Origin of the sequence: Streptomyces sp. NPDC002669 (assembly GCF_042889165.1) — a bacterium.
In the GTDB taxonomy this organism is placed as follows: Bacteria; Actinomycetota; Actinomycetes; order Streptomycetales; family Streptomycetaceae; genus Streptomyces.
In genome coordinates this window covers 55,976-141,333 of the sequence record NZ_JBIAQQ010000012.1, presented here as the reverse complement: position 1 = coordinate 141,333, position 85,358 = coordinate 55,976, and the positions used below count along the sequence as shown (strand labels likewise).

83 protein-coding genes, 2 tRNA genes and 1 riboswitch (1 of these 86 cut by a window edge) are annotated in these 85,358 nt (G+C 70.1%); of the genes, 42 read left to right on the top strand and 43 right to left on the bottom strand.

From position 1 onward, the window contains the following. Positions 1–258: 258 nt before the first annotated feature. The 3 genes from ACFYW1_RS19910 to ACFYW1_RS19900 are packed head-to-tail and all read left to right on the top strand — an operon-like array spanning position 259 to position 3,812. On the top strand, positions 259–687 hold the full coding sequence (locus ACFYW1_RS19910; RefSeq protein ID WP_388994373.1) for a hypothetical protein: 429 nt from the start codon (positions 259–261) through the stop codon (positions 685–687). 25 nt (positions 688–712) lie between these two features. Next, positions 713–3,097 carry a hypothetical protein gene (locus tag ACFYW1_RS19905; RefSeq protein WP_388994370.1) on the top strand — a complete coding sequence of 795 codons (2,385 nt, stop codon included), beginning with the start codon at positions 713–715 and terminating at the stop codon, positions 3,095–3,097. Beyond that, positions 3,090–3,812: a hypothetical protein gene (locus ACFYW1_RS19900; RefSeq protein WP_388994367.1), complete on the top strand. Its 723-nt coding sequence runs from the start codon at positions 3,090–3,092 to the stop codon at positions 3,810–3,812. The genes ACFYW1_RS19905 and ACFYW1_RS19900 overlap by 8 nt, the downstream gene beginning before the upstream one ends. Positions 3,813–3,895: 83 nt before the next feature. Here the strand turns inward: ACFYW1_RS19900 and ACFYW1_RS19895 are convergent. Further along, positions 3,896–3,967: transfer RNA gene (locus ACFYW1_RS19895), tRNA-Cys, on the bottom strand. A gap of 276 nt (positions 3,968–4,243) precedes the next feature. Between ACFYW1_RS19895 and ACFYW1_RS19890 the strand changes: the two genes are divergently transcribed. From ACFYW1_RS19890 to ACFYW1_RS19880, 3 genes are all read left to right on the top strand, one after another. Continuing rightward, complete coding sequence (locus ACFYW1_RS19890; protein ID WP_388994579.1) at positions 4,244–5,662, top strand: MFS transporter; 1,419 nt, start codon at positions 4,244–4,246, stop codon at positions 5,660–5,662. Positions 5,663–5,740: 78 nt separating this feature from the next. Continuing rightward, positions 5,741–6,067, top strand: a complete 327-nt coding sequence (locus ACFYW1_RS19885) for a type II toxin-antitoxin system death-on-curing family toxin (protein ID WP_388994576.1) — start codon at positions 5,741–5,743, stop codon at positions 6,065–6,067. 151 nt (positions 6,068–6,218) lie between these two features. Then, positions 6,219–8,000: a DEAD/DEAH box helicase gene (locus ACFYW1_RS19880; RefSeq protein ID WP_388994364.1), complete on the top strand. Its 1,782-nt coding sequence runs from the start codon at positions 6,219–6,221 to the stop codon at positions 7,998–8,000. 285 nt (positions 8,001–8,285) lie between these two features. Here the strand turns inward: ACFYW1_RS19880 and ACFYW1_RS19875 are convergent, their stop codons facing one another. Continuing rightward, positions 8,286–8,864, bottom strand: a complete 579-nt coding sequence (locus ACFYW1_RS19875) for a hypothetical protein (protein WP_388994361.1) — start codon at positions 8,862–8,864, stop codon at positions 8,286–8,288. Between the two features lie 312 nt (positions 8,865–9,176). Here ACFYW1_RS19875 and ACFYW1_RS19870 point away from each other — a divergent pair, with 312 nt between their 5' ends. From ACFYW1_RS19870 to ACFYW1_RS19855, 4 genes are all read left to right on the top strand, one after another. Next, the gene (locus ACFYW1_RS19870) at positions 9,177–10,823 is read left to right on the top strand and encodes a hypothetical protein (RefSeq protein ID WP_388994358.1); all 1,647 of its coding nucleotides are present in this window, start codon (positions 9,177–9,179) and stop codon (positions 10,821–10,823) included. Positions 10,824–11,138: 315 nt separating this feature from the next. Next, positions 11,139–13,109 (top strand): hypothetical protein, encoded by a 1,971-nt coding sequence (locus ACFYW1_RS19865; RefSeq protein ID WP_388994355.1) that lies wholly within the window; start codon positions 11,139–11,141, stop codon positions 13,107–13,109. Between the two features lie 339 nt (positions 13,110–13,448). Then, positions 13,449–14,090, top strand: coding sequence for an IclR family transcriptional regulator (locus tag ACFYW1_RS19860; protein WP_148838225.1), 642 nt, complete (start codon positions 13,449–13,451; stop codon positions 14,088–14,090). Between the two features lie 212 nt (positions 14,091–14,302). Next, complete coding sequence (locus tag ACFYW1_RS19855; protein ID WP_388994351.1) at positions 14,303–15,091, top strand: PDZ domain-containing protein; 789 nt, start codon at positions 14,303–14,305, stop codon at positions 15,089–15,091. Here the strand turns inward: ACFYW1_RS19855 and ACFYW1_RS19850 are convergent. The 8 genes from ACFYW1_RS19850 to ACFYW1_RS19815 all read right to left on the bottom strand — a co-directional run bounded on the left by ACFYW1_RS19850 (position 15,021) and on the right by ACFYW1_RS19815 (position 21,795). Beyond that, the gene (locus ACFYW1_RS19850; RefSeq protein ID WP_388994348.1) at positions 15,021–16,370 is read right to left on the bottom strand and encodes an MFS transporter; all 1,350 of its coding nucleotides are present in this window, start codon (positions 16,368–16,370) and stop codon (positions 15,021–15,023) included. The genes ACFYW1_RS19855 and ACFYW1_RS19850 overlap by 71 nt on opposite strands. 2 nt (positions 16,371–16,372) lie before the next feature. After that, the gene (locus tag ACFYW1_RS19845; RefSeq protein ID WP_388994345.1) at positions 16,373–16,603 is read right to left on the bottom strand and encodes a hypothetical protein; all 231 of its coding nucleotides are present in this window, start codon (positions 16,601–16,603) and stop codon (positions 16,373–16,375) included. A 68-nt stretch (positions 16,604–16,671) separates the two neighbouring features. Then, positions 16,672–17,280, bottom strand: coding sequence for a helix-turn-helix domain-containing protein (locus ACFYW1_RS19840; RefSeq protein ID WP_388994342.1), 609 nt, complete (start codon positions 17,278–17,280; stop codon positions 16,672–16,674). Between the two features lie 94 nt (positions 17,281–17,374). Beyond that, positions 17,375–18,355: a glycine betaine ABC transporter substrate-binding protein gene (locus ACFYW1_RS19835; RefSeq protein ID WP_388994339.1), complete on the bottom strand. Its 981-nt coding sequence runs from the start codon at positions 18,353–18,355 to the stop codon at positions 17,375–17,377. Then, on the bottom strand, positions 18,355–19,341 hold the full coding sequence (locus ACFYW1_RS19830) for an ABC transporter permease subunit (RefSeq protein ID WP_388994335.1): 987 nt from the start codon (positions 19,339–19,341) through the stop codon (positions 18,355–18,357). The genes ACFYW1_RS19835 and ACFYW1_RS19830 overlap by 1 nt, the downstream gene beginning before the upstream one ends. Continuing rightward, a complete protein-coding gene (locus ACFYW1_RS19825; protein WP_388994573.1) occupies positions 19,338–20,537 on the bottom strand; it encodes an ABC transporter ATP-binding protein in 1,200 nt (399 codons plus the stop codon). Before ACFYW1_RS19825 ends, ACFYW1_RS19830 begins: the two co-directional genes overlap by 4 nt. Positions 20,538–20,658: 121 nt before the next feature. Continuing rightward, positions 20,659–21,306 (bottom strand): ABC transporter permease, encoded by a 648-nt coding sequence (locus ACFYW1_RS19820; protein WP_388994332.1) that lies wholly within the window; start codon positions 21,304–21,306, stop codon positions 20,659–20,661. A 15-nt stretch (positions 21,307–21,321) separates the two neighbouring features. Further along, complete coding sequence (locus ACFYW1_RS19815) at positions 21,322–21,795, bottom strand: Lrp/AsnC family transcriptional regulator (RefSeq protein ID WP_283851823.1); 474 nt, start codon at positions 21,793–21,795, stop codon at positions 21,322–21,324. Positions 21,796–21,930: 135 nt separating this feature from the next. Between ACFYW1_RS19815 and hppD the strand changes: the two genes are divergently transcribed. Continuing rightward, positions 21,931–23,124, top strand: coding sequence for a 4-hydroxyphenylpyruvate dioxygenase (gene hppD / locus ACFYW1_RS19810; protein ID WP_388994328.1), 1,194 nt, complete (start codon positions 21,931–21,933; stop codon positions 23,122–23,124). Positions 23,125–23,188: 64 nt separating this feature from the next. Here hppD and ACFYW1_RS19805 read toward each other — a convergent pair whose 3' ends face one another. From ACFYW1_RS19805 to ACFYW1_RS19795, 3 genes are all read right to left on the bottom strand, one after another. Further along, positions 23,189–24,427 carry an MFS transporter gene (locus ACFYW1_RS19805; protein ID WP_388994325.1) on the bottom strand — a complete coding sequence of 413 codons (1,239 nt, stop codon included), beginning with the start codon at positions 24,425–24,427 and terminating at the stop codon, positions 23,189–23,191. Between the two features lie 106 nt (positions 24,428–24,533). Beyond that, a complete protein-coding gene (locus ACFYW1_RS19800; protein ID WP_388994321.1) occupies positions 24,534–25,157 on the bottom strand; it encodes a TetR/AcrR family transcriptional regulator in 624 nt (207 codons plus the stop codon). 101 nt (positions 25,158–25,258) lie between these two features. Further along, on the bottom strand, positions 25,259–26,800 hold the full coding sequence (locus tag ACFYW1_RS19795) for a tetratricopeptide repeat protein (RefSeq protein ID WP_388994318.1): 1,542 nt from the start codon (positions 26,798–26,800) through the stop codon (positions 25,259–25,261). A gap of 97 nt (positions 26,801–26,897) precedes the next feature. Here ACFYW1_RS19795 and ACFYW1_RS19790 point away from each other — a divergent pair, with 97 nt between their 5' ends. Further along, complete coding sequence (locus ACFYW1_RS19790; RefSeq protein WP_388994315.1) at positions 26,898–28,265, top strand: FAD-binding oxidoreductase; 1,368 nt, start codon at positions 26,898–26,900, stop codon at positions 28,263–28,265. Between the two features lie 109 nt (positions 28,266–28,374). Here ACFYW1_RS19790 and ACFYW1_RS19785 read toward each other — a convergent pair whose 3' ends face one another. Continuing rightward, positions 28,375–28,851: an SsgA family sporulation/cell division regulator gene (locus ACFYW1_RS19785; RefSeq protein ID WP_376037767.1), complete on the bottom strand. Its 477-nt coding sequence runs from the start codon at positions 28,849–28,851 to the stop codon at positions 28,375–28,377. A gap of 211 nt (positions 28,852–29,062) precedes the next feature. Between ACFYW1_RS19785 and ACFYW1_RS19780 the strand changes: the two genes are divergently transcribed. Next, complete coding sequence (locus ACFYW1_RS19780; RefSeq protein WP_388994311.1) at positions 29,063–30,688, top strand: RDD family protein; 1,626 nt, start codon at positions 29,063–29,065, stop codon at positions 30,686–30,688. A 154-nt stretch (positions 30,689–30,842) separates the two neighbouring features. Continuing rightward, a complete protein-coding gene (locus tag ACFYW1_RS19775; protein WP_388994308.1) occupies positions 30,843–31,487 on the top strand; it encodes an RDD family protein in 645 nt (214 codons plus the stop codon). A 147-nt stretch (positions 31,488–31,634) separates the two neighbouring features. On the opposite strand, the gene ACFYW1_RS19770 is transcribed toward ACFYW1_RS19775, so the two are convergent. Beyond that, positions 31,635–31,991, bottom strand: a complete 357-nt coding sequence (locus ACFYW1_RS19770) for a hypothetical protein (RefSeq protein WP_388994304.1) — start codon at positions 31,989–31,991, stop codon at positions 31,635–31,637. Between the two features lie 369 nt (positions 31,992–32,360). Here ACFYW1_RS19770 and ACFYW1_RS19765 point away from each other — a divergent pair, with 369 nt between their 5' ends. Next, positions 32,361–34,760 carry an immune inhibitor A domain-containing protein gene (locus ACFYW1_RS19765; RefSeq protein WP_388994300.1) on the top strand — a complete coding sequence of 800 codons (2,400 nt, stop codon included), beginning with the start codon at positions 32,361–32,363 and terminating at the stop codon, positions 34,758–34,760. A 124-nt stretch (positions 34,761–34,884) separates the two neighbouring features. Further along, a complete protein-coding gene (locus ACFYW1_RS19760; RefSeq protein WP_384228309.1) occupies positions 34,885–35,220 on the top strand; it encodes a hypothetical protein in 336 nt (111 codons plus the stop codon). 156 nt (positions 35,221–35,376) lie between these two features. Here ACFYW1_RS19760 and ACFYW1_RS19755 read toward each other — a convergent pair whose 3' ends face one another. After that, positions 35,377–35,961: an isochorismatase family protein gene (locus ACFYW1_RS19755; RefSeq protein WP_148838195.1), complete on the bottom strand. Its 585-nt coding sequence runs from the start codon at positions 35,959–35,961 to the stop codon at positions 35,377–35,379. Positions 35,962–36,188: 227 nt separating this feature from the next. Continuing rightward, entirely contained in the window at positions 36,189–37,517 is a 1,329-nt protein-coding gene (locus tag ACFYW1_RS19750; protein WP_388994295.1) for a nicotinate phosphoribosyltransferase, read from the bottom strand. Positions 37,518–37,595: 78 nt separating this feature from the next. On the opposite strand from ACFYW1_RS19750, the gene clpS reads away from it, so the two are divergent. From clpS to ACFYW1_RS19715, 7 genes are all read left to right on the top strand, one after another. After that, positions 37,596–37,910: an ATP-dependent Clp protease adapter ClpS gene (gene clpS / locus ACFYW1_RS19745; RefSeq protein ID WP_388994292.1), complete on the top strand. Its 315-nt coding sequence runs from the start codon at positions 37,596–37,598 to the stop codon at positions 37,908–37,910. Between the two features lie 96 nt (positions 37,911–38,006). Beyond that, a complete protein-coding gene (locus tag ACFYW1_RS19740; RefSeq protein ID WP_388994288.1) occupies positions 38,007–38,594 on the top strand; it encodes a DUF2017 domain-containing protein in 588 nt (195 codons plus the stop codon). Positions 38,595–38,738: 144 nt separating this feature from the next. Next, complete coding sequence (locus ACFYW1_RS19735; RefSeq protein ID WP_388994285.1) at positions 38,739–40,241, top strand: amino acid permease; 1,503 nt, start codon at positions 38,739–38,741, stop codon at positions 40,239–40,241. Between the two features lie 118 nt (positions 40,242–40,359). Next, positions 40,360–40,791 (top strand): Mov34/MPN/PAD-1 family protein, encoded by a 432-nt coding sequence (locus tag ACFYW1_RS19730; protein WP_388994282.1) that lies wholly within the window; start codon positions 40,360–40,362, stop codon positions 40,789–40,791. Positions 40,792–40,936: 145 nt separating this feature from the next. After that, complete coding sequence (locus ACFYW1_RS19725; protein WP_262375755.1) at positions 40,937–41,062, top strand: putative leader peptide; 126 nt, start codon at positions 40,937–40,939, stop codon at positions 41,060–41,062. Positions 41,063–41,163: 101 nt separating this feature from the next. Further along, entirely contained in the window at positions 41,164–41,442 is a 279-nt protein-coding gene (locus ACFYW1_RS19720; RefSeq protein WP_356932051.1) for a MoaD/ThiS family protein, read from the top strand. After that, the gene (locus ACFYW1_RS19715; protein ID WP_388994277.1) at positions 41,442–42,392 is read left to right on the top strand and encodes a PLP-dependent cysteine synthase family protein; all 951 of its coding nucleotides are present in this window, start codon (positions 41,442–41,444) and stop codon (positions 42,390–42,392) included. Before ACFYW1_RS19720 ends, ACFYW1_RS19715 begins: the two co-directional genes overlap by 1 nt. 253 nt (positions 42,393–42,645) lie before the next feature. Here the strand turns inward: ACFYW1_RS19715 and ACFYW1_RS19710 are convergent, their stop codons facing one another. Beyond that, a complete protein-coding gene (locus tag ACFYW1_RS19710) occupies positions 42,646–43,158 on the bottom strand; it encodes a type II toxin-antitoxin system PemK/MazF family toxin (protein WP_388994274.1) in 513 nt (170 codons plus the stop codon). Between the two features lie 178 nt (positions 43,159–43,336). On the opposite strand from ACFYW1_RS19710, the gene ACFYW1_RS19705 reads away from it, so the two are divergent. After that, complete coding sequence (locus ACFYW1_RS19705; RefSeq protein WP_388994271.1) at positions 43,337–44,089, top strand: MBL fold metallo-hydrolase; 753 nt, start codon at positions 43,337–43,339, stop codon at positions 44,087–44,089. Between the two features lie 148 nt (positions 44,090–44,237). Here ACFYW1_RS19705 and ACFYW1_RS19700 read toward each other — a convergent pair whose 3' ends face one another. Both ACFYW1_RS19700 and ACFYW1_RS19695 read right to left on the bottom strand, forming a co-directional pair. Next, complete coding sequence (locus ACFYW1_RS19700) at positions 44,238–45,503, bottom strand: PTS transporter subunit EIIC (protein WP_388994268.1); 1,266 nt, start codon at positions 45,501–45,503, stop codon at positions 44,238–44,240. 259 nt (positions 45,504–45,762) lie between these two features. Next, on the bottom strand, positions 45,763–47,073 hold the full coding sequence (locus tag ACFYW1_RS19695) for a PTS transporter subunit EIIC (protein WP_388994265.1): 1,311 nt from the start codon (positions 47,071–47,073) through the stop codon (positions 45,763–45,765). 222 nt (positions 47,074–47,295) lie between these two features. Here ACFYW1_RS19695 and ACFYW1_RS19690 point away from each other — a divergent pair, with 222 nt between their 5' ends. From ACFYW1_RS19690 to rdgB, 4 genes are all read left to right on the top strand, one after another. Further along, complete coding sequence (locus ACFYW1_RS19690; RefSeq protein ID WP_148838179.1) at positions 47,296–47,529, top strand: glucose PTS transporter subunit EIIB; 234 nt, start codon at positions 47,296–47,298, stop codon at positions 47,527–47,529. 193 nt (positions 47,530–47,722) lie between these two features. Further along, entirely contained in the window at positions 47,723–48,460 is a 738-nt protein-coding gene (gene rph / locus ACFYW1_RS19685; protein ID WP_388994262.1) for a ribonuclease PH, read from the top strand. Between the two features lie 102 nt (positions 48,461–48,562). Further along, positions 48,563–48,952 carry a hypothetical protein gene (locus ACFYW1_RS19680; RefSeq protein WP_388994260.1) on the top strand — a complete coding sequence of 130 codons (390 nt, stop codon included), beginning with the start codon at positions 48,563–48,565 and terminating at the stop codon, positions 48,950–48,952. A gap of 42 nt (positions 48,953–48,994) precedes the next feature. Next, positions 48,995–49,597: an RdgB/HAM1 family non-canonical purine NTP pyrophosphatase gene (gene rdgB, locus ACFYW1_RS19675; protein WP_388994257.1), complete on the top strand. Its 603-nt coding sequence runs from the start codon at positions 48,995–48,997 to the stop codon at positions 49,595–49,597. Between the two features lie 44 nt (positions 49,598–49,641). On the opposite strand, the gene ACFYW1_RS19670 is transcribed toward rdgB, so the two are convergent. The 5 genes from ACFYW1_RS19670 to bcp all read right to left on the bottom strand — a co-directional run bounded on the left by ACFYW1_RS19670 (position 49,642) and on the right by bcp (position 53,140). After that, positions 49,642–49,724: transfer RNA gene (locus ACFYW1_RS19670), tRNA-Leu, on the bottom strand. 49 nt (positions 49,725–49,773) lie between these two features. Further along, positions 49,774–50,277 (bottom strand): HNH endonuclease, encoded by a 504-nt coding sequence (locus ACFYW1_RS19665; protein WP_388994254.1) that lies wholly within the window; start codon positions 50,275–50,277, stop codon positions 49,774–49,776. Then, positions 50,274–50,933 carry an HNH endonuclease gene (locus ACFYW1_RS19660; RefSeq protein WP_388994570.1) on the bottom strand — a complete coding sequence of 220 codons (660 nt, stop codon included), beginning with the start codon at positions 50,931–50,933 and terminating at the stop codon, positions 50,274–50,276. The genes ACFYW1_RS19665 and ACFYW1_RS19660 overlap by 4 nt, the downstream gene beginning before the upstream one ends. Before the next feature lie 162 nt (positions 50,934–51,095). Beyond that, positions 51,096–52,592 (bottom strand): glycine betaine/L-proline transporter ProP, encoded by a 1,497-nt coding sequence (proP, locus tag ACFYW1_RS19655; protein WP_388994251.1) that lies wholly within the window; start codon positions 52,590–52,592, stop codon positions 51,096–51,098. Between the two features lie 80 nt (positions 52,593–52,672). After that, on the bottom strand, positions 52,673–53,140 hold the full coding sequence (gene bcp / locus ACFYW1_RS19650) for a thioredoxin-dependent thiol peroxidase (RefSeq protein ID WP_356932064.1): 468 nt from the start codon (positions 53,138–53,140) through the stop codon (positions 52,673–52,675). A 154-nt stretch (positions 53,141–53,294) separates the two neighbouring features. Here bcp and ACFYW1_RS19645 point away from each other — a divergent pair, with 154 nt between their 5' ends. The 3 genes from ACFYW1_RS19645 (at position 53,295) to ACFYW1_RS19635 (ending at position 54,584) form a co-directional block, all read left to right on the top strand. Beyond that, positions 53,295–53,615, top strand: a complete 321-nt coding sequence (locus ACFYW1_RS19645; RefSeq protein ID WP_356932065.1) for a DUF3618 domain-containing protein — start codon at positions 53,295–53,297, stop codon at positions 53,613–53,615. 61 nt (positions 53,616–53,676) lie between these two features. Further along, a complete protein-coding gene (locus tag ACFYW1_RS19640; protein WP_030923137.1) occupies positions 53,677–54,015 on the top strand; it encodes a co-chaperone GroES in 339 nt (112 codons plus the stop codon). Positions 54,016–54,152: 137 nt separating this feature from the next. Then, positions 54,153–54,224, top strand: a riboswitch (guanidine-III (ykkC-III) riboswitch). Positions 54,225–54,263: 39 nt separating this feature from the next. After that, positions 54,264–54,584 carry a DMT family transporter gene (locus tag ACFYW1_RS19635; RefSeq protein ID WP_388994246.1) on the top strand — a complete coding sequence of 107 codons (321 nt, stop codon included), beginning with the start codon at positions 54,264–54,266 and terminating at the stop codon, positions 54,582–54,584. Here the strand turns inward: ACFYW1_RS19635 and ACFYW1_RS19630 are convergent. Continuing rightward, positions 54,578–57,043 carry a transglycosylase domain-containing protein gene (locus tag ACFYW1_RS19630; RefSeq protein ID WP_388994243.1) on the bottom strand — a complete coding sequence of 822 codons (2,466 nt, stop codon included), beginning with the start codon at positions 57,041–57,043 and terminating at the stop codon, positions 54,578–54,580. The two genes, ACFYW1_RS19635 and ACFYW1_RS19630, sit on opposite strands and share 7 nt — an antisense overlap. A 172-nt stretch (positions 57,044–57,215) precedes the next feature. Between ACFYW1_RS19630 and ACFYW1_RS19625 the strand changes: the two genes are divergently transcribed. The 4 genes from ACFYW1_RS19625 to ACFYW1_RS19610 all read left to right on the top strand — a co-directional run bounded on the left by ACFYW1_RS19625 (position 57,216) and on the right by ACFYW1_RS19610 (position 60,904). Beyond that, complete coding sequence (locus ACFYW1_RS19625) at positions 57,216–58,016, top strand: ABC transporter permease (protein WP_388994240.1); 801 nt, start codon at positions 57,216–57,218, stop codon at positions 58,014–58,016. 79 nt (positions 58,017–58,095) lie between these two features. Further along, complete coding sequence (locus tag ACFYW1_RS19620) at positions 58,096–58,923, top strand: ABC transporter permease (RefSeq protein WP_388994567.1); 828 nt, start codon at positions 58,096–58,098, stop codon at positions 58,921–58,923. A gap of 32 nt (positions 58,924–58,955) precedes the next feature. Further along, complete coding sequence (locus ACFYW1_RS19615) at positions 58,956–60,008, top strand: ATP-binding cassette domain-containing protein (protein WP_388994236.1); 1,053 nt, start codon at positions 58,956–58,958, stop codon at positions 60,006–60,008. A gap of 182 nt (positions 60,009–60,190) precedes the next feature. Then, positions 60,191–60,904: a DUF1707 domain-containing protein gene (locus ACFYW1_RS19610; RefSeq protein ID WP_388994233.1), complete on the top strand. Its 714-nt coding sequence runs from the start codon at positions 60,191–60,193 to the stop codon at positions 60,902–60,904. Positions 60,905–61,083: 179 nt separating this feature from the next. Here ACFYW1_RS19610 and ACFYW1_RS19605 read toward each other — a convergent pair whose 3' ends face one another. Next, a complete protein-coding gene (locus ACFYW1_RS19605; protein ID WP_388994229.1) occupies positions 61,084–62,328 on the bottom strand; it encodes an SGNH/GDSL hydrolase family protein in 1,245 nt (414 codons plus the stop codon). A gap of 146 nt (positions 62,329–62,474) precedes the next feature. Between ACFYW1_RS19605 and ACFYW1_RS19600 the strand changes: the two genes are divergently transcribed. Next, positions 62,475–63,953 (top strand): DUF445 domain-containing protein, encoded by a 1,479-nt coding sequence (locus tag ACFYW1_RS19600; RefSeq protein WP_388994226.1) that lies wholly within the window; start codon positions 62,475–62,477, stop codon positions 63,951–63,953. Positions 63,954–64,120: 167 nt separating this feature from the next. Here ACFYW1_RS19600 and ACFYW1_RS19595 read toward each other — a convergent pair whose 3' ends face one another. Next, positions 64,121–64,423: a hypothetical protein gene (locus ACFYW1_RS19595; RefSeq protein WP_388994223.1), complete on the bottom strand. Its 303-nt coding sequence runs from the start codon at positions 64,421–64,423 to the stop codon at positions 64,121–64,123. Positions 64,424–64,624: 201 nt separating this feature from the next. Here ACFYW1_RS19595 and ACFYW1_RS19590 point away from each other — a divergent pair, with 201 nt between their 5' ends. The 3 genes from ACFYW1_RS19590 (at position 64,625) to ACFYW1_RS19580 (ending at position 67,680) form a co-directional block, all read left to right on the top strand. Next, complete coding sequence (locus ACFYW1_RS19590) at positions 64,625–66,133, top strand: MFS transporter (protein WP_388994220.1); 1,509 nt, start codon at positions 64,625–64,627, stop codon at positions 66,131–66,133. Further along, a complete protein-coding gene (locus tag ACFYW1_RS19585) occupies positions 66,130–66,723 on the top strand; it encodes a TetR/AcrR family transcriptional regulator (RefSeq protein ID WP_388994217.1) in 594 nt (197 codons plus the stop codon). Before ACFYW1_RS19590 ends, ACFYW1_RS19585 begins: the two co-directional genes overlap by 4 nt. A gap of 144 nt (positions 66,724–66,867) precedes the next feature. Beyond that, a complete protein-coding gene (locus ACFYW1_RS19580; protein ID WP_388994214.1) occupies positions 66,868–67,680 on the top strand; it encodes an alpha/beta fold hydrolase in 813 nt (270 codons plus the stop codon). A gap of 187 nt (positions 67,681–67,867) precedes the next feature. On the opposite strand, the gene ACFYW1_RS19575 is transcribed toward ACFYW1_RS19580, so the two are convergent. Beyond that, positions 67,868–68,215: a hypothetical protein gene (locus ACFYW1_RS19575; protein ID WP_388994211.1), complete on the bottom strand. Its 348-nt coding sequence runs from the start codon at positions 68,213–68,215 to the stop codon at positions 67,868–67,870. A 215-nt stretch (positions 68,216–68,430) separates the two neighbouring features. Between ACFYW1_RS19575 and cpt the strand changes: the two genes are divergently transcribed. After that, entirely contained in the window at positions 68,431–68,964 is a 534-nt protein-coding gene (cpt, locus tag ACFYW1_RS19570) for a chloramphenicol phosphotransferase CPT (protein ID WP_388994208.1), read from the top strand. Between the two features lie 229 nt (positions 68,965–69,193). On the opposite strand, the gene ACFYW1_RS19565 is transcribed toward cpt, so the two are convergent. The 5 genes from ACFYW1_RS19565 to ACFYW1_RS19545 form a co-directional block, all read right to left on the bottom strand. Then, positions 69,194–69,670 (bottom strand): GNAT family N-acetyltransferase, encoded by a 477-nt coding sequence (locus ACFYW1_RS19565; protein WP_388994205.1) that lies wholly within the window; start codon positions 69,668–69,670, stop codon positions 69,194–69,196. A 108-nt stretch (positions 69,671–69,778) separates the two neighbouring features. Continuing rightward, positions 69,779–70,678 carry a hypothetical protein gene (locus ACFYW1_RS19560; RefSeq protein WP_388994202.1) on the bottom strand — a complete coding sequence of 300 codons (900 nt, stop codon included), beginning with the start codon at positions 70,676–70,678 and terminating at the stop codon, positions 69,779–69,781. Positions 70,679–70,917: 239 nt separating this feature from the next. Then, on the bottom strand, positions 70,918–71,058 hold the full coding sequence (locus ACFYW1_RS19555) for a DUF664 domain-containing protein (RefSeq protein WP_388994199.1): 141 nt from the start codon (positions 71,056–71,058) through the stop codon (positions 70,918–70,920). Between the two features lie 68 nt (positions 71,059–71,126). Further along, on the bottom strand, positions 71,127–72,359 hold the full coding sequence (locus ACFYW1_RS19550) for an MFS transporter (RefSeq protein WP_388994196.1): 1,233 nt from the start codon (positions 72,357–72,359) through the stop codon (positions 71,127–71,129). Positions 72,360–72,447: 88 nt separating this feature from the next. Then, positions 72,448–72,759, bottom strand: a complete 312-nt coding sequence (locus ACFYW1_RS19545) for an ArsR/SmtB family transcription factor (protein ID WP_388994193.1) — start codon at positions 72,757–72,759, stop codon at positions 72,448–72,450. Positions 72,760–73,049: 290 nt separating this feature from the next. Here ACFYW1_RS19545 and ACFYW1_RS19540 point away from each other — a divergent pair, with 290 nt between their 5' ends. Further along, complete coding sequence (locus ACFYW1_RS19540; RefSeq protein WP_388994190.1) at positions 73,050–73,796, top strand: LPXTG cell wall anchor domain-containing protein; 747 nt, start codon at positions 73,050–73,052, stop codon at positions 73,794–73,796. A gap of 399 nt (positions 73,797–74,195) precedes the next feature. Here the strand turns inward: ACFYW1_RS19540 and ACFYW1_RS19535 are convergent, their stop codons facing one another. Next, positions 74,196–74,951, bottom strand: a complete 756-nt coding sequence (locus tag ACFYW1_RS19535; RefSeq protein ID WP_388994187.1) for an HNH endonuclease — start codon at positions 74,949–74,951, stop codon at positions 74,196–74,198. A 161-nt stretch (positions 74,952–75,112) separates the two neighbouring features. On the opposite strand from ACFYW1_RS19535, the gene ACFYW1_RS19530 reads away from it, so the two are divergent. Next, positions 75,113–76,324, top strand: a complete 1,212-nt coding sequence (locus ACFYW1_RS19530; RefSeq protein WP_388994184.1) for a DNA cytosine methyltransferase — start codon at positions 75,113–75,115, stop codon at positions 76,322–76,324. Here the strand turns inward: ACFYW1_RS19530 and ACFYW1_RS19525 are convergent. The 8 genes from ACFYW1_RS19525 to ACFYW1_RS19490 all read right to left on the bottom strand — a co-directional run. Further along, positions 76,259–76,714 carry a very short patch repair endonuclease gene (locus ACFYW1_RS19525; RefSeq protein WP_388994181.1) on the bottom strand — a complete coding sequence of 152 codons (456 nt, stop codon included), beginning with the start codon at positions 76,712–76,714 and terminating at the stop codon, positions 76,259–76,261. The genes ACFYW1_RS19530 and ACFYW1_RS19525 overlap by 66 nt on opposite strands. After that, positions 76,707–77,309, bottom strand: a complete 603-nt coding sequence (locus ACFYW1_RS19520; protein WP_388994177.1) for a hypothetical protein — start codon at positions 77,307–77,309, stop codon at positions 76,707–76,709. Before ACFYW1_RS19520 ends, ACFYW1_RS19525 begins: the two co-directional genes overlap by 8 nt. Before the next feature lie 40 nt (positions 77,310–77,349). Then, entirely contained in the window at positions 77,350–78,765 is a 1,416-nt protein-coding gene (locus tag ACFYW1_RS19515) for a PIN-like domain-containing protein (RefSeq protein ID WP_388994175.1), read from the bottom strand. 59 nt (positions 78,766–78,824) lie between these two features. Further along, complete coding sequence (locus ACFYW1_RS19510; RefSeq protein WP_388994173.1) at positions 78,825–79,805, bottom strand: NaeI family type II restriction endonuclease; 981 nt, start codon at positions 79,803–79,805, stop codon at positions 78,825–78,827. A 74-nt stretch (positions 79,806–79,879) separates the two neighbouring features. After that, positions 79,880–82,789 carry a Z1 domain-containing protein gene (locus ACFYW1_RS19505; protein WP_388994170.1) on the bottom strand — a complete coding sequence of 970 codons (2,910 nt, stop codon included), beginning with the start codon at positions 82,787–82,789 and terminating at the stop codon, positions 79,880–79,882. Between the two features lie 52 nt (positions 82,790–82,841). Then, the gene (locus tag ACFYW1_RS19500) at positions 82,842–84,371 is read right to left on the bottom strand and encodes an ATP-binding protein (RefSeq protein ID WP_388994167.1); all 1,530 of its coding nucleotides are present in this window, start codon (positions 84,369–84,371) and stop codon (positions 82,842–82,844) included. A 192-nt stretch (positions 84,372–84,563) separates the two neighbouring features. Continuing rightward, complete coding sequence (locus ACFYW1_RS19495) at positions 84,564–85,058, bottom strand: GNAT family N-acetyltransferase (protein WP_388994164.1); 495 nt, start codon at positions 85,056–85,058, stop codon at positions 84,564–84,566. Positions 85,059–85,168: 110 nt separating this feature from the next. Then, positions 85,169–85,358: the final stretch of an SEC-C metal-binding domain-containing protein gene (locus ACFYW1_RS19490; RefSeq protein ID WP_388994161.1), read on the bottom strand. It continues 812 nt past the right edge of the window; only the last 190 of its 1,002 coding nucleotides appear in the window; its start codon lies beyond the right edge, outside the window — the gene reads right to left on this strand; the stop codon is at positions 85,169–85,171.

Below are 85,358 nucleotides of genomic sequence, written 5' to 3'. Positions count from 1 at the left end.
CCCCGTCCCCCCCCCCCCCCCCCGCCCCCCGCCGCCCCGCCCCCCGCGCGGCCCGCCCCCCCCCCCCCCCCCCCCCCCCCCCCCCCCCCCCCCCCCCGCCACCGGGCATTTCTTTTCGGACATGTGCGCATCGAATTCCCCGGATTCCGGACAGTGGCCCCCGCGCGCCCGGCCCCGACGGAGGGGAGGCCGATACGGTGACCGAGGCGGGAGCCCCTTGACCGGGGCGCTCAACTGACAAAAATTCCGGGGGAGTTCATGTCGTTCGACGAGGAGTGGGCGGAACTCCGTGACGAGGCGGCCGCGCGGCGGAGCGCCATGCGGATCAACAGCGCTCCGGCCGAGGGCGGCGGGAGCGGTGCCCCCGACCTGGTGGTCAACCGGGACTCCCTCGGCGCCATCGGGAACGACGCCCACGAACTGAGGACCCGGTTGTCGAGGGAGGGCGATCGCGCCCGCCCCGCCACCTTCGACGCGGCGACCGCGCTGACCAACGGCAACTTCGCGAGCGGTTCGGCGGTGCTCAAGGTGCACGATTTCTGGAAGACCCAGCTGACGACGCTGCTGGATTCCCTCGCGCACATCTCGAACCACCTGGATTACACCAAGGCCCAGCACGCGAAGGACGAAGCGAAGGTCGAGGGGGATCTGGCGCCGATCTCCAAGCTCACGGAGTACCTGAAGTAGGAGCAGAAGGCGGGGGAGTACGCGCATGCTGAAGTACGAGGACATCGTCGGCGCCCCGGTGGGGAAGCTGAAGGCCGCGGCCGACGACTGGGCCAGGATGGCGGGCGACCTGGACAGGCTTGCCGACGACGCCGCCAACGGAATGAAGGTCAAGTCGGACAAGGCGGACTGGCAGGGCCTCAACGCGGGCGTCACCAAGGCGTTCGTCACCAAGACGGCCAAGGAGTTCTCGGACGCCGCAGCCGAGGCCAGGGGTGTGAAGGCGATCCTCGAAGAGGGGCACGCGGCCTTCAAGAAGGCCAAGGACGCCCTGATCGACATCCGGGACCACGAAGGGCCCGCAGCCGGTATCACGGTGGACGACAAGGGCAAGGTCACCGCGCGGCACCCGGTGGCGGAGTCCCCGGCGGCCGGGCACGATCCCGACTACCCCGCGATGCTCCAGCGGGAGAGGAAGAACGTCGAGTCGTGGCAGAAGAGGGTCGACCTCATCGTCGACAACTGCAACGACACCGACGTGTCCCTCAAGAACTCCCTCGAAGCCAACGTCACCGGCCGCAAGGACTTCGCGGCCCCCAAGTACACGAAGACGGACCAGGAGGAGGCGGCCCGAGCCGCCCGACTGGCCGCCAAGGGGCGCGATCTCACGCACAAGGAGCTCCAGGCCCTCAACGAGCTGCTGAAGGACAACAGCGGATCGGAGGAGTTCTCGAAGGGTTTCTACGAGAAGCTCAAGCCGGAGGGGGCGCTCGCGTTCTTCGGGCAGCTCTCGACGGACACGTACGAGGACGGAAAGCTCGACAAGGAGCGGCTCAAGGACGTCCAGGACCTCCAGCGGAATCTCGGCCTCAACCTGGCGAACGCCTCCCGGGACAAGGAGTTCACCGCCGACTGGGGCCCCACCCTGCGCAAGCTCGGTACGGAGCGCATCTCCGTCATGCCGTACGAGCCCGGTGCAGGCAGGTACGACCCCAGCGGAGGACCGTTCGGCTATCAGCTGCTCGGCGGCATCATGCGGTACGGGAACTACGACGCGAATTTCCTCAACCCGATCGCCGAGCACGTGGCCCAGCTGCACCAGAAGGACCCGCTCAGGTTCAACGAGAACAACGTGATGAACGGTCTGGCCAAGAACCCGTTCAACCCCTCCGGCCTCAACGGCGCCGGCTACGACCCGACCACCGCCATGCTGGAGGCGCTGGGGCACAGCCCGGACGCCGCCAAGCACTTCTTCACGGACGACCCGACCGCCTACAACGAGGACGGCACGGTCGACAAGGATGCGACGGCGGACCTCGGCAGGGACAAGGAGGGCTATTCGGTCACGAATTATCTCGACTTCTTCGGGGACGAGAAGTGGAAGTCCTTCCCGGACATCGACATGGGGGACCCCGGAGACAAGAAGGAGGCATCCGGATACATGCCGGACGCGCTCGGGCACGCGTTGGAGGCGGCGACGCTCGGATATCCGTATGACAGCCCGAATGCCGGCGTCGTGCGGGACGCGGGAAACGCCGCTGTCATGCGGGACGTCATGGAGAAGTATGGTGCGGACGCGGGCTTGCTCAAGAAGCAGGAAGCGATGTCCGACAGCCTGGGAGTCATGGGTGCCGGCTACATCGACGACATCAACTGGTCGCTGGAAGGGAACGAATCCGGCAGTGTCTTCGCTCCGAGGAAGAACCCGGAAGGCCACCTCGACTTCTCCAGTGAGAACGGTGAAGGCGACAAAGACAACGGCATGAGAGCCGCTCGCCAATTCCTGAGCACCTTGGGTCAGCACCCTGACGCTTACGCGACTGTCTCCAGCGCCGAGCAGATCTACAGCGCCGGCATGCTGGAACGTCAGGTGACGCCGGAGGGTGAGATCAAAACCGGTGATGCGCGGGCAGTGGTCGGCACGGGTGCCGAGGTGCAGGGCATGCTCGACCAGTCACGTGCGGATCAGGTCGTGGCATCGCACATGAAGGCGCAAGAAGATTACGAGAAGGCAGTGGCGGCGAGGTCGGGGTGGATCGAGTTCGGAGCCGGCGTGGGGGTCGCTGCCGGGGTCGCTTTTCTGCCGCCGATCGCGGCGGCAGGGACGGCGGCAACCCTCATCACGCTGGGAAGCGACACGGTCGTCGGTGCCGTGGAGCATGTCATTGGCCAGTTTATCGGAGACGTCTCGGAAAAGTCCGTGGATGAGCACAAGAAAGAAGTCGAAGAGCTCACTCGCGAGGAGAAGACCAGCGTTTTCCAGGCCGGTGAGTCCATGGCGAAGGCGCCCATGGAGGGTTTCCTGAAGCGCCATGAGGATTCTGTCGATGCCGTATTCCGTCAGGACCTGAAGGAATCGATGAGGGTCGGGTACGCAACGGGGAATGACCGTGAGAACCAGCAGGGCAATGATTCGGAGACCGATGACTGAGCCGGTGAATGGTGCGGGGCGGGGTGCGGAGACGAGAACTGTGGGAGCGGTGCGCGTGAGGCGGGCGCTGGGTGTTGTCGGGTTGGTCATGGCCCTCGGCGCGGCGGCGACCGGGTGCGGAGAGGCAGAGGAAACGCCGGAGTACGTCGGGACGGAGGAGGCGTGCCACGGTGTGTTCAAGGGGCGGCTGGCGAAGACGGTCGAGTCCGCCATGGGCACGTCTTCGTTCCACTGGACCGATCCAAAGAGGTTGGACCAGGTCGTCGACGCACTCAAGACCGGATACGAGTCCGGCCACCGCTGGGCCAGGGGCGACACCCTGTGCCGACTGACTCCGGAAGGCGGCGGGAGAAAAGATCGGGCAGGAATCACCTTCTACATGTATGCGCCGCAGGACGTGGGCGACTTCCGGCTCCCGGAGGGAGGGCGGCTCTACGCGATGGGAAAACAGGCCGAGGCGACTCCTGAATCCGCTGCCCTCTACTTCGAGTGCGTGAGTCCTCAGTTCAAGGGGTCGAAGGCGCGTCCGATGCGCATACAAGGGAGCCTTGGCCGCCCGGAGGACCGTGGGCAGAGGGCGTCCGACCCCAGGGAGGTCAGCCTGACGATGCTGCATGCGGCATCCCTGTTCTTGGCAAAGAAGTTGCAGTGCGAGAACAATGGCGGGCTCCCCGAGAAGCCCGTGCTCACGCCGAAGCAGCCGCTCCGGCAGTAGCGGGCGAGGGTGGCGGCCCGGCTCCCGAACGTGCGGAACGGCCGCCCCCTGAGTCATGGGGGCGGCCGTTCCGCGTTTCTCCGAGGCCGTGACCGGATTCGAACCGGTGTAACTCGATTTGCAGTCGAGCCCCTCAACCACTCGGGCACACGGCCAGGTGTTTCTCGTCGTGGTCCGACCGTAGGACCCGGTGCTCATGCGGCTCAAGGGAAAGGGGCGGGGCGCAACACGACTGCCATGCGGCGTTCACGATCGGCCGGGCGGTCCTACGACCAAGGGCGGACCGGGGGACCGTCTCACGACAGGGTTCACCCGGGGTCTTGCACCTTACTCTTGGGCTCATGAGTGCCCTGGACCCCCGAGACGCCGGCAGCGACGCCGGTAGCCACATAGACACGGCCGCGACCCCCGGTACGGGTTCCCGGGCCGACATGGCGAAGACCGCTCCGCCCACCGGGACCGAAGGGGTGCTCGGGCGGACCTACCGGGCACTCAGCATCGGCATCGTCTCCGTCGTGTTCCTGATCGCCTTCGAGGCGACCGCCGTGGGCACCGCGATGCCGGTCGCCGCCCGTGAGCTGCACGGCATCCCGCTGTACGCGTACGCGTTCTCGGCGTACTTCACGACCAGCCTCTTCGCCATGGTGCTCTCCGGCCAGTGGGCGGACCGGCGCGGCCCGCTGGGGCCGCTCGCCGCCGGAATGAGCTCGTTCGTGGCGGGCCTGCTGCTCTGCGGCACCGCCGGGAGCATGTGGGTCTTCGTCGCGGGCCGGGCCGTCCAGGGGCTCGGCGGCGGCCTGGTGATCGTGGCGCTGTACGTGGTGATCAGCCGGGCGTACCCGGAGCGCCTGCAGCCGGCGATCCTGGCCGCCTTCGCCGCGAGCTGGGTGATCCCGTCCGTCGTCGGGCCGCTCGCCGCCGGAAGCGTCACCGAGCACCTGGGGTGGCGCTGGGTCTTCGTCGGCATCCCCGCCCTCGTGGTGTTCCCGCTGGCCCTCGCGCTGCCCGCGATCCGGCGGCGGGCCTCCGGTCCGGCCGACCCCTCGGCACCCGTCGAGCCGTACGACCGGCGGCGCATCCTGCTCGCGCTCGGGATCTCGGCGGGCGCGGCGCTGCTCCAGTACGCCGGCCAGCAGCGGAACTGGTTCGCGCTGCTGCCGGTCGCCGCCGGCTTCGCGCTGCTCGTCCCGGCGGTGCGCGGACTGCTGCCCCCGGGAACGATCCGGGCGGCGCGCGGGCTGCCCGCGGTGGTGCTGCTGCGCGGGGTGGCGGCCGGGTCGTTCATCGCCGCCGAGTCGTTCGTACCGCTGATGCTGGTGACCCAGCGCGGGCTCAGCCCCACGATGGCCGGTTTCTCGCTCGCGGCCGGGGGCGGGACCTGGGCGCTGGGTTCGTACGTGCAGTCCCGGCCGCGCCTGGAACCGTACCGGGAGCGCCTGATGGTGGGCGGCATGGTGCTGGTCGCCGCGGCGATAGCGGCCGCGCCGTCCGTGCTGGTCGACCGGGTCCCGGTCTGGACCGTGGCCGTGGCCTGGGCCTTCGGATGTTTCGGCATGGGCATGGTGATCGCCTCGACGAGCGTGCTGCTGCTGAAGCTGTCGGCGCCGGAGGAGGCGGGGGCGAACTCGGCCGCCCTCCAGATCTCCGACGGGCTGTCGAACGTGCTGCTGCTCGCCGCGGGCGGAGCGGCCTTCGCGGCGCTCGGCGGCGGCGCGGTGGGCGCCGTGCACGGGGCGGTGGAGGCGGGGGCCTCCGGCTCGCACCCGGGGGCGTTCGCGGTGGTCTTCCTGCCGATGGCGGGGGTGGCGCTGGTGGGGGCGTGGGTGGCGGCCCGGGTGCGGGCACGTTAGCCGGTACCAATCCGGCCCCACCCGTTGGTGCCGTTTTGGGAGGACGCCCTGGTCGTTGCCGAGTACGCCTGTTCGGACATGCATGTCGTCGTGCGTGACGCCGGGCTCCTCGAATCGGCGGCGCACCGCCCGTCCGCTGCCATGTTCGGAGAGGAGGCCTACCCGGACCTGATCGACAAGGCTGCCGCGCTCCTGCAGTCCTTGGCGATCAATCACCCGTTCTTCGACGGGAACAAACGCACGGCCTGGCTGTCGTGCGTGACCTTCCTGGCGATGAACGGGATCGATCTGCGTCCGGACATCGATGCCGCGGAACGCCTGGTCATCGCGGTGGCGACGGGGGACACGGACGAGATGGAGGACATCTCCCGGGGGCTGTGCGAGCTCGTCGTCGACGAGGTGTGAGAGCCATCGCAATTCCGTGCGGGGCGGCGTAGTTCGAGGCGGGTTCCGCGCCGCGCCCCGGTAGGGTGGCCCGGTTGTCGTATCGCGTGCGGGCCGGTTCCGGCCCGGCCGGACAGCGCCCCACGTACCCGAGAGACCCGAACCGGAGACCGTGACTACTACCGCCTCCCACCACCTCTCACCCGCCTTCCCCGGCCGAGCCCCCTGGGGCACGGCCGGCAAGCTGCGAGCCTGGCAGCAGGGCGCCATGGAGAAGTACATCCAGGAGCAGCCGCGCGACTTCCTCGCGGTCGCCACCCCCGGCGCGGGGAAGACCACCTTCGCGCTGACCCTCGCCTCATGGCTGCTGCACCACCACGTCGTGCAGCAGGTCACCGTCGTCGCACCGACCGAACACCTGAAGAAGCAGTGGGCCGAGGCGGCGGCCCGGATAGGCATCAAGCTCGACCCCGACTACAGTGCCGGTCCGTTGAGCAAGGAGTACGACGGCGTCGCGGTGACCTACGCCGGTGTCGGCGTCCGCCCGATGCTGCACCGCAACCGCTGCGAGCAGCGCAAGACCCTGGTGATCCTCGACGAGATCCACCACGCCGGTGACTCCAAGTCCTGGGGCGAGGCGTGCCAGGAGGCGTTCGACCCGGCCACCCGGCGGCTCGCGCTCACCGGAACGCCGTTCCGGTCCGACACCAACCCGATCCCCTTCGTCGCGTACGAGGAGGACAACGAGGGCATCCGGCGCTCCTCGGCCGACTACACCTACGGCTACGGCAACGCGCTCGCCGACGGCGTCGTCCGGCCCGTGATCTTCCTCAGCTACAGCGGCAACATGCGCTGGCGCACCAAGGCCGGTGACGAGGTCGCCGCCCGGCTCGGCGAGCCGATGACCAAGGACGCCATCGGACAGGCATGGCGCACCGCCCTGGCGCCCACCGGGGAGTGGATCCCCAATGTGCTGGCCGCCGCCGACCGGCGGCTGACCGAGGTGCGCAAGGGCATCCCGGACGCGGGCGGCCTCGTCATCGCCACCGACCAGGAATCGGCGCGCGAGTACGCCAAGATCCTGAAGCGGGTCACCGGGGAGAAGGCCACCGTCGTCCTCTCCGACGAGAAGGCCGCGTCGAAGAAGATCGACCAGTTCAGCGGGGACGACTCCCGCTGGATGGTCGCGGTGCGCATGGTGTCGGAGGGCGTCGACGTGCCGCGCCTCGCCGTGGGCGTGTACGCCACCACGATCTCCACGCCGCTCTTCTTCGCCCAGGCCGTCGGGCGTTTCGTACGCTCGCGCAGGCGCGGCGAGACGGCCTCGGTCTTCCTGCCGACCATCCCGATGCTGCTCGACTTCGCCAACGAGATGGAGGTCGAACGGGACCACGCCCTCGACAAGCCCAAGAAGGGCAGCGACGAGGAGAACCCGTTCGCGGAGGAGGACAAGCTCCTCGCCGACGCCGAGAAGCTGGAGGACGAGGAGACCGAGGAGCAGCTGCCCTTCGAGGCCCTCGAATCCGACGCGGTCTTCGACCGGGTGCTGTACGACGGTGCCGAATTCGGCATGCAGGCGCACCCGGGCAGCGAGGAGGAGCAGGACTACCTGGGGATTCCCGGACTGCTCGAACCCGACCAGGTGCAGCTGCTGCTCCAGAAGCGGCAGACCCGGCAGATCGCGCACAGCCGCCAGAAGCCGGCCGGGGAGGCCGACCTGCTGGAGAAGCCGGCCGAGGCGCGGCCGGTGGTCACGCACAAGCAGCTGCTGGGGCTGCGCAAGCAGCTCAACACGATGGTGTCGGCGTACACGCACCAGAGCGGGAAGCCGCACGGGGTGATCCACACCGAGCTGCGGCGGGTGTGCGGCGGGCCGCCCAGCGCGGAGGCGACGGCCGGCCAGATCCAGCAGCGGATCCAGAAGGTCCAGGAGTGGGCCACCCGGATGAGGTAGCGGGGCACTGGCGTACGGGCACCGGCCCGGGGCGGGGACGGCGGTCCTGCCCCGGGCCGGTGTCGTCGGTACGGAGGTTCTCGGCGCAGGCGTTCTCGGTGCGGGGCGCTCGTCGGCAGGGGCGTTCGGCGGTGCGGGCCGGTGTCGGCGGTGCGGGGGTGCCGGGGCGGGGCGTTCGTCGGTACGGGCGTTCTCGGTGCGGACGGGCCGCCGGTGCGGACGGGCCGGTGGTGCGGATCGGGAGGTCGGCCGGGGGCGGCGGAGCGGTCCTGCCGGGCGGGGCGTCTACCAGACGAACGCCGCGGACTGGTTGGACGTGGCCACGCACGGGACCGTGGCCGACGTCGGGGACGACGCCACGATCTGCAGGGACCAGCTGGTGGCGCTCGGCGGGGCGGGAAGCACCACGGAGTTCGTGCTGTCACCCGCCGCCAGGGTGCCGGAGGTGAGCTTCAGCGGGCCCAGGGTGATCGGGTTGCCGCCGCTCATGCCCGGGTTGGTCTTCCCGGAGAACTGCACCTGACTGGTGACGCCGCCCGAGGTCTTGGTGAGCTTGAGCGTCGTCGTGATGCTGTTCGGATCGGCGCTGGTCCCGGGCGGCATGGTGATCGCCGTGGAGGTGATCTTGATGGTCTTGGACGTGCCCGAGTCGGCGGCGGTCAGGGTGGCCAGGCCGCTGCCCCAGGCGCCGCAGTTGTACGTGGCCGTCGCGGTGAGCGGGGTCACCGCCTGGGCCGTCGGCGCCAGGGCGAGCGCGCCGACCAGGCCGCAGGCCGCCACCAGCGCCGGCGGGAGGTGTCTTCGGTACGACGGGCGCGGGCCCGCCGACCGCACGGTCCGGGACCGTGCTGAAGTGATCGACATGACGGGGGAACTCCTTCCGGTTTCTGAATTCCGCGGTTCCGCCGAAGAAGAACCGAAATCGTGCCGTGCGATCTTCTTGCGGAACTGCGTGCCGGGCCCGGCATGTCGGGTGCAGTGAAACCATGATCATCAAAGAAGTCAAGAGATTTTGTCGGGTGTACTCGGAGTGCCCTCCGAAATGCCTTTTGGGCATTTCCGGGAAAGGATCATCCGGCCGGGGGAGGCCGGTCAAGGATCAATTGGTTCTCTCTTGACTTCTCCGCATGCGGCCTCCTCAATGTGCGCAATCAATGGGCCATGGAGGGGTGTCTGGTGATCCGACGACGAAGACCAGGTACGACCGGGCTGCTCGCCGCCTGCTTCGTACTCTCGCTGAGCTGCGTCGGGGCCACGGCCGCGCCGTCCGCGGGGCCGGCGGCCGGGCAGCGGTCCGCGGGCACGGTCGCCCCGACCGTCCACTGCGTCCTGCCCGCGGGGCAGGGCGAGGCGACCGGGCCGCAGGAGATGACCGTCGAACTGTCGCCCGCGGTCGTCGCCCCGGGCGGCAAGGTGCACGCGAAGGTGACCCTCGGCCCGTCCCCCGCCACCAGCGCCCTCGCCCTGGAGGACGTGCCGACCGTTCCCAGCCTCGACCTCGCGATGTCCGGCGGGGCGAGCGGCACCGTCACCGTGCGGGGCGCCGAGTTCACGATGGACATCCCGGCCGGGAAGCCCATCGAACTGCCGCCCTATGAAGGCGACTTCCTGGTCCCGGCGAACGCCTCCGGGGCCGTCTCGTTCGCCCCGCTCCGCACGCTGACGCAGACCAAGGTGCTCGGCTCGGTCTTCGAGACGCCCTGCGACGTCATCGACGGCGGCGGCTCCGTCGGCACCGTCATGGTGGAGGGCACCGGTTCCGAGCCGGCCACCCTGACCGCCCCCGCCGACCCCGTACGCCCCAACACCCCTGTGGCGCTGGGCGGTTCGGGCTGGACCCCGGGCGGCACACCGGTGCCCTCGCTGTGCGCGGTGGGCGGTGGCGGCTGCGATCCGCTGAAGTTCAAGGAGAACGGCCTCACCATCGACGGCTACGGGACGCTGCACGGCACCGCGACCCTCGCGGAGGCCGGCGCGGTGCCGAACGGCCCGTACGAGGTGAAGGTCAACGACGGCACGAAGGAGGCGACCGCACCGCTCACCGTCGAGGCCGTCGCGTCCGGTGACCGCGAGATCTCGCTCTCGCGGGACAGCGGCCCCGTCGGCAGCGTGATCACGGTCAGCGGCCGGAACTACAACCCGGACCGCTGGATCAACGTCATCGGCCTCGACGCGACGGGCACCGGGATCGACGACAGCGCGGTCTACGTCAAGAGCGGACCGGACGGCACCTTCGCCGTGGAGTTCACCGTGATCTCCGACGCCGTCACCGCGGTCCAGGCCGACGAGGGCAACGATCCGGCGACCGTGCGGACCGCCCCGTTCACCGTCTCCACGGGCGGGGGAGGGGACGGGACGAGCGCCGACCAGAGGCTGAGCACCTCGGTCCGGGCCGGGACGCTGTCCATGGTCCAGGACGGCGACACCGTCGACTTCGGCACGACGGTCCTGGGCACCGGCAGCGGTGTGCAGCGCTCCCGGCTCAACCGGGTCGAGGTGTCGGACGCCCGCGGCGTCAACAGCGGCTGGTCCCTCACCGCCACCCTCACCGACTTCACCGGCGCCGGCGGGAACACCGTCCCGGCCGGGTCCGTGCGGTGGACGCCCAGGTGCGCGGCGCAGAACGGAAGCGTGGGGGTGCCGGTGGCCGGGTCGCCCACCGCGCTCGGCAGCGAGGCGGCGAGCCTGTGCCGGATGGGGCCGGACGGCTCCCGCCCGTTCACCGGCGGCCGGTTCGACGCCGACGCCGATCTCACGCTCACCCTTCCCGGATTCACCCGCCCCGGAGATTACGGCGCCACCCTGACCCTCACGCTTCTCTGATCTCCCTGCCCTCTCCGACCCCCGACCCCCGATCCCCGATCCCCGATCTCAGGTCCTCGATCTCCGGTCCGGGATTTCCGGGAAATCCGAGTACGAAAAGGGAAAGCCCGAGGTGCCCGCCCGCTCCCCGACTCATCGGAGCGGGCGGGCACCGCCATTCCGCATCCGAAGAAATTCCCACGGCCGCGGACGGGAACCGCACGCGACATCTGCGGACGGGAACCGCCCGCGACACCCGTACACGACGCCCGACGACACCCATGGAGGAGCAACATGCCCGTCCGGAGAACAAGGAGAACCGAAAGACCGGGTGCGGTGTTACGCCGTGCCGTCGCCCTCACCGCGGGCGCCGTGCTCGTCTGGACCGGCGGAACCTTCGCCCTCGCCCCCGCCGCCCTGGCCGGCACCGTCACCCCGACCGTCCACTGCTCCCTGCCCGCCGGGCAGGGCGAGGCGACCGGGCCGCAGGAGATGAGCGTCGACCTCTCGCCGTCGATCGTCGATCCGGGCGGCAAGGTCCACGCCAAGGTCGCGCTCGGCCCGTCCCCCGCCACCAGCGGGCTCAGCCTGAACGACGTGCCCACCACCCCCAGCATCGACCTCGTCATGTCCGGCGGCGCCACCGGCACCGTCACCGTCACCGGCCCCCAGATCAACCTCGACATCCCCTCCGGCAAACCGATCGAGATCCCGCCGTACGAGGGGGACTTCCTCATCCCGGCCGACGCGAGCGGCCCGATCACCTTCACGCCGGTGCGCAACCTGACGCGCACCAAGGTGCTCGGCTCCACCTACGAGACCCCGTGCGACGTGGTGAGCGGCGGCGGCTCCATCGGCACCGTGACCGCCGAGGGCACCGCGGGCCACCCGGCCACCCTGTCCGCGCCCGCCACCCCCGTACGGCCGTCCACCGCCGTCGCCCTGACCGGCAGCCTGTGGACCGCCGGGGCCACCCCCGTCCCCTCGCTGTGCGCGGCGGACGGCGGCGGCTGCGACCCCGGAAAGTTCGCCTCCCACACCCTCGCGATCAGCGGCTCGGGAGAGCTGACCGGCAGCGCGGTGCTCGCCGCCGCGGGCGCCGTGCCCGACGGCTCGTACCTCGTGAAGGTCGGCGACGGCACCAAGGAGGCGACCGCGCCCCTGACCGTGCGGGCGTTCGTCCCCACCGGACCGCGGGCCATCGCGCTCTCCCGCTCCGGCGCGCCGGTCGGCAGCGTCGTGCGGGTCACCGGCAGCAACTACTTCCAGGACCGGTGGATCAACACCGTCGGCCTGGACGCGAACGGGGCGACCCTCGACGACACCGCCGTCTACGTGAAGAGCGCCCCCGACGGAACGTTCGGCGCCGACTTCACCGTCTCCGATCCGGCCATCACCGCGATCCAGGTGGACGAGGGCAACGACCCGGCCACCGTGCTGACCACGCCGTTCACCGTGACCGAGGCCTCCGCGACCCTCTCCGCGGGCGCGGCGAAGGTGAAGCCGGGCGGCACGATCGCCCTCTCCGGCGGTGACTGGCCGACCGGCACCACCCCCGCGGCCGAACTCTGCGCCGCCGACGGAAGCGCCTGCGACGGCGCCCGGATCACCGGCTCCACCCTTCGGATCGGTACCGACGGGGCACTCGCCGGCACCGTCACCGTGGCCGGCTCCACCCCGCGCGCCGTGTACGCGCTCAAGGTCACCGCCGGGGGAGCGCAGGCCCTCACCCCGCTGACCGTGGCCCCGTCCTTCGTCGTCCTCAGCCCGTCCGCCGGGCCCCGGGGCACCGCCGTCACCGTCGTCGGGCAGGGCTTCGCGAAGGTCGCCACCGTGTCCATCGCCGGACTGCGGGCCGACGGCTCGCAGACCTCGGACCCGGTGCGGACGAAGGTGGTCGGGCTGGACGGGGCGTTCTCGCAGACCTTCAGGGTCGACGCCGCGGACACCGTCGCGATCCGGGTCCGGGAGGTCCTCGTCAACCCGCGCACCGAGACGGCGGCGTTCACCGTCCAGGACGGCACCGTGCCCGCCGGACCGGCCTTCGCGCTCTCGCCGCCCGAAGGGCCCGTCGGCACCGCGGTCCAGGTGACCGGTCGGGGCTTCGCCCCCGTCGCCACGGTCTCGGTGACCGGCCGCACCGCGGACGGGAAGCAGACCTCGGACCCGTACGTCACCCGGGTCGTCGGGCTCGACGGGACGTTCGCCCTCGACTTCACCGTCCGGGACCCGGCGACGAGGGCGATCAGGGCCTGCGAGGTGCTCGTGAACGGAAAAATTATTCAGCAGTCGTTCACCGTGGGTTGACGCCGATTCACCCGTGGTGCATGGAGGGCGGCCGGAGGCGTCGACCGACCAGGACGCGCGTAGATGTTCGCTTATCGGTCGGCGCCGCGCTGACCGGCGGTTATTCTCCGGCGCCCCGGCACCGCTCCCGGCGGCGCCCGGATTCTGGACGAGGTCTTCCGCTGAGCGGACCCGCTCGCTACTGTCCCAAAAAAACTGCACGCCCCGTGGCAGTACAGCCGCGGAGCGCAGCCGGTGCCATGGCCAGGCCGGCGGCCTCTCCGTGCGTCGCCGCTGGGACCGGCGGCGCACACTTCGGGGGGATCAGCCGCCGCCGCTCACCACAGAGGAGAGGGCGTCGTGACCGCGGAGACCTCCCAGACGCTCGACCGGGGACTGAGAGTCCTCAAACTGCTTGCCGACACCGACCACGGCCTGACCGTCACCGAGTTGTCCAACCGACTCGGGGTCAACCGGACCGTGGTCTACCGTCTGCTCGCCACCCTGGAACAACACGCCCTGGTGCGCCGCGATCTCGGCGGCCGGGCCAGAGTGGGCCTGGGCGTGCTGCGCCTGGGCCGTCAGGTGCATCCCCTCGTACGGGAGGCCGCGCTGCCCGCGCTGCGGTCCCTCGCCGAGGACATCGGGGCCACCGCACACCTCACGCTGGTGGACGGCAGCGACGCGCTCGCGGTCGCGGTGGTGGAGCCCACCTGGACCGACTACCACGTGGCCTACCGGGCCGGCTTCCGTCATCCGCTGGACCGGGGCGCCGCGGGCCGGGCGATACTCGCGGCCCGCCAGAAGCCGGTCGGCGAGACCGCCTTCACCCTCACCCACGGCGAGCTGGAGGCCGGGGCGAGCGGTGCGGCGGCGGCACTGGTGGGCGTGACGGGCGTCGAGGGCAGCGTGGGCGTCGTGATGCTCGCGGACTCCGTGCCCGAACGGGTCGGCCCCCGGGTGGTGGACGCGGCCCGCGAGGTGGCGGACGCGCTGCGGTAGCCGTGGCGGGAGGCACGCGGACGGCGCCCGGCCCGTGCCGGGCGCCCGGCCCCGTCTCCGGGTGCGGCGGGCGCGGCAGGAGGGCTCCGGCGGACGGGTACGTACGCGGGTGGCCGGGCACCCGCACACGCACGGGCGCCCGGCCCCGTGTTCCGGGGCGGCGGGCGCACCGTTTGGCGTCGGGGAACCGCCCCGGCGGTTAGATTGGGCGGGTGCTCACTCGTCATTCGCGCTCCCGGACCCTCGCCCTGTGCGCCCTGCCCGTCCTCGCCCTGTTCGGCGTGGCCGCCTTCGCGCCGCTGCCGTTCACCCTGGCGCAGCCCGGTTCGACCGCGAACGTGCTCGGGAGCGATCACGGCACCCCGGTGATCAGCATCAAGGGCGAGCCCACCCGCCCGGCCAAGGGCGAGCTGCGGATGACGACCATCGTCGCGACCGGGCCCACCGCCGATGTCGGCATCGGCGACGTGATCGACAGCTGGTTCCGCACGGACCGCGCGGTCCTGCCCCGTGACTCCGTCTACCCGACCGGCGGCTCCGAGAAGGAGATCGAGAAGCACAACCTGGAGGACATGCGGGAGTCGCAGGACGACGCGGTGGACGCGGCCCTCGGCTACCTGGGCAAACCCAAGGGCTCGGTCGACGTCACCCTGCACCTCGCCGACGTGGGCGGGCCCAGCGCGGGCCTGTTCTTCGCGCTCGGCATCGTCGACAAGCTCGACGGCGACGGCCGCGGCGGCGATCTCACCGGGGGCCGCAGCATCGCGGGCACCGGCACGATCGACGCGAACGGCGCGGTCGGCGCGGTCGGCGGAGTCTCGCTGAAGACCCAGGCCGCTCACCGGGACGGGGCGACCGTCTTCCTCGTCCCGAAGGCCGAGTGCCGGCAGGCGCGCGCCGAACTGCCCGACGGGATGAAGCTGATCCCGGTCACGACGCTGAAGGGCGCGGTCTCCTCGCTCCGGAACCTGGCGCAGGGGCACAAGGTCCCGAGCTGCTGACCCCGTCGGCCGACGGCCCCGGCGCGGCGCCCGCCTTCCCGGGGGCCCCGTCGGCCTCGTCCATCGTGCGCCACGCGGGGAACACCAGCGGGCTCAGCGTGGCCAGCAGGTACGCCCCGCCCATCGCCAGCAGCGCCCCCCGCGCACCCATGCTCTCCACCAGCAGCCCGGCCGCGAGACCGCCCACCGGCATGGCCAGTTCGCAGCCCGCCGTGAGGGCCCCGGAGACCCGGCTGCGCAGCTCCTCGGGCACCTTTCCGTAGATCACCGTCGTCAGGATCGGGTTCAGCACCCCGCCCGCCAGACCGCTCAGCACCATGGTCACGGCGAGCGGCGTCGCCGTCCCGGTCAGCGCCGCGACCACGTACCGGGGCGCACCGCACAGCACCACGCACACCGTGAACACGGTCCGCCGCGAGAACCGGTGCCCCACCGCCCCGTACAGCAGTGCCCCGGTCAGTCCGCCCGCCCCGAACAGGGCGGTGAGCAGTCCGATGTCCCGGGCCCCGCCCAGCTCCTCGGAGGCATGCACCGGCAGCAGCACGGCGCCCCAGCCCTGATCGGAGCCGTTCATGAAGAGCACCATGAGCACCACGGCCAGCAGCAGCCGGTTGCCCAGCAAGTAGGCGTAACCCTCGCGCAGTTCGCCGCGGTACGCCCGGAACGAGATCGGTTCGGCGGCCCCGCTCGGCTCGGCCGAGGGGACGCCCCGCAGCCCCGTCGCGACCAGCAGTGCGGACACCAGGAAGGTCGCCGAGTCCAGCAGCAGGACGGTCTCCGCGCCGACCAGTGCGATCAGCATGCCCGCCAGTGCGGCCCCGGCCATCCGGGCGCCGCGCGAGACCGCGTCGAAGAGGGAGGCGGCGCGCGCCAGGGTGGTGCCCGCGTGCTCGGCGAGGTCGGGTACGAGGACGTAGCGGGCGGTGTTGCCCGGGGTGTGCAGGAGTCCGTTGAGCGCCATCAGCGCGCACAGCATCCAGAAGGAGAGGGCGCCCGCCCGGTGCAGCAGCGGGACGGCGGCGACGGAGGCGCCGCACACCAGGTCGGAGGCCACGGAGACCCGGCGGCGCCCGATCCGGTCGATGACGGGGCCGCCGACCAGTGCGGAGACGACGATCGGCAGGGTCGCGCAGAAGGCGACGACACCGGCCCGTCCCGCGCTGCCCGTGGTCTCCAGGACGAACCACGGCACCCCGATCAGGGTGAGTGAAGTACCGGCGGTGGATATGGAGTTGGCGGCCAGGACCGCCGCGATCGGCTTTCGGTTCCCCCCGTTCACGCCTAGACCGTTCGGGGCGAGCGGCAGGCGAGCGGTTCCCGGGCGGGCAGTACGCGCAGGCCCAACTCGACCAGGGTCCAGCCCAGTTGGGTGCGAAGGGTCCGGGGCGAGGAGCGGACGGTGCGCAGGGCGCCGGTGGGCCCGGCCTCGCGGACGGTGCGGAACTCGTCGGCCTGCTCCCGCAGTTCGGCGGAGCGGACACGGTGCAGCGACAGGTGCGTTTCCGGATTCATGGCGGATTCCTCTCGGTCTTCTGGATGGTGTCGCCCGGTGGGCCGCGGCCGGGGGCCGGCGGCCGGTGTCACTCAATGGGGCGCGGGAAGAAGTGCACGTGGCTGCGGACGACGGCCGACCCCTCGGTGCCCTCCGGGACCCGGCCCCGGTAGCTCTCGATGAGCTCGTGGATCTTCAGGATCAGTTCCGAGGAGAGATCGGGGGTGAGGCGCACCTTGAAGTCGCTGATGTCCCAGCCGTGCTGCCACTCCTCGGGCCACTCGCGCATCGTGCCGATCCAGGTGTTCAGCTCCTGGGCGTGGTTGCCGGCGATCTCGTGGAGCACGACGCCGACGGCGCCGCGCACCTCGGGGTCCGGGTGGCTCAGGAACCGGTCGGTGTTGAAGGCGGTGCCCCGGTGGACGGCCCGCCACCAGCGCTCGCGGCCCTTGCCGCGCTCCGGGGCGTCCTCGACGAAGCCGTACGACGCCAGCTGCCGCAGGTGGTAGCTGGTGGCGCCGCTGGACTCGCCGAGCCGGTCCGCGAGACCGGAGGCGGTGGCGGGGCCGAACTCCCGCAGCGCGTTCAGCAGTCGGAGGCGCAGGGGGTGGGCCAGTCCACGCAGGGTGCGGGCGTCGACCGTGTGGACGTTCTGGGCTTCGGCGGGAGCGGGGCCGCCGTCCTCTGTTTCGGGCATGGCACAACCGTAGAGTTGCAAAGCCGTCTTTGCAACTACTTCTTTGCAAGATTTTCTTTGTATCTCGGGGAGGGGTGCGGGAGGGCCCCGCGGCTCACCCCTCCCGGATGAACCCCTCCTGGATCAGCCAGTCCTTCGCCACCTCGTGCGGGTCCTGCCCGTCCACGTCCACCTTGGCGTTGAGCACCTGGGCGACCTCGGTCGTCAGCTTCCGGCTGACCGGGTCGAGCAGTGCCGCGATCTGCGGGTACTTCTCGAAGGTCCTGGTGTGGACGACCGGCGCCGCGTTGTAGTTGGGGAAGAAGTGCTTGTCGTCCACGAGCACTTCGAGGTCCATGGCCCTGATCCGGCCGTCCGTGGTGAACACCTCGCCCAGCAGGCAGGAGTCGGACTTCGAGACCTGGGTGTAGATGATCCCGGCGTCCATCTTCTTGATGTTGGCGGCCGGGACCGCCATCCCGTACGCCTTCTCCATCCCGGGCAGCCCGTCGTCGCGGGAGGCGAACTCGTTCTCCACGCAGATCGTCACCGCCGCCGGGTTCCGCTTCGCCAGGGCGGCCACGTCGGAGAGCGTCCGCAGGTGGTACCTGGCGTTGTTCTTCCGGCTGATGGCGAGGGCGTAGGTGTTGTTGAGGGTGGACTGCGGGAGCCAGGTCACCCCCTTGTTCCGGTCCTCGTCCCGGACCGCCTCCCACTGCTTCAACGGGTCGGGGATCGGCTTCGCGTGGCCCAGGTACGTGATCCAGCCGGTGCCCGTGTACTCGTACATCGCGTCCGCGTCGCCCTTGACGATCGCCTCGCGGGCGCTGATCGAGCCGGGCAGGTTCGTCCGGTCCAGCACCTCCGCGCCGGCCGCCTTGAAGACCAGGCCGATCATCTGGCCCAGGATGATGTTCTCGCTGAAGTTCTTCGAGGTGACGGTCAGCGAGGCGCCGTCCAGCGGCCGTCCCCGGCCGACCGAGCCCGGCGCCACGTCGTCCACCATCGGCGAACCGCTCTTCAGCCCGCACCCGGCGAGCGCCAGCGCCCCCACCAGTGCCCCCGCCAGTACGGCGCGTACCCGCCGCGCGCGCATCACCCCACCTCCAGTCCGCGCGGCGTCAGCGCCAGCTCGGCCAGCGAGGCCAGCCAGTCCACCAGCAGCGCCAGCACCACCGTCAGTACGGAACCGAGCACCAGCACCGGCATCCGCTGGGTCTGGATGCCCGAGGTGATCAGGTCCCCGAGGCCGCCGCCGCCGACGAACGTGGCCAGGGTCGCCGTACCGACGTTGAGCACCAGTGCCGTCCGCACCCCGGCCAGGATCAGCGGGACGGCGAGCGGGAGTTCGACCTTGGTGAGCGTCCCCATCGCCGACATGCCGATGCCGCGCGATGCCTCGACCAGGTTCGGTTCGATCGCCCGCAGACCGGCGACCGTGTTGGAGAACACCGGCAGCACCGCGTAGATCACCATGCCGATGATCGCCGTCGAGGGGCCGATGCCCAGCCAGATCACCAGCAGCGCCAGCAGACCGATCGCCGGGGTCGCCTGCCCGACGTTGGCGACCGCCGTGACCACCGGGGCGCCCCGGCGGAGCTTGCGCCGGGTCAGCGCGATGCCCAGCGGAATGGCGATGATCAGCACCCAGAACGTCGAGATCGCGGTCAGCCGCACATGCTGCCACCAGCGCAGTTGCACATTGCCGCCGGTGAGCGAGTTCCGCGCGATCGAATCCAGCTGGACGTTGGTGATCCACAGGTAGGCGATGGCCAGCACGACCACCAGCACGAGGGGCATCGTCACCAGCTTGCGCCAGGTGATCCGGCGCGGCGGCCCGGCCGGCGGCGGGGCGGGCTCCTCCTCCTCGTCGCGGAAGGCATGGCCCTTGACGTCGTGTTCGCCGGGCGGGCGGTCCTCGTCGGAGGAGGGCTCCAGGGGCACCCGGGCCGCGGAACGCACCCGGCGCGAGGGCTCCCGGTCCCGACGACCGGGCTCCCGGTCCTCGTAAGGCCCCCGGTCCCCGTAGGGTTCCCGGTCCCGGCGGGGCTCCCGGCCGTCCGCGGGCGAGCGGGGGGTCATCCGTCCACACCGCCCTCCAGCTCCGCCTCGGTCTGGTGGCTGCGCATCTCCTCCAGGTCGTGCTGGTGCTCGATCGCGGCGAGCCGGTCGGCCTCCAGCAGCTCGTGGACGGAGTTCATCAACGTGTGCATGTCCACGACCCCGATGAACTCGCCGCGCCGCCCGGTGACCGCGACCCGGCCGCCGCTGTCGGTCAGCACCGCCTCCAGCGCGTCGTGCAGCGTCGCGTCCCGGGTCACCGTGTCGTGGACCAACTGCCCGGCACGCGCCAGCGAACCGCGGGCCCGCATCAGGTCGCCGCGCCGCAGCCACTTGTACGGGCGGTTCCTGCGGTCCAGCATCAGCAGTTCGTTGTGCGGGCCGCTGCGCAGCTTGTTGAAGATCGACTGGAGCGGGTCGTCGACCGTCACCGTCGGGAACTGGGCCATCTCCACGTCCCGTACGCGGGTCAGGTTGAGCCGCTTCAGCGCCGCGCCGGCCCCCACGAACCCCGAGACGAAATCGTCGGTCGGGTTGGTGAGGATCGCCTCGGGGGTGTCGAACTGCGCGATGTGCGAACGCTCCCGCAGCACCGCGATCCGGTCGCCCAGCTTGATCGCCTCGTCGAAGTCGTGGGTGACGAAGACGATCGTCTTGTGCAGTTCGTGCTGGAGCCGGATCAGCTCGTCCTGGAGGTGGTCGCGGGTGATCGGGTCGACCGCGCCGAACGGCTCGTCCATCAGCAGCACCGGCGGATCGGCGGCCAGCGCCCGGGCCACCCCCACCCGCTGCTGCTGCCCGCCGGAGAGCTGGCGCGGATAGCGGCCGTGGAACTCGCGCGGATCGAGTCCGACCAGGTCGAGCATCTCCTCGACCCGGTCCTTCACCCGCGACTTGGACCAGCCGACCATCCGCGGCACCAGGGCGATGTTCTCGGCGACCGTCATGTGCGGGAAGAGCCCGGACGACTGGATCGCGTAACCGATCTTGCGGCGCAGCTTCACCGGGTCGATGTCGGTGACGTCCTCGTCGCCGATCCTGATCCGCCCCGACGACGGCTCGATCAGCCGGTTGATCATCTTCAGGGTGGTGGACTTTCCGCAGCCGGACGGCCCCACGAAGATCACCGTCTCACCGGCCCTGATGTCCATCGAGACGTTGTCCACGGCGGGATTGGGATTGCCCGGGTACCGCTTGGTCAGGTCCTCCAACTGGATGGTGGCCCCGGAAGCGGTCTTCGCCGCCGTGCCGCCGGCGGCCGCACCTCCGTCGTCGGCGCTGCTCCCGGAAGCGGTCGTACTTCTGCCGGCGGGCCCGGACGCGGATGCCCCGTGGGACTCAGACACGGATCCCCCTCGGGATGGTGAGCCGCCCCAGCAGCACGTACGCGGCGTCGAAGAGCAGGGCGAGGACGACGATGCCGAGCGTGCCCGCGAGCACCTGGTTGAGCGCGTTGGCACTGCCCAGCGAGGCGATGCCGCGGAAGATCTCGTTGCCCAGCCCGGGGCCCGAGGCGTACGCGGCGATGGCGGCGATGCCCATCAGCATCTGCGTGGAGACCCGGATGCCGGTGAGGATCGGCGGCCAGGCGAGCGGCAGTTCGACCCGGCACAGCCGGGCCGGGCGCGACATCCCGATGCCCTTCGCCGCGTCGACCAGCGCGGGATCGACCCCGCGCAGCCCCACGATGGAGTTGCGGACGATGGGCAGCAGCCCGTACAGCGTCAGGGTGATCACCGTGGGCGCGACCCCGAGGCCGACCAGCGGGATCAGCAGACCGATCGCGGCGAGGGAGGGGATGGTGAGGATCGTCGCCGTGGACGTGATGGCCAGCGACCCGGCCCATCCGCTGCGATAGGTGACCACCCCGATCAGAACGCCCAGCACGGTGGCGATGACCATGCACTGGAACACGGCGCTGACGTGCTGGTACGCGTCGGTGAGCAGCTGTTGGTGCCGGTTGCCCAGATACTCCCAGAAGCTCACGCGCCACTCCTCGGCTCAGTCGTCGTCCTCCGCGGCCTGCTCGACGAGCGGAATGACCCGCAGCGGGACCGGGTTCTCCATGACGATGGCCGTGGAGGCCCGGACGATGCCATCAAAACCGACAACCCGGTCGATCACCCGTTGGAGGTCGGCGTTGGAACGCGCGACGAGACGGCACAGCATGTCGCCGTGCCCGGTGGTGGTGTGCAGCTCCAGCACCTCCGGTACACCGGCCAAGTGGGCCCGTACGTCGGCTCCTTGACCCTGCTTGATCTCCAGCGTGGCGAACGCGGTGACGGGGTATCCGAGCGCCGCCGGATCGACCGTCGGGCCGAAACCGCGGATGACGCCATTCGACTGAAGCCGGTCGAGACGGGCCTGCACCGTGCCCCGCGCCACGCCCAGTCTGCGCGACGCCTCCAGCACCCCGATGCGGGGTTCGCGGGCCAGCAGCACGATGAGTCTGCCGTCCAGTCGATCGATCGTCATGAGTCATCTCCCGGAAGGCCGACACGATGGTCATCATGTACAGATAGCCCGGTCATCATCCCGTTTCGCTGTACAGATTGACCAGAGAAAACGCGAACTGTTGCGCACCTTGCGGAGCGGGGAGAGCCTTCGAACATGACTGAGACTCTGCACACCACCCCCGACACCGGGCTCGGCAGCCAGGAAGCAAGTGAAGAGCCGAGGCGGAGCGAAGCGGAGCGGCAGGCCGACCCCTTCCCGGTCAAGGGAATGGACGCGGTCGTCTTCGCCGTCGGCAACGCCAAGCAGGCCGCGCACTACTACTCGACGGCCTTCGGAATGAAGCTGGTCGCCTACTCCGGACCGGAGAACGGCAGCCGCGAGACGGCGAGTTACGTACTGACCAACGGCTCGGCCCGTTTCGTCTTCACCTCCGTCATCAAGGCGGCCACCGACCGGGGCCGTTTCCTCGCCGACCACGTCGCCGAGCACGGCGACGGCGTCGTCGACCTGGCCATCGAGGTCCCGGACGCCCGGGCGGCCTACGCGTACGCGGTCGAGCACGGCGCCCGCGGCATCGAGGAGCCCCACGAGGTGAAGGACGAGCACGGCACCGTCGTGCTCGCCGCCATCGCCACGTACGGCAAGACCCGCCACACCCTGGTGGAGCGCTCCGGTTACCAGGGCCCGTACCTGCCCGGGTTCGTCACCGCCGCCCCGATGGTCGAGCCGCCCGCCAAGCGCTTCTTCCAGGCCATCGACCACTGCGTCGGCAACGTGGAACTCGGCCGGATGAACGAGTGGGTCGAGTTCTACAACAAGGTCATGGGCTTCACCAACATGAAGGAGTTCGTGGGCGACGACATCGCCACCGAGTACTCCGCCCTCATGTCGAAGGTCGTCGCGGACGGCACCCTCAAGGTGAAGTTCCCGATCAACGAGCCGGCGATCGCCAAGAAGAAGTCCCAGATCGACGAGTACCTGGAGTTCTACGGCGGCGCGGGCGTCCAGCACATCGCGCTCGCCACGAACGACATCGTCGCCTCGGTGCGGGCGATGCGCGCGGCGGGCGTCCAGTTCCTGGACACCCCCGACTCGTACTACGACACCCTCGGCGAGTGGGCGGGCGAGACCCGCGTGCCGGTGGAGATCCTGCGCGAGCTGAAGATCCTCGTCGACCGTGACGAGGACGGCTACCTGCTGCAGATCTTCACCAAGCCGGTCCAGGACCGCCCGACCGTCTTCTTCGAGATGATCGAGCGCCACGGCTCGATGGGCTTCGGCAAGGGCAACTTCAAGGCCCTGTTCGAGGCGATCGAGCGCGAGCAGGAGAAGCGCGGCAACCTCTGACCGCCGCCCCCCACTCGCCCCGCCGGACGGGAAACCGTCCGGCGGGGCGTTCTCGTCGGGCGCGTCATGCCGTCGACGTGACGGGCTCCTCGGTCCGGGGCCGCTCGCGGGCGCCGGTGCGCAGGTGCGCGCTCGCGAGGGCGGGCAGGATCGCCGCGAGCGCGAGGACGGCCAGCACGATGCCGAGGACGATCGGGGCGCGGAGCCCGTGGTCCGGGATCAGCGCCGATCCCACGGCGGAGCCGAGGATGACCCCGAGGGTGATGAACGAGGCGTGGACGGTGTTGACCAGCGGCGTGGTGCCGCCGGCCCGCTGCACCCGTACGGCCATCGCGGGGTTCATGGTCACGCCGGTCAGACCGATGCCGAGCATGAACACCAGCGCCGGTGACGGGGCGTCGGTGAAGAGCGCGAACCCGGTCAGGAAGACCGCGTTGAGCCCGGTGCCGATCAGCAGGGTCGAGACGGTGTGCCGGTCGGCCAGGCGGGCGACGACCGTGTTGCCGACCAGCGTCGCGGCGCCGTAGGCGAGCAGGAGCAGCGGCACCAGGCCCTCCGGGAAGCCGGTGACCTCGGTCAGGATCGGCGTGAAGAAGCTGAATGCGGAGAACGTCGCCCCGATGATCAGGGTGCTGGAGACGAGCGCCGCCACGAACTGCGGCCGACGGAGCACGGCGAGCTCGTCCCGCGTCGAACGCGTCTCCCCGGGGGCGTCGGATTCCGCGGGGTTGCGGACGAAGGCGATGATCAGGACTCCGGCGACGACGGTGAGCAGGGAGATGGTCCAGAAGGCGGCCTGCCAGCCGAGCCGCCCGCCGACGAACGTCGCCAGCGGCAGCCCGAGCAGGGTGCCGAGCATCAGGCCGTTCATCGCGACGCCGTTCGCGCGGCCGCGTATCCGCTCGTCCACCAGCCGCGCGCACATCGACACGGCGATGCCGAAGAACGCCTGCGAGGCGACGCCGCCGATGATCCGGGCGACCACCATGACCGGGTAGGAGGTCGCCAGGGCCGCGAGGACGTTGCCGGCGAGGAAGACGGCGACGATCGCCAGCAGCGCGGTCCTCGGCGGAAACCTCAGCAGGGACATGGTCAGGATCGGTCCGCCGACGGTCATCGCGACGGCGAAGACCGTCACGAGGTAACCGATCCGTTCGACCCCCGTGCCGAGCCCCTCGGCGAGTTGCGGCATGAGCCCGGCGACCGCGAACTCGCTGGTCACCATCGCGAAAATGCCCGCGGCGAGGATGTGGACGGCCAGGGGGACCGTCCTGGCGGGGGTGTGCGTGGTCGGTGGGGTCATGTCTCCGCTTTCTGTGATTGAGAATCCAAAATTCGGGCGCGCGAGGGCCGGGACCGGGCCCGGGTCTGCGGGGCCCGGTTCCAGGGGGGCGGATGGAGCCCCGGAATCAGGCGGTGGGCGCGGGGCCCGGGTTCAGGAGCGCGTGGAGTCCGGCCAGGGCGACCCGGCGGAGGGTTTCCGCGTCCGCGCCGGTCTGCGCGGTGACCCGCAGTCCGGAGACGACGGTGTTGACCAGCATGGCGCCGTCCTCCGCGTCGACGTCCGGGGAGATGCTCCCGTCGATCCGGCCGGCCCGGATGGCCTCGGCCAGCAGGGAGCTCCGGTCCCGCAGGTCGCGATCGAGGATGCGTGCGACGCGTTCGTCCCGCTCGCGCAGATCGGGGTTCATGAAGCTCTGCACGACCATGCACCCGGCGGCGTGCCCCCGGCGGGCGGCCGACTGCTCCTCGGCGATGACGGCATCGACCACGGCCCGCAGCCGGTCCGCGCCGAGGAGTCCGTCGTCGGCGAGGATCGCGGTCTGCCGCTCGCGGATCGTGCCGACGTAGTGCTCCAGGGCGCGGACGAACAACTCGTCCTTGGAGACGAAGGCGTTGTAGAGGCTGCTGCGCCGGACGCCGGCCGCCTCGCAGAGCTGCTCGGTCGAGGTCTCGGCGAACCCGTGCACCCGGAACTCGCCGGCTGCGGCGTCGAGTACGGCGGTCTCGTCGAACGTGCGTGGTCTGGCCATGCGAACCACCCTAACAGGATTTGGACCGAAGAATCCAAAACGGTGCGGGTCCGCAGTCGTGCCGCGCGCGGCGGCTCGCGCACCGGCCGGCCCCGGCGCTCCTACCCGGCGTCCGCCGGGGGAGCGGCCAGGTCGTCCAGGGCCTTCCGGGCGGCCGGAGCGGCCAGGGGCGAGAACCGGGGATCGGTGCGCAACGCCTCCTCCAGGCTGCGGCGCGCCGTACCGTACCGCCCCAACTCCCGCTGGATCATGCCCAGGTGGTACGCGTACGAGGCGTTCTGCCCGTTCGTGCCGACCGCGCGGGCCGCATACTCCAGGGCGGCGTCCGGGTCGCCGGAGCGGTACAGGGCCCAGCCCAGCGCGTCCGCCACCGCCGCGCTGCGGTGCGACCGCGCCCACTCGGCCTCCAGCACCTCGACCGCCTCGGCCGGGTTCCCGTGGTCGGCCTCGAACCGGCCGCGCAGCAACGCGTCGTCCACGCCCCGGGCGGCGTCGCGGGCGAGCGTCTCGCCGAGCCGGGCGTACTGGCTGCGGGCGTCCCGGTGCTGCCCCAGCGATTCGTACAACTCGCCCAGCTCCAGCATGTACTCGGGCCGGGGGAGACCCGCCAGGGCCGCCTGGTAGTCGCGCTGCGCCTCGTCCGTGCGGCCGAGCGCCGCCAGCGCCCCGGCCCGGCCCGCGAGCGAGGGGTGGTGGGTGCGGTCGGTCCGCAGCGCCGCGCCGTACTGCGCGACCGCCTCCTCCGGCTCGCCCCGCTTCCGGGCCAGCTCGCCCAGCAGGTACAGGCACTCCGCCTTCTGCGCCGGCGCGGTGGCCCGGTCCGCCGCGTCCTGCGCGCTCGCCAGCGCGTCCTCGCGCCGGCCCCGGTCCAGGTACGTCCTGGCCCTCTGCACGAGTGCCGGGACCCCGGACCGCAGCTCCGTGAAGCTCTCCACCGCCCGGTTCGCCGACCTGTCGTCGCCCAGGCCCCGGTAGGCGTCGATCAGCGCCGGATACACGGCCCACTGCTTCGGCTCCCGCGCCCGTACGGCCTCGCCCCACTTCTTCGCCGCCCCGAAGTCGTACCGGGCATTGGCGAGCGCCGCGAGCCCCACCCGGGCCGCGGTGCCCCCGTCCTCCCCGGGCCCGGCGTCCAGCGAGCGCTTCAGGGCCCGTTCGGCCCGGTCGTAGTACGCCGCGTCCGCGGAACGCAGCCCCCACTCCACGTAGGCCGCGCCGAGCACCGCCCAGGACCGCGCGTCGGACGGGTGCGCGCCCACCCACCGCCGGCGGTCCCCGATCAGCGCCTTCAGATCGGCGAGCGCGACGGGGGAACCCGCGGCCGTCGCGGCCAGCGCACGCGATACGGAGCCGGGCACGGGTAGTGGCGGGGCCTTCGTCCCCTCGTCGTCGGGCACGGCCACCACCGCACCCGTCACCAGCACCGCACCCGCCACCGCACCCAGGGCGGCCCTGCGCAGCGTCGTCCGCAGCGACGGGGGCGGCAGCTCGGCCGGCGGCCCGGGATCGGGCGGCGGGGCGGGAGGGGCCGGGGGCGTCGCGGAAGGGGCGGAGGAAGCGGAAGGGGAGGCAGGGGAGCCGGAGGGGTCAAGGAGCGAGCGGTTCGGGTCGGAGGACTGCGGAGGCTGCGGCGTGACGTCCATGCCGATCACTCTGCGTCAGTAATAAGAACACACTGCACCTTGCCGGGGCTGCCGCAGACGGGTTCACACCAATGGGCCCGGATGCCACGCTTGGATCATGAACGGTCTTCTCGAACGACTGAGCTCGGGCCTGCCCGCCGACGCACTGATCACCGACCCGGACGTCACGGCCTCGTACGCCCACGACATGGCCAGCTTCTGCGACGCCGGCGCGCCCGCCGTCGTCGTGCTCCCGCGCACCGTGGAACAGGTCCAGCACGTCATGCGCACCGCGACGGCCCTGCGCGTCCCGGTCGTTCCGCAGGGAGCGCGTACCGGCCTGTCGGGCGCGGCCAACGCCTCCGACGGCTGCATCGTGCTGTCCCTGGTGAAGATGGACCGGATCCTGGAGATCGACCCCGTCGACCGGATCGCCGTCGTCGAACCCGGGGTGATCAACGCGGTGCTGTCCCGGGCGGTCGACGAGCACGGCCTCTTCTACCCGCCGGATCCCTCCAGCTGGGAGATGTGCACCATCGGCGGCAACATCGGCACCGCGTCCGGCGGTCTGTGCTGCGTGAAGTACGGGGTCACCGCCGAGTACGTCCTGGGGCTCGACGTCGTCCTCGCGGACGGCCGCCTGCTCACCACCGGTCGTCGCACCGCCAAGGGCGTCGCCGGGTACGACCTCACCCGGCTCTTCGTCGGTTCCGAGGGCAGCCTCGGCATCGTCGTCCGGGCCGTGCTCGCGCTGAAGCCCCGGCCGCCGCGGCAACTGGTGCTGGCCGCCGAGTTCCCGAGCGCGGCGACCGCCTGCGACGCGGTCTGCCGGATCATGGAGCGCGGTCACACTCCGTCACTCCTCGAACTGATGGACCGCACCACGATCCGGGCCGTCAACCGGCTGACCGGCATGGGTCTTCCCGACACCACCGAGGCGCTCCTGCTCGCCGCCTTCGACACCCCGGACCCCTCGGCCGACCTGGCCGCCGTCGCCGGACTGTGCACCGCCGCGGGCGCCACCGAGGTGGTCCCGGCGGAGGACACGGCCGAGTCCGAGATGCTGCTCCAGGCCCGGCGGACGGCGCTCACCGCGCTGGAGACCGTCAGCTCGGCCACGATGATCGACGACGTCTGCGTACCGCGCTCGAAGCTCGCCGCGATGGTGGAGGGCACCGAGGCCATCGCGGAGAAGTACGGCCTCACCATCGGCGTCTGCGCGCACGCGGGCGACGGCAACACCCATCCCGTCGTCTGCTTCGACCACACCGACGCCGACGAGTCCCGGCGGGCCCGCGAGTCGTTCGACGAGATCATGGCGCTCGGCCTGGAACTCGGCGGCACGATCACCGGCGAACACGGCGTCGGCGTCCTGAAGAAGGAGTGGCTCGCGCGCGAACTCGGCGAGGTGGGCGTCGAAGTGCACCGGGGCATCAAGCAGGCGTTCGACCCGCTGGGACTGCTCAACCCCGGCAAGGTGTTCTGAGGGCCGCGCGGCACGGGGGCGGCACGGCGCCGTTCCGGGAACGCGGGCGGCAGGACACCGCCGCCCGCGCTCCCGTCCTTCCTTCTTCCGTGCTCCCTTCGGGACTCCCTCACGCGTCGCCGTCCTGCGACTCGTCCGACGGCCACGGGTCGCGCAGCCACAGGTCGTCGGCCGGCAGCGGGGCGAGCAGTTCGGCCAGGCCCTCGTCGATGCCGAGCCGCTCGGCCTCCGTGCCGGGCGGGACCACCCGCAGCGTCCGCTCCACCCACGCGGCCACCTGGGCGGAGGGCACCTCCAGGAGCGCGTTCCCGTCCGGCGAGGTCAGAGCGACGAAGATCACGTTGCGCTGGTCGACCTTGGTCGGCCAGATCCGCACGTCCCCGTGACCGCACGGCCGGAACACGCCCTCGACCAGCAGATCGCGGGCGAACGTCCAGTGGACGGGGAAGTCCGAGCCGATGTGAAAGGCGACGTGCACGGCGTACGGGTCCTCCGTGCGATACGTCAGCCGGGCGGGGACGGGGATGCTGCGCTCGGGCGACAGGACCAGCTTGAGTTCCAGTTCGCGTTCCACGACGGTGTGCATGAGTGCGTCCTTCCGGTGCCTGTGAACCGGTCCCATGACCGGCCCGCACAAGGAGAGAGCGCCCTCCCCGCCACCTATTACGCGACTTCGGGAAAAAATTTTTGGCGGCATCGGAAAGGGGTCCAAAGCCCTGGAGCCGCCCGGGGGCGCACGGGCTTCTGGTAGATGTGGACCCGTCGCATTCATGCCTCGAAGAGATACGGGAACGGTGATGAGCGCCCCAACCCCGGTACCCGGTGACGAGAGCCCCCGTGAGGGCTACTACCCCGACCCGTCCATTCCCGGATACGTCCGGTACTGGAACGGCGCCTCGTGGGTGCCCGGCACGAGTCGGCCCGCCCCGGAACAGGGCGAGTCGGCGGCCGCGGCGCTCCCCGAAGCCGTGTCCGGCCCGCAGTCCCTGCCCCAGTCGCAGCAGCCGCAATCGCAGGCCCCGGAACCGGCACCGGCGGAGGAGACCGGTCCGATCTTCCTGGACGGGGAGCCCTCCCCGGGCAGCCGTCCCGAACCGGCGAGCGCCTGGCAGGCCGACGCCTCCCGGCAGACCGGCTTCGGCGGGGAGCACGACCGACGGGTCTCCTGGGGCGGCGGCACCGGCCGGTCCGGCGAACCGGGCGGCGCACCGGACCCGTCGGTGCCCGGGGGCGTCGCCGCAGAACCCGCCCGCGATCCCCGTACGCCCGCGGGCCGGGCCACGGCCGAGCGGGTTCCCGAGGTCCGGACCCCCGCCGACGGCGCGCCCGTGGACCCGCGGCGTCCGGCCGCGGCGGGCGGCGACGGGGCTCCCGAGAACACCGTCGCGATCCGGGTCGGCCGCCAGGGCCGCCCCGGCAACAGCGGCAGCGGCGGCCCCGGCGGTGGGGGCGAGGCCGGAGCACCGCCCTCCGACGGGACGATGACGATCCGTTCCCTCGGCGGGGGCGAGCCCGCTCCCGCCCGCCGGCCGGAACCGGACGCGGGGGAGGGGACGATGACGATCCGTGCCCTCACCCCGGGCCCGGGCGCGCAGTCCCCCGCCCCGGAACAGAACCAGGCCCGGCCCCCGGCCCCCGCGCCCGTACCGAACCAGGCCCAGCCGCCCGCGCGGGCGCAGGCCCCGTTCCCCGCGCAGACCCCAGCCCCTGCCCCGGCTCCGGCCCCCGCCGAGTCCGGCGGTCCCGTTCCGCAGGGCGGCGCGGCGCCGTGGGCGCAGCCCCAGCAGCCGGGCCCCCAACAGCCGGGATTCCAGCAGCCGGGCCCGCAGCAATCCGGGCCCCGGTTCGGCGGTGCGCAGCCCGACCGGCCGGACCAGCCCGTCGTGCCCTGGAAGCCGCCGGTCGACGACCCGTTCCAGCAACTCGCCCGGGCCCAGGCCGCGGCGAGGCCGGCCGGGCTCGGCAAGCGGTTCGCCGCCCGGCTCATCGACACCGTGGTGCTGATGGCGCTGGTCGGCGCGGCCGGCTTCCCGCTCGTCTCGCGGGCCCTGGACCACATCGACGGGAAGATCGAGGCGGCGAAGCTGTCCGGCGAGACGGTCACCGTCTGGCTGATCGACTCCACCACGGCCGCCCTGTTCGGCGGGGCGCTGGGCGCGTTCCTCGTGCTGGGCGTCCTGCTGGAGGCGCTGCCGACGGCGAAGTGGGGCCGCACGCTCGGCAAGAAGCTCTGCGGGATCGAAGTACGGGACATCGAGTCCCACGAGCCCCCGTCCTTCGGCGCCGCGCTGCGCCGCTGGCTGGTCTACGGCGTGCTGGGGCTCCTCGTGATCGGAGTGGTCGAGGTGCTGTGGTGCCTGATCGACAAGCCGTGGCGCCAATGCTGGCACGACAAGGCGGCCCACACCTTCGTCGCGGGCTGACGGAGGGCCGGCGGAGGACCGGCGGGGTTTCGTGGGAGCGGCCGGGCCGCTCCCACGGCCGACGGCCCATCGGGTGAGGACCGCCGGGGCGCCCCGTTCCCCCGAACGCACCCGAGCCGTTGCGGGGGCCCCGGGGCCGGGGTGCACTGCCCCCATGAGCAACGATCAGCCGACGTCCGGTCAGCCGCCCGAGGACGACCCGTTCCGCAAGAAGCCGCAGGAACCGTCGCCGCCGTCGGGCTCGCCGTACGACAGTGCTCCGCCCCCGCCCCCGCCGTACGATCCCGGCCCCTACGGCGGTGGCGGCCCGTACGGGGGCGGGGACCCGCTGGCGGGCATGCCGCCGCTCGGCGAGCCCGGGAAGCGGATCCTGGCCCGGCTGGTCGACTTCCTGATCATCTCGATCCCGCTGTACCTGATCTCGTTGCCGTGGGGCGGTGCCGTCGAGGTGACGGACGACAACGGCAACGTCTTCAGCCAGACGTACAGCGGGCACCAGATGGTGTGGTCGCTGATCGGCCTCGTCGCCTACGTCGCGTACGACACGTACTTCACGCACAAGGACGGCCGGACCCTCGGCAAGCGCCTGATGAAACTGCGGGTCGCGATGCTCGACGACGGCCGGGTGCCGGACACCGGGACGTCGTTCCTGCGGGCCGTGGTGCTGTGGCTGCCGGCACTGCTGTGCTGCCCGTGCCTGTGGTGGCTGATCAACATCGTGCTCATGTTCACGGACAAGCCGTACCGGCAGGGCCTCCAGGACAAGGCGGCGAAGACGGTGGTCGTCCAGACCAACTGACCGGCCACGAGCCGAGGGGCCCGGGCCGGGCCGCCGGAAGAGGGGCGGGCCCGGCCCGGGGACGGACCGGTGAGCGGACACCGGTCCGTCCTCGTCGCGCCGTCCCGGCGCGGTGAGCGGGGGAAGGACCCGCTCCCGCGCGGGATTTCAGCGCCGCAGCGAATGCCGGGCCGGCTGCCCGTCGGCAGGGGTCCCGGAGCGCTGCCCGGCCTCGCGGGCCGGAGCCCCGGTCGCCTCGCGGGTGAGGCCCTCGGCCTTCATGGCCGCGGTGACCGCGTCGTGGTTCGCACCGGTCGCGGCACCGGTCCGGACCGGCTTCGTTGTTTTCGCGCGTGACGGGTGGGGTACGGTCACGGCCACCAGCAGACCGAGCGCGAGTGCCGCGGTGCCGATGACGGCGACGCCGACGCCCGACTCCGTGCGCGAGAGCAGCAGCATGGCGAGGGTCGAGAAGACGACGGTGACCGAACCGTAGGAGAACTGTGCGGCAGTGGGATGCGGCATGGCGGTATCCGTCCTCGGGGCATCGGATGGGCAGTCTCTCAACGCGGTCGCACTGTCAATCGACTCTACGACGGTGGATGCCCGAGCAGGACCAGTAGTAAGCGTGACCTAACCCACGGTACCGGTGCACGGGGGGCGCACGGAGTCATTCCGTACCCCAACCATGGCGCGTGGCGCGCCGGTTGCCCGTCCGGTGAACGTCCGGATAACGGAAACGATCTCCTGCATAGTGCACTTGGCTTGTTCAAGTCAAGATCTGTCTTTTTTCGAGTAACTCCGGTCGAATGTCGTCACTTGTGACGCGTACCTGCGCGCGACCCCCACCTCACTTCCGGTCGCAGCGGCGGGTGCCGGGGAGGACTGCATCAAGTGACCACAAACAGAGGGGCGCTTCGCGCTGCCGCGATTGTCGTGGCCATGGCCGCCACGGCCGCCACGGCGTCGACCTTCGCCACGGCTCAGGCCGACGACAAGGCGTCGGGTGCGAAGAGCACCACCGTCGACCGCCGGGACCCGGGGTCGGCCAAGGGCAACGAGCACGACCTGAAGGGCCCGTTCAGCGAGCAGCAGCAAGCTCAGCGTCAGGCCGCCCTGGAGCAGGTCATCGCGGGCGACAAGAAGATCACGAAGCGCGGCGGCTCCCAGGTCGTCAAGCTCGACGACAAGAAGTACGTCGAGCTCGGCCGGGAGAAGACCGACAAGATCTTCACGATCCTGGTGGAGTTCGGCGACAAGGTCGACGACACGACCATGATCGACCCGGACGGCGACGGCCCCGAGCCCGCCGTCCCGAAGTACGGCGGCACGCCCGGCCCGCTGCACAACAAGATAGCCAAGCCGGACCCCAAGAAGGACAACAGCACGGCCTGGCGGGCCGACTACAACCAGGAGCACTTCCAGGACCTCTACTTCGGTGAGGGCGACGGGAAGGACTCGCTGAAGACGTACTACGAGAAGACGTCCTCCGGGCGCTACTCGGTCGAGGGCCAGGTCTCCGACTGGGTCAAGGTCCCGTACAACGAGGCCCGTTACGGCTCCAACTACTGCGGCTCGTCCAACTGCGCCAACGCCTGGGACATGGTCCGGGACGGCGTGAACGCCTGGGCCGCGGACCAGAAGGCCAAGGGCCGTACGCAGGAGCAGATCAAGGCCGATCTCGCCCAGTACGACCAGTGGGACCGTTACGACTTCGACAACGACGGCAACTTCAACGAGCCCGACGGCTACATCGACCACTTCCAGGTCGTCCACGCCGGCGAGGACGAGTCCGCGGGCGGCGGCGCCGAGGGCAAGAACGCCATCTGGGCCCACCGCTGGTACGCCTACGGCACCAACGCCGGTGCGACCGGCCCGGCCAACAACAAGGCGGGCGGCACCGAGATCGGTGACACCGGCATGTGGGTCGGTGACTACACCGCGCAGCCCGAGAACGGCGGCCTGGGCGTCTTCGCCCACGAGTACGGCCACGACCTCGGCCTGCCCGACCTGTACGACACCACCAACACCGCCGAGAACTCGGTCGGTTTCTGGTCCCTGATGTCGGCCGGCTCCTGGCTCGGCAAGGGCAAGGGCGAGATCGGCGACCTGCCCGGCGACATGACCGCCTGGGACAAGCTCCAGCTGGGCTGGCTCGACTTCGCCGAGGCCAAGGCCGCGACGAAGTCCGTCCACAAGCTGGGCGTGGCCGAGTACAACACCAAGAACAAGCAGGCGCTCGTCGTCACGCTGCCCGAGAAGCCCGTCACCACCGCCGTCACCAAGCCGGCGGAGGGCTCCAAGCAGTGGTGGAGCGACATGGGCGACAACCTGAGCAACACCCTGTCCCGCTCGGTCGACCTGACCGGCAAGTCCAAGGCGTCCCTGGACCTCTCGGGCTGGTGGGACATCGAGAAGGACTACGACTACCTCTACACCGAGGTGTCGGAGAACGGCGGCACCAGCTGGACCGCGATCGACGGCACGGCCGACGGCAAGGCGATCCCGCGCGACGCCAGTGACAAGCCGGCCCTGACCGACGTCTCCGGCAAGTACCAGAAGCTCTCGTACTCGCTGGACGCCTACGCGGGCAAGAAGATCGACATCCGCTTCCGCTACGCCACCGACGGCGGCGCGGGCGGCATCGGCTTCGCCGCCGACACCATCTCGGTCAACGCCGACGGTGCCGCGATCTTCACCGACAACGCCGAGGGCGACGACAACGGCTGGACCGCCAAGGGCTTCTCCCGCGTCGGCGAGTCGTTCACCAAGAACTACCCGCAGTACTACATCGCGGAGAACCGTCAGTACGTCAGCTACGACAAGACCCTTGAGGTCGGCCCGTACAACTTCGGCTTCTCCAAGACCCGTCCGGACTGGGTCGAGCACTACCCGTACCAGAACGGTCTGCTCGTCTGGCTCTGGGACAAGTCCCAGAAGGACAACAACGTCTCGCAGCACCCGGGCCAGGGTCTGATCCTGCCGGTCGACTCCCACGCCAAGCCGCTGAAGTGGGCCGACGGCACGGTCATCCGCAACAAGATCCAGCCCTTCGACGCCCCGTTCAGCTGGTACCGCACGGACGGCTTCACGCTGCACAACGCGGACACCCCGGTCCGGATCAAGTCGCAGAGCGGCGTCCCGGTCTTCGACGACCGCAAGGGCACCTACTGGTACAAGGAGAACCCGACCGGAAGCGTTCAGGTTCCTGACACCAACACCCGGATCTCGATCATCAGCGAGCCCCGCAACGGCTCGACGATCACCGTCAAGGTCGGTCCTTCGGGCAAGTAATTTCGCATAACCGCAGGTCAAAGCATGATCGGCCGTCGCCCTCTAGCGGGCGGCGGCCGATCGTGTTTAGGTGCGTCTTGTTCAGATCCTTATTGACACGACGTCTCACGGGGGAGCGCGGAGCATGGCAGGCGGAGGGTTCAGCAAGTTGCCGAACGGCAGGGTCGTGGTGGCGATCACACTGCCCAGCCCGACGGACGGGACGGGACCGGGCACCCCGGTCCGGGTCCTGGTGCACGCGGCCAACCGGGCCCGCGCCCTGACCCGGCTGCGCAATCTGGGCCTGCGCGCCGTCTACCTCCGGGGCAACGCCGAACCGCCCACCCCCGACGAGATCACCGCCGTGCTGCACCACCCCGACGGGCTGCTGTGGCGCGCGAGACCGGAGCGGGACCAGGAGCTCTGGCACCCGATACGCACCCTGCTGCGCCCGGCGATACCGGCCCGACGCCCGGCCTGAGTCCGGGAACGGGGCGGGAACGGCGCCGGGGCGGTGCCACCGGACCGGGCCGAACCGGAGCCGAACCGGGGCCGGGCGCGGGCCGGAGCCGGGCGCGGACCGGGAACGAGGCCGGGAACGGGCCCGGAGCCCCTCCCGGGGCCCGGGACGGCCCCGTCAGACCACCGGCTTGCCGGACAGCTTCACGCCCGCCCTGCGGAGCTCCTCCAGGGCCCGTTCCGTGGTCGTCTCGGCCACCCCCGCGGTCAGGTCGAGCAGCACGTGCGTCGTGAAGCCCGCCCGGACCGCGTCCAGGGCCGTCGCCCGTACGCAGTGGTCGGTCGCGATGCCGACCACGTCCACCTCGGTGACCTGGTGCTCCCGCAGCCAGTCGGCCAGCCCCACGCCGTTCTCGTCCAGGCCCTCGAAACCGCTGTACGCGGCGGCGTAGGCCCCCTTGTCGAAGACCGCGTCGATCGACCCCGAGGCGACCGCGGGGGTGAAGTTCGGGTGGAAGCCGACCCCTTCCGTGCCGGCCACGCAGTGGGCGGGCCAGGAGTGCTCGAAGTCCGGCTGTGCGGAGAAGTGGTCGCCCGGGTCGATGTGGTGGTCGCGGGTGGCCACCACGTGGCGGTACCCGGGCTGGGAGTCGCCGATCAGGTCGGTGATGGCGGCGGCGACGTCGGCGCCTCCCGCCACTGCGAGGCTGCCGCCCTCGCAGAAGTCGTTCTGAACGTCGACGACGATCAAGGCGCGGTGCATGACGGGTGTCCTTAGGTGGGGGACGGTCGGCGGTCGTGGGGCGTCGTCCCGGGCCGGGAACTGCCGCCCCCGGGTTTCAGGGGTCCGGGCCCGGGGCTGCCTCCCCGGGTCTTCGAGCCTAGAGACTCGGGGCCCGCCCGGGCGAGGGGTCGGCACCGGCCCGCTCGCGGCGTCACGGGGGAGGGGCGGCGGCCGGCCGGGCCCGGCCGCCGCCCCGGGTGGCGCCGTCAGACGTACTCCGTGGGGATGACCGGCTCCCCGCGGGACAGCTGCAGCGCCGACAGCGGAAGCCCCGCCCGCGCCGCGATGTGCCGGTCGCGCGCCGCGTCCAGCGGCTCGCGGGCGACCACCTCGCCGCCCTTGACCAGCTCGACCAGCAACTGCCGGTCGGCCAGCTCCACCGGCACGGGGCCGGTGCCGACCACCTCGGCCTCGGCCACCCCGTGCTCGTCCAGGCGGCGCGCGGCCCACTTGCGACCGCCCACCGACGACTTCGCGCCGAGCGACTTCTTGGCCACCGGGCGCAGCGGCTCCGCCGGATCGGCGGACCCGGCGCGGGCGACCAGCTTGTAGACCATCGAGCAGGTGGGGTGCCCGCTGCCGGTCACCAGCTGCGTGCCCACCCCGTACGCGTCGACCGGCGCGGCGGCCAGCGAGGCGATGGCGTACTCGTCCAGGTCCGAGGTCACCACGATCTTCGTTGCGGTGGCGCCCAGCTCGTCCAGCTGCTGGCGCACCCGGTGCGCGACCAGCAGCAGGTCGCCGGAGTCGATCCGCACCGCGCCCAGCTCGGTACCGGCGATCTCGACCGCCGTACGGACCGCCTCGGTGACGTCGTACGTGTCGACCAGCAGCGTCGTGCCCCGGCCCAGCGAGTCGACCTGAGCCCGGAACGCGTCGCGCTCGGTGTCGTGGAGCAGGGTGAAGGCGTGCGCGCTCGTCCCGACGGTCGGGATGTTGTAGCGGAAGCCCGCCGCCAGGTCGGACGTGGTGTTGAAGCCGCCGACGTACGCGGCGCGCGCCGACGCGACCGCCGACAGTTCATGGGTGCGGCGTGCACCCATCTCGATCAGGCCGCGCCCGCCCGCCGCCGTGGACATCCGGGAGGCCGCGGCGGCGATCGCCGAGTCGTGGTTGAGGATCGACAGGATCACCGTCTCCAGCAGCACGCACTCGGCGAAGGAACCCTCCACCCGCAGGATCGGCGAGCCGGGGAAGTACACCTCGCCCTCCGGGTAGCCCCAGATGTCACCGCTGAAGCGGTAGTCGGCCAGCCAGGCGAGCGTGGGGCCGTCGACGACGTTCTGTTCGCGCAGGAAGGTGAGCATCTCGTCGTCGAAGTGGAAGTTCTCCACCGCGTCCAGCACCCGCCCGATGCCCGCGACGACGCCGTAGCGCCGCCCCTCGGGCAGCCGGCGCGTGAACGCCTCGAAGACCGAGCGCCGATCGGCCGTGCCGGCTTTCAGCGCGGCCTGCACCATCGTGAGCTCGTACTGGTCGGTGAAGAGCGCGGTCGACGGCACACCGACCCGACGCCCAAGGTCCGCAGAGTTCATGTTCCGGATGCTACCCCTATTTCGTCAAAGTGACGAGATCTCGGGTCGTTTGTGCGATGACCCCTCCCGGGTGGCAGCATGGGGTGGGTGAGTGTCGCCCCTACAGAGATCGAGCGCCCCGAATCGGCCGAGGAGAGCCTCGTCGTCCCCGAGCCCGACGTCCCCTGGGTGACGCTGGTGCACAACGACCCGGTCAACCTCATGAGCTATGTGACCTACGTCTTCCAGACGTACTTCGGTTACTCCAAGGACAAGGCGCACAAGCTGATGCTGGACGTCCACCACAAGGGGCGGGCCGTCGTCTCCAGCGGCAGCCGCGAGGAGATGGAACGCGACGTCCAAGCCATGCACGGCTACGGGCTGTGGGCCACCCTCACGCAGGACCGGGGCTAGGGTCCGTCCGGCAAGGCCCGCCGGGGGCGCCGAAGCGCGCGCCACCGGCCCCGCACCACACAGCCCGCCCGACCGACCCATCATCGGAGAGAACCCATGGCCGGCCACTTCGAGGCCACCCGAGACGGCGGCGCGGCCGTCGCGCTCGACGAGGTGGAGATCGCGATCCTGCGCTCCCTCGCCGTCCAGCTGCTGGAACTGATCGGCCCCGGCGACGAGCCCGCCGAGGGCGAGGACCCGCTCGCCGCGCTCTTCGCGGAAGGGCCCAGCGAACCGCCCGCCGACCCCGCCCTGGCCCGCCTCTTCCCCGAGGCGTACGGCGACGAGGACGGCGAACTGCGCGCCGCCTCCGCCGAGTTCCGCCGCTTCACCGAGAACGACCTGCGCGCCCGCAAGCGCGACGACGCCCTCGTCGTCGTACGCACCCTGGACGCGCTCACGACCGCCGCGAACGGCAGCGCCGTGCTCGAACTCACCGCCGACGAGAGCCGCAACTGGCTCGGCACCCTCAACGACCTCCGGCTCACCATCGGCACCCGCCTGGAGGTCTCCGAGGAGGACGAGGGCGAGGCCGGCTCGCTCTACCGGCTGCCCGACAGCGACCCGCGCAAGCCGATGGTCATGGCCTACCTCTGGCTCGGCGGACTCCAGGAGACCCTCGTGGAAACGCTGATGCCGGAGTAGGAACCGCCCCGCACGCCGCCGGAACGGGACCGCGAACACCTCACCCGAATGGTCCTCGCCGCTGCGACGGGGTGCGTCCGCCCGCTTTTCCTTGTGCTACCGCCCGTAATTCCCGGTGGACGGGCACGGCGAAAGGCGCAGCACATGACATCGGCGCAGATCGACGAGGGAAAAGACGACCGGCCGGCCGCACGGGCCGATTCCACCGGACCGGTGGGCGAGGGATACCGGCGGACCCTCGGTGCCCGCCAGATCCAGATGATCGCCATCGGCGGAGCCATCGGCACCGGGCTCTTCCTCGGCGCGGGAAAGGCGATCGCCAAGGCCGGACCCAGCCTGATCCTGGCCTACGCCGTCGCGGGCCTGGTCATCTTCCTCATCATGCGGGCCCTGGGCGAACTCCTCATGTACCGGCCGGTCTCGGGCTCCTTCTCCGAGTACGCCCGTGAATTCGTCGGCCCCTTCGCCGGATTCGCCACCGGCTGGACCTACTGGCTCTTCTGGGTCGTCACCGGAATCACCGAAGTCACCGCGGCCGCCCAGTACATGACGTTCTGGTTCGACATCCCCCCATGGACATCGGCACTGGTCTTCACGGTCATCCTGTACGGCGTGAACCTGATCTCCGTGAAACTCTTCGGAGAACTCGAATTCTGGTTCTCCATGGTCAAGGTGACCGCCATCGTCGGCATGATCCTCATCTGCGCCGGAATTCTCACCCTCGGCTTCTCCGCCGCCGGTGAAACCGCCTCCGTCACCCACCTCTGGGCCGACGGCGGCTTCTTCCCGCACGGCATCAAGGGCACCCTGATGACCCTGCAGATCGTGATGTTCGCCTTCCTCGCCGTCGAACTCGTCGGCGTCACCGCGGGCGAGTCCAAGGACCCGAGGACCGTGCTGCCCAAGGCCATCAACACCGTGCCGTGGCGCATCGCCGTCTTCTACGTCGGCGCCCTCGTCATGATCCTCTCCGTGGTCCCGTGGTCCGTGTTCCGGCCGGAGGTCTCGCCGTTCGTCGCCGCCTTCGAGGAGATGGGCCTCGGCATCGGCGCCGGCATCGTCAACTTCGTCGTGCTGACCGCGGCCCTCTCCTCCTGCAACTCCGGCATGTACTCCACCGGCCGCATGCTCCGCGACCTCTCGCTCAACGGCCAGGGCCCAAAGCTCTTCACCCGGCTCACCCGGAGCGGCACCCCGCTCGTCGGCACGACCTTCTCCGCCGCCCTGATGCTCGTCGGCGTCTGGATCAACTACCAGTGGCCCGGGGACGCCTTCACCTACGTCGTCTCCTTCGCCACCATCTCCGGCATGTGGGCCTGGATCATGATCCTCGTCTGCCAGATCCGCTACCGGCGCCTCGCCGACCGCGGACTGCTCCCGCGCTCGGACTTCCGGGCCCCCGGCGCCCCGTTCACCAGCTTCTGCGCACTGGCCTTCATCGCGGTGGTCGTGGTGATGATGGGCATCGACCCGAGCACCAGGATCTCGCTGTACTGCGCCCCGCTCTGGGCCGCCCTCCTCGGCGTCTCGTACCTGGTCCTCAGGGCCCGCGCCCCGGAGGGCGGGGCGTTCGCGAAGGCCCGGCCCGGGGCCGGCGGCGCGGCCCTCGCGAAGGACGGGAAGCGGAAGACCCCCACGGGGAACTGAACCGGCCGGCACCCCCTCCGCCCTCGCGGAACCCGGACGCCCCAACGGTCGTGTCCGCCATTCGGGCGGCGGCGTATCACACCTCGGTACGCCATGGCCCGCGGCCTATCCTGGCGCCATGCTGACCATCACCCAGGCGCTCCACGACCAGATCGTCGCGCACGCCCGCGCCGACCACCCCGACGAGGCGTGCGGCGTGGTCGCCGGGCCGGCCGGGACCGGCCGCGCCGAACGGTTCATCCCGATGCTCAACGCCGCCCGCTCGCCCACCTTCTACGAGTTCGACTCGGCCGACCTCCTCAAGCTCTACCGCGAGATGGACGACCGCGACGAGGAGCCGGTGATCATCTACCACTCCCACACGGCGACCGAGGCGTACCCCTCGCGCACCGACGTCACCTACGCCAACGAACCCGGCGCCCACTACGTCCTCGTCTCCACGGCGGACACCGACGACGCGGGCCCCTTCCAGTTCCGCTCGTACCGCATCGTCGACGGCGTGATCACCGAGGAGGAGGTCGAGGTCGTCGAGGCGTACGAGGCTGCCTGACCGCCCCGCCCGGCCGCCGGGACGGCAGCCGCCCGGCGGCCGGGCGGACCCTGGGCGGCCCAGATCGTCCACCTGTCGAACGTCATCCATCCGTCATGTGAGATCACACTCGGGATTGCGGACCGGGAATCGATACGATGAGCGCATGGTTCTCCATGACGTGAGCGACAAGACGCCGGGCATGCTGCTCGTCGCGCGGCTGCACGTCGACCTGTGCAGGCTCTCCAGCGCGATCTGTACGAGCCGCCCGCCCGCCGACCGCGAGGTCTGAGCCGGGCCGCGGCCCGATCACCGCACGCACGTACCGACCCCCGCGCGGGGGCAGAGCCGCGCGCCCACGTCACTTCCCCGCTTCCGACAGGAGCCCACGCCATGGCCATCGAGGTCCGCATCCCGACCATCCTCCGCACCTACACCGACGGCGCCAAGGCCGTCGAGGGCAACGGGGAGACCCTCGCCGACCTCTTCACGGACCTGGACAGCCGCCACAACGGCATCCGCGAGCGCATCGTCGACGGCGGCGAACTCCGCCGCTTCGTGAACGTCTACCTCAACGACGAGGACGTCCGCTTCCTCGACGGCATCTCCACCAAGCTGAGCGACGGCGACAACGTCACGATCCTCCCGGCCGTCGCCGGCGGCATGCGCTGATGCGGTACGACTCCCCGCTGGCGGCCGTGGGGAACACTCCCCTCGTCCGCCTCCCGCGGCTCTCCCCCTCCGACGACGTCCGCATCTGGGCCAAGCTGGAGGACCGCAACCCCACCGGCTCGATCAAGGACCGCCCCGCGCTCCACATGGTCGAACAGGCGGAGAAGGACGGCCGATTGACCCCCGGCTGCACCATTCTGGAGCCCACCAGCGGCAACACCGGCATCTCGCTCGCCATGGCGGCCAAGCTCAAGGGCTACCGCATGGTGTGCGTCATGCCGGAGAACACCTCCCAGGAACGGCGCGACCTGCTCGCCATGTGGGGCGCCGAGATCATCCCGTCCCCGGCGGCGGGCGGCTCCAACACGGCGGTACGCGTCGCCAAGGAGCTGGCCGCCGAGCATCCGGACTGGGTCATGCTCTACCAGTACGGGAACCCGGACAACGCGGGCGCCCACTACGCCACCACCGGCCCCGAGATCCTCGCCGACCTCCCCTCCGTCACCCACTTCGTGGCGGGACTGGGCACCACGGGGACACTCATGGGCGTCGGCCGCTACCTGCGCGAACACAAGCCGGACGTCAAGATCGTCGCCGCCGAGCCGCGCTACGACGACCTCGTCTACGGCCTGCGCAACCTCGACGAGGGCTTCGTGCCCGAGCTGTACGACGCCTCCGTCCTCACCACCCGCTTCTCCGTCGGCTCGGCCGACGCCGTCACCCGCACCCGAGAACTCCTCCAGCAGGAGGGAATCTTCGCGGGCGTCTCCACGGGCGCCGCGCTCCACGCCGCGGTCGGGGTGGGGAACAAGGCGGTCAAGGCCGGGGAGCAGGCCGACATCGTCTTCGTCGTCGCGGACGGCGGCTGGAAGTACCTGTCGACGGGCGTCTACACGGCCCCGACCACGGAAGCCGCCATCGAGACGCTCCAGGGCCAGCTCTGGGCCTGAGCCCCGACGGACCATCCGCGGATCACCGGGGCCGGAGCCGTCGTCGGAACCGGGATCGAGACCGGGGCCGGGGCCGGGACCGTCACGGGGGAGGACCCGCACCGCATCCGTCCGCCGGGCGGGCCGGACGCCCCGGCCCGCCCGGCGGACGGCATTCCGGCCCGTACCGCCCGTCCGGCGTCCGGCCTTCCCGTACGCCCGGGGGACGGCGCCCCCGGCGCCCCCGCCCCGCGCACGCCGTGCGCTCCCCGGCTCACCCCAGCCCCCGCACCCGCTCCCACACCTTCGGGTCCACATTCCCCACCCGCCGCCGGAACCCCCGTACGGCCACCTGCCGCAACTCGTCCGTCTCCAGATAACTCGCCCGGTTCCGCGCGTCCCCCACCGTCCCCGCGGGCAGCGCGATCACTCCCGGCCGGTCCTCGTGGTGCTTGCTGGTGATCTTCGCGACGAGCGCCGAGCCGTCCCGTACCGAGAGCACCAGGCAGGGCCGGTCCTTCGCGCCGGGCCCGTCCTCGTACGGCACCTCCGCCCACCAGATCTCCCCCGGCCGGGGCCGCGCCCCCCGCTCCGGCCCGGTCCCGCGACCGGGCGCCGCCGGGGGACGGGTCCGCCCGCCCGGCCGCGCACCGGGCGGCGCCCCCGCCGAGGTGCCGGAACGCCCACGGGGCCGGCCACCGCTCCGCCCCCGGCCGTCGGCGACCGCCGCGACGAGTGCGAGCAGTACCACCAGAGCGAGCGCGAGCCACCACCAGGACATGTCCATGCCTCCGACCGTACCGGCCTCCCCACCGCTTCCATCGAACCGGTGACAGCACAGGTGAGTTCCCCCACAACGGACGGCCGTGGAGGAGCGACCGGCACTTTCGCGCCTTACGCTCGACAAACCGCTCAACAGACCGTACGAACCCTCCCCGTTCCCACGTCCCGGAGGTTCACGCTCCATGAAGCTCACCGTCGTCGGCTGCTCCGGCTCGTTCCCGTCCGCGGGATCGGCATGCTCGAGCTACCTCGTAGAGGCCGACGGCTTCAGGCTGCTCCTCGACATGGGCAACGGCGCCCTCGGCGAGCTGCAGCGTCACATCGGTCTCTACGACCTCGACGCCATCTTCCTCAGTCATCTCCACGCCGATCACTGCATCGACATGTGCGCGTACTTCGTCGTCCGCTACTACCGGCACGACGGCGGCCGTCCCACCCCCATCCCCGTCCACGGACCCGAGGGCACCGAGCAGCGGCTGACCACCGCCCACGGCGACACCCCGTCCGAGCACGCGATGAGCGAGGTCTTCGACTTCCACACGCTGAAGCCGGGAACGTTCGAGATCGGCCCTTTCTCGGTGCGCACGGAGAAGGTCTGCCACCCCGTCGAGACCTTCGCGATCCGCGTCGAGCACGGCGGCCGCTCGCTCGCGTACTCCGGGGACACCGGCACCTGCGAGGCCCTGGACGAACTCGCCGAGGGGGTCGACCTGTTCCTCTGCGAAGCGTCGTTCCTCCACGGCAAGGAGGACATTCCGGATCTCCACCTCAACGGCCGCGAGGCGGGCGAGACCGCAGCCCGCGCCGGGGTGGGGCGGCTCGTCCTCACCCACATCCCGCCGTGGACCGACGCCGACCGCAATCTGGCCGACGCCCGCGCGGTCTTCCACGGACCGGCCGACGTCGCGGTCCCGGGCGCGGTCTACGAGGTCTGAGGGCCGTTCCCCGGGGGCCGTTCGACGCCCCTCCTTCCCCCCTCCCCCCCCCGGCCCACGGTTCCCGGACGCGGCGAAGCCCCTCACCTCCCGCCCGGGAAGATGAGGGGCTTCGCCGTGCGACGCGGGGTGCGCGGTGGCGCGGGGCCTACTTGGCCTCGGCCTTGAGGAGCTCGGCGAGCTCCTCGTCGGACTCGCGGCCCGGGGTCGGCAGGTTGAACTTCGTGATCGCGAACCGGAAGACCACGTAGTACACCGCCGCGAAGCAGAGGCCGACCAGCACCAGCATCCACGGCTTGCTCGCGATGCCCAGGTTCAGCCCGAAGTCGACCAGGCCGGCCGAGAAGCCGAAGCCGTCCTTCATCCCGAGCGCCCAGGTCAGGGCCATGGACACCCCGGTGAGCACCGCGTGGACCGCGTACAGGACGGGGGCGATGAACATGAACGTGAACTCGATCGGCTCGGTCACACCGGTCACGAACGAGGTGAGCGCGAGGGAGAACATCATGCCGCCGACGACCTTGCGGCGCTCCGGACGGGCACAGTGCACGATCGCCAGGCAGGCCGCCGGGAGGGCGAACATCATGATCGGGAAGAAGCCGGTCATGAACTGTCCGGCCGTCGGGTCACCGGCCAGGAAGCGGTTGATGTCGCCGCTCTTGCCCTCGAACTCACCGGCCTGGAACCACGGGAACGAGTTCAGCAGGTGGTGCATGCCGACCGGGATCAGCGCACGGTTGGCGACCCCGAAGATGCCCGCGCCGACCGCGCCGGAACCGACCAGCCACTCGCCGAAGTTGTGCAGCCCGGTGCCCAGGACCGGCCAGATGTAACCGAAGACGATGCCGATGACCAGGCCCGCGAAGGCGGAGAGGATCGGGACCAGGCGGCGGCCGCCGAAGAAGCCCGCCCAGGCCGGCAGCTTCGTGCGGTAGAACCGCTGGTAGAGCAGTGCGACGACGAGGCCCATCACCACACCGCCGAGGACCTTGGCGTCCACGGGGGCGTCCGTCATCACGACCTTGCCGTCGACCACCGTCGCGACCTGCGGCAGATTGCTGTCCGTGAAGGTGGCGAGCACCTTCTGGAAGACCAGGTAGCCGGTGACGGCCGCGAGCGCGGTCGAACCGTCGGACTTCTTGGCGAAGCCGATCGCGATGCCGACGGCGAACAGCAGCGCCATGTTGTCGAGGATCGCGTTGCCGCCCGCGGCCATGAAGGTCGCGATCTTGGTGATGAAGGCCGGGAACGACTCCCGGCCGAGCATGTCGTTGTTGCCGAGCCGGACCAGGAGGGCCGCCGCGGGCAGCACCGCGACCGGCAGCATGAGGCTGCGGCCGATGCGCTGCATGACCGCCATCACGCCGGCGCCCCTCTTCTTGGTGGCCGCGGGTGCGGCGTCTGCCGTGGACATCAACTTCCTCCATTGGACAAGGCGCCGCCCGGATCTTTGACGGGGGGAGGCGGCGACTCGAAGAACGCGGCAGAGCGCCACGTGGTCTGGACCACTCAGTGGTGTAGACCAGTTGTAACACGGTGAGCGTTGTATAAGGAACCTGCAATTCCCGATTGCTTCGCATGAGCAACACCACATGTTCGGCGACATGACGAGGGCCCCCGGACCGCACGGTCCGGGGGCCCTCGCCGACCGGGTCGCCGACCCGGCCGAAGTGCTACTTCGTGAGGTTCCTCTCGATCTCCTCCTCCAGTTCGTCGGGCTCGCGCCCCGGCGTCTGGAGGTCGAACCTGGTGATCGCGAACCGGAAGATCACGTAGTACAGGGCGGCGAACGCCAGCCCGATCGGAATGATCAGCCAGGGCTTGGTCGCCAGACTCCAGTTGATGACGTAGTCGATCAGCCCCGCGGAGAAACTGAAGCCGTCCTTGACCCCCAGCGCCCAGGTCACCGCCATCGAGACGCCGGTGAGCACCGCGTGGATCCCGTACAGCAGCGGCGCGACGAAGAGGAACGAGTACTCGATCGGCTCGGTGATGCCCGTCACGAACGACGTCAGACCGACCGAGAGCATCATGCCGCCGACCGCCTTGCGACGGTTCGGCTTGGCGCAGTGGTAGATCGCCAGCGCCGCCGCGGGCAGGGCGAACATCATGATCGGGAAGAAGCCCGAGGTGAACTGGCCGGCCGTCGGGTCGCCCGCCAGGAACCGGTTGATGTCACCGTGCACGACCGTCCCGTCCGGCTTGGTGAAGTCGCCGAACTGGAACCAGATGAAGGTGTTCAGGAACTGGTGCAGCCCGATGACCAGCAGCGCGCGGTTGGCGACACCGAAGATGCCCGAACCCACCCAGTCCAGGTCCGCCAGCCACTTGGAGAAGCTCGTCAGACCGTCACCGATCGGCTGCCACAGCCAGGCGCACAGCGCCGCGAAGAGCAGACCGACGAACGCCATGATGATCGGGACGAGCCGGCGCCCGTTGAAGAAGCCCAGCCAGTCCACCAGCTTGACCCGGTGGTACCGCTGCCAGAACCAGGCGGACAGCAACCCCATCACGATGCCGCCGAACACCCCGGGATTCTGGTACGCGGCCGCCGTGACCTTGGCGTCCTTGGTCACACAGGTGCCGAACCAGGTGCCGCCCGAGGTGAACGTCTCGCCCGGGGCGCAGTCCACCGGGAACGCGTGCAGCACCGCGTAGTACACGAGGAAGCCGGTCACCGCGGCGAGCGCGGTCGAACCGTCCGACTTCTTCGCCATGCCGATCGCGACACCGATGCAGAACAGCAGGGGAAGGCCGAGCCCCGAATCGAGCAGCGCGCCGCCCGCCGCCGCGAACACCTTGGCGACGTTGTTCCAGCCCAGCCCCTCGTCGCCGAATACGTCCGGCTGGCCCAACCGGTTGAGAATGCCCGCCGCGGGCAGCACCGCGATCGGGAGCTGGAGGCTGCGCCCCATCTTCTGAAGGCCCTGGAAGAAGCCGTTCCACCAGGTCTTCCGCGGCACTTCGGCGCTGGTTGAGCTCATCGGCATCCTCCCGGAACGAGGCGCGTTCGGCAGTCGTTGCAGAATGGTGTAGACCAGTTGAGGTACGGTGCGTAACCCACCTGGAAGACAGGGCGCCAGTGATCGTCATCATTGAGGACGGTCCAGCCACTCGCTCGCGAAGCTGGGCCAAACGTGCGTTACGGTGACGAAACGGACCCATGGTGGGCCGTCGCACGCATGTGAAGAACCAGGGAGAAGGCCATGGCCAGCAAGGCTGAGAAGATCGTCGCCGGGCTCGGCGGTATCGACAACATCGACGAGATCGAAGGCTGCATCACCCGCCTCCGCACCGAGGTCCACGACGCGAGCAAGGTCGACGAAGCCGCGCTCAAGGCCGCCGGCGCCCACGGCGTCGTCAAGATGGGCACCGCGATCCAGGTCGTCATCGGCACCGACGCCGACCCCATCGCCGCCGACATCGAAGACATGATGTGACCGGCCCCCACACCCCCCGCTGAGCCGGACCGCCCGACACCGCACAGGCCCCGCCCGCCCCGGCCGGGGCCTGTCCCGGTGCACCGGCCCCTCACCCCCCGCTTCCCACCCCCTTTCTCCTCCTCGCTCCTGCGACCGGCCCCCGCCCCGCACCCGAACGGCCGCAACCCCCGCACCCGATAGGGTCGACGCCATGTCTCGTATCGACGGCCGCACCCCCGAACAGCTCCGCCCCGTCACCATCGAACGCGGATGGAGCAAGCACGCCGAAGGCTCCGTACTCATCTCCTTCGGCGACACCAAGGTCTTCTGCACCGCCTCCGTCACCGAGGGCGTCCCCCGCTGGCGCAAGGGCAGCGGCGAGGGCTGGGTCACCGCCGAGTACTCGATGCTGCCCCGCTCCACCAACACCCGCGGCGACCGCGAATCCGTACGCGGCAAGATCGGCGGCCGCACCCACGAGATCAGCCGCCTCATCGGCCGCTCCCTGCGCGCCGTCATCGACTACAAGGCCCTCGGCGAGAACACCATCGTCCTCGACTGCGACGTCCTCCAGGCCGACGGCGGCACCCGCACCGCCGCCATCACCGGCGCCTACGTCGCCCTCGCCGACGCCGTCGCCTGGGCCCAGCGCAAGAAGATCGTCAAGCACGGCCGCAAGCCGCTGACCGACACCGTCTCCGCCATCAGCGTCGGCATCGTCGACGGCACCCCCCTCCTCGACCTCTGCTACGAGGAGGACGTCCGCGCCGAGACCGACATGAACGTCGTCTGCACCGGCGACGGCCGCTTCGTCGAGGTCCAGGGCACCGCCGAGGCCACCCCCTTCGACCGCAAGGAACTGGGCGCCCTCCTCGACCTCGCCACCGTCGGCTGCGCGGACCTGACCGCCCTCCAGAACGAGGCCCTCGCCCGCACTCTCGGCGAGTGATCGAGCAACCTTCCACGCCCCGCCCCGCGTCGTCATGAACACGGGCGCACGGTTCGAACCGTGCGCCCGTCCACGTATACGTCCCCGGGGAGGAACCGCACCATGGCCAAGACCGCACACCGCCGTGCCGCCGTCGCACTGGCCCTGACCGCACTCGCGCTCACCGCGGCAACCGGCTGCGCCGCCGTCGACAAGGCACTCGACTGCGTCCGCACCGCCGACGCCATCGCCACCAGCGTCGACAACCTCCAGCAGGCCGTCTCCAACGCGACGAGCGACCCCACCCAGGCGTCCGAAGCCCTCGACGAGATCGAGAAGGAACTCGGCAAGCTCGGCGACGAGACCGACAACGCCGACCTCGGCAAGGCCGTCGACGACCTGGAGAAAGGCGTCGGCAACGTCCGCGACTCCATCGACAAGGGCGACGCCACCCCCGACATCTCCCCGGTCGTCGACGCGGCCAAGGAGATCGGCAACGTCTGCACCCCCTGACCACCCCGGGCGGCCCCCGGAGCACCCCCGATACTGGGTGACATGACCCGCCTCATCCTCGCCACCCGCAACGCCGGGAAGATCACCGAACTCCACGCGATCCTCGCCGACGCAGGCCTCACCCACGAGCTCGTCGGCGCGGACGCGTACCCCGACATCCCCGACGTCAAGGAGACCGGCGTCACCTTCGCCGAGAACGCCCTGCTCAAGGCCCACGCCCTGGCCAGGGCCACCGGCCACCCCGCGATCGCCGACGACTCCGGCCTCTGCGTGGACGTGCTCGGCGGCGCCCCCGGCATCTTCTCCGCCCGCTGGGCCGGTACCCACGGCGACGACAAGGCCAACCTGGATCTGCTCCTGGCCCAGCTCTCCGACATCGACGAGGCCCACCGCGGCGCCCACTTCGCCTGCGCCGCCGCCCTCGCCCTCCCCGACGGCACGGAACGCGTGGTCGAGGGCCGCCTCACCGGCACCCTGCGCCCCGCCCCCTCCGGCACGAACGGCTTCGGCTACGACCCGATCCTCCAGCCCGAGGGCGAGACCCGCACCTGCGCGGAACTGACCCCCACGGAGAAGAACGCGATCAGCCACCGCGGCAAGGCGTTCCGGGCGTTGGTGCCGGTGGTGCGGGAGCTGATGGGGTGAGACGCGCAGATGGGCCGCCCGATCGAGGGCGGCCCATCAATGTGTGCGGCCGGTGGGATTCGAACCCACACGGGATTTCTCCCACGGCGTTCTAAGCGCCGCTCGTCTGCCATTCCGACACGACCGCCCGCCGCATCATCGTATCGGGCAAGGGGCCGAACGGGAGAGCGGGTTTGTCAACACGCGCCGCGATGGCGGCCCCCTCGGCACCAGGTGGCCGTGACGGCATGGCAGTTCGGACACAGGAGTCGAAGGTTCTCGGCGCGGTCGTCGCTCCAGTCGCCGTTGACGTGGTCGATCTCCAGTGTCAAAGGCTTCCCCTGCCATGTGGCGCCGGTTCCGCATTCGGCGCACTCCTGCGGGACGCCGATCTCCAGCAGGGCGCGACGGAGCAGGGCGGTTTTCGTGCGGCGCTCGTTGTTGTGCTTGAGCAGCACGTGCTCGGCGGTCTTCAGCGGGGTGGGGCCGGCTCGTCCCCGCTGATGGCCCTGGCCCAGGAAGTGGGTGAGGGTGAGGCCGTCCTCGGCCACCCAGCTCCGCAGTCGGTTCCGCTCCCTCGCGTTGTCGGTACGGCCCAACAGCCGGAGGACGCCCGCCACGGAGACGGATGCGGCGACGGCCTCGGCGAGCTCCGTGCTGGAGGGGCGTGGCCTGGCTCTGCGGCGGGTGCCGGTGCTCACCGTGTCGCTCCTGCGGGCGCGTTGCGACGCGCCTTGCCACGACCGCGGTAAGTGTCCGTCACCGAGTGGCAGTTGGGGCAGAGGAGGCGCAGGTTTCTGGGGCGGTTGTTCCGCCAGTCTCCGTCGATGTGATCGACTTCGAGTGGGAGCGGTCGGTCGCGCCAGAGGGGCTCGGTACCGCACATCGAACAGCGTTCCTCGATGCCGATGGTGACCAGGGCCCGCTTGAGCCGGTCTCCGGGTACTCGGCGGGCGTTGGAGGGGCCCTGGGCGACTAGGAGTTCCTCGGGGCTGCGGCGTTGTTTCTTTCCCTTCCTGGAGGTCGGCGCGAAATGGGAAGTGTCGATCCCGAGGGCCTTCACCCGGCGGCTGATGTGCGTGTGATGGCCGCCCACCTCTTCGAGGTCGAGGGCTCGCAGTACCTGGTACATGTTCGTCGAGGAGGCGATCACGGGCTCCAGGACCTCTCTCGTCCAGCGCGCGCCCTCGCGCTCGAAGTGTCCGGTGTCGATCCCCATTTTCCTCATGCGGGCGGCGATGTACCGTCTCGTCGGGCTCTTCGGATCGACCCCGAGCTTCGTCATTGCCTCTGACAGCGTTCGTGAGGCTCTGGCCGCCTCGACGAGCCGCTCCCGTGTGTACGGACTTGCCCCCACGCTTCCCCTCCACATCCGGCCGCACGTTCGCAGCCTCGTACGGATCAACGAGCCGTTTATCAGGGCGTCACGTCCGATATCCGACAAGATGTGGAATGACCCGCGCCGTTTCGTGGGGCAATGAAACGGCGCGGGCTGTTCCGGCGGAGGGGAGGGCCCAGGTCAGAACTTCGGTTCGGGGGCCTGGGAGGCGACCAGTTCGGCTGCTTCCTCGTGGGTCTCCACCGACGGCGGGGAGCCGGCCAGGGGTTGCTGGGCGGTTTCCTTCATGCAGGCCACGGCGACCGCGCCGACCAGGGCCGCGGCCATCGCGTAGAAGGCCGGCATCAGGTTGCTGCCGCTCCAGCTGATCAGCGCCGTGATCACCAGTGGGGTCGTGCCGCCGAAGAGGGAGGCGGAGAGGTTGTAGCCCACGGAGAGGGAGCCGTAGCGGACCGGTGTGGGGAAGAGGGCGGGGAGGGCGGCGGACATCGTGCCGAGCATGCAGACCAGGGAGAGGCCCAGCATCAGCATGCCGGTCGTGATGGCGGGGATGCCGCCCTGACGGATGAGGAGGAACGCGGGCAGGGAGAGGAGGAGGAAGCCGAGCATGCCGGTCATCAGGAGCGGTTTGCGGCCGAAGCGGTCGGAGAGCCTGCCGACCTGGTTGATGATCAGCATCAGGAGGACCATGACGGCGAGCAGGACGAGCAGTCCGTGGGTCTCGCTGTAGCCGAGCTCGTCGGAGAGGTAGGTCGGCATGTACGACAGCAGCATGTAGTCGGTGATGTTGTACGCGCCGACCAGGCAGATGCAGAGGATCAGCGACGGCCAGTACTGCCGGAAGATCCTGGTGAGGTCGCCCTTGGCGGTGGTCTCGACGTGGTCGGCGGCCTCCGAGGCGCGGACGGTGCCGCCCTCCAGTTTCTGGAAGGCGGGGGTCTCGTCCAGCCGCAGCCGCAGGTAGAGGCCGACCAGGCCGAGGGGGCCCGCGACGAGGAACGGGATGCGCCAGCCCCAGGCGTCCATCCGGGCGGGGTCGAGGACCGCGGTCAGCGCGGTGACCAGCCCGGCGGCGCCGACGTAGCCGGCCAGGGTGCCGAATTCGAGGAAGCTGCCGAAGTAGCCGCGGCGCTTGTCGGGGGCGTACTCGGCGATGAAGGTGGACGCGCCGCCGTACTCGCCGCCGGTGGAGAAGCCCTGGACCAGGCGGAAGAAGATCAGCAGGACGGGGGCCCAGAGGCCGATGGAGTCGTGGGAGGGGATGACGCCGATCGCGAAGGTGCCGACCGCCATCAGGATCATGGTGAGGGCGAGGACCTTCTTGCGGCCGATCCGGTCGCCCATGGGGCCGAAGAACATGCCGCCGAGGGGGCGTACGAGGAAGGCGACGGCGAAGGTGGCGAACGAGGAGAGGAGCTGGGTGGTGTCGTTCCCGGACGGGAAGAAGACGTGGCCCAGGGTGACGGCCAGGTAGGAGTAGATCCCGAAGTCGAACCACTCCATGGCGTTGCCGAGCGAGGCCGCCTTCACCGCCCGTTTGACCGCCTGGTCGTCGGTGATGGTGATGTCCGACCTGCGCAGCCTCGGGTTCCTCCGCTGCCGGATGGCGCGGAAGAGGGTGGGGTGGCGTCTGACCGCTGCGGGGTCGGCCGCCCGGTGGGGGTCGGTGGCCGCCATGAACCGGTCCTTTCCTGGAGAACTCTTCCAGGACAGGCTTCTGCTCGGTCATGGCGGCCGCAAACCGGGCGGCGCCCGGATCAGATGCCGAGATCCTTGATGATCTTGGCGACGTGGCCGGTGGCCCGGACGTTGTAGAGGGCCCGTTCGACCTTGCCGTCCTCGTCGACGACGATCGTGGAGCGGATGACACCGGTCACCGTTTTGCCATAGAGCTTCTTCTCGCCGAAGGCGCCGTACGCCTCAAGGGTTTCCTTGGAGGGGTCGCCGACCAGCGTGACCTTCAGGTTCTCCTTCTCGCGGAACTTGGCGAGCTTCTCGGGCTTGTCGGGGGAGACGCCGATGACGTCGTACCCGGCGCCGGTGAGCAGCTCCAGGTTGTCGGTGAAGTCGCAGGCCTGCTTGGTGCAGCCGGGGGTGAGGGCGGCCGGGTAGAAGTAGACGATGACCTTGCGGCCCTTGTGGTCGGCGAGCGAGACCTCGTTGCCGTCGGCGTCGGGAAGCGTGAAGGCGGGGGCGGTGTCGCCGGGCTGGAGTCGCTCGCTCATGGTTCTCCTCGGGTGGCACGTGGGATGACGGGACCGAGCGTAACGACCCGGGGAGCAATAGGGGTGCCGCCGAGTGCGCGGGCGGTCGAGCTGACAGACTGTCGATGAAGATTCAGATGAAGGTTTACCGGACGACGACCACGGAGGCGGCGCAGTGTCGGATGCCAGGACCCCTGCGCAGATCGAGGCGGACATCATCAGCAGGCGCGAGCAGCTTGCGGTGGTGCTCGATGAGATCGGGGTGCGCGTGCACCCGAATACGATCATTGGGGATGTGAAGGCCAGGGCTGCCGAGGCCGTGGACCGGACGGCCGGGCGGGCGTTCGTCGCGGTGAACCGGGCGGTGTCGGACGTGAAGGCGCAGTTCGTGTCGGAGGACGGTGCCCCGCGTCTGGAGCGGGTGATCCCGGCGGCGCTGCTCGGGGTGGGTGTCGTGGGTCTGGTGGTGGCGTCGAAGCGGCGCCGGAAGCGTTGACGCGGCGGTCCGCACACCCCGGAGGCGTGCGGAGCCGCGACGGACAGGTAGGTTGCGGGGCGTGAGCGAGAACACCGACGACAAGCTGCCCATCCGCATGCTGCACGACCGTGTGCTGGTCCGGTCCGATACGCCCGAGGGCGAGCGGCGTTCGGGTGGCGGCATCCTGATTCCGGCGACCGCTGCGGTCGGCCGTCGGCTGGCCTGGGCCGTGGTGGTCGCCGTGGGTCAGAACGTACGGACGGTGGAGCCGGGCGACCGGGTGCTGTACGACCCCGAGGACCGCGCGGAGGTCGAGGTGCGGGGCGTGGCGTACGTGCTGATGCGCGAGCGGGACCTGCACGCGGTGGCGGCGGACCGGTTCGAGGGCTCGGTGGATTCGACCGGGCTGTATCTGTAGCGGGCTGTATCCGTGGCCGCCGGGACTGCGGTCGTGGTCCTGCCCCGCCCTGTCCTGTTCCGGTCGCTCAACCCGTTCCGTCGTACCTGTTCGTGAGAGTGGGCATCCGGCCCGGTGACCGACGTCACCGGGCCTTTTGCCTGTTCTTTGCTACGGTGGGACGACCCCGACGAGACGCGCCGTACCGGGTTTTGCAAAGACGACGCACCCGTGTTGTTCGCGTGTTCTGTCTCGTCGGAGGTGCCGTCATGGCGTGGGTCCTGCTCGTTGTCGCCGGTCTGCTGGAAGTGGGCTGGTCGATCGGGATGAAGTACACCGAGGGGTTCACCCGGCTGTGGCCGAGTGTGTTCACGGGGTTCGGGATCGTGGCGAGCATGGTGTTGCTGTCCCATGCGGCCAGGACGTTGCCGATCGGTACGGCGTACGGCGTGTGGGTCGGCATCGGCGCGGCCGGGGCGGCGGTGCTCGGCATGGTGGTGCTGAACGAGCCGGTGACCGCCGCCCGGATATTTTTCGTCTGCCTGCTGCTGGTCGCCGTCGTGGGGCTGAAGGCGACCTCGGGTCACTGACCGGGGCCGGAGGCGGGGGCGGGGCCCGGTGCCGGGGTGCCTCGGTTGCCGGGGGCGAAGCCGTAGCCGCCGGGGCCCCCGGTGTTTCCGCCCCCGTTCCCGCCTCCGTTGTCGTTCCCGCCGGTGTTGTCGCCGCCCTGGGGGCCGCCGTTGTCCCCGCCGCCGTTCTGCGCGCCGCCGTTGTCCGTCGTGCCGTCGGTGGGGGAGCCGGTGTCGGTGCCTCCGGTGGCCGGTTCGCTGTTGCCGGGGGCGGTGGGGGTGTCCGGCGGGGTGTTGCCGGGGGTGCCGGCCGGGGTGCTGGGGGTGGACTCGGTGGGGGTTCCGGTGTCCTGGGGGCCGGTTTCCTCGTCGGTGGGCGGGAGGGGTTCCTCGACGCCGCTCTCCAGGTCGAGGTCGAAGTCCCGGGCCTCGGTGCCGCGCAGGGCGGCCTCGGTGTACTGGGCCCAGGCCCGGGCGGGCGGGCCGCCGCCGTTGACGCGGGCCAGGCCGAGCGCTCCGTACAGCGGCTTCTGCACGCCGGTTTCGGGGTCCTGGCCCATGACGGCGATGACGGTGGTGAGGTCGGGGGTGTAGCCGGCGAACCAGGCGGCCTTGTCCTCCTCCGCGGTGCCGGTCTTGCCGGCGGCGGGGCGGCCGGCGGCCTGGGCGGCGGTGCCGGTGCCGCCCTCGACGACGCTCCGGAGGATCGCGGTCGTGGTGTCGGCGGCCTCGCGGGGGACGGCCTGTTCGGTGGTGCGGCGGTCGGGGAGTTCGACGTCCTCGCCGTTCTTGGTGACCTTCACGACAAGGGTGTACGCGCCGTGCCGTCCGTGGTTGGCGAGGGTGGCGTACGCCTCGGCCATGTCGAGGACGCTCGCGGTGGCGACGCCGAGCGCGTTGGACGGGTACGCGGTGAGGTCGGGGGTGTTCTCGGGGAGGCCCAGGTCGATGGCGGTCTGTTTGACCTTGGCCGGGCCGACGTCCTCGGCCATCTGGGCGTAGACGGCGTTGACGGACTTGTCGGTGGCGGTGGAGACGGTGATGGGGCCGTAGCTGATGTCGTCCTCGTTGGCGGGGGCGTAGCCGGTGGGGCCGTCGGGGCCCTGGACCATGCGTTTGTTGGTGCCGTCGTAGACGGTGTCGGGGGTGATGCGGCGGCCGTCCTGGGTGGTGGAGCGGTTGGTGACGGCGGAGGTGAAGACGAAGGGCTTGAAGGTGGAGCCGACCTGGTAGTCGCGGCGGGTGGCGTTGTTGACGTACTGCTTGGTGTAGTCGATGCCGCCGTACATGGCGACGACCCGGCCGGTGCGGGGGTCGACGGAGGCGCCGCCGACGCGGACGTTGCGGTCGGCCGGGCGGTCGGGACCGGTCTGGGACATGACGTTGTCGTCGACGGCTTCGACGAGGGCGTCCTGCTTCTTCCGTTCCAGGGTGGTGGTGATCCGGTAGCCGCCGGTGGCCAGGGTGTTCTCGTCGATGATCTTGTTGCTGGTGAGGTAGTCCTCGACGGCCTGGACGAGGTAGCCGCGCTGTCCGGCGAGTCCGGTGGACGGCTTGACCTTGCCGGGCACGGGGAACTTCATGGCGGCGCGGTCGGCCGGGGTGAGCCACTTCTCCTTGACCATGCCGTTGAGCACGTAGTTCCAGCGGCCGAGGGCCGCGGCCTTGTTCTGGGGGTGGACGACGACGTCGTAGGCGCTGGGGGCGTTGAGGAGGGAGGCGAGGTAGGCGCCCTCGGCGGTGGTGATCTCGTCGACGTCCTTGCCGTAGTAGGCCTGGGCGGCGGCCTGGATGCCGTAGGCGTTGCGGCCGAAGTAGCTGGTGTTGAGGTAGCCCTCGAAGATCTGGTCCTTGGACTCCTCGCGGTTGAGCTTGACCGCGATGAAGAACTCCTTGGCCTTGCGGACGAGGGTCTGTTCCTGGCCCAGGTAGTAGTTCTTGACGTACTGCTGGGTGATGGTCGAGCCGCCCTGTTTGCCCTTGCCGGTGAGGGTGTTCCAGGCGGCGCGGGTCATGGCCTTGAGGTCGACGGCCCGTTCGGAGTAGAAGTCGCGGTCCTCCGCGGCGAGGACGGCGCGCTGGACGGTGAGGGGGACCTGGGCGAGCTTGACGTTCTCCCGGTTGACCTCGCCGGAGCGGGCGAGGGTGCTGCCGTCCTCGTAGAGGTAGACGTTGGACTGCGCGGTGGCGCTGGCGTTGGCGGGCGGGATGTCGACGAGTTCGTACCCGGCGATGAAGCCGCCGATCAGGAGCAGGGCGAGGAGGAGGACGGCGCCGAGGGTCATCCGCCAGGTGGGGACGGCGCGGCGCCAGCCGGTGCGCTCGGGGCGCCCGGGTTTCTTCGTCCCGCCGCTTTCGGGGCCGGTCCCGTCGGTTCCGGGGGCGGCCCTGCCGCCCGGGGCGTCGTGGGAGGCCGGGTCCCTGGGGGCCCAGCCCCGGGGTTCGCGTTCCCCGTTCGGCTGCTGTGGCTCGTCGCTCATTTCCGTACGGACTCCTCGGACGCGGTCACTTCCCCCATAGTGCCCTTTTCTTCGGAACAACCACCGGATCGACCTCCGAAAAGCGGTCGCGGCGGCCGTCCCGGCTGCACTAGGGTCGTGCGCTTTGGTGTCCGAGGCCGTTGGGCACCCGATCTGATGGGTGGTGGATGCGGTGCGGCTTTACGCGGTGGTGGCGGCGGGAGGGTTCAGGCGTTACGCCACCTACCGGACCGCCACGGCGGCGGGCGTCTTCACCAACACCGTCTTCGGTTTCATCCTGGCCTACACCTACACGGCGTTGTGGGACGAGCGTCCGCAGCTCGGCGGTTACGACATGTCCGAGGCGCTGACCTACGTGTGGCTGGGGCAGGCGCTGCTGATGACCTGCGCCATGATGGGCGGCGGTTTCGAGGACGAGCTGATCGAGCGCATCCGCACCGGGGACGTGGCGGTGGACCTCTACCGGCCGGTGGACCTTCAACTGTGGTGGCTCGCTGGCGACTTGGGCAGGGCGGCGTTCCATCTGCTGGGGCGCGGCATCGTGCCGCTGCTGGTGGGGGCGCTCGCCTTCGAGCTGGCGCTGCCCTCCGACCCGTTGAACTGGCTGGCCTTCCTCGTCTCGGTGGCGCTCGGCGTCGTGGTCAGTTTCGCGATCCGCTATCTGGTGGCGCTCAGCGCGTTCTGGCTGCTGGACGGGGCGGGGGCGGCCCAGATGGCGTGGCTGGCCGGGATGTTCTTCTCCGGGATGCTGCTCCCGCTGACGCTGTTCCCCGGGGTGCTGGGGGAGATCGCGCGGGCGCTGCCCTGGTCCTCGCTGCTCCAGGTGCCGGTCGACGTGTTCCTCGGCAAGCGCACGGGGTGGGGTCTGGTGGAGGCGTACGGGTTCCAGGCCGGCTGGGCGGTGGCGTTGCTGCTCGTGGGCCGGGCGGTGCAGTCGGTGGCGACGAGGAGGGTGGTGGTCCAGGGTGGCTGACACGAGCGGTGCGGTGCGGACGGCCGACGGGACCGGGACGGCCGGCACGGCCGGAGGGGGTCTCGCGGGCGGGCCGGGGGTGGTGTTCGCCGAACGGCCGGGCCTCGTCGAGGGGCTGCGCGCGTACGGGCTGATCGTGATGATGTGGCTGCGCTCGACGATGGCGTACCGCGCCTCGTTCGCCATGACGGCGTTCGGGAACTTCGCGGCGACGGCCTTCGACTTCGTGACGATCCTGCTGATGTTCTCGCACGTGGACGCGTTGGGCGGGTACACCCTGCCCGAGATCGCCCTGCTGTACGGGGCCTCGGGCACCGCCTTCGGTCTCGCAGACCTGCTGCTGGGGTCGATGGACCGGCTGGGGCGGCGGGTGCGCGACGGCACGCTGGACACCCTGCTGGTACGGCCGGTGCCGGTGCTCGCGCAGGTGGCGGCGGACCGGTTCGCGCTGCGCAGGGTGGGGCGGATCCTCCAGGGGCTGCTGGTGCTGGGGTACGCGCTGGTGACGCTGGACGTCGAGTGGACGCCGCTGAAGGCGGCGATGATCCCGATGATGCTGCTGAGCGGGACGGCGATCTTCGCCGCGGTGTTCGTGACCGGGGCGGCGTTCCAGTTCCTCGCGCAGGACGCGGCCGAGGTGCAGAGCTCCTTCACGTACGGCGGGAACACCCTGCTCCAGTACCCGCCGACGATCTTCGCGAAGGACCTGGTGCGCGGGGTGACCTTCGTGGTGCCGCTGGCCTTCGTGAACTGGCTGCCCGCGCTGTACGTCCTGGGCCGGGAGTACCCGGTGGGCCTGCCGGAATGGGTGGCGTTCCTGCCCCCGGTGGTGGCGGGCCTGTGCCTGCTGCCCGCGGGAGCGGCCTGGCGCATGGGCCTGCGCGCGTACCGCAGCACAGGAAGCTGACGCACGACGACGAACGAGGCGGGGCGGTGGACATGGACGCGGAAATCGATACGGAAGCCGGAACGGGAGCACGTGTGGAGGCAGGTGGGGAAGCGGGCGCCGAGGGTGGGCCCGGGAGCGGTTTCATCGAGCTGGACGGCGTGGAGAAGGTCTTCGACGTGCGTCGCAGGACCGGTTTCATGCGCGGCGAGCGCCGCCAGGTGAGGGCGGTCGACTCGATCGGCTTCCGGGTCGCGCGCGGCGAGATGGTCGGTTACATCGGCCCGAACGGCGCGGGGAAGTCGACCACGATCAAGATGCTGACCGGCATCCTCACCCCGAGCGCCGGCCGGCTGCGGGTGGCGGGCATCGACCCGTCCCGGGAGCGCACGAGGCTGGCGCACCGGATCGGGGTGGTGTTCGGACAGCGCACCACGCTCTGGTGGGACCTGCCGCTGCGCGACTCGTACCGGCTGGTGCACCGGATGTACCGGATTCCCGACGCCCGCTTCCGGGAGAACCTGGAGCGCTGCGTCGAACTCCTGGACCTGGGCGAGCTGTTGGACGTTCCGGTGCGGCAGCTCTCGCTGGGGCAGCGGATGCGCGGCGACATCGCGGCGGCGCTGCTGCACGACCCCGAGGTGCTGTACCTGGACGAGCCGACGATCGGCCTGGACGTGGTGTCCAAGGCCAAGGTGCGCCAGTTCCTGCGGGACCTGAACGCCGAACGCGGTACGACGGTGCTCCTCACGACCCACGACCTGACGGACATCGAGCAGCTCTGCAAGCGCGTGATGGTGATCGACCACGGCCGGCTGATGTACGACGGTGCGCTCGCCGGTCTGCACGAGGTGGGCCGGAGCGAGCGGACGCTGGTGGTCGATCTGGAGCGCGAACTCCCGCCGATCACCCTGGAGTCGGCGCCCATGGTCCGCAACGTGAAGGTGGAGGGGCCGCGGCAGTGGCTGGCCTTCCCCGCCTCGGAGTCGGCGGCCCCGCTGGTCGCCGAGATCGCCGCCGACTACCCGTTGGTCGATCTGTCGGTGCGGGAGCCGGACATCGAGGCCGTGATCGCGAAGATGTACGAGTCGGCCGCCGAGAGGTAGGGCTCGGCTCCGGAGGGCGGGGCCCGGATCGGACGGGGCCCGGATCGGACGGGCGGGGCCCCGCTTCCGGCGGGTCGGACCGGGGAGCGGCATGAGGAGTTGTGACGGGACCGGCATGGGGAGCTGTGACGGGAGCGCGCCCGTTCAATAGGCTGCGCGGTATGACAAGTGACCTTCCGGAAATGCGTGCCTCCGACGCCGAGCGCGAGCGCGTCGCCGAGACCCTGCGTGAGGCGGTGGCCGAGGGCCGGCTGGACATGGAGGAGTTCGAGCAGCGGCTCGAAGCGGCCTACGGGGCGCGCACGCGCGGGGAGTTGGAGCCGCTGGTCCGGGACCTCCCGGCGCCGGGCACGGCGGTGGCTCCGGTGGGTGCCCGGGGTCCGGCGCGGACGGGTTCGGCGGCGAGCTGGGCGGACCGGGTCGGCAAGCCCGCCACGTCGGGCGGCGCGTTCGCGTTCTGGGGCGGGTTCGGCCGCCGGGGGAACTGGACGGTGGCCCGCAAGTTCACCGCGTTCTCGATGTGGGGCGGCGGCGAGATCGACCTGCGCGACGCGAACTTCGAGGACCGCGAGGTGGTCATCCGCTGCTTCACGATCATGGGCGGGATGCACGTGACGGTTCCGCCGGAGCTGAACGTCGAGGTCCGCGGCATCGGCATCATGGGCGGCTTCGGCGAGTCCTCGAAGGACGAGGGGATCGTGTCGCCGGACTCCCCGCGGGTCCGGATCACCGGCTTCGCGCTGATGGGCGGCGTCGGTGTGGAGCGCAAGCGGAGCAAGGCGGAGAAGCAGCGGCTGAAGGAAGCGGAGCTGGAGCGGCTGCGGGAACTGGACCGCGAGAGCGGCCGGGGCCGCCTGGAGAAGGGCCCCGGCTCCTCGGACCGGCCCGGGGACTGAGGTCCGGGCCGGGGGATGACGGGCCGGGCCGAGGTCGGGGCGGTCCGGGCCGGAGGTCGGGACGGGGTGGAGACCGGTGCGGGCCGGGGCGCGCGGTGCGGGTCTCCTTCGCCCCCGCCCGTATCGCCTGCGTCCGTACGTACCGCCCGCCCCGCCCGTACCGCCCCCGCCCCGGTCGTTCAGAGCTCGTCGGACACGGGGCGTTCGTGGACCAGGGTCGTCAGGTCCACCGTCGAGCCCAGCAGCCGGTAGCCCGCGTCGTTCAGATGGAGATGGTCGCCGCTGTCGTAGGCGGGCCGCAGCCGCGTCGGGCGGTGGGGGTCACGGGCCGCCGCGTCGAAGTCGACGACGGCGTCGAAGACCCCGCCCGCCCGGATCAGTTCGTTGACCCGCTGCCGCACCTCCTCGCGCGCGGGGGTCCAGGTGCGGAACCCCTCGTACGGCATCAGCGTCGCTCCCACGACCCGGAGTCCGTGCGCCTGGGCGCGCCGCGTCATGGACCGCAGGGCGTCCGCGATGCGGTGCGGGTCGGTCTCCTGCGGGGACTTCTGCACGTCGTTGATGCCGAGCGCGACGACGACGGTCCGGGCTCCGGCGACCTCCAGCGCGTCGCGGTCGAAGCGGACGCTCGCCCGTACGCCGCGGCCGTCGCGCAGGATGCGGTTGCCCGCGATGCCGGCGTTGGCCACCCCGTACCGGCCGCCCAGCCGGTCGGCGAGCACGTCGGGCCAGCGGCTGTTGGTGTCGGAGGTGGAGCCGGTGCCCGCGGTGAGCGAGTCGCCGATCGCCACGACCGTTCCGGCGGCGGCCCGGGTGCGCACGTCGACGGCGGTGAGGTAGCGCCAGCCGTCGGTCCGCCAGGTGCCCCACGCGGTGTCCACGTACGAGGTCTGATGGCCGCCCGGATGCATGGTGACGGGGCCCTCGGGGGCGGAGGTGCGCAGCGCGACCACGAGATCGGCGTCGGCGGGGACCGGGACGACGACCGGGTCGCTGACGAGCTGCCCGCCCGCCGCGACGGTCGCGCGGACGGCGCCCCCGAAGGTCACGGCGCGGGCGTTCACGGTGACGCGGTCCAGGTGCAGCGGGCGGGTGCCGAAGACGTTGGAGAGGGTGACGCGGGCCGCGTCGCCGCCGATGCTGGTGTGCACGACGTTGCGGATGGTGCGCCGGTTCAGGGCGCTGCCGTGGGCGGTGTCGGGGACCCCGGCGATGGGGGCCGCCGTCCAGGTGGCGGTCCAGAGCCCGGCGGAGTGCGCGGGCGCGGCGGGGCCGCCGGCCGCGGGCCGGGCGTCGGGGGCGTCGGCCGGGGCCGGCCGGCCGCCGGAGAACAGCAGGGTGCCCGTGAACGCCACGGCTGCGGCGAGCACGGCGGTGCCCGCCAGGAGGGCGATGAGCAGGGCATACCCCTGGCGCCTGGGCATGGTCGGTGGGTCTCCTCATGATCGATTGTGCTGGTCCCATGATGGGACAGGTCGTCGGGAACTCGGCGTGCGGCCCGGGAGTAGGTCAGGTAGGCACAATGCGTACGGGGCACCGGGATCGGGGCGTACGCGGACGGGTGGAGCGGATGGAACGGATCGATCGGACCGGACCGGAGGAACGACCCGGACCGGAAGAGAACCGCGCCGGACCGGAACAGACCGGTACCGGACCGGAAGAGACCAGGATCGGACCGGAACGGGAGCGATCCGGACCGGCGGAAAAGGCGCGGGGTGCGCGGCGGCCGGTACGGGGGGCGGGCGCGGCCCGTACCGTGCCCGGTGACCGCCCGGCTCCCCTCGCCTCGTTCGCGTACACGGCGGCCGACGAGGAGAAGCGGCGCGGCGTGCGCCGGATGAAGACCACGGCCACGGGCCTCCTCCTGCTGGTCGCGCTCGTGTACGTACTCGCCACCTGGGCGAAGAACGAGGGGGTGGGCGGCTGGCCGGGCTTCGTCGCCGCGGCCGCCGAGGCGGGCATGGTGGGCGCGCTGGCCGACTGGTTCGCCGTCACGGCGCTCTTCAAGCGTCCGCTCGGCCTGCCGATCCCGCACACCGCCATCATCCCCACCAAGAAGGACCAGCTGGGGGCCTCCCTGGGTTCCTTCGTCGGCGAGAATTTTCTCTCCGGCGACGTCGTGCGGGGCCGCATCCACGGCCTGGGCGTCGGGCGGCGGCTCGGTGCCTGGCTGGCCGAGCCGGAGCACGCGGACCGGGTCACCGCCGAGCTGTCGACCGCGCTGCGCGGCGCGCTGACCGTGCTGCGGGACGCCGATGTGCAGGCCGTGGTGGGCGAGGCGATCACCCGCCGGGCGAACGCGGTGGAGATCGGCCCCGGCCTCGGGAAGATGCTGGAGAAGGTCGTCGCCGACGGCGGCCACCGCAAGGTGGTGGACCTGGTCTGCACGCGCGCCCACGACTGGCTGGTGCTGCACGGCGACTCGGTGATGGAGGCGGTGCAGGGCGGGGCTCCGGGCTGGACGCCGCGGTTCGTGGACAAGCGGATCGGGGAGCGGGTCTACAAGGAGCTGCTGCGGTTCGTCACGGAGATGCGGGACATGCCGGGGCACCCGGCGCGCGCCTCGATCGACACCTTCCTGACGGACTTCGCGTCCGACCTCCAGACGGACTCGGACACCCGGGCCCGGGTGGAGCGGCTGAAGTCGGAGATCCTGGGACGCGGCGAGGTCCAGGAGGTCATCGCCTCGGCCTGGTCGTCCGTACGCTCGATGATCATCGCGGCGGCGGAGGACGAGCAGAGCGAGCTGCGGCTGCGCGCGCGGGCCTCATTGATGGGGCTGGGGGCGCGGCTGGCGACGGACGACCGGCTCCAGGCGAAGCTGGACGGCTGGCTGGAGGACGCGGCGGTCTATGTCGTCACGACGTACCGCACGGAGATCACGTCGCTGATCAGCGACACGGTCGCGAGCTGGGACGCGGACCAGACGTCGAAGAAGATCGAGGCCCACATCGGCCGCGACCTGCAGTTCATCCGGATCAACGGCACGGTGGTGGGCGCCCTGGCGGGCCTGCTGATCTACACGGTGTCCTGGGCGCTGGGGGCGTAGGAGTACGGAGAAGAGGGGCGGGGGCCGGTGCGCCTCCGCCCCTCTTCCGTGCCGTGCGGGGCAACGAATCCGTGCCGCGCCGCGCCGTGCGGGGCAACGGGCCGTCGCGTACGCGGTTCGGAGCCCCTGCCCCGTACGAGGTTCAGGCCGCCCGGTGCGTAAGCGGTTCAGGCCACCCGGCGGGTGACCGCCCACGACGCGGCGGCCATGCCGCCCGCCACGGCGAAGACGGCGGGCCAGGCGCCGACCTTCTTGGCCAGCGGGTGCGAACCGGCGAACGCGGCGACGTACGCCGTGGTCAGCCCGACGGCCGCGCGCGGTCCCGCCTGCCGGTTCCACTCGTAGGCGGCGGCGGTGCCCGCGGCGGCGAGGGCCACCCCGCCCAGCGGCCGCTTCCCGGTCCATCGCGCCACGGCGTAGCCGCCGACCAGCCCGCTCGCCGCCACCGCCGCTGCCGGAACCTTCGCCATCGCCGCCACCTTCGCCTTCATGTCTCGGTAGTCCGGGCCCGAGCCCGGTTCTTCGAGGCTAACCCGATGCCGGGGACAACCGTCGCCAAGGGGGTGCACAGACGTTTACCCTGGGGGTGAACACGCGTACACCCCGGCCCGGTGCCGGGCCCCGGCCGTCCCGCGTCCGGACCCGCCCGCCCCGCATCCGTACGGAGAGCCATGCCCGCGGACATACCCGCCACCGCCGCCCCGACCGTCGCCGACGAGGCCCCGCACCCCCGCTTCGCCGTCGGCGTGCTGGCCTTCTGCGGCGTCGTGGTCGCGGTCATGCAGACGATCGTCGTCCCGCTGCTCCCGCACATCCCGGCCCTCACGGGCGCGACCCCGGCCGCCGCGAGCTGGCTGGTCACCGTCACGCTCCTCACCGGCGCCGTCTTCACGCCCGTCCTGGGCCGGGTCGGCGACATGTACGGCAAGCGGCGGGTGCTCGTCGCCTCGCTCGTGGTGCTGGTGGCGGGGTCGGTGCTGTGCGCGACCAGCTCCCACATCGGGGTGCTGATCACCGGCCGCGCCCTCCAGGGCGCGGCGCTCGCCGTCGTCCCCCTGGGCATCAGCATCCTGCGCGACGAACTCCCGCCCGCCCGGGTGCTGTCCGCCGTGGCGCTGATGAGCTCGACGCTCGGCATCGGCGCGGCGGTCGGCCTGCCGGTCGCGGCCCTCGTCGTCGAGCACTTCGACTGGCACACGATGTTCTGGGTGTCCGGGGCGATCGGCGTCCTCGACATCGTGCTGGTGCTGTGCCTCGTACCGGAATCGTCGCTCCGCACCCGCGGCCGTTTCGACGCGGTCGGCGCGCTGGGCCTCTCCGGGGTCCTGGTCTGTCTGCTGCTGGCGGTCACCCAGGGCGCCGACTGGGGCTGGACGTCGGCCCGGACGGTGGGCCTGCTGGTGCTCGCCGTCGTCGTGGCACCGGTCTGGGGCAGGTACGAGCTGCGCGTCCCGACGCCCATGGTCGACCTGCGGGTGTCGGCCCGGCCGTCCGTCCTGCTCACCCACGCCGCGGCCCTCCTGATCGGCTTCGCCTTCTACGCGAACTCCCTGGTCACCGCGCAGATGGTGCAGGAACCGAAGGAGACGGGCTACGGGCTCGGCGCCTCGCTCGTCGTCAGCGGGCTCTGTCTGCTGCCGGGCGGCGTGATGATGGTGGCGCTCTCACCGGTCTCGGCGAGGATCTCCGCGAAGTACGGCCCGAAGGTCAGCCTGCTGCTGGCGGCCGGGGTGATCGCGGCCGGTTACGTGGTGCGTTACTTCACCAGCCACAGCCTCTGGCTGATCGTCGCCGGTGCGACGGTCGTCGCCTCGGGCACGGCCATCGCGTACTCGGCGCTGCCCGCGCTGGTCATGCGCGGGGTACCGGTGAGCGAGACCGCCGCGGCCAACGGGCTCAACACGCTGATGAGGTCGATCGGCCAGGCGCTCTGCAGCGCGACGGTGGCCGCCGTCCTCACCGGCCTCACGTTCCGGGTGGGCGGCAGGACGGCCCCGACCCTCCACGCGTACCAGCTGGTCTTCCTGGTCGCGGCGGGCGCGGCGCTCGCGGCACTGCTGGTCACCCTGTTCCTGCCGGGCCGCCGAGTCCTCGCGGCGGGTACGGTCGAAGGGAACCGCGATGTCCCGGGCGGACCGGGCAACGGGGCGCGGAAGGTACCGACTCAGGAGAGCGCATGACCAGCGGCCAGGCCACCGTACCGGCGCCGGCCCGGGGAACCGCCTCGGCCGTGCACCCGGGAACCGGCCGGGGGGCCATCCTGCGCGCCGCCCGCCGGGCGTTCACCCAGCGCCCGTACGCCGAGGTCACCATCAGGGGGATAGCGGCCGACGCGGGGGTGAGCCCCTCCCTGGTCGTCAAGCACTTCGGCCGCAAGGACGAACTCTTCGACACCGTCGCCGACTTCGGCCCCGCCGCCGCGGAACTCTTCGACGCGCCGCTCGACGCCCTGGGCCGCCACATGGTGGTGACGCTGGTGAACAGCCGCCGGGAGACGCAGACCGACCCGCTGCTGCGCGTCGTCTTCTCGCTCGGCAACCGCGACGAACGCTCCCTGCTGCGCGACCGCTTCCACGAACAGGTCACCGAGGCCCTGACCGCCCGCCTCACCGGCCCCGAACGCGCCCTGCGCGCCGAGCTGATCGCCGGCCACCTCCTCGGCCTCGGCGCCACCCTCGGCCTCCACCGCGACGGCGCGGGCGCGGCCGCCACCCCCGAACACATCGCGGACCTGTACGCGCCCGCGCTCCAGTCCCTGATCACGGGGTGACACGGAGCCCCCGAACGGGCTCCGCCCGGACTTCCCCCGCCCGGACCGGTCCGGGCGATGAGTTTTCCCGGCGGCCGGAGTCGTAACTCCGTCATCACAACGGCACCCCGGCCACGGGCTGCCGACGGAGGAAGGACCACCGGCATGACCGCCATCCATACTCTTCGGGTACCCGGCGCGCACCTGCACTACGAGGTGCGCGGCGCGGGGCCGCTGCTGCTGCTCATGGGGTCGCCGATGGAGGCCGCGGCCTTCGCGTCGCTGGCGGACGCGCTCGCGGGCGACCACACCGTCGTCACCCACGACCCGAGGGGCATCTCCGGCAGCACCCTCGACGACCCCGACGAGGACACCACGGTCGACCGGCGGGCGGACGACGTGGCGGCGATACTGGACGCGCTCGGGGCCGACTCGGCCGACGTGTTCGGCAGCAGCGGCGGCGCGGTGACCGGGCTGGCGCTCGTCACCCGTCACCCGGACCGGGTCCGGACGCTCGTCGCGCACGAGCCGCCCGTCATGGAGATCCTTCCCGACGCGGCCGAGCACCGCGCCCTGACCGAGGACATCATCGGGACCTACCGCCGGGAGGGCCAGGGCGCGGCATGGGCGAAGTTCATGACCGGCGCGGGCTTCGACGCGGAGGTCTGCGAGGAGGCCCCCGCCGGCCCGCACGGCGAGCCCTCGGCGCAGGACGTCGCCAACGGCGACCGCTTCTTCGGCCACGACCTGCGGGCCACCGCCGACTACGTGCCCGACGTCCCGGCGCTGACGGCCGCACCGACCCGGGTCGTCATCGGGATCGGCGCCGCATCGGAGGGCCTGGTCACGTACCGGACGTCCGTCGCGCTGGCGGAACTGCTCGGTGTGCGACCGGCTGAGTTCCCGGGCGACCACGCGGGTTTCCTGGAGGACCCGAACGGGTTCGCCGAGGCCCTGCGCAAGACCCTGGCGGGCTGAGAACGAGCTTGAGGCACTGGGAGCTTGAGGGCTTGGGGGCCTTCGGGGCGTGGGGCTGCGGGGCGTTCATGACGGACGCTGCCGCTCACCCCGGTGTGCGCACACACCGCGCCCCGGTACGGGCGGGACATGGCTCGTACCGGGGCGGCGGCGGTCAGGGGGTACGGGTCGCGGCGCGGCGGCCGGATCAGCTGAAGACGACCGAGCGCAGCTTCAGCCGGCTGGAGGCGTGACCGCCGTCGGGCCGCAGGGTGAAGTAGTCGCCCTGGCAGCCCGGTCCGGTGAAGACCGTCGCGCTGGAGTCGGTGAGGTTCTGCGGGGTGTGGGCCGGGTACGACGAGTTGGGGTCGGCGACCTCGGGCAGCGTGATGCACACCCGGCTCGGCGGGTCGATGAGGAAGCCCACCTGCGGCGAGCCGTCGAGACCGGTGTACGTGTACGAGAAGTCTCCGGTGGCCGCGTGGGCCGAGGCCGGCAGGGCGACGACGAGCGCGAGCGCGCCGAGGGCGGCTGCCACGGTGGAACGAAGGCGCATGGAAGGGCACTCCTTGGTGGGGGATCGGAACCGGCCCAAGTCTGTGCCGCTGAACGGCGGTCACCGCCGAAAGCCGGGCCCCGCCACCCGGATGGCAGCTGCCGAATCGGTTCTTCCGACGCCAACCGGGTCATGCCCGTAACCTGCGAGGAGTCCTGTCCGGACCGGTCGGCCGGCGCTTCCGGACCGTTGTGTTCACGCTTTAGTGTGATCCGATGAAGACGCGTGTGATTGTGCTCAACGGCGGTTCCAGTTCGGGGAAGACCGGGATCGCCCGGTGCCTGCAGGCGGTGCTGCCGGACCAGTGGCTCTTGCTCGGGGTGGACACCCTGGTCGACGCGATGCCCGCGTCCATGCAGATGTCGGACGAGGGCATCGGGTTCGGCCCCGACGGCGGGGTGACCGTCGGTTCCGGGTTCCGCGAGCTGGAGGCCGCGTGGATCGAGGGCGTCGCCGCGATGGCCCGCGCGGGGGCCGGAATCGTCGTCGACGAGGTCTTCCTCGGCGGTGCCGAATCCCAGCGGCGCTGGCAGCAGGCGCTCGGCGGGGTGGGGGTGTTGTGGGTCGGCGTCCGGTGCGAGGCCGCCGTCGCCGCGGGCCGCGAGACCGCACGGGGCGACCGGACCCCCGGCATGGCGGCCTCGCAGGCGGACATGGTGCACCGGGGCGTGACCTACGACCTGGAGGTGGACACGACGGGGCAGGAATCCATGGAGTGCGCGCGGATCATCGCCGCTCGGGTGGTGTGAGGCCGGGTGGTGTTCCCCGGTCCGCACGCCGACGGCCGAGGAGCATCACCCCAATGATCATTTCCGGCCACAGCGACACCCTCGGTACGGGCGATGTCCGGGGAACGCGTGATGTCCGGGGAACGAGCAACACCCACGCGATGGACACCACCCACGGGCGCCCCCACCCCGCCACAGACCGCCCCGGCGGCCCTGCCTTCCGGCCCTTCCAGCCGTTCCGTCCGCCCGACTACGCGTCGCCGAGCTCCAGTTCACCCACGACCTGATCCCCACTCATCTCACCGGTCGACTTGAAGCCGAGCCGGAGATAGAACCCCTCGGGCCCGTGCGCACCAGGAACCCAGCTCACGGTCACACGGGTCCGACCCCGCCGCCGGATCTCCTCGCAGACCGCTTCCACGGCGAAACGGCCGTATCCCCGCCCCTGCCGATCGGCGGCGATGTTCAGCCGCCACAGTCCGGAACGGAGCCTGTCCTCGGGGTTCTCCGGGTCGAACCGGACGTCGAGGAAGGCCATCACGAAACCGACGAGCCGCTCACCGTCGAAGATCAGTCGTGGCCAGGCGGTGTCGGGGGTCGCGTAGGCATGGGCCAGCGACCAGGCGACCGGCTTCACCAGCCCTGCCTGATCGGGCCGTACTTCCAGTGCACAGGCGGCCTCGACGTTGTCCGAGGTGATCTTTTCGAGGCGGAGCGGTGAGGTCATGGACGCAACCTACAGACCGCTGTCCTGTGCCGTGTACCAGGTTTGCCGGGTGCCGGTGCCGCCGGATCGGCGACGCCGGCACCCGGCGAACTCACCTTGTGGCACGCGTCAGTTGGCGGGCGCCTGGTAGAGGCCACGGCCGGCGCGGTGGGCCCGGGAGGTGGCGACGAGCCGGTCGAGGGTGCTGCGCACGGTGTTGATGCCGTTGGGGGTGAGCTCGCGCCCCAGAGCCTCCGTGACGTCACGGGCGCGGACGGCGGCGTCGCCGGACGCGGCCAGCACCTTCATGACCAGTTCGGTGAGGCTGCCGCTGTCGTCACCGGCCGGTGCGGCAGCCGCCTTCTTCGCGGCCGGGGTCGTGGCCCCGGCCTTCGTGGACCGGCTGGTCCTGGCGGCCTTCTTGGCCGGTGCGGCGGACTTCCTGCTCCGGGCCGCCTTGGTCGCCTTGGCGGGTGCGTCGGAGCCTGCGGCCTCGGCACCCTCATCGGCCCCGTCGGACGCGGGCTTGTCGGCGGCGGCCTTCTTGGCGGCCCGGCCGCGCTCGGCCTTCGGCTTGGCGGCGGCCCGCTTGCGGCCCTTGGGCGCGGCAGGCGCCTTGCGCGTACGGCGACGCGCGGGGGCGGACTCGGTCTCCGCCGACTCCTGTGCGGCCTCCACCGGCGCCTGCACGGCCTCCTCCTGAACGGCGGAGTCGGCGGAGTCCTGTGCCTGCTGCGGAATCCTGGCGGCGGGAACGCTCGCCGGCTCGGCCTCGGCGGCCTCGACCGCGTCCGCTTCCACCGCGGCCTCGGACTCGGCGCCGCCACCGTCCACGACGGGGGCCGGGCTCGGAGCGGACGACAGCGCACGCAGCGCCGTCAGTGCGGTCCGCACCGACTCCAACCGTCCGGTGACGGCGGAAAGTTCCTTCTCCAGGGTCTGCTGGTGCTGTTCGAGGCGCGGAAGTTCCGCCTCCAGCAAGGCAGTTGTCGCATCGATGGTGACCAGTGTGCTGGTCTCTGAGGTCATGTTGTCGCCCTTCTGTCCCGGCCGACCGTTGATGATCGATGTATCGCAGGGTAAGGGGTGTTGTGTTGTGGCCGGAAATTGCCCCTCTGGTGCGAACTGTTCGATCGACACCGTCAGCACTGACCGACAGTCTCCCGAAACCCCGGGCGCTGTGCCCCGGAGATGGCGAATGACCCACTCGTTCGGCCGCATGCCCGTCACCGACGAGGTGGTTTTCGACCCCGCCGTCGTACCGGCCGTCAGTCGTCGGGGCCCGCATCACCACCACCGCGCGAGGCTGCCCCCACCATGCGCGTTGTGGTGCCGGCACCGTCCAGGGCCTCCCGGATGATGTCCGCGTGCCCGCTGTGATGGGCGATCTCCCGGAAGATGTATGACAACAGGGGTGCCCACGGGCGTCCGACCGGTTTCGCGACAACCCGGTGCGCACCCCGCCCGTCCCACTCCCTCAGGCACCCGCCTCGACCCCGGCCGCCCGCTCACCGACACGGCCACGTCCGCCACCGACGGAGACCGGGCCCCGCCCATGCCCGCGGTCCAGCCCCAGCCGCAGAGCCACGGCAATCAGCGCGGCCACCGCGAACCCGATCCCGGCGAAGGGGAGTTGACGGGTTCCCCAGCCGGCCATGACCCAGCCGCCGACCGCGGTGCCCACGGTGATGCCCAGGTTCGAGAACGAGATGAAGAGGCTGTTGCCGAACTCGGGCGCGTCGCCCGCGTCCCGCCCCAGCCAGCTCTGGCTCACGACGAGCCCGCCCGAGTGCACGGCGCCCCAGACCAGTACCGCCGGAACCATCGGCGCGAGCAGCGGCCCGACTGCGTACAGCAGTGCGTACACCAGCAGACACAGCACCGGGTAGGCGACGACGGTACGGACGGGGCCGCGTCGCAGCAGGCCGCCGAAGGCGAAGTTCCCGAGGATCATCACGATGCCGAACGCCATCAGCATGGCGCTGACCCAGCTGCCGTCCATGTGCGTGACCCGGCCCAGGAACTCGGCGAAGTAGCCGTAGACAGAGAACATCGAGGCGAAGACGAGGACGACGGACACGATGGTCAGCCACATGCGGGGCCGCTTCAGAATGCCCAACTGGTCGCCGTGGGAGAGCCGTCGGCCGTGCTCGACGGGCATGGGCGGGACGAAGCGCAGGATGCCCAGGAAGGCGACCAGGTTGACGAGCGTGCCGAACCAGAACGCCGATGCCAGTGACAGGTGCTCGGCGAGGTACGAGGTCAGCGGCACACCGAACGCGAAACCGACGGTGACCCCGGCGAACACGGTCGTCGTGGCCCGTGTCGCGTCCTCGGTGGACACCGCCCGGGCCGCGGTCGCGAGCGCGACGGCGAAGAACACGGGGTGGAAGAGCGCGGGAACGACACGGAAGGCGAGCATCACCTCGTACTGCGTGGTGAGCGCGTAGACGGCGTTGGACACGGCGAACACCGCGATCGCCGCGGCGAGCACCTTCTTGCGGTCGATGCCGGAGACGAGCAGCGTGGTGAACGGCCCGGACACCGCGATGACCAGGGCGAAGACCCCGACGAGCCAGCCGGCGGCGGACGGACTGACGCCGAGTTCGGCCGAGACCCGGGGAAGTACGCCGACCATGCCCATCTCGGTGGTGATGATCCCGAACACGCCCAGGGCGAGCACGGGAACGGTGAGGGAGGTCTTTCGCATCGGAACGAACAAAACCTTTCTTCAAATCTAGAAAAATAGATGAATTGAAGCGGGAGTCGGGCCGGTGCGGGTGACCGGCCCCGGAGGGTTACAGCTCGTCGCGGACGTGCGCCGCGAACTCGGAGATCGCCGACTCGTTGCGCCGGTAGTACGTCCACTTGCCGATGCGCTCCGAGGTGAGCAGCCCGGCGTCCTTCAGGGTCTGGAGGTAGCCGGAGACCACCGACTGGGCCAGCCCGGCGCGCTTCTGGATGTCGCCGACGCAGACGCCGATGTGGAAACCGAGCCCCTGCTGCCGGTAGGAGTCCTCGTCGAAGTACTTCTCCGGTTCCTTGAGCCACTGCATGAACTGCAGGCGGGCGGGGTTGGCGAGTGCCTTGTGCACGGTCAGGGGATCCATGGTCGCCTCTTCTCTCTCCCGCGATTCGCATCTAGCTTTCGCGATATGTAGCGTCAAGTCAAATCGCGAGACCGGACCTCTGCGGGCCGCCGGGTGACGGAGGATGGGTGGCGGGCGGAGCCCCGCTCGGGTGGCCTCGAACCTCGTGACCCCAATCGTTATGTCGAGCCAGTGCGACAAATCGCAGATTGGGTGACATAGGCGTACCGACGCGCCTTGACGGGCCCATGAGGCCGAAGGAGGCTGAGGCGCCCCCCACGGAAGCCCATCTCCCACTTGTTGGAATGTCTATGCGCCCTCTTGCTTCCGCAGGCACGCTCGCAGCGGCCGTCGCCGCGACGATGCTGCTGGCCCCTGCCGCCCATGCCACCCCTCCCGGCGACAACGGCACCGTGAAGATCCACGATGCCAAGACCGGCGAGGAGCTCCGTAAGAACGAGCCCCACGTGTGCACCTTCTACCTCGACGCCTTCGGCTTCGACGGTGGTCAGAACGTCGACTGGCGCATCGAGGCGTGGGCCCCGACCGCCGGCGTCAAGGGCGAGGTCGTGAAGACCGGCTCGCTGAAGCTCGACGCCGAGGGGCACGGCCGTACGCCGGACCAGTCCCTGCCGGACGGCCACTACAAGCTGTTCTGGAACTTCGACGGCGAGCACGGCCGCGCCAAGCACAAGGTCTTCTGGACCGACTGCGACGGCGAGAAGCCCGGCGGCGGCAAGCCGACGCCCTCCACCGGCGAGTCGACCCCCGGCGCCCCGTCCTCCGAGCCCTCCACCCCGTCGGCCCCGTCCTCCGGCCCGGCGAACCCGAGCGGAGAACCCACGCCGTCCACCCCCGGAGGCGCCGTCCCCACCCCGCAGTCCTCCGTCTCCTCCCCGCCCGCATCGGCATCGCCCTCGCCGTCCGGGCCCACCGGGGGTGACCTCGCCGAGACCGGCACGGGCGCCCCCGTCGGCCTGCTGTCCGCAGCAGCCGCCGCCCTCGTGGCAGCAGGCGCCTACCTGGCCCTCCGCCGCCGCAAGGCCCAGCAGCACTGACGGGCCCACCGCTCCACCGGCCCCCGAGGCCCCGCTGCCCCCGCACGCCGTCGTGGTGTGCGGGGGCAGTGTTGTGCGCGGCCCAGGGTGGTAGAGAAGGAAGGTGCGGGCAGTTCTGGACGCCAGGCTCCGAGAGGTCTGTTTTGCGGGCCCAGGTGAGCGGCTCACCGGTTCACACCTACCTGTACATCTCGGAAGGGTGCAGCCCAAGGTCAGTAAAGTAACCAGACAGCCGACTGCGCATGCCACGTCTTCCTCAAGTGCGTGGCCGCTCAGACACACTGGAGTCTTGGAGTGTTGGCGGGGGCTGACAGAGTGCTGTATCGCCTTGATGAGGTTCATGTAGAGACTTGCGGTACGAGCTGCCAGGCGCAAACTACTGATGGGGCCGGAGGCACCTCAGAGCGGGGTGGGGGTTTCCGACGAGCGGGCAATCTCGGCACGTAGTGCGCTAGGTGTGCGCCAGGATTCTCCAGAACGGATCTTATGGCACATGCGGTGGCAGTTAGCGCACAAGAATGCCAAATCATCCAGCTTGGTTTCGTGAGGCCCCGACACATGAAGGGGCAGCCGGTGGTGAACCTCGATGTACCCCTTGCCGAGAGGTCCGTAGAAACGGCGGAAATCGAAGTCGCAGACCTCACACTGCAAGGGCAGCCCCAGCCTGTCCGCGCGCGCGATCTTGCGGGCACGGAGATTGCGGTCACGCTCACGGTGTAGGGCCCAGCGGGCGAGGAGGCGGCCTTCAATCGCAGAATTGCCCTCGTCGTCGATCTCATCAGGGTCCTCTGGCATCTTGTACAGCGCGCCCGTACTGAGCCCCAGTCTCAGGGCAGCGGAAGCCGCGAGCATCTCAGTGGGCCGGGTAACGAAGGCAGCTATTACCTCCTTGTCCAGTCGGCCGCCCTTGGTGGGGGCGCCGGTGTAGGCAGGGTGGTTCGAGGCCAGATCGGAAGTTTTGCGACTCACGCTGCCAGTGGACCTAAACTTCGGGATAGTCTGCGCGGCACCTTCGTGGATGGGCAGAGAGCGGAGCAGCCCAGACAGGTCGAGAACGCGAGGGTCACCCTCGCGGAGCTCATTCCAGTCGTTCCCGACCACGAGCGCACAGGCCAGCAGCAGCTCATCGCGGGTCCATGCAGGGCTTCTCGGCATGGGTCATATCGTATGAGTGTTTGCTGTCACGTGAGGGGCAGTCGGAGTGTATGGATGTGTGACGCACACTTGAAGGCAGTCGCGTTGTCAGTGGGGTCTGTCACCCTCTGTGATGACTGGCGGAAACCGGTGCCAGTCGGACATGTTTGGAAGGAGGGTGTATGACCAGCACCAAGAGGACGTTCACCTCGGTTGAGATCTGCGCTGGCGCAGGTGGGCAGGCCCTGGGTCTGCATAACGCGCTGTTCAGGCATCTGGCGTTGATCGAGATCGACCCCCACGCGGTGGAGACCCTTCGGGAGAATGTGGAAGGGAACCCGGAGTGGGAAGGGTGCATGGTCAAGCAGGCCGACCTGAAGGAGCTCCCTCCGGAGGACCTGAGGCGCGAGTTGGGGCTAGAGCCTGGAGACCTTGATCTGCTGGCAGGAGGCGTGCCTTGCCCGCCGTTCTCGGTTGCTGGGAAGCAGCTGGGCCGGGATGACGAGCGGGATCTGTTTCCGACGATGCTTGACCTGGTTCAAGAGCTTGAGCCTAAAGCGGTAATGATCGAAAACGTCCGCGGCCTGCTGGAACCAAGGGAGAAGTTTCAGGGGTACCGAGAAGAGCTTCTGGAGCGCCTTGAGTCCATGGGCTACGAGAAGTGCTATTGGGAGGTGCTGGAAGCCAGAAATTATGGCGTCCCGCAGCTCAGGCCTCGCGCCATTCTGGTAGCTCTAAAGAGGGCGTATGTTCCCTTCTTCGCCCACACCAAGCCGGCGAAGCGCTCGCTTCGTACGGTGGGTGCAGCTTTGGAAGAGAGCATGGCTGAGCGCTTTGCGGAGGTGGATGACCCACGAGCTGAGGGCGTGCTGAAGAAATGGAGGGAGAAAGCCTTCAAAGGCGTTGCGCCCACGCTTGTCGGTGGATCTAAGAAGCATGGCGGTGCTGACCTGGGGCCGACTCGAGCCAAGAAAGCATGGGAAGCGCTTGGCATCTGCGGGCTTGGAGTGGCGAATGACTCAGAGGAAATGAAGAGGCAGGGCAGCCAAGAGCGCGATCTCTTTGCCGAGGCAGGTCCGAAACTCACTGTTGAGCAAGCTGCGATCATCCAGGGTTTCCCGCCGAGCTGGAAGTTCAAAGGCAGGAAGACCGCCGCTTACCGGCAAGTAGGGAATGCTTTTCCGCCGCCTGTTGCGCAGGCAGTCGGGGAGCAAATTATTGCTGCGCTCAAGGCCGCTAAAGCCGCTGGAGTCGTAGCCCCTGTGCGGGAGCCGAGCTCCCAGATCCAAGGGCGGGACAGCGAACTGTTGTTCAAGCTGGCGGACCTCTCAATGCCTGCCATCCCGCAGGCGGCTGACCGCCGTAGCGATCGCGAGGGCGCAGTTGTCGGGTGACTCGTGTTCCCAGAACCGGAGTACCGTCCATCCCGCTTCGCGGAGGCGTTCGTCTGTGTCTCTATCACGGGTGATATTGCGCAAGACCTTGTCAGACCAGTAGCCGGGGTTGGTTTTTGGGGAGACGTAATGCTCTGGGCAGCCGTGCCAGTAGCAGCCGTCGATGAAGACAGCAAGCTTTGCCGGGCGGAACACGATGTCTGCCGTCCGGCGAAGCTCCGGCAGTGGTTTTGCCGCTACTCGGTAGCGCAACCCCTGCGCGTGCAAAAGTCTCCGAATCAGCAACTCTGGCTTGGTGTCCCGGCTTCGAATTGCTTGCATGTTCCGGCGTCGGGCAGCAGATGAAGCCCAGGATCCTTCCGGAGGTTCCCAGTTACTGTCGCTAGCCATTATCAGGGATGCCTGCCTCCCTTAGAATGCGCCGCTTCTCACCCTCGCTGAACGCTTTTGTTCGTCGCGTATTATTTCTCACGATGGCAGGAATCATATCAAAATCTAGCTTGAGTGATCTGAGTTCGTATACGCTGATTTCTTCAATCTCATACCAATTCAGGTCAAGTCCGAGCTCGCGAAGCTCGCGCGCTCGCCGCTCGGTATGCACGTTATCCCCGGTTGCGATGCGCAGCATCGCTGCCGGAACTGGTTGTGTTAGGTTCTCCTGAAGTAGAGAAAAAAGATTCTCGTGCGTCTTCCCGCTGTACGGGGTGCTGAGGAGATTCGCCGGAACCTTTCCGCGGTAGCGAGCGTGCATTTCCTTTCGGATTTTTTCGTGCAGCAACCTGAACTGCTGATTTTCGGTAGGGAGGTGCTCAAGCATTCGAGACTGAATAGCTCGCGCGGTGATATCCTTGGCATATGTGTAAGCTTCGAATAGCGGCTGGGGAGACTCGTGATCCGAGAGCTCTGAGAGCAGAACTCTCAAGGCGTGTTCGGCGTCGAGTTTGAGTCGCTGCCATTCCCCATCTGAAGAACAATCTTTATTCATGGGTAGCTCCATTCTTTGGTGGGGGCTGATGAGGGTTTGCTTAAAGAGTTTCTTGATCGGTGATCTCTATGGCCAGCTGCTGGGCCGCGAGTCCCTGCAGGATCTTTCTATCGCGACGAGTTGAATCGTTGACCGCCTGTACGAACCATGGGGCGATCCACGAGGAGCTTCGGTAGGGCCATTCGCCTAGGTGAAGGCGGATTCCTGGGATCCAGCCCGGATCGGGCTGGGCCACCGAGCGGGTTGCTGCTGTAACCGCAACATCCGGTTCATCGTCGAAACGGGGGCGCCGTTCCAGCTGTGCGGTTGCGCCGATCAGCCACCAGAGGAACGGCAGGCGATGGGCTGGATCGCTGATGCTGTCCAACGCTGCTTCTTCCAGGCCTGCTGCTTTGAAAGATGCGGCAACGAGATTAGCCGGAGGGCGGGTGCTGACAGCTTCCTTTTCCGTGATCACTGCCTCGACAGGGTTCACGGCCGCGCGGTCGATCTCTGCGTAGGTTGCCTCTGCGATTTCTGCGTGAAGAAAGCGGTTGACGCCTCGGTAGAAATCTCCTGGAGTCTCAATTCGCAACTCGGCGCCTGTGCGCAATCTCAATTCACTGGCCAAGGAAGGCCAAGGGCGAGGGGTGCTCCGTCCCTCACCTGGCGGCTGGTACCAGTCTTCCTTCGTATCGTTTGAGACGAAGAGCAGATGGGATCGATCTGTTGAATCTGCCATGTAGGAAATAGTTTCTTCCCAGAGCAGGAAGTCGCCAGAAGATGACAGGGGTGTTTCTTTTCTTGCGTCCTTAAATCCTGGAGGGATCAGATTGGGAAACCTGTACGTCGATGCTTCCCTGACGCGCTGCCGGGTTTTTGTCGGGCTCGGTGGTTTGGCGACTTGATCGCCGAACAAGACTGCGACCTGAGACAGGACAGCGTCACTCTCGCTGCCAGGAGATATGGAGATGTCGTACTCCGACAGGCCAGTCAGCTGCCTTTCGAGCTCCTTGCTCCAATTGCTGAGTAGCTCATCAATGGCCTTATTTGAGATCTGTGCTTCAAGCTCACTGCTTGCGACGGTGTCCTGAGCGTATTTGATCAGCATTTTCTGAGTGTGCGCCCGGGCTTCTTTGATCGCTGCTTTGGCGTCGCTGAGCTTGTTTCTAAGGATCCGACGAGCTTCCTCGAGAGCCTTTTTTCTTCCGATGATGACGCGATGGCGATTCTGGACAAACTCCAGCCCGACCTGGTGGGGGAGCCATAGCCGCGACTGCACGCTCTGAAGAGCATCTAGTACCTGATGGCGTGCTGTGGGGGTGTACTCATACAGGCTGAGCAGGACATTCGTGTCGAGGACTACGATCCCGTCTGTGAAGAAACGAGCCCGGTCTGGATCATTTTCGGACGGGCCCTTCTTAATCCAGTCCCGGTACTGCTTGATCAACGGGAGTTCGCTCTCAAGGCCAGTCACTGCTCAACTCCTCGGTCTCAGGAAGGCGCTGTGATGATCTTTTCTTTGGTGCGGCGACGCTACTGACCGTTCTCGCTCCTGCCCTCCTGGGCATCTGGCAGCTGCGGAGCTGCTTCCACGGCGTCCCCCGGTTGAGCCACGACCCAGAACTCCCCGTCAATCTCAGCCTGAGGGCGGCCGGTGTGTTCAGACCGGGCGCGTACGACGCGATGCGCGACGAACTCACCTTCCTCTGGTACTGGGCCGCCCAGAGCCTGGGCCACTGCCCTATGAGGTTGGTAGTCGCCCAGGATGATGATTCCTTCTGGGCGAAGTGCAGGTCGTGCGCGCCCCTTGCTCCCCTCGCGTACGCGCGCCATGTAGTCAAGCTGCTGAGCAGCGGTGCGCACTACGCCGCGGCCGATCCGCTTCCCGTGGACAGAACGGAACAGCTCACGGACACGTGCCTGCCCCTTCTTCTTTCCTGGGATGAGGATCCGTTCCCGTGTTGCCGGGTCGAGGTGGAGCAGGACGTTCTCCGGGAGCGTTGCATCTTTCCAGAGCCAGATGATTTTGTTCCGATGTTCTGCCTTGATGGTGAACTTCATGTCCCGGTTGGTTCCACCATTGAGCCATTCGCGCTTGATGCGCAGCAGGCCGGCGCTCCAGCGGCTTTGGTAGTCATCTGCCCAGACAAGGAGGCAGAGGTGCCCTTCTGCTTCCGGTGGAATCATCCAGGAGCCGTATTTCTGGGAGTATTTACAGTCGACATCGATGCCCTCTATGCGGTAATCCATGTCGATTCCGTCTTCGAACTCGAACTCGCGCTGTAGGTTGATCTCTACAAGAGTTCCTGCATGCGTTTTCTCGGTCTTGAAAAGAGTCTTCCAGTCGTACCGCCCGGTGGCTTCACCATTGAGCAATTGATCAATGGTCTCACGTAGCACGCGGGAGAAGCGTGCCCCGTCGGGGTCAAGCTTCATCAGGTGCTGGTGAACCAGCATGAGCTCGGGATCGTCACAGACACCAGGCGCTGGCCCAGGGAGTTCAAACAGGGTCACTCTGCATTCCTTTGCGAGACAAGAAGAACGTGATGATAACTGTCCTGACTCCCAGGGCCCGCGTGGAGTTCCCGTCAGGACGAAGTCTCCTCCACGAAGATGGCGTTGGTGTGCCGGGAGTCCTTCGCCTGGAACCGGAGCAGGCGGCGTGATGAGTCGATGGCGGATGTAGGCGGGATCAGAGTGAAGGCCATGATGACCCTTGATGGATCGGCGATGCCGCCAGGTGCGGCTGAGCGAGTGTCAACCTCGCTATGGCCTTCCACGATTGGATACAGAAGGACCACGCCGGTGGATGTGCCAAAGGCGTTCTCGAGGGACCCGGCATCGTCGATCATGCGCTGCGCTGCTGTCCGGTGCTCCAGGCCTGCAATGCGGCCGAATGCGGACTTACCCGCCTGGCGGCTACGGCGTACGAGGGAGAAGGGCGCTGATCCGAGAATGCTCGCTTCTACCCGGTTGGGCAGTGATAGCTGTGGGGAGATGATCAGCCAGTCATCTACTTTGGCCAGCCTGCCGTCCAGTTGGGAGAGATAAGCCAGGTGGGGCTGGAAGAGGTCAGCGCGCTCCCACTCGAGTCCGGCCAGAACGCTCATGAGTTCCAGATGGGGCACTCGAGCGGTAAGTGCAGAGAAGCTCCGGGTGAGCGAACTCGTGCGATCTGGAGGATTGGTGAACGTAACGGGAGTTGTGCTGAAGGAGTTGAGCAGCGGCCCCCAGCGCTCGGTGTTGCGATTAATCGCCGCGGCATCCGTGGGGTATGCGGCAGGTTCGATAGGCTGGCCCGGCGAACGGATTTCCACCAGCTCCGCGTTGAACATCTTGTTGCGGCCGCTCGGCTTGATCCACGGCAGGTGCTGGGAGACCAGCGGGGGGATCTGGGCGGGGGTCACCTGGGGTTTGCCGTCCACCAGTTCCGCGTAGCGCGAGAGCTGGGAGCGGAAGGTCTCCTCGTCGCGGCAGATCGCCTCGAACGCCTCGTACAGGTCGACCGTCCGTGTCTTCGTCAGTGGTTCCTCGCGGCCGATGTAGAGGCGGACCAGGTCGCGGTAGCCGGGGCGGAAGCCGAACCAGCGGCCCATCTGCATCAGGGTGTCCGCCTGGCGGGTGGTGCGGCGGTAGTAGGTGACGGTGAGGCCCTCGACCGTGAAGCCGCGGGAGAGCTTCGTGCCGCCGACCAGGATCTTCCAGACGTTCGGTGTCCGGTCGAAGTCCAGGTCCACCTGGGAGAAGTAGCGGTCCGTGTCGCCGTTGACGACCACGACCGGGTTGCCGCCCGCGTTGATGAGCTGACGGGCGCGGGAGACGTACGGGCGCAGCTCGGCGTAGTCGGACGGGGTCGGGAGGCCGTCGTCCGCGTGGCGGGCGAAGTCGTCGGCGAGCAGCCCCTCCAGGCGGGCGTGGCCCTCGTGGGAGGTGTAACCCGCCCGGTGCCAAAGGGTGTTGATGCGCAGCGCCAGGTCCGCGTGGTCGTCCATCTTCACCGATTCGTGCACCAGCATCGTGTGGTGGCGGAACGGCCCCTCGGGGACTCCGCGATCGATGCGGTACAGCTTCAGCGCACCGGTGAGGACGAACGCGTCCATCGCCTCCTGGAGACGGTCGCCGGTGTCGTCGTAAATGCCCCGTACGTGGGTCTCCTCGGCGGTCCCCCCGCCGTCCAGGTCGTGGAAGTCCTGTACGCCCATGTAACCGGTGGGGCGGGGCAGGGAGATGAGGAAGTCGCGCGGGAAGATGTCCTCGCCGTCGCTCGGGTCGATGAAGACGTTCGCGAACGGGGTGGCGGTGTAGCCGACGTACTGGGCGCGCGGGAGCAGGCCCAGGAGCTGGGAGATCAGACCGTTGATCGCGGTGCGCTGCGTCCGGCCCGATTCCCACTTCTTCGGGTCGGACGTGTTCACGGACGCCTGGTCGGACTCGTCGTCGATGATCAGGGTGGGGATCTCCCGGAGGATCGGGCCGATCTTCCTGAGGTCCTTCACCAGGTTCGTCAGGACGGACTTGTTCTTCTTGACGACCATGACGCGGGCGGCCGCGCGGTGCAGGTTGTCGGGTACGTACAGCGGCAGGTGCTTCTCGCGCTTCTCGATCTCCAGGGCCCCGATGCCCTGGAGGAGGCTGCGGTAGTCGTTGTCCCGGGTGGTGAGGCGCTCGATGTTGAACGGGCGGTGGCCGTGGCCGACGAACTTCGCCGGCCAGTCCTCGTCGTCCTGGTAGTCCACGCCGACCAGCGAATCCGGGTCGGACGGGTCGGCGCCGCGCAGGATGTTCTCCTGCCCGATCAGCTCCATGTCCAGGCGGCGCTGGGTCTGGCCGCGCAGCAGGTTCAGCGTGCCGCCGAGGACGATGACCAGGCGGTAGCCCGCGTCGATGGCCTTCGCCGTGACGCCGGTGAAGTTGGCCGTCTTGCCGGACTGGACATAGCCCACGACCAGGCCGCGGGCGCCGTACGCCTCGGTGCGGGTGGGGTCGGAGAGGCGTTCCACCACGGCGTGGCTCGCCTCGTCCAGGCCGGCTACCGCGGCGTCCGACCAGCCCTTGCGGCGCAGCAGCCGCTCGTAGGAGTTCCAGTAGAAGGAGCGGGCGGCGGCGAGGTCCCGCGAGTACCAGGAGACGAACTCCTTGCTGATGACGGTGGGACCGGGCTCCTTGAAGACCGGGACCGCGGAGTCGAGTGCCTTGCGCAGGTCGGCGCCGAAGCCGAGACGGTCGTACGTGTCCGTGCGGCGGGCGTCCGTGCGCGGCGGGGCGGTGGACCAGCCGGCCTGTTCCGCCAGGTCCCAGCCGGTCAGTGTGCGGTGCCAGAGCGCGGTGAGGGCGTCGCCGGGACCGGCGGCGGCGATCCGGTCCCGGAAGTGACCCAGCTCCGTGTCGGCGGGTTCGTCGGCCTCGGAGAGGACGAAGGCCAGTTTCGCGAAGTGTTTCGGACCTCGCCGCATCGCGGCCAGGACGTCGCCGTGCAGGTTGAACAGGTGGTCGGTCATGAGGGGAGCGGCTTCCTCGGGAGACGGGCGGGGGACGCGGGCCGGCCGGTGGTCAGCGTGCGAGTTCGCAGCGCGCCGCCGTCACCAGGACGCTGTTCCACAACGCGACGTTGTCGGTGTGGACGGCCCTGACCCGTTCCTTCTGGAAGATCTCGTTGACCATGAGGTAGAGCATGCTCTTGACCACCGGCGCGTCGTTCAGGCCGCCGCGCCGGCCGCCGTTGAACACCTGCCGGTACTCCTTGTTGAGCCGCACCTCCCTCTCCTCGCGGTCGAGTTCGAAGAACACGTCCGACGGGAGCGCGTCCCAGCGGAAGGAGATCGGGTCCTCGCCCTCCAGCTCGGGCAGTTCGTCGCGCAGGGTGCGCCGGAGCTTGGGGTCGAGGCCCTTGCCCGCGGGGAGGACGGCCTTGCGCTGCGGCTCGGTGGCGCGCCGGGAGGCTTCCCGGTAGGTCGCCTCGGCTTCCTGGAGGTACGCGCCGAAGGCGTGGCCGGCCTCGTCGGCGGCCTGTTCCAGGCCGCGTGCGAACGCGGGGGTGACCGTCACGCCGTCCTTCTTCACCGTGAGGCCGAAGACGTCGTTCGGCTCGCCGGGCAGGTCGACGGCGATCCGGGCGAGGGCGAGATGGCCCTCGGCGCTGCGGGTGCCGTTCCAGCCGCCCGCCTGGACGAGCCGGTCGTTGCGGTAGATGTAGAAGCCCTGCCGTTCGGCCAGCGGTCCGATGCCGCGGAAGCTGACCAGGGGCGACTTCGGCGGCCAGACGTGGGCGGTCATCGTCACGGCGCCGACGCCCTCGACCGGCGCGGTGTACGTACGGGGGTAGCCGGCCCGGCCGGGCACGCGGTAACCGAAGGGGTCGATGGGTTCGACGCCGCGGTGGTCCAGCTCGTCCCTGGTCCGCACGTCCTCCACGACGATGTCTATGTTGAAGCCCTCGCGGGCGAGGAAGCGGTGCAGGTGGAGTCCCAGATGGGTCTCCAGCCTCTCGATCGCGTCGTTGAGGAAACGGTCGGCCTGTCCGGCGATGACGGTCTCGAAGGCGCGGACCCGGTCCCAGCGGACGATCGTGCCGTGCCACTGGATCAGCCCGTCGTAGCGGTCGACCAGGTCCTGGCAGTAACCCGGGTCGACGATGTCGCACGTGAAGTCGTCCTGGGCGCGTGCGGTCAGCCAGCGGCGGCCGGCCGACGGGCTCTTCCTGGTACGGCTGATGACGGTGAGCGAGTCGGCGTGGGAGAGCGAAGCGGCCTTGAGACCGGCGCCGAAGTGGCCGAGTGCCGTCTCGGAGTAGCCCTCCCGGCCGCCGACCGTCATCGCGGTGTCCAGGGCCTCGTCGTTCATGCCGTGCCCGTCGTCGATGACGAGGAGACTGACGAGCCGGTCCTCGTCCCGGAGGAAGCTCACCACGACGTTGTGGGCGTCCGCGTCGATGGAGTTGTCGACGAGGTCCGCGATGGCCGCCTCGAAGCCGTAGCCCTGGTGCGTCAGCGATTCGACGTAGCGGGCGGCCGGCGGGAGCCGCTTGCTTCCCGAGGTCGGGATCTCGAACTGCCAGTCGGCGGAGGGCTGGTAAGGCGGCATGAACACTTCCTCGCGCACACAGGGCTGAGACCTGCGTGGGGAGGTTGGCCCTGGGATGGGTGGTTTGAATGTGATGATATTGCAAAGGTGGGACAGCGGGGGAACCCTGCTGACAAAACCTCTGCCCGCCGCCCCGCGGTCCCGGCGCCGCGGGGCGACGGTCGTGGCCACCGGGCGCCTCGGCGGTCTGCGTCAGCTTCCGCCTGCGATGTCCAGGACGTAACGGAGCCCCGGGCGGTCGCTCAGCCAGATCTCTTCTCCCGTGGGGGTGAAGCCCGTGCGGGTCAGGACCGTGCGGGAGGCCGTGTTGTCGAGGGCGGCCGAGGCGTGGAGGGTGGTGAGGCCGTATTCCTCGGCGGCCAGGGTGCAGAGGTGGCGGACGGTGGTGGTGGCCAGGCCCCGTTTGGCGGCCTTCTCGGCCATGCGGAAGCCCAGGTCCGCGGCGCCGTCCTCGACGTCGACCAGGTTGAAACGGCCGAGCACCTCGCCCTCGGTGTCCACCAGGAGGTGGAAGTGGCAGACGCCCTCGGCCTGTTCGGCGAGCCGGGCGGCGTGCAGGGCGTCGAAGTGGGTGAAGTAGTCGTCGCCGCGGTCCGGTACCGACGCCGCGAAGTACGCGCGGTTCTCCTGCTCGAACGCGAGCAGGGCGGGGGCGTGGTCGGGACGGAGGCGTTGGAGTTCGGGCATGGCAGAACCATACGGATCGCGGTCGTGCGGTGCCCGTGCTTTGTCGGGCGGAGCCGGTCCCCCGCCCGCCGGGGCGGCCGGGCGGGGGACGGAGCCGTGCGACCGGGTCCTCACTCGCCGCCGTGGCACTCCCGGTAGGGCCGGTCCGAGCCGCACCAGCAGGGGGCGTTGCGGGCCGGGGGCCAGGGGACCGCGCGGCCCCGGGCGGCGAGGGTGGTGGCGTACTGGGGGAGCAGTTCGGGGGCGGTGGGGGAGGCGGCCTCGGAGGCGGCGAACGCCTCGTACGACGGGACCGTGCCG

Bases quoted from the DNA above. Each gene is read 5' to 3' on its own strand.
- clpS (WP_388994292.1), top strand. From the start codon at position 37,596: ATGGGGTGGGTGAGTGTCGCCCCTACAGAGATCGAGCGCCCCGAATCG.
- ACFYW1_RS19795 (WP_388994318.1), bottom strand. From the start codon at position 26,800: ATGGACGTCACGCCGCAGCCTCCGCAGTCCTCCGACCCGAACCGCTCG.
- ACFYW1_RS19750 (WP_388994295.1), bottom strand. From the start codon at position 37,517: ATGAACTCTGCGGACCTTGGGCGTCGGGTCGGTGTGCCGTCGACCGCG.
- ACFYW1_RS19830 (WP_388994335.1), bottom strand. From the start codon at position 19,341: ATGACCCCCCGCTCGCCCGCGGACGGCCGGGAGCCCCGCCGGGACCGG.
- ACFYW1_RS19770 (WP_388994304.1), bottom strand. From the start codon at position 31,991: ATGCCGCATCCCACTGCCGCACAGTTCTCCTACGGTTCGGTCACCGTC.
- ACFYW1_RS19775 (WP_388994308.1), top strand. From the start codon at position 30,843: ATGAGCAACGATCAGCCGACGTCCGGTCAGCCGCCCGAGGACGACCCG.
- proP (WP_388994251.1), bottom strand. From the start codon at position 52,592: ATGGCGGCCACCGACCCCCACCGGGCGGCCGACCCCGCAGCGGTCAGA.
- ACFYW1_RS19705 (WP_388994271.1), top strand. From the start codon at position 43,337: ATGAAGCTCACCGTCGTCGGCTGCTCCGGCTCGTTCCCGTCCGCGGGA.
- cpt (WP_388994208.1), top strand. From the start codon at position 68,431: ATGAAGACGCGTGTGATTGTGCTCAACGGCGGTTCCAGTTCGGGGAAG.
- ACFYW1_RS19910 (WP_388994373.1), top strand. From the start codon at position 259: ATGTCGTTCGACGAGGAGTGGGCGGAACTCCGTGACGAGGCGGCCGCG.
- ACFYW1_RS19780 (WP_388994311.1), top strand. From the start codon at position 29,063: ATGAGCGCCCCAACCCCGGTACCCGGTGACGAGAGCCCCCGTGAGGGC.
- ACFYW1_RS19805 (WP_388994325.1), bottom strand. From the start codon at position 24,427: ATGACCCCACCGACCACGCACACCCCCGCCAGGACGGTCCCCCTGGCC.
- ACFYW1_RS19595 (WP_388994223.1), bottom strand. From the start codon at position 64,423: ATGGCGAAGGTTCCGGCAGCGGCGGTGGCGGCGAGCGGGCTGGTCGGC.
- ACFYW1_RS19815 (WP_283851823.1), bottom strand. From the start codon at position 21,795: ATGACGATCGATCGACTGGACGGCAGACTCATCGTGCTGCTGGCCCGC.
- ACFYW1_RS19525 (WP_388994181.1), bottom strand. From the start codon at position 76,714: ATGGCTAGCGACAGTAACTGGGAACCTCCGGAAGGATCCTGGGCTTCA.
- ACFYW1_RS19565 (WP_388994205.1), bottom strand. From the start codon at position 69,670: ATGACCTCACCGCTCCGCCTCGAAAAGATCACCTCGGACAACGTCGAG.
- ACFYW1_RS19505 (WP_388994170.1), bottom strand. From the start codon at position 82,789: ATGACCGACCACCTGTTCAACCTGCACGGCGACGTCCTGGCCGCGATG.
- ACFYW1_RS19875 (WP_388994361.1), bottom strand. From the start codon at position 8,864: ATGTCGATCACTTCAGCACGGTCCCGGACCGTGCGGTCGGCGGGCCCG.
- ACFYW1_RS19500 (WP_388994167.1), bottom strand. From the start codon at position 84,371: ATGCCGCCTTACCAGCCCTCCGCCGACTGGCAGTTCGAGATCCCGACC.
- ACFYW1_RS19715 (WP_388994277.1), top strand. From the start codon at position 41,442: ATGCGGTACGACTCCCCGCTGGCGGCCGTGGGGAACACTCCCCTCGTC.
- ACFYW1_RS19605 (WP_388994229.1), bottom strand. From the start codon at position 62,328: ATGCCCAGGCGCCAGGGGTATGCCCTGCTCATCGCCCTCCTGGCGGGC.
- ACFYW1_RS19905 (WP_388994370.1), top strand. From the start codon at position 713: ATGCTGAAGTACGAGGACATCGTCGGCGCCCCGGTGGGGAAGCTGAAG.
- ACFYW1_RS19735 (WP_388994285.1), top strand. From the start codon at position 38,739: ATGACATCGGCGCAGATCGACGAGGGAAAAGACGACCGGCCGGCCGCA.
- bcp (WP_356932064.1), bottom strand. From the start codon at position 53,140: ATGAGCGAGCGACTCCAGCCCGGCGACACCGCCCCCGCCTTCACGCTT.
- ACFYW1_RS19680 (WP_388994260.1), top strand. From the start codon at position 48,563: ATGGCCAAGACCGCACACCGCCGTGCCGCCGTCGCACTGGCCCTGACC.
- ACFYW1_RS19590 (WP_388994220.1), top strand. From the start codon at position 64,625: ATGCCCGCGGACATACCCGCCACCGCCGCCCCGACCGTCGCCGACGAG.
- ACFYW1_RS19800 (WP_388994321.1), bottom strand. From the start codon at position 25,157: ATGGCCAGACCACGCACGTTCGACGAGACCGCCGTACTCGACGCCGCA.
- ACFYW1_RS19785 (WP_376037767.1), bottom strand. From the start codon at position 28,851: ATGCACACCGTCGTGGAACGCGAACTGGAACTCAAGCTGGTCCTGTCG.
- rph (WP_388994262.1), top strand. From the start codon at position 47,723: ATGTCTCGTATCGACGGCCGCACCCCCGAACAGCTCCGCCCCGTCACC.
- ACFYW1_RS19890 (WP_388994579.1), top strand. From the start codon at position 4,244: ATGGCGAAGACCGCTCCGCCCACCGGGACCGAAGGGGTGCTCGGGCGG.
- rdgB (WP_388994257.1), top strand. From the start codon at position 48,995: ATGACCCGCCTCATCCTCGCCACCCGCAACGCCGGGAAGATCACCGAA.
- ACFYW1_RS19560 (WP_388994202.1), bottom strand. From the start codon at position 70,678: ATGACCTCAGAGACCAGCACACTGGTCACCATCGATGCGACAACTGCC.
- ACFYW1_RS19635 (WP_388994246.1), top strand. From the start codon at position 54,264: ATGGCGTGGGTCCTGCTCGTTGTCGCCGGTCTGCTGGAAGTGGGCTGG.
- ACFYW1_RS19835 (WP_388994339.1), bottom strand. From the start codon at position 18,355: ATGCGCGCGCGGCGGGTACGCGCCGTACTGGCGGGGGCACTGGTGGGG.
- ACFYW1_RS19610 (WP_388994233.1), top strand. From the start codon at position 60,191: ATGCGTGCCTCCGACGCCGAGCGCGAGCGCGTCGCCGAGACCCTGCGT.
- ACFYW1_RS19900 (WP_388994367.1), top strand. From the start codon at position 3,090: ATGACTGAGCCGGTGAATGGTGCGGGGCGGGGTGCGGAGACGAGAACT.
- ACFYW1_RS19840 (WP_388994342.1), bottom strand. From the start codon at position 17,280: ATGCCCGAAACAGAGGACGGCGGCCCCGCTCCCGCCGAAGCCCAGAAC.
- ACFYW1_RS19845 (WP_388994345.1), bottom strand. From the start codon at position 16,603: ATGAATCCGGAAACGCACCTGTCGCTGCACCGTGTCCGCTCCGCCGAA.
- ACFYW1_RS19535 (WP_388994187.1), bottom strand. From the start codon at position 74,951: ATGCCGAGAAGCCCTGCATGGACCCGCGATGAGCTGCTGCTGGCCTGT.
- ACFYW1_RS19790 (WP_388994315.1), top strand. From the start codon at position 26,898: ATGAACGGTCTTCTCGAACGACTGAGCTCGGGCCTGCCCGCCGACGCA.
- ACFYW1_RS19710 (WP_388994274.1), bottom strand. From the start codon at position 43,158: ATGGACATGTCCTGGTGGTGGCTCGCGCTCGCTCTGGTGGTACTGCTC.
- ACFYW1_RS19630 (WP_388994243.1), bottom strand. From the start codon at position 57,043: ATGAGCGACGAGCCACAGCAGCCGAACGGGGAACGCGAACCCCGGGGC.
- ACFYW1_RS19550 (WP_388994196.1), bottom strand. From the start codon at position 72,359: ATGCGAAAGACCTCCCTCACCGTTCCCGTGCTCGCCCTGGGCGTGTTC.
- ACFYW1_RS19755 (WP_148838195.1), bottom strand. From the start codon at position 35,961: ATGCACCGCGCCTTGATCGTCGTCGACGTTCAGAACGACTTCTGCGAG.
- ACFYW1_RS19600 (WP_388994226.1), top strand. From the start codon at position 62,475: ATGGAACGGATCGATCGGACCGGACCGGAGGAACGACCCGGACCGGAA.
- ACFYW1_RS19540 (WP_388994190.1), top strand. From the start codon at position 73,050: ATGCGCCCTCTTGCTTCCGCAGGCACGCTCGCAGCGGCCGTCGCCGCG.
- hppD (WP_388994328.1), top strand. From the start codon at position 21,931: ATGACTGAGACTCTGCACACCACCCCCGACACCGGGCTCGGCAGCCAG.
- ACFYW1_RS19520 (WP_388994177.1), bottom strand. From the start codon at position 77,309: ATGAATAAAGATTGTTCTTCAGATGGGGAATGGCAGCGACTCAAACTC.
- ACFYW1_RS19575 (WP_388994211.1), bottom strand. From the start codon at position 68,215: ATGCGCCTTCGTTCCACCGTGGCAGCCGCCCTCGGCGCGCTCGCGCTC.
- ACFYW1_RS19760 (WP_384228309.1), top strand. From the start codon at position 34,885: ATGGCAGGCGGAGGGTTCAGCAAGTTGCCGAACGGCAGGGTCGTGGTG.
- ACFYW1_RS19740 (WP_388994288.1), top strand. From the start codon at position 38,007: ATGGCCGGCCACTTCGAGGCCACCCGAGACGGCGGCGCGGCCGTCGCG.
- ACFYW1_RS19585 (WP_388994217.1), top strand. From the start codon at position 66,130: ATGACCAGCGGCCAGGCCACCGTACCGGCGCCGGCCCGGGGAACCGCC.
- ACFYW1_RS19690 (WP_148838179.1), top strand. From the start codon at position 47,296: ATGGCCAGCAAGGCTGAGAAGATCGTCGCCGGGCTCGGCGGTATCGAC.
- ACFYW1_RS19700 (WP_388994268.1), bottom strand. From the start codon at position 45,503: ATGTCCACGGCAGACGCCGCACCCGCGGCCACCAAGAAGAGGGGCGCC.
- ACFYW1_RS19615 (WP_388994236.1), top strand. From the start codon at position 58,956: ATGGACGCGGAAATCGATACGGAAGCCGGAACGGGAGCACGTGTGGAG.
- ACFYW1_RS19695 (WP_388994265.1), bottom strand. From the start codon at position 47,073: ATGAGCTCAACCAGCGCCGAAGTGCCGCGGAAGACCTGGTGGAACGGC.
- ACFYW1_RS19580 (WP_388994214.1), top strand. From the start codon at position 66,868: ATGACCGCCATCCATACTCTTCGGGTACCCGGCGCGCACCTGCACTAC.
- ACFYW1_RS19495 (WP_388994164.1), bottom strand. From the start codon at position 85,058: ATGCCCGAACTCCAACGCCTCCGTCCCGACCACGCCCCCGCCCTGCTC.
- ACFYW1_RS19730 (WP_388994282.1), top strand. From the start codon at position 40,360: ATGCTGACCATCACCCAGGCGCTCCACGACCAGATCGTCGCGCACGCC.
- ACFYW1_RS19545 (WP_388994193.1), bottom strand. From the start codon at position 72,759: ATGGATCCCCTGACCGTGCACAAGGCACTCGCCAACCCCGCCCGCCTG.
- ACFYW1_RS19530 (WP_388994184.1), top strand. From the start codon at position 75,113: ATGACCAGCACCAAGAGGACGTTCACCTCGGTTGAGATCTGCGCTGGC.
- ACFYW1_RS19720 (WP_356932051.1), top strand. From the start codon at position 41,164: ATGGCCATCGAGGTCCGCATCCCGACCATCCTCCGCACCTACACCGAC.
- ACFYW1_RS19725 (WP_262375755.1), top strand. From the start codon at position 40,937: ATGGTTCTCCATGACGTGAGCGACAAGACGCCGGGCATGCTGCTCGTC.
- ACFYW1_RS19885 (WP_388994576.1), top strand. From the start codon at position 5,741: ATGCATGTCGTCGTGCGTGACGCCGGGCTCCTCGAATCGGCGGCGCAC.